Below are 111,462 nucleotides of genomic sequence, written 5' to 3' on the forward strand. Positions count from 1 at the left end.
GGGTGCGGGCGGTGGTGTCGCTGCCGGATCCGGAGTCGGTGGAGGCCGCGGCGGCCTCCTGCTTGTCCGACGTGTCGGAGGCGCCGGAAGCGCCGTGCCCGTCGTCCTCCGCGGCGGCGAGCTCCAGGGTGGGCGCCGGGTTCTCCGGCTCCTCCTGGCCCTTCTGCTGCGGCTCGATCCAGCGCACGACCTCCTTGTTGTCGTACGTCTGGATCGCCTTGAAGACGAGCTGGTCGGTGTCGGTCGGCAGCTGGCCGATGGACACCGGGAACTTCTGGAAGTAGCCGGGCTGCACGCCCTCGTCGTCGCCGGAGCCCGTCGCGGTCCAGGTGACCTTGGAGACGGCCTCGGTGATCTTCTCGCCGTGCATCTCCATCGGCTTGTCGAGCTTCTTCTTGGTGACGTCGGCCTTCCAGCCGGGCACCGGCTCGGGCATCACCGAGGCGAGCGGGTGCTCGGTCGGGAAGTTGACCTCGACCTTGGTGGTGGCCGAGTCGTCGCGCTCGTTCGGCACCTTGAAGTCGACGACGGCGTAGCCGCCCTTGGCCGCCTCGCCCTCCGGCTGCACGCTCACGTGCGCGAAGGCGGGGGCGGAGACGAGGACGACGGAGGAGACGGCGGCGGCACCGACGAGAGCGGCGCGGGACATCTTCTTCATGACAGGGAGAACTCCACGTTCAGCGGGATCCGTACGTGCGGAAGGAAAGCGGGCGCGACCACGCGACACACCGCACTACGGAGGCGGCGAAAAAGCGGGTACGCGCGCGTGCCCACGGCACGCCTCACTCCCACGCATGACGTCGTGGAGCACACGTGCCGTTCAGGCAGCGAGAAGGAACGCGTCGGCCGCGGGAGGACCGCGCCGCCGCACGGAGTGCTGAAGTGCCGCCTCCCGCAGGGGCGGTGGCGCGGGAAACCCGGGACGCGGCCCGCACGGCAGGCCCGCGGCCCCCCGCAGACCGGCCTTCAGGGCCCGTACGAGGCCCAGGGCGGCCCGCAGCGAACGGATCGGGGCCACCTGGGCGACACCCTGCGCGGAGAGCCGCACGATGCGGCTCAGGGCGAGGTCGCCGTGGCGCAGCAGCCAGCCGGCGCCCGCGGCGGCGAGCAGGTGCCCGATCACCATCGGCAGCGAGGGCAGCAGCGACATCGTGGAACCGGCGGCGCCCGCCATGTGGTGCGCCTCGCCGGCGGGCACGCGCGCGTTGTCGAGGATCCGCTGGGCCTGCTCCGGGCTGAGCGTCGACGCGCCCACCCCGCACATGAGCCGCGCGGCCCGCTGGACCGCCGAGGGCTCGGCCGACCCCGCGGCCATCGTCATGGTGTGCTGCTGGCCGATGCCGAAGAGGCTGTGCAGCGCGATCTGCCCGGCCCCCAGCGTGGCCGCGATGCCCGGCAGCGACCGCTCGCGTCCGGTCAGCGGGAGCGCCACGCAGAAGACGGCGAGGAAGCCGAGCGACAGCGTCCACAGCGGCACCGTGGCCGTCGAACCGAGGACGTGCCCCGCCGCGGACAGCATGACGCAGACCGCGGCGAACACCGCGGCCCTCAGCAGCCGGAGATCGGCCGCGCTGCGCGCCTGAGGCTCGTGGGGGGCAGACATGGCGGCCTCATCATCGCACTGGCTTCACACGCTCCATACGGCAGGTCCGCAAGGTCCGGAATCTCCCGTACACCCCCGACTCCGGTGCGCGCGTCCGCCGTATGGGCGTCATCACGTCAACTGTGCGATTGCGCGGGGGCGGTGGCGGCAATACGTATCGGTATGTCGAGTCGCGGCCTGGAGGCGGGAGCATGAGCATCTGGTGGTCCCTCCATCTGCGGCGCGATGCCGCCAGCGTGCCGCTCGCCCGGCGCCTGCTCATGGGCACGATGGAGACGGCGGGCGTCGACCCCGATGTCTCCTACGACCTGTCGGTGGCGCTCACCGAGGCGTGTGCGAACGCGGTGGAGCACGGTGGCACCGGGACGAGCGAGGCATCCGACGGTTTCCGGGTGACCGCCTATCTGGACGGCGAGAAGTGCCGCATCGAGGTGGCCGACACCGGTCCCGGCTTCGCCGCCACGAGCGGCCGCGCGGCGGTCGCCGTCCGCCCTGCGCCCGACTACGCGGAGCACGGCCGCGGCCTCTGTCTGATCCAGGAGCTCGCCGACCACGTGCACTTCGTGAACAGGCCGGGCAAGGGCGGTGCGGTGGTCAGCTTCGACAAGATCCTCAAGTGGCGGAAGGACGCGCCGCTGATGGCGGTGTGAAGGCGTTTCACTCAACAAAGACAGCGACAAAAGAAGGGCCGCACTCCACGAGTGCGGCCCTTCTTTTGTCGCGCGTTCGCGCGTTCGCGTGCTCAGCCCTTCAGGCGGGCCATCCACGCCTCGACGTCGTCGGCGGTGCGGGGCAGCCCGGCCGACAGGTTCTTGTTGCCGTCCTCGGTGACGAGGATGTCGTCCTCGATGCGGACGCCGATGCCGCGGTACTCCTCCGGCACCGTCAGGTCGTCGGCCTGGAAGTACAGACCGGGCTCGACCGTGAGCACCATGCCGGGCTCGAGCGTGCCGTTCACGTACGCCTCGGTGCGCGCCACGGCGCAGTCGTGGACGTCCATGCCGAGCATGTGGCCGGTGCCGTGCAGGGTCCAGCGGCGCTGGAGGCCGAGCTCCAGGACACGCTCGACCGGGCCCTCGACGAGGCCCCACTCCACGAGCTTCTCGGCGAGCACGCGCTGCGCGGCGTCGTGGAAGTCCCGGAACTTGCCGCCCGGCTTCACGGCCGCGATACCGGCCTCCTGGGCCTCGTACACGGCGTCGTAGATCTTGCGCTGCAGCGGGCTGTACGTGCCGTTGATCGGCAGCGTGCGCGTGACGTCGGCGGTGTAGTACGTGTGCGTCTCCACACCGGCGTCGAGGAGCAGCAGGTCGCCGGAGCGGACCGGGCCGTCGTTGCGGACCCAGTGCAGGGTGCAGGCGTGCGGGCCCGCGGCGCAGATCGAGCCGTAGCCGATGTCGTTGCCCTCCACGCGCGCGCGGAGGAAGAACGTGCCCTCGATGTAGCGCTCGGAGGTGGCCTCTGCCTTGTCGAGGACCTTCACGACGTCCTCGAAGCCGCGCACGGTCGAGTCGACGGCCTTCTGGAGCTCGCCGATCTCGAAGGCGTCCTTCACGACGCGCGCCTCGGACAGGAAGACCTTCAGCTCCTCGTCGCGCTCCGCGGTGACCTTGTCGGTCAGGGCGGCCTCGATGCCGGCGTCGTAGCCGCGCACCACGCGCGTCGGTCCGGTGACCCCGGTCAGCGCGTCGGCGAGCTCGCGGACGTCCGAGGCGGGGATGCCGTACAGCTTCTCGGCCTCGGTCAGGGAGTGCCGGCGGCCGACCCACAGCTCGCCCTGGCCGTCGAGCCAGAACTCGCCGTTGGCGCGGTTGGAGCGCGGCAGCAGGTAGAGCGTCGCGTCGTGGCCGCCGGCCTTCGGCTCCATGACGAGGACGCCGTCCTCCGTCTGGTTGCCGGTCAGGTACGCGTACTCGACCGAGGCACGGAAGGCGTACTCCGTGTCGTTCGAGCGGGTCTTCAGGTTGCCCGCGGGCACCACGAGGCGCTCGCCCGGGAAGCGGGCGGACAGGGCGGCGCGGCGGGCGGCGGTCTCGGCGGCCTGGGGGATCGGCCGCAGGTCGTGCAGCTCGGTGTCCGCCCAGCCGGACTTCATGTTCTCGGCGAGCTCGTCGGACACGCCCGGGTAGAGGCCGTTCTTGCGCTGCTTGATGGGCTCCTCGGCCTCCGGGGTCTCCGGGGTCTCCGGGTTGAGCTCCTCCGACACGGTTCCTCCTCGACACGGCGGGTCCGGTGAAATGCCCTGGATACGGCAATGGACCCCCTCCATCGTACGAGCGTACGGAAGGGGGTCCAGGGCCGGACGACCTGTTACGCACCGCGTCCCGGGGGTCACTCGAAGCGGGCCGCGAGCAGCACCACGTCCTCCTCGCTGTCGGCCGCGTCGAGCCCGTCGGGCAGCACCGCCCGCAGCACGTGGTCGGCGATCGCCCCGGGGTCGTCGCGGTCCGCCCTGGGGACGCTGGCGGCGGCCGCGTGCAGCCGGGCGAAGGCGCGGTCCATGGGATCGCCGGTGCGGCGGAGCAGCCCGTCCGTGTAGAGCAGCACGGTCTCGCCCGGCTCCGGAGTGACCTCCACGCTCGGGGCCTCCCAGCAGGCGAGCATCCCGAGCGGGGCGGACAGCGTCGTCTCGGCGTACTCGGTGCGCCGCTCGCCGATCACGAGGGGCGGGCTGTGTCCCGCCCCCGCGAGGACGATCTTGCGCTGGGCGGGCTCGCAGTAGGCGAAGAGGGCGGTCGCGCTGCGCGCCGGCTCGGTCAGGCGCAACAGCAGCTCCAGGTCGGAGAGGACCGCCACCGGGTCCTCGCCCTCCATCACCGCGTACGCCCGCAGGGAGGCGCGCAGCCGGCCCATCGCGGCGACCGCGCTCGCGCCGGAGCCGCTGACCGAGCCGACCGCGAGCCCGAGCGCCCCCTCGGGCAGCGGCAGCGCGTCGTACCAGTCGCCGCCGCCGCGCGGCCCGGTGCGGTGCCGGGCGGCGAGCTGCACGCCGGCCACCCGGGGAAGCCGCGGCGGCAGCAGCTCGTCGGCGACGGTGCCCGACCACGCGCGCGTGCGCTCCAGTTCGAGGAGGCGGGCCAGGTGCTCCGTCGCGTAGCGCGTGTAGAGGCCGACGAGGTGGCGCCGCCGCTCCTCGGGTTCGGCCGGCTCGTCGTAGAGCCAGACCGCGGCGCCGAGCCTGCCGGCCGCCTCGGTGCCGAGGGGCAGCGCGTAACTCGCCGCGTAGCCGAGCCGGTCGGCGACCTCGCGGTGGCGCGGATCGAGCCCGTCCTCGGCGAGCAGATCGGCGTGCACCTCGGGTCCGGCGCACAGCCCGTCGAGGATCCGGCCGTACGAGGTCGCCCCGCGCGGCACCGTCTCGATGTGGCCGAGGTCGGCCCTGGCGAGGCCGAAGCCGACGGTGGTGTCGGGGCCGCGGCCGTCGTCCGGCTCCAGGACGACGAGTCCGCGCCGGGCGCCCACCAGGGCGGCTCCGGCGCGGAGCAGTTCGTGCAGTGCGTCCTCGAGTGCGGCCGTGCGGGCCAGCCGTTCCGTGAGTTCGTGCAGGGTCGTGAGATCGGAGACCCAGCCGGCGAGCCGGTCCTGGATCAGGGCTCCGGGTGCCACGGCGGGGGAAGTGACCTGCGACACGGGGGGAGCGGGTGCGGCGGCGGGGGTCGGAGGGGGAACCTGTCCAGGAGGGGAATCGATTCCAGCCACTTTCGGCAGGCGTGGGGTTGTCATGGCTTCCGGCTTTCCGGCCGGTGCAAATTGCTCGATAGCATCGCAAACCCCCATGTCATTCTGCGCCGCTAGCAATGCCTCCACATGTACACGGACTCGTAAGGGGATGTCCAGCATTGTCCCATCGATATTCCTGGTGTCTGCCGTGGTCAGATGGCATCCGCGAGAAAAACGATCTCGGTTCTCATGGGTGATCCCGGCGCGGTCCCGAGTCGATCCGGTTCGTTCGAAGATGGCCAGAAACTGCCTGAGGGAACGGTTTGTTGAGGTCGACTGGCATTGTTCAGCTGTGGTCGACAGAGCGTCATAGCGGCCGTGATGGGTACGTAGTCGGTGAAGACCAGGGGCAGTTGGGATCCACCCGGAACCTGGTGACGGAACCGGGCGTCATAACCATCGACGACCGCGCCCCACCCTCCTCGTGGCGGAGGCGGCGAGAAATACGCGGGACGGCAAACGCCAGGCGCCGCCACCCCACGCCAGGCTTTTCAAGCACACAGCAGGCGCTCGGACTATAGGGGTTCCCCCTGCCTCAGGCCGGCGGATCGGGCTGGGGTGTGGCGCTCCAACATGTACGCGCAGTGACTGATCGACACATGGTGTGATGTGGCCCATAGCGTTCTCTTCGGTCTACGGAAAGGAACGAGCGCTCATGCGCGAGATCCTCGGAAGGCGACGCAGGCTCCTGTCCAGGCGTGACAACGGGAAGTCTGACCTGATCAGCGCGGCCCTCACGTTCGCGACAGCGTGGCAGTGGCCGGTGTTGCCGGGCATAGGGCTCGAAGCGGGAGGCCGTCGTGACGGCGTCCGCTGCGCCTGCCCCGACCCGGAGTGCACGGTGCCCGGCGCGCACCCCTTCGACCCGGGGCTGCTCGCCGCGACGACCGATGAGCGCATGGTCCGCTGGTGGTGGACCAACCGCCCGCAGGCGCCGATCGTGCTCGCCACCGGCGCCCCGTCCGGGTCCTCCGGGGGGCGCGCGCCCTGCGCGGTGAGCCTCCCGGCCGTCGCGGGCGCCCGCGCACTCGCGGCGCTCGACCGCAGGGACGTCCGGCTCGGCCCGGTGATCGCGACGCCAGAGCGGCTCGCGATCCTCGTGGCGCCCTACTCGCTGGAGCAGCTCGGCGAGCTCCTCTACGCGCAGGACTTCGTGCCCGGCTCGCTGCGCTTTCACGGCGAGGGCGGCTATCTCGCCCTGCCGCCGTCGATCTCCGGTGCGGGCCAGGTGCGTTGGGAGCGGGCTCCGCTGCCCGGTTCGGCCGCCCCGTGGGTGCCGGACGTGGAGGCCGTGGTCGGCACGCTGGTCGACACCCTCACTCGTACGGGTGTGAGCGCGCCCGAGTTGTAGCCGAACGCGGCGCGCGGCGCGCTGATGGGCGGGGTGCGCGCCGCTATGTTCGGCGCATGCCTGCCGCGCCACGCTCCCCCCAGCTCCCGGACGAGACCGAGCGGGTCCGGCCGCACACGCGACTGCGGCTGTTCGGGCTTCTCGCGGTGGTGGTGCTCACGGCGGCACTCCCGCTGGCGGGCGCGTCGGCGGGCCCCGTGGACGACGGCCCGGTGGACGCCGGGCCCCGGCGGTCGGCGCCCGCGGAGGCCGACACCACCGACGCCACCGACAGGACCGACACCGGCGACAGCACCGACGGCGCGAACGCGGCTGAAAAACGCGCGGTCGACGCCAAGCCGGACGACGCTCCCGCCGACCGGCCGAAGGGCGCGACGTCGCCCTCCCTGCTGACCGGCCTCGGCCTGACCACCGAGGCCCACTGCGGCCCCCAACTCTCCGCCCCGGACGGCATCGAGGCGCAGACCTGCGTGCTGGTCCAGGGCCACGACACCTGGGCGCGTACCTATTACCGCAACGCGACCGGCTCCGGCCTGTCCGCCGTGCTGACCCTGATGGCACCCGAGGGACGCACCCTCCAGGTGCACTGCGCGGTGGGCGCGGAGGACGAACCGGGGATGTGCGAGACACCGCGGGGGCGTACGCAGGGGGAGCCGGACCAGTACACGGCGGTGGCGGAGTACGCGAAGGGCGGGGAAGGTCCGCTGCTGCTGCGCTCCGGGAGCAACTCCGCGTCGCCGCAGGGGGATTGAGGCTTCAGAGGCGCTCGACGCACAGGGAGCGCACATGGAAGCGCCCGGTTGCTGGCGACGGGGGATGCACCAGCAACCGGGCTACTTGAACGGTAACAAGAGATCGCCGGTTAGCAAATTCGATCTCTTCTATTCGGACATGGATTTACCTGCAACTACCGGGAGTTGTGACCCGGCTCACCTTGAGGTTCGCAGGAGTGTTCCCGATCCGATGGGCTGATCGGTCGGTCAGCTGAGGGTCACCTGGCGGTTGGTGAGGCCACCGCGGGCGCGCCGCTCGTCGGGCGTCAGCGGGGCGTCCGAGGCCAGCGCGGCGGCGAGTCGCTCGGCGAACTCGGCGGCCGGCTTCTCGACGTCCTCGGCCCGCACCTCGCTGGGCAGGTCCCAGACCGGGACGGTCAGTCCGTGCGCCCGGAAGGAGCCCACCAGGCGGGTGCCTTCGCCGAGCGAGGACGTGCCCGCGGCGTGCAGCCGGGCCAGCGCGTCGAGCAGCTTCTCCTCGGGGTGCGGCATGACCCACCGCAGGTGGTTCTTCTCCGGCGTCTCGCACCAGTACGCGCTGTCCACGCCGGCCAGCTTCACCGTGGGGATCGCCGCGGCGTTGGCCCGCTCCAGGGAGGCGGCGACCTCGCCCGACGCGTTCTCCGAGTCCGGCACCCAGAACTCGAAGCCCGAGTGGACCACCGGCTCGAAGCCGCCGTCGGCCGCGAGCACGTCCTGGAGGCGCGGGCCGTCGGCCGGGGCGCGGCGGGTCTGCACCGGGTTCCCCGGCTCCGCCTCGAGGGCGCGCAGCAGGGTGTCGGCGAGGTCGCGGCTGATGTCGCCGGACGGCGTGTCGTTCTGGAGGCCGAGGAGGACCGAGCCGTCGTCGCGGCGCAGCGCCGGCCAGGCCATCGGCAGCACCGTGGCGAGCGTGACCGAGGGGACGCCCTCCGGGAGGCCGTCCTTCAGGGTGAGCTCGGCCGTCGCGGCGGGCACCAGCTCGCGCAGCGCGACCCAGTCGCCCTCGCCCGGCAGTCCCTCGAAGGGGCGCTGCACCAGCTCGGTCACGGCGTGCGCGGCGGCCCGGCCGTGGCATGCCTTGTAACGGCGGCCGCTGCCGCAGGGGCAGGGTTCGCGGGCACCGACGACCGGGAAGTTCCCCTCAGCGCCTCCGGCGCGGGCGCCATCGGTGACGTGCGGCTTGCCCTTGGTCTGCGGGCGCTTCTTGGCCATCTTGGGTGTCTCCCGGATACGGCTCTCGTACGTACGGCGCGAGCCTAGCCGCTCGTACTGACAAGAGGGGGATTCGGCCCAACTGGCCGCGCCCGACCGGCTTTCAGCTCAGCTCGTCGAGAGTGTCGGGGAAGCCCAGGTCGGACAGGTCCGCCACGGGTGGCGCGGCCACCCGGGAGGCGAAGTCGTCCCGGCGCTGCGCCATGGCCTCCGCGTGCACATCCTTGTGGACTGTCACCCACACGGTGACCTCGCCGCGCATTCCGTCCCGTACGCCCCAGTCGTCCGCGAGCGCCGTGATGATGTTGAGCCCGCGGCCGCCGTGCGCCGTGACCGAGGGAGTGGCCGGAATCGGGCGGGTGGGCCCGCCGCCGTCCGTCACCTCGACCGTCAGGCAGCCCCGGTCGTCGACCCGCCAGGCCGCGCGCACGTCGCCGTCGCCCGCCAGGTCGTCGCCGAGCGGCCTGCCGTGCCGGCACGCATTGCTGAGCAGTTCGGAAAGGATGAGAACTGCATCGTCGATGACCGATTCCGGTACGCCGCTCATGCGCAGCTGTTCACGCATGCGACGCCTTGCCGCACCCACGCCCGCAGGGCCATGGGGAACGGCCATGCTCGACGACGCGGGCACCTCCTGTGCCACCACCAACGCCACCCCCGAGACCTCCTTTGCCCCACGCCACGGTGTGAATGCCCCAATGGACTGGACCGGAAACCGGCCATCCCGCTTCCGGTGACGCACTCGTGACGATCGAATACGGTCCGAACGCGCCGGGGCACACCCTGTGACGACCGCGGCCGAAGGTGGCCGGATCCGGCCCCTGGGGCGCGGCTGCGCGGAATCCCGCCGCTTCAGGCCCTGCCGAGGCGGCGCAGCACCGCCGCCGGGCGGTTGGTGATGATCGCGTCGACGCCGAGGCGCGCGCACAGGTCGACGTCCTCGGGCTCGTCCACCGTCCAGACGTGCACCTGGTGACCCGCGCGCGTGAGCTTCTCGACGTACGAGGGGTGGTTCCGCACGATCCGGATGCCGGGGGCCGCGATGTGCACGCCCTTGGGGAGCCGTCCTTCGCGGTGCCGGGGCGAGACGAACTGCATCAGGTAGACCGTCGGCAGCGTCGGAGCGGCCTCCTGGACGCGCGCCAGGGAGCGCGCCGAAAAGCTCATCACGCGCACGCGCGAAGGTTCGTCGGTCGGCGGGGCGTCCAGGCCGAACCGCTTGAGCAGGATCAGCAGTCGTTCCTCCACGTGCCCCGCCCACCGGGTGGGGTGCTTGGTCTCGATCGCCAGCTCGACGCGCCGGTCGGCGTCGGTGACCAGTTCCAGGAGGCGTTCGAGGGTCAGGACCGAGGTGTCGGCCGCGCTGCCCGCCCAGTCGGGCCCTTCCTCGCTGTCCTTCCAGGAGCCGAAGTCGAGGGCGGCGAGGTCCGCGAGTTCCAGGGTCGACACCGCTCCGCGGCCGTTCGACGTACGGTTGACGCGACGGTCGTGCACGCATACAAGATGACCGTCCGCCGTGAGCCGTACATCGCATTCGAGGGCGTCGGCCCCGTCCTCGATGGCCTTCTTGTAGGCGGCCAATGTGTGCTCGGGGGCGTCCTGGGAGGCACCGCGGTGGGCGACGACCTGGATGCGCTGCTGTTGTGCGAGGGTCACCGCGTCATGGTGCCACCGCGCCACTGCCGTGGGAGAAAAGTTCGGCCCAGCGGATGCGTCCGTTTTGCCGGACGTAAAGGATGGCAGGGGACGCACAGGATCGTCTTACGGCGGCCTGACGTCGTGTGGGAAAGGCTGACGGCGTACAACAGCACAAGTGGACCGTGACAGGACCATGCCGGGTCGGCGGGCGAACGGCCGCAGGACCTGAGCAGCCAGACAGGACGGATCGGCGACGACAGCCGTGGATCGAGGAGAGAAAGCTGTGAGCACCGAGAACGAGGGCACAGAGGTACCCCCGGCCCCGTCCGCACCTCCCGTGCCGGTGGACGCTCCCGCTGCTCCCGCACCGGCTCCCCAGGGCGCCGGACATGACCCTGCGAGCCAGGAGCCGAGGACCGCGGACCACGGGGCGTACGGGCCGCCCGCGGCGCCTGCGGCGTCCTCGGGAGGCGCCGCGTCCGGCGCCCCGGGCGCGGCAGGACCGGCCCACGGCGGCGACTGGCCGCCCCCGCCCCCGCCCGCCGTGCCCGCCTACGCCTCCGGCGGCGGTGGCGGCGGATGGGGCGACTCGTACCAGCAGCCGGGGCCCAAGCCGGGCGGCCGGCGCGGCGGCCTGGTCGCCGGGATCATCGCGGCGGCGCTGGTCGCGGGCGCGGTCGGCGGCGGCGTGGGCTACTGGGCGGCCGAGCGGGGCGACGGCTCGGACACCGGCTCGACCACCGTCTCCGCGTCCAACCCGGCCGACCTCAAGCGCGACCCGGGAACGGTCGCGGGCGTGGCCGCCAAGGCGCTGCCCAGCACGGTCACCATCGAGGCCGAGGGCAACAACGGCGAGGGCGGCACCGGCACGGGCTTCGTGTACGACAAGGAAGGCCACATCCTCACCAACAACCATGTGGTGGCGGAGGCCGCGGACGGCGGAAAGCTGTCGGCCACGTTTTCGAACGGCAAGAAGTACGACGCCGAGGTGATCGGCCACGCGCAGGGCTACGACGTCGCGGTCATCAAGCTCAAGAACGCCCCGGACGACCTGAAGCCGCTCACGCTCGGCGACTCCGACAAGGTGGCCGTCGGCGATTCGACCATCGCGATCGGCGCGCCCTTCGGCCTGTCGAACACGGTGACCACGGGCATCGTCTCCGCCAAGGACCGCCCGGTGGCCTCCAGCGACGGCACGGGCAGCAGCAAGGCCTCGTACATGAGCGCCCTGCAGACCGACGCGTCGATCAACCCGGGCAACTCCGGCGGCCCGCTGCTCGACGGCAACGGGAACGTGATCGGCATCAACTCCGCCATCCAGTCCGCCTCGGGCGGCGGCCTCGGCGGCTCGGGCCAGTCCGGTTCGATCGGCCTCGGCTTCGCCATCCCGATCAACCAGGCGAAGATGGTCGCGCAGCAGCTCATCAAGACCGGCCAGCCGGTCTACCCGGTGATCGGCGCGTCGGTCTCCCTGGAGGAGGGCACCGGCGGCGCGAAGATCACCCAGCAGGGCGCGGGCGGCTCCGAGCCCGTCACGCCGAACGGCCCCGCGGACAAGGCGGGTCTCAAGCCCGGCGACGTGATCACAAAGCTCGACGACCAGCCGATCGACTCCGGTCCGACGCTGATCGGCCAGATCTGGACGCACAAGCCGGGCGACACCGTGAAGCTCACCTACACGCGCGACGGCAAGGAGCACACCGTCGACGTGACCCTGGGCGAGCGCAAGGGCGACAGCTGACCGTCCGCGCGAGCGGACCCGCTACCCTGGTCCCGCGCCACACCGTCGTGTGCGGCGCGGGGTGGGTTGCCCGAGCGGCCTAAGGGAACGGTCTTGAAAACCGTCGAGGCGCGAGCCTCCGTGGGTTCAAATCCCACACCCACCGCGCAGTTGAGCGAGCCCCCGATCCGGATTCCGGGTCGGGGGCTCGTCCGTTGTCCGGCGCGTCAGGGGCCGGCCGTCAGGCGCGCCGCGGAGGCGATCGTGGAGCGGGCCTCCCGTTCGGTGAGCCCGGTGTGCACCGCCGCGTCCGTGAGGGCGTCCGCGAGGCTGTCGCCGACCCCGTTCTCGTAGGCGCGGCACGCGGCCCAGAAGAGCCGGGTGTTGCGCTGGCCCTCGTGGGCGCCGAGGACGAACTGGACGAGCCCGACGCCGTGTTGACCGGGGCGGCCCGGCGTGGGGTGGTGCGTGCGCGGCGGGGGCGTGAGCAGGCGCAGGAGCGCCGGTGGGCAGGGCGCGGGCGGCAGGTGGCCGGTGCCGGGCACCGTGCTGTAGACGCCGTGCTCGGTGCGGGAGCCGGGGCCCACGAGGTAGCCGCCCGCGCCGCGGATGTCGATGCCGGGCGCCAGCCGCCCCGCCGAGTTGGGCACCACGACGTCCGGTGGCCCGGAGAGCCACAGGTGCCTGCCGCCGCTGGGCGTGGCCACGACCACCGTCGCCGGGATCGTGAACAGATGCCGTAAGGCCAGCTCGCGCAGCGCGGCGGTGGCGTCGGTGCCGGACTTGGTGTCCAGGTCCACGCCGACGAGGTGGTGCGGCGCGAGGCCGCACGCGATGCCGTAGCCGGTCGCCCGGGGCGCGGCCGCGAAGAGCGCGCGGATGCGGCGCGGATCGGTCGTCGCGTCGTACACGCCGTGGCCGGGCAGCCCGCACTCGCCGTGGCAGCGCGGGGCCGTGGGCGGATCGTTCCGGTGCGGCGAGGGCAGGGCGGGGAGCTTGGTCCTGGCCAGCGGGATGACGGCGAGCCCGCGCTCGGCGGCGGACAGGGCGTGCGCGAGGGCCAGGGTCGCGAGGGACGGGTGCGGTGGGCAGTGGGGCGGGTGCCGGTCCATGGTGGCCATGCCCTCATTTTCGTACGAGTGTTCGAAGAAGGGAAGCCGGGGCGGTCATCGGAGCGAAGCATTTACCAAAAATGTGCTGAAACGCTTCGTCGTTTGGGCCGCTTGGGCCGGGGTGCTCCCGAGGTGGTGCGGTCCGGGCTGAGCTGGGGTTTTCCGGTGGTGAAGAGGGTTTATCGACTTGTCCTCACGCTTGCGAGCGAATAGCGGCTTCCGGGGTGGTTCGCCGGGGATTCGGTGGGCAACTCTGGACTCGCGACGTCGTGAACATCGCCGAGGCGGTCGGCCAACCGCCCCGGCACTTCCCGTACATGCCGGGAGCGCGGACCCCGTCCGGGCGCCCGGGGCGTACTTCCTGTCCTGGAGGAATAGACATGGCTTCCATCCGTACCGCCCGCGCCATCGCCGCCGTCGCAGCTCTGCCCCTCGCCGCAGCCCTCTTCTCCGGAGTGGCCATGGCGGACAACGGCGCCTTCGCGGGTGACGGATCGAACGCGGGGGTGGCGACGGTCAGCGGCAGCGGCGTCGGTCACGACAACCACGGCAATTCGTCCACCACGCAGCAGCAGGCCGTCGGCAACGGCGCCTCCAACCAGAACAACTCGGCCCAGGTGAACGGGTCGGGGTTCACGGCGATCGACCAGTCGAACGTGAACGTGAACTTCAACGAGCTCTGGTGAGCCACCGGCTCCTGCGCTGCGGGGGTCCTTCGTGGGGTGCGTGACAGTCTGCGCGGCGGTGCTTCGGCGCCGCCGCGCAGGCGTGTGCGCGCGGGGCGGGCGGACGATCTCTTGACACCCGTCGGTATCTGACGGACAGTCAGAAACCCTTGTCGGTACGAGGCCAGTCCTGGAGGGCAGCCGCCGTGCACCTCGCCCCCACCGAGCGCCAGCGCGAGCTGCGCGCCCAACTGCGAGAGAGATTCCGTACGTTGATGCCGGGCGGGCCACCGGCCGCCGACGACCCGGCCGAGCAGCGCCGCGTGCTGCGCCGCATCGGCTCCGAGGGGCTTCTCGGCCTCGGCTGGCCCGTCGAGTACGGCGGCCAGGGGCGCGGCGCCGACGAGCAGTTCGTGTTCTTCGACGAGGCATACCGGGCCGGCGCGCCGGTCTCCATGGTCACGCTCAACACGGTCGGGCCGACGCTCATGAAGTACGGCACCGAGGAGCAGAAGGCCTACTTCCTGCCCCGCATCCTCAAGGGCGAGCTGGTCTTCGCGATCGGCTACAGCGAGCCGTCGGCGGGCACCGACCTTGCGTCGCTGCGCACGCGCGCGGTGCGCGACGAGGAGAGCGGCGACTGGCTGATCGACGGCCAGAAGGTGTTCACGTCGAACGCGCAGAACGCCGACTGGATCTGGCTCGCCTGCCGGACCGACCCCGACGCGCCCAAGCACAAGGGCATCTCGATCATCTTGGTGCCGACCGACGCCCCCGGCTTCTCCTGGACCCCGATCGAGACCGTCGGCGGCCTGACCACGACCGCCACCTACTACGACGGCATCCGGGTCCCCGGCTCGAACCTCGTCGGCGAGGAGAACGGCGGCTGGGGCCTGATCACCAACCAGCTCAACCACGAGCGGGTCGCCCTCGCCGCGATCGGCATGCAGGCCGAGGACTTCTACGAGCGGGTGGTCGAGGCCGCCCGCACCCCCGATCCAGTGACCGGCGAGCGCCGCGTTGACTCGATGTGGGTCAGGTCCCAGCTCGCCGAGGCGCATGCCCGGCTGGCCGCAACACGCCTGCTCAACTGGCGTCTGGTGGGCGATGTGGGGGCGGGCCGACTGGCTCCGGGGGACGCCAGCGGAGTGAAGTTCGCGGGAACGGAATCCGCGGTCGAGACGTATCGCTTGTGTCAGCAGGTCGCGGGCGAAGCGGGGTGGGTGCGGGCCGGATCGCCGGGCGCGCTCGGGGGCGGAGCGGGGGTGGGCGAGGGCGAGTTGGAGCGGATGAACCGCGCGGCGCAGATCAACACCTTCGGTGGCGGGGTGAGCGAGGTGCAGCGCGAGATCGTGGCGACGATGCGGCTCGGCATGCGGAGGGGGAAGCGGTGAGCGCGGGAGTTGCGGGACAGGAGTTCATGGGCCACGAGCCCTTGGCGTACGAGAAGTTGAGGACCTTCGAGGGGCGGGTCGCGGCCACCGAGGCCGAGGGCAAGGACCCGGTGAACGCGCCGATGATCCGGCACTGGTGCGAGGCCATGGGCGACACCAACCCCGCGTACCAGGGTCCGGACGCGATCGCGCCGCCGACCATGCTGCAGGCCTGGACGATGGGCGGGCTCTCCGGGTACGAGGGGCGCTCGCCGGCCCACGACGAGCTGTTCGCGCTGCTCGACGGCGCGGGGTACACGTCGGTCGTCGCCACGGACTGCGAGCAGGAGTACCTGCGGCCGCTGCGGCCCGGCGACGCGATCACGTACGACTCGGTGATCGAGTCGGTCTCGCCGCTGAAGACGACGAAGCTGGGCACGGGGCACTTCGTCACGACGCGGATGAACGTGCGGGTGGACGGCGAGCTGGCCGGCACGCACCGGTTCCGCATTCTGAAGTACACCCCGGCGAAGCGGAGTTCACCCAAGGAGGCGCCCAAGGAGGCGCCCAAGAAGGGCGGGAGCCGCCGCCCGCGCCCCGTGATCAACAGGGACAACGCCGGCTTCTGGGAGGGCGTCGCCGAGCACCGGCTGCTCATCCAGCGCTGCCGCGCGTGCGAGACGTTGCGCTTCCCCTGGCTCCCGGGGTGCAACACGTGCGGCGGCCAGGAGTGGGACACCGTCGAGGCGAGCGGCGAAGGCGCCGTCTACAGCTACGTGGTCATGCACCACCCGCCGTTCCCTGCCTTTGACCCCCCGTATGCGGTGGGGCTCGTCGAGCTGGCGGAGGGCGTGCGCATGGTGAGCAACGTGGTGGGTGTGCCGCCCGACAAGGTGCGGATCGGGATGCCCGTACGCCTCGAGTTCCTCGCCGTGGACGACGAGCTGGAGCTGCCTGTCTTCCGTGTCGTCGAGGAGGCGTGACATGGACTTCACCCCCACCCCCGAGCAGGAGGCGGCGCGGGACCTCGCCGCGCGGATCTTCGGCGATCTGTCCACGCCCGAGCGGCTCGCGGGCCTCGGCGGCGGCACGGACGGCGAGCTCTGGAAGGAGCTGGGCGCGGCGGGCCTGCTGGGCGCCGTGGAGGAGACCGGGCTGCTCGGGCTCGTCCTGATGCTGGAGGAGCAGGGCAGGACGACGGCTCAGGTGCCGTTCGCCGCGAGCTGCGTGTACGGGCTGCTCGCGGTCGCGGCGCACGGCACGGAAGGACAGCGGGAGCGGCTGCTGCCGGGGTTCCTCGACGGTTCGGCCGTGGCGTGCGGAGCGCTGCCCGCGCGCGGTGGCATCGTGGTGGACCCGCTGCCGGACGGGCGGGCGCGGCTGAGCGGGGCGGTGCCGTGGGTGCCGTGGCTGCGGGACGCCACGCACGTCCTGGTGGCGGTGCGCGGCGGAACCGGAAGTGATGTCCACAGCCTGTGGATGGCGCGGGCCGAGGACGCCGGGTGTGAGCCGGTCGAGCTGACGGCGCCCTGGTCCGCGGGGCGGCTCGTGCTCGAAGGGGCGGAGGCCGAGCGGATCGGCGGGCCCGAGGCGTACGCGGACGTGCTCGCGGTCGCGCGGACCGCGTTCGCCGGGCTGCAGGCCGGGGTCTGCGCGGGATCGCTGGCCAGAGCCGTCGACCACACCAATGAGCGGGAGCAGTTCGGCAGGCCGCTCGCCGCCAAGCAGGGAGTCCAGCTCCGGGCCGCCGAGGCGTACATGGACATCGAGGCGATCCGGGTCACCGCGTACGAGGCGGCCTGGCGGCGCGACGCGGGGCTCGGCCACGACAGCCACGCGCTGACGGCCGCCTGGTGGGCATCGGAGGCGGGCAAGCGGGTCGTGCACACCGGCCAGCATCTGCACGGCGGCATGGGCGCCGACCTGGACCACCCGGTGCACCGGCACTTCCTGTGGGGCCGGCAGCTGGACGGCTGTCTGGGCTGCGGGCCCGAACTCCTGGAGGAGCTGGGCGGACTGATCGCTTCGGGAGCGGTCGCGGGCGACGGAGGGGAGGCCGCGTGAAGGGCGGCACAGGGCGCGGTGCGAAGGTCGGGGACGAGCTCGAGCCCCTGACGATCCCGATCACACGGACGCTGATCGTCTCCGGGGCGATCGCGTCCCGCGACTACCAGGACGTGCACCACGACGCGGAGTTGGCGCACCAGAAGGGCTCCCCCGACATCTTCATGAACATCCTGACGACGAACGGCCTGGTGGGGCGCTACATCACCGACCACTTCGGCCCCGACGCCGTGCTGCGCAAGGTGGCGATACGCCTTGGTGCGCCCAACTACCCGGGCGACACCATGGTGTTGACCGGTTCGGTCACGGAGGTCGAGGGGGACACGGCGCAGGTCAGGGTCGTCGGCAGGAACGGCCTGGGCAACCACGTCACCGGCACGGTCACCGTCAGCACCCCCGAAGGGAGCGCGGCATGAGCGTGCGCGAGAAGGACCGGCTCGGCGGGCGGGCCGCGATCGTCGGCATCGGCGCCACGGAGTTCTCCAAGGACTCGGGGCGCAGCGAGCTGAAGCTGGCCGTGGAGGCGGTGCACGCGGCGCTCGACGACGCGGGCCTGTCCCCCTCCGACGTCGACGGCATGGTCACGTTCACGATGGACACCAACCCGGAGATCACCGTGGCGCAGGCCGCGGGCATGGGGGAGCTGTCCTTCTTCTCCCGGGTGCACTACGGGGGCGGCGCGGCCTGCGGCACCGTGCAGCAGGCCGCCCTCGCGGTGGCGAGCGGCGTCGCTGACGTCGTGGTCTGCTACCGCGCCTTCAACGAGCGCTCGGGCCGGCGCTTCGGTTCGGGCGTGCAGCACAGGGAGCCGTCGGCGGAGGGCGCGGCGCTCGGCTGGAACCTGCCGTTCGGGCTGCTCACCCCCGCCTCCTGGGTCGCGATGGCGGCGCAGCGCTATCTGCACACGTACGGGCTGACCCCCGAGGCGTTCGGCCATGTCGCGGTGACCGACCGGAAGTACGCGGCGACGAACCCGGCGGCGTACTTCCACGGCAAGCCGATCACGCTCGCCGACCACGCCGCTTCCCGCTGGATCGTCGACCCGCTGCGGCTGCTCGACTGCTGCCAGGAGACGGACGGCGGGCAGGCCATCGTCGTGACCAGCGTGGAGCGGGCCCGCGATCTGCCGAACCCGCCCGTGGTGATCAGGGCGGCGGCGCAGGGCGCGGGCCGGGCGCAGGAGCAGATGACGAGCTTCTACCGCGACGATCTGACGGGCCTGCCCGAGATGAGCGTCGTGGCCCGGCAGTTGTGGCGCACGGCGGGCATCGGGCCCGACGACATCGACGTCGGTATCCTCTACGACCACTTCACGCCGTTCGTGCTCATGCAGCTCGAGGAGTTCGGCTTCTGCCCGCCGGGGGAGGCGGCCTCCTTCGTGGCGGAGGAGCGGCTGCCGCTCAACACGCACGGCGGGCAGCTCGGCGAGGCGTATCTGCACGGCATGAACGGGATAGCGGAAGGCGTGCGCCAGGTGCGGGGCACGGCGGTGAACCAGATACCCGGCGCGGCGACCACGCTGGTCACGGCGGGCACCGGCGTTCCCACATCGGGCCTGGTCCTGGGCGCGGACGGCTGACCCGGGGGCGTGGTCCCCGGGTGGAGGTCAGGGCCGTCCCCCAAGGGGCCCCGCCCCCGGCTCCACCTTCAGGAGGTGGGGGCAGCACCCCTCGTACAACCTGAGGCGGACGCCGCTTCGGGACCTCCGGCCGATCCCCGGAAGTAGGGGGCGCTCATAGCGTGGAGCCATGACCGCAACCCTGGCGCTCGTCCGCAGCAGCGCACCCGAGGCCGCGCAGCGCACCCAGCCCGCGCCGCGCCCGGCACCCGCGACGTACCCGTCCTTCGCGTCGTACGTCCGGGCCCGCCAGCCCGTGCTGCTGCGCACCGCCCGGTCGTTGACGTCGAACCCCTGTGACGCCGAGGACCTGTTGCAGACCGCGCTCACCAAGACGTACGTCGCGTGGGACCGGATCGAGGACCACAGGGCGCTCGACGGCTATGTGCGCAGGGCCCTCCTGAACACCCGCACCTCGCAGTGGCGCAAGCGCAAGGTCGACGAGTTCGTCTGCGACGAGCTGCCCGAGCACCGGGAGACCCCGGCGGGCGACCCGGCCGAGCAGCAGGCGCTGCACGACGCCATGTGGCGCGCCATCACGAAGCTGCCCGCCCGGCAGCGGGCGATGGTCGTCCTGCGGTACTACGAGGACCTGAGCGAGGCCCAGACGGCCCAGGTGCTGGGCGTCTCCATCGGCACCGTGAAGAGCGCTGTGTCGCGCGCGCTCGGCAAGCTCCGCGAGGATCCGGAACTGCGGCACACGGCGTGACCAGCGGCGCTCCCCGAGTGATTCGGTGATCGATCATTCCCGGAAGTAGTGACATACCGAGTGGTATGCAGTGAGAATCGGCGGAACCCTACTGCTCCGTAGCGCCCACCGGGAGGACGCCGTGCTGAGCACGATGCAGGACGTACCGCTGACCGTGACCCGCATTCTCCAACACGGCGCGCGGGTGCACGGTTCGTCCCAGATCACCACGTGGACCGGCGAGGGCGAGCCGCACCGCCGCAGCTTCCGCGAGGCCGCCGAGCGTGCCCACCGGCTCGCGAACGCCCTGCGCGACGACCTCGGAGTCCGCGAGGACGACCGCGTCGCCACCCTCATGTGGAACAACGCGGAGCACGTCGAGGCGTACTTCGCCGTGCCCTGCATGGGCGCGATCCTGCACACGCTCAACCTGCGGCTGCCCGCCGATCAGCTCGCGTGGATCGTGAACCACGCGGCCGACAAGGTCGTCCTCGTCAACGGCTCGCTGCTCCCGATGATCGCCCCGCTGCTCTCCAAGCTGCCGACGGTCGAGCACATCGTGGTCTCGGGCCCCGGCGACCGCTCCGTCCTCGACGGCGCCTCCGCCCAGGTCCACGAGTACGAGGAGCTGATCGCGGACAAGCCGGCCACGTACGACTGGCCCGAGCTCGACGAACGCCGGGCCGCCGCCATGTGCTACACCTCCGGCACCACCGGCGACCCCAAGGGCGTCGTCTACTCGCACCGCTCCATCTACCTGCACTCCATGCAGGTCAACATGACGCAGTCGATGGGCCTCACCGACGCCGACACCTCGCTCGTCGTCGTCCCGCAGTTCCACGTGAACGCCTGGGGCCTGCCGCACGCCACGTTCATGACCGGCGTGAACATGCTGATGCCGGACCGCTTCCTGCAGCCCGCGCCGCTCGCCGAGATGATCGAGTCCGAGCGCCCCACGCACGCCGCCGCCGTCCCCACCATCTGGCAGGGCCTGCTCGCCGAGCTGACCGCCAAGCCGCGCGACGTCTCCACGCTCACCCAGGTCACCATCGGCGGCGCCGCCTGTCCGCCCTCGCTGATGAAGGCCTTCGACGAGCTGGGCATGCGGGTCTGCCACGCCTGGGGCATGACGGAGACCTCCCCGCTCGGCACGGTCGCCCGTCCCCCGGCCCAGGCCGCCCCGGGCAGCGAGGAGGAGTTCGCGTACCGGCTCACGCAGGGCCGCTTCCCGGCCGGTGTCGAGGGGCGGCTCACCGGCCCCGGCGGCGAGGAGCTGCCCTGGGACGGGGAGTCCGCGGGCGAGCTGGAGGTACGGGGGCCGTGGATCGCGGGCGCGTACTTCGGCGGCGCCGACGGTGAACCGATGCGCCCCGAGGACAAGTTCAGCGAGGACGGCTGGCTGAAGACCGGCGACGTCGGCACCATCAGCCCCGACGGCTTCCTCACGCTCACCGACCGCGCCAAGGACGTCATCAAGTCCGGCGGCGAGTGGATCTCCAGCGTCGACCTGGAGAACGCCCTGATGTCCCACCCCGACGTCGCCGAGGCCGCCGTCGTCGCCGTTCCCGACGACAAGTGGGGCGAGCGCCCGCTCGCCACGGTCGTCCTGAAGGAGGGCGCGAGCGCCGACTTCGAGACGCTGCGCGCGTTCCTCGCCGAGAAGGTCGCCAAGTGGCAGCTCCCCGAGCGCTGGACGATCATTCCCACGGTCCCGAAGACCAGCGTCGGCAAGTTCGACAAGAAGGTGCTGCGCAAGCAGTACGCGGACGGGGACCTGGACGTCACGAAGCTCTGACGGCCTGTTTCACGTGAAACGGGGGCGGCCCGAAAGGGCCGCCCCCGTCCGTGTGTTGAGGCCGTCGAGGCTCAGGACGCTCGGGTCAGTTGGTACCGATCTTCGCCAGTACGTCCACGATCCGGCCCTGCACCTCGGCGCTCGTCGAACGCTCCGCCAGGAACAGCACCGTCTCCCCCGCCGCGAGCCGCGACAGGTCCGTGTGGTCGACGGCGGCGGTGTAGACGACGAGCGGCGTGCGGTTCAACTGCCCGTTCGCGCGCAGCCAGTCGATGATGCCGGCCTGGCGGCGCCGCACCTGGAGCAGATCCATCACCACGAGGTTCGGCCGCAGCTCGGAGGCGATGGCCACCGCGTCCGCGTCGTTCGCGGCCCGCTCGACCTGCATCCCGCGCCGCTCCAGCGTCGCGGTCAGGGCGAGCGCGATCTCCTCGTGCTCCTCGATCAGCAGCACGCGCGGCGGGTGCTGCTCGCTGTCCCGCGGGGCGAGCGCCTTGAGCAGCACGGCCGGATCGGCGCCGTACGCGGCCTCGCGCGTGGCCTGGCCGAGGCCCGCGGTCACCAGGACCGGCACCTCGGCCGCGACGGCCGCCTGCCGCAGCGACTGGAGCGCGGTCCGCGTGATCGGCCCGGTCAGCGGGTCCACGAACAGGGCGGCGGGGAACGCCGCGATCTGCGCGTCGACCTCCTCACGGGAGTGCACGGTCACCGGGCGGTAGCCGCGGTCGCTCAGCGCCTGCTGCGTCGCCATGTCCGGCGCGGGCCAGACGAGGAGACGGCGCGGGTTGTCGAGCGGCTCCGGAGGCAGCTCGTCGTCCATCGGCATCGGCTGCGGCCGGTTGGCGACCTCGACGGCGCCCCCGGGGCCGTCCAGCGGCTCCGGGCCCTCGACGCCGTCCTGCTCGGGCGCGCCGATCGCGTAGGCGCGACCGCTGCCCTCGGAGGCGTTCGAGAGGAGCGGCGGCTGCGGGTGCGGCCTGGCCTGAGTGCCGTGGGCGGGCGTGGCCTGCGCAGGCGTGCCCGGGGCGGGGGTGCCCTGCGCCGGAGTGGCCTGCGGGGGCTGCGGCGCGGCGGTGCCGGGCTGCTCCTGGCGCTCCTGCCGGTTGCCGAGCTTGCGGCGCCGCCCGGAACCGCCGAGCGTGCCCGAGCCGCCCTGCGTCTGGCCCTGCTGGGGCGCGGGCGCGGGGGCCGCGTTCGGGCGCGGCGGGGCCTGCGGCGGGAGCGGCTGGACGGGGGGCTGCGGCTGTGCCTGTGCCTGGGCTTGTGCCTGTTGCTGGCGCTGGCGGGCGGCGGCCTGGCGTCCGAAGGGCACGCCCTGGCCGAGCGTGCGCACGCTGAAGGCGCGGCCCTGCGTCGAGTTGGTGTCCCCGGCCGGGGCCTGCGGCTGCGGCGGCTTCGGGGCCTCGGCGGGCAGGGGCTGGGCCTGCGGGGGCAGCGGCTGGGGCTGCGGCTGCGGGGCGGGCTCGGGGGTCTCCGGCTCCTGCTCCTCCGGCGCCTCCGCTGCCGGGGCGGGCATCGGGGCGCTCTGGGGCTGCGCCGCGGGGGCGGGCACGGGTTCCGGGGTCTCGGGCGCCTCGGCCGGCTCGGGGGCCTGCGCCGGGGCCGCCGGGGCCGCCGGGGCCGCCGGGGCCGCTTCCGGCGCGGCGGGCTGGGGCTGGGACTGGGGCGCGGGCTGCGGCTTGGCCTCCGCCTGGGGCGCGGCGGGCTGCTCCCCTGTCTGCTCTCCTGCCTGTCCCGTGGCCTGGTCGTCGTCCTGCGGCGCGGCGACCCCCGGAGCCTCCGGAGCGGTCTCCGGCGGCAGGGCGAAACCGGCGCCACCCGTCGGGGCCTGCGGGGCCGTCGGCGTACCGAGGGCAGGCGTGGGCTGGGCCGGGTGCGGCTGCGGCGGCGTGTGGTCGGCGGCCGGATGCGCCTCAGCGGTGTCGTGCTGGTGCGCCTCGTCCGGCAGCGGGAGGGGCTGCGGCTGCGGCGCGGGGGCCTCCGGGGCAGCGGCCTGCGTCAGGTCACCGGACGCGGCGGCCGGCTGCGCCTCCGCGGGCTGTGCCTCAGGCCCCGGCGCGCGGTCGGCCGCGGCGGGCGGCAGCGCGAACACCTCGCGCGGCCCCGACTGCTGCTGGTTCGCGGCCTCCTGCGCGGCACGCAGCGCACGCCGCGCCCGTCGGCCGGTGGGCTGCTGGGCGGCACCGGCCAGTTCCAGTTCACCCTGCGCCGCTTCGGCACCGCTCTCGGGGGAGGGCGCGGACGGCAGCGCGGGCAGCGCGGCCTGCTCGGGGCGCCCGGCGCGACGGGCCCTGCGCCCGGTCGGCGCGGGCACGCCCTGCGGCGGAACGGTGTCGCCCAACGCCGGGGAGCCAGAGCTGTGTTCGGCCGACGTCACCACGGAGCCCTGGGCAGCGGCTGCCGCCTCCTCCTGGGCGGGACGGCCACGCCTGCGGCCCGTGCCGCCGGACGGGGCGGGCTGCTGCCCGCCGCCCGTGACGCTGCTCTCCAGGAACGCGTCCGTGGAGCGTGTCGCGGCCCGCCGCGCCCTGCGGCGCCCGCCGCCACCGCCGGTGGCCTGCGCGGGAAGGTTCGGGCTCGCCTCGGGGGACGCGTCCTGCGAATCGGCGGCCTCGGCGCCCTCGACGGGCACGTCCGCGGGCGTCTCTACCGGGGCCTCTTCGGGCGCGGGCGGGGGAACGGCGCCCGCGCCCGCCCCCGTACCGATCGGCACCTCCAGGACGTACGCGCTGCCGCTCATCCCCGGCACCTCGTGCGTCTGGAGCACGCCGCCGTGCGCCCGCACGATGCCCTGCACGATCGGGCCGTGCACCGGGTCGCCGCCCGCGTACGGGCCCCGTACCTCGATGCGCACGTTCGAACCGCGCTGCGCGGCGGCGACGACCACGGTCGAGTCGACGTAGCCGGAGGTGGCGGGCGTCCGGGCGTTGCCGGTCGCGTCGATCCCGGCGACGTCGGCGATCAGGTGGGCGAGCGCGGTCGCGAGTCGACCCGCGTCGACCTCGGCCTCGATCGGCGGCGCGTGCACGGCGAACTGCACCCGGCCGGGGCCGATCAGCTCGACGGCACCGTCGACACCCGCGGCCACGACGGCGTCGAACATGACGTTCGTACGGGAGAGCAGCGAACCGCCCTCGTCCAGCGTCTGGTACGCCAGCACGTTGTCGACCAGCGTCGTCATCCGCGAGTAGCCGGCGGCCAGGTGGTGCAGCACCTGGTTGGCCTCGGGCCACAGCTGGCCCGCGTCGTCGGCGGCGAGCTGGCTCAGCTCGTGCCGCAGCTCGTCCAACGGACCGCGCAGCGACTGCCCGAGGACGGCCAGCAGCTGCGAGTGGCGCGCGGCCAGCGCCTCGTAGCGGTCCTTCTCGCGCTCGGCGAGGGCGGCGCCGCGCTCCTTCTCGGCGGACAGCTCCTCGGCGTGCTGCTCGCGGACGGCGGCCAGTTCGCCGGTCAGCTCCTCGCGCACGGAGGCCAGCTCGGAGCCCAGTTCTTCGCGGACCCGGTCGAGCTCGGCGGCGCTTTCCTCGGTGACCCGCCGCAGTTCGGCGGCGCTCTCCTCGGTGATGCGGCTCAGCTCGGCCGCGTGTTCCTCGCGCTCCTTCTCGGCGGCCTCGTCGCGGCGCGCGATCTCCTCGGCGTGCTCGACGGTCAGCTTCTCGACGGAGCGGCGGTCGGCGAACGTCATGACGGCGCCGACCAGTTGGTCGCCGTCGCGAACCGGGGCCGTCGTCATGTCGACGGGCACCTTGGCGCCGTCCTTCGCCCACAGCACCTGGCCGCGCACCCGGTGCTTGCGACCGGAGCGCAGCGTGTCGGCGAGCGGGGACTCCTCGTACGGGAACGGTTCTCCGTCCGGACGCGAGTGCAGGATCAGGGGGTGCAGCTCCTGGCCGCCCAGGTCGCTGGCGCGGAAGCCGAGGATCTGCGCGGCGGCGGGGTTGACGAGGACGATCCGGCCGTCGGTGTCGGTCCCGACGACACCCTCCGAAGCGGCCCGCAGGATCATCTCGGTCTGCCGCTGCGAACGGGCCAGTTCGGCCTCGGTGTCGACGGCGCCCGACAGGTCGCGCACGACGAGCATGAGCAGCTCGGAGCCGTTGTAGCCCTGGCCGCCGCCGGTGCCGTACGGGTCCACCGCGTCGCGTGCGCTGTCGGCGAGATTGGCGGAGGTCACCTCGACGGGGAACTCGCTCGCGTCGGTGCGCCGCGCGGTCATCCGCGTCGGCTTGGTCCGCCCGCGTTCGTCGGTCACGGTGTCCGGCCGGCGCATGGAGCCGGGGATCAGCCGCGAGTCGAACTCGGGCAGGAGGTCGAGCAGGCCGCGCCCCACGAGTGCCGTGCCCGGAGCCTCGAAGGACTCCAGGGCGATGGAGTTGGCGTTGACCACGGTTCCGTTGGTGTTGACGAGCAACAGCCCGTCCGGAAGCGCGTCAAGTATGGCTGCGAGGCGAGCAGCGCCTCGGGATGGCCTGCTGCTCACGACGACGGTTCCTCCCTGGTTACTGCGACTTGCCGACCGCGCGGACCCTCCTGCGACGTGGCCCACGGCGTATCACGGGAGGGAGTCTACGGGCAGTGGTCGGACGAGCGGCGCCGGATGCGACGGAGCCCACGTAGAGGATGTGGGGATCCCGAGCGGGCCGCGTCACGACCCTGTGACCACGGGACCCTGGGTCACGGCCCCGTCGCAGGCAGCACGGGCTCGATCCGCTGCCACCGGGAGATCTCGCAGCCGTTGCTCAGCGCGTACGAGGAATCCACCGGACGGCCGTGCCAGTTCCCCGTGATGCGGGCGGTGGCGGGTCCTCCGTACTGCATGGTGCAGCGCGCGTCGTCGGCCACGGGGGCGAACGGGTCGATGCCCTGCGCCTCCAGCTCGTCGAGCCGCCCGCAGGCCGCGGCGGGATCCGTGTGCGTCCCGCCGACCGGCCTGCAGTCCAGCTCGTACGTTCCGTCGCTGCCGTTCTCCGAGTCGGAGACGGTGACGGTCAGGCGGTCGAGCCCGCCGACGGGGTCCGTGTCCGCGGTGGCGGGCGTGGCGGTGAGCAGGGCGAGGGGGCCGACGACGGTGGCGACGGAGCCGAGGACGCGGGAAGGGATGCGCATGAACATGCCGTGCTCAACGCCCGACCCCGTCCCGACGTTGCGCCCGACACCCAGGCTTTGCCCTGTGGCCTGCCCGCCTAGTACCGTGGGGGGCGATTGGTGACGCGGCGTTCAGCTGTGTCATCATCTGCACGCACCCACTCGCGCACCGCGCGGGAGGGACTGTGCTGGAGGCGTCGCCTAGTCCGGTCTATGGCGCCGCACTGCTAATGCGGTTTGGGGTTTACCCCCCATCGAGGGTTCAAATCCCTCCGCCTCCGCCCTCACCCAGGGAGCCCGAGTCTCATGACACGGGCTCCCTGAGTCGTTTCCGGGCCGGCACAGTCGATGTCATGGCATGCGACGGACTGCCGGGCCGTCTCGTGCCTCGCCGCGCAGAGCCGGCTGGCCGAGCGGGGCTTTCCGTGCCCCCGGCCGCTCACGCCCGTGGTCGGCGTTGGCGCGCCGGCCGTGCACGCCGAGGAGTCCCGGCCCGGCGGCGAACCGCTGCGCGGCAACTCGCCCGACATCGCCGCGCGCTACGCGGAGGTGTTCGCGCGTCTTATGGCCGAACTCGCCGACGCGACCGTGGCACCGCCGCTGCCGAACCCGCGTTGGGTGCGCTGGGACCACACGGACGCGGGCACGTGGCCGGCTCTCGACTTCCTGGACGAGCGGGACCAGAGTGCCGTACCCGCGTACGTCGTCGAGGCGGCCGACCGGGCCCGGACACGACTGCTCGCCACCGAGTTGCCATGCGTCCTCGGCCACGCCGACTTCGAGGCGCAGAACCTTCGCTGGCGTGATGGTGAGCTGTGGGCCGTGCACGACTGGGACAGCCTGGCGTGGCAGCCGGAGGCGGCGCTCGTGGGAGCGGCGTCCGGGGCGTTCAGCAGTGAGTCGCCGCCGACGCTGGCGCCGGTCGAGAGTTCTGCCGCGTTCCTGGCCGCTTATGAGGAGGCCCGGGGGCATGGGTTCACCGCGGAGGAGCGGGAGATCGCGTGGGCGGCCGGTTTGTGGGTCGCGGTGCACAACGCTCGTTGGGAAGCGTTGCACGGCGACCCCCCGAACTGCGGCGATGCCGTGCGGCTCCAAGCCGGTGAGCGGCTTGCCCGAGCGGGGGGCTAGGAGCGTTTTTGCAGGTCAGAGGGGGTGGGGGAATCGGATTTCACATGGCGGCGGCAGTCATGTAATGTTCTTCTTGTCGCCGGGACGGGCCGAAAGGCCGGGAACGGAGACAACAAATAAAGAAAGAACAAGCACTCGTAGCTTAACGGATAGAGCATCTGACTACGGATCAGAAGGTTGCAGGTTCGAATCCTGCCGAGTGCACACAGGTCAAAGGCCCCGCCGGTTCTCCGGACGGGGCCTTTGACATCAGCGGGTGACATCAACGCGGCCGGAAAGCCGCTCTCAGTCGCCCTTCTCCTCCCCCTCTGGACCCTGCTCGGGGTCATCGAGATTCAGCGCGTCGTCCATGCGCTCCGCTGCGGCCCGCAGCGTCGTGTCCATCACGTGCGCGTAGGTGTCGAGCGTCATCGTGATCGTGCTGTGCCCGAGCGTTTCCATGATCGTGCGAGCGTCCACACCCTGTGAGAGCAGGAGCGAGGCGCAGGTGTGGCGCAGGTCGTGAACGCGCACCCGCCGCAGGTTCGCGTCCCGGCACAGGATGGTGAGCATGCGGTTCAGGCTCCGGGGGTCGGTCACGCGCCCGGTGACCGTGGTGAAGATCAGTCCTTCCGGCTGACCGGGCGCAGGCTGCCACTTTTTCCCCGCCACCTTGCGCTCCCGCTCCTGTTGCTCACGATGCTGAGTGAGCGCCCGCACGAGGTGCCGGGGTAGCGGAACCGTGCGGATGGAACGCGTGGTCTTAGGTGTCCCGAATAGGAGCTCCCGCCGGATGCGCTGCACGTTGCGTCGCACTCGGAGCTGGCCGTTCGTGAGGTCGATGTCCGACCAGGTGAGTCCGAGCGCTTCGCCTCGGCGCAGGCCCGTGGAGACGAGCAGGAGCCACAGCGCGTACAGCCGGTGGGGGCGAGCCGTCTTGAGCAGGAGCCGTACTTCAGCGGGGTCCAACGGTCGTACCTCCTTGGGCGTGACGGTCGGCGTCTCGACGATGCGCGCGACGTTCCGCGCGATCAGCTCCTCGCGCATCGCCTGCTGGAGTGCGGACCGCAGCACCGCATGGATGTACTGCACCGTCCGCGCGGAGGGGAGGCGCTTGCAGCACTTGCCCACGGCGCAGCACCCGCGCTTGTCCTCGGGGCGCTCGTAGTCGGCGCCGCGCAGGCAGCACAGGCAAGAACTCTTGAACGTCGTGAGAAAGCGCCGGATGTCTGCCGGAGACAGTCGGTTCAACCGCTTCTTGCCGAGTGCCGGCCGGATGTAGAGGCGGGCCAACCCCTCGTAGCTGTTCAGGGTTGAGGGCTTGAGTCGCTCCGGGGCGATGATGGCGAGCCAGTAGGTGAGGTAGTCGCCGAACGCCATCGTGGACGACGCAGCGGGGATGCCCTGGCGGGTCTTCTCTTGCAACTCCGTGAGCTTGTCGGCCACTTCCTCCCGGGTCTTGCCGTAGACGAACTTCCGCGTTCGCGTCCCGTCGGGGCGGTAGACGTAGGCGGCGGCCTGGAAGCGTCCGTCCTTGCGCTTCGTGATGGTTCCTTCGCCGTTGGCGCGTCGCTTGGCCATCAGGCAGCTTCCTCCAATCGGTCGCGCATGTAGGCGCGCAGGCTGTCGACCGGGATGCGGCGGGCCCGCCCGATCGTGATGCTGTGGAGTTCGTTCGAGCGGATGAGGTCGTAGACCTTGAAGCGACTGATGCGCAGGGCCTTCATGACCTCAGGGACGGTGAGGGCTTCGGGGGCCGCGGCTTTGGCTGTGTGCACGTGGCTGCCTCCGGGAGTGGCAGAGTCTGCGAGTGAAGGTGGTTAGCGGGGCTGGCCCACGCGTGTGTCCGAGGTGGAGATTTCTGCGTCACCGCGTCACCTGCGTCACCATCGACCTTTGACCTGCGGTTTTGTGGTGACGCAGGCGTTTGGGAGCGTGTCACCGGTGACGCAGGCGCGCCGTCATCGGTGACGCGGGTGACGAACGGTGACGCAGGATTCGGCGGTCTGCGTCACCACCGTTCCGGCAGGTCCGGGGCCGTTTTCCGTCCCGTGGTGACGCGGGTGACGCAGGGTCTCTTTCCTTAGGACAAGAGAGGGGGTGTCTGTTGGTAGTGCGCGCTTGCGCGAGTGAAAAGCGAAGGGCGTAGAAGGAGCCGCTTCGCGGCACGACCTTCGGGCGGCGGCGAGCCGCCGAACTGCAAGAAGAGCACTACCGGCGCGGCGTGCTCTTCTTGCTCCTGAGGGCCGGCCGCTGCTGCCCGCGGGTCAGAACACCTGCTCCTGCTCGGGCTCGGGCGGCGCGGGCGGGCGGGTCATCTCGATGTAGCGGGCCGTCTTGGTGCGGCCCCAGTCGATGAACACGCCGCGGGCGGCGAGGGTGGGCTGTAGGCGTTTGAGGCGGTCGGAGAGCACCTTGCCCGTGGTGGGCCAGCCCTTCGGGAGGGGACGGCAGTCCTCCCCGACGTAGAGCCGTGTGAGGTTGTACAGCCACTCCGCCGACGTCATCCGCTCCTCTCCGCCCGGTTCGATGCCAGCGGCGTGCTGGAGAACGGTCTGCGCGAGCAGGTCACCCTCGATCACGTCGTCGTTGAGGTCGTCCAGGCTCCGCCGGTACGCCTCCAGCGCCCCGAAGCCGGTGGCGGCATCGAGCTGCGCGCACAGGTGGGCGAAGTCCGCCATGCGCAGGTCGGTGGGGATCTCGGCATCGGCCGCGCGGACCTTGACCGTGAGGTCCAGGAGGGAGCCGAGGACGACGGGAAGGATCTCCTCGTACTCCGCCCACAGCTCCGCCTCCGTGCGCCGCACCTTGGGCCGCTCCAGGCGGAGCGGCAGGAGCCGTTCGGCGAGGTCGGGGCGGATGACGCCGACGTCGATCCCGGTCATGAGCAGGGGGCGGCGGTAGCGGGCCCGCACCACGTCTCCGTCGGTGTAGAGGGCGCGTTTGACGTTCTCCGCTCCGGTGACGATGCAGCACATCGCGTCCGACAGGTCCGGGGTGAGGTGGGAGAGGTTGTCGAGCGCGGTGACCCAGCCGGCGGCCACGGCCGCGGTCAGGTTCTCCTCGTCCTTCGGGGCGCGGCGCAGGTCTCCGCTCATTCCCTCGATGATCCGCACCAGCATCCGGCCGCCGGTCGACTTGCCCGCGCCCTGCGGCCCGGTCAGGAACGGCGCCGGCACCGGCACGGACGGACCGAGACAACCGATCAGCCACGCGAGAGCGAGGCATTCGGTCTCCGCGCCTGCGAAGTTGCACAGCCGCAGCAGCAGGTCGATGCCCTTTCCCTCGGTGTCCTTCGCGGGCAGGGGGAGTTCGCCGGTGAGCTGGGTGCGCCGCCAGCACACCTCCGCCGGGTCGGGTACGGCGATGTCCCAGCCGGTGGGGTGGATGCGGACCGACTGTCCGTCGTGGCGCCCCAGGTCCAGCCACGTGGACCCGTCGAAGCCGGGCGCGACGCGGATGTGCACGGCCTGCGTCTCCTCGGTCAGCGCGAGCGCTTCGATCAGGTCCAGCGCCTCCTTGAGGGCGGTGCCGTTGAAGACGCCGCATCCGTCCCTAAACAGTCCGACCATGAGTTCCTGGCGGTGGCTGCCGGTGGTGCCCTGCGAGCGGATCGGGCGGGCGACGGGGTGGCCGTTGCGCTGGGCGTACACGGTCCCGTCGGCGGTGCGGAAGTAGCGGAAGTGGGCCTGGGCGTAGTCGGCGATGACCTCGCGGGCCGGGGTCTTGTCGTCGTCAGACATGCGTGGTCACAGTCCCAACCGGGTACGGGCGTTATTCCACGCCTCCGTGCAATGCCGCGCCGACTCGCCCTTGGCCTGCGCGGCGGTGAACAGCCGGGCGACATGCGCGTCGGTGAGACAGCCGCACCGGCCGTGCGTGGACAGCACGGCGAGGAACGTGGCGTAGACGGTCGCGTGCACGCCGCCGGTGGCGCCGGCGATGCGCTGCTCCGCCATGGCGAGACCCCGCTCCAGAAACGTCGGCGTGCGATGCCGGCACTGCCCGCCGCCGGCCGCAGCGAGCCCGGCGACTGCCTGCGGCATCGGTCGGGCCGTGGCCGACTCCTTCACGACGAGGGCGCGCACGGCGTCCGGTAGGGGAGCCATATCGCCGGTGCCGAAGCCGAGCCAGCGGGCGTAGGACATCGTGGATTTGATGTCCACGCCCGGGCGCACGCCGTTGGCGGACTGCATTCGCCCGCGGTAGAACCAGTGCTCCCCGCGGGTGGTGGGCACGGTCTGGGTTGCCGGTAGGTTCTCGCGGGCCCAGGCGATCGCATCGGCGTCGTCGAGGTCGACCACGGTCAGCCCGCCTCCGCCGGGGTGGTAGGCGACCGCCGCGGCCATCGCCCATGCGCGCCGCCACGGTCGGGAGTTGATGACGTCCGGATCGGTGGATGCGGCAGCCCATGCATGGCAGGGGGCCGGGCACTGGCAGGGGCCGGGGGACTTCATGTTCGGCCGGCCGCCGCACGCATTGCCAGCGCATCGGGGGCAGTTGCCAAACGGCACCTTCCCGGCTCGCAACGGCAGGGCCGGGAAGCCGGAGGCCGCGAGGTCGAGGGCGGTGTAGTGGTGCTCGTTCATGCCGTACCGGTGCAGGCGCTCTCGCCGGATGTCGGCAGGTTGCGTCATGCTGGATTCCTCCAGTTCTCTGGTGAGTGCTGGCTGACAAGGGCGGCCCCGCGACTTTGGCGAGACGAGGGGGCCGCCTTTGGCTTGTCCAGGAGCGATGTCAGTGGTGGGTCGTACTGTCCTGGGCATGCCGAATGAGGAACTGCAGTTGATCCCGGGAACGACCATCACTACGCGCGCTGAGGTACAGGAGGCCTACGGCGGAGCCGATCAGGGTGGGATCGTGCCCGCTGTCCGCTCGAGCCGCGTGTTCGTCTACTCCGACCACGAGTCCGGCGCGCAGTACGGCTACACCTTCGATGGGCGCGCGGCAGACGATGAGTTCGGGCCGCTGTTCCTCTACACCGGTGCTGGCACCGTCGGAGACCAGCACCTCGGTGGCGTCAACGGCTCCCTGTTGAACCACGCGGCTCATGGCCGCGAGGCGCACTTGTTCGTTGCCGATGGCTTCGTTGAGGGCACGCGAACCAAGTGGCAGCGCTACATCGGACAGGTGGTTGTTGATCCGATCGAGCCGTTCGAGGTGCGCTGGAACCATGACTCTGAGGGCAACTTGCGTCGTGTCGTGGTTTTCAGGCTTCGCGCGGCACCTGGGCACACGCTGGTCTTCGATGCGGCAGATTCCGCACCGATGGCTCCCGGTGGTGTAGAAGTTGCTCCGCCCGGTGCCGAAGGCGAGCAGCACCTGTGGTCCAAGTTTGGTGCCGCACTTGCGGTGACGCCGGGCATAGCTCCCCCGGAGAAGCTTGCTACTGACGAGACCCTCCGCTCTGTGTTGGCAGCTGAGCGCCAGGTGGTTCAGCGCGAGGCGCTGCTGCGGACTCGCTTTGAGGCGTTCTTGGAGGCACAGGGACACGAGTACGGTCGTCTTCGCCTGCCGGTGGAGGGACGCATGTTGCGCACGGACACCTACGACCAGACCGGCAACGTCTTGTACGAGGCGAAGGGTCGCGCTGATCGTGAGGCGGTCCGGCTCGCTGTCGGGCAGTTGCTCGACTACCGGCGTCATGCCGCCCGCTACGTAGACGAGGGGCTGAAGTCGGCCGTCCTGCTCCCGGAAGACCCGGGGCAGGATCTGCGAGACCTGATCGAGAGCTCTGGTCTTCATCTGATCTTCGCCGACGGAGAGGGGTTTTCGGGCTACCCGGTGGGATGACGCTCGAGGACCTACGGAGGTCGTTCTCTCTCGTCCCTTGGCGCGTGTGTCAGGTAGAACCGCGCGGCGACCTCATTAGCCGTGGAAGTGGTTGCGCTTGATGACGGCCTTGCGGATATTGACGACGGTGCCCCCGCCTCCGCCACGGTGGCCGAAGACGATGGCGGCGATGTAGCCGCCGAAGATGACCGCGGCCAGGATCATGAGTTGGTGGACCAGCGCGGCGAGCGCGGCGATGAAGGTGGCGGCGAGCGCGAGCCCGCCGCACACGCCGGCGAACCCGACGCCGGTGAGAGCGATGTTCACCGCCGTACGCGACACCGGCCGCGCCGCCGGCGCCTCGGGCAGCGGGGCTGGCGCGAGGCTGTAGCCGGTGACGACCCGCCCGTCGGGCAGCACGACCGACTGCACCGCGGACGCCGGCTGCACGGCCGGCACCGGCGCGGGCGCCGCGGACGTCGGGACGAGAGGGATCGGGTGGTGGACTTCCAGCGCGGCGGTGGGCCGCTCGGGGTGTGCCATGTGGGCTCCTGGTTCCGGGCGCGCGGGCCCGCACCCCGCGAGGGTGCGGGCGGGCGCGCGCATGGGTGTCAGGCAGGCGTCAGGCGCTGTCAGCGTGAGGCGTCACGCGTTACTGACAGCGCCTGTGCCTAGGGGTTTTGGTGTCAGACCGCCGTGACGGTGTCAGGCGGTGTCAGGTGTCAGGCGGCCGTCAGGATCGGCTCCGGGCGGGGGACGATGCGCCACCGGCCGGTGGTGTTCGTCGGCTCCAACCGGCCCTCCATGGCGGCCTCCTTGAGACGCGCGGAGACCCAGGGGCGGGACAGACTGTTGCGGTCGCACCAGTCCATGAAGTCCTTCGGACCGACGATCATCTGTCCCTGCTGCTCGAACTCGGAGAGCGCGGCGGCGAACAGCCGGCGGGCCTCCTCCGGGGACGGCTTGCGCCCGGTCTCCGCGCCGAACAGCGGCTGCTCGTCGCCGGGCTGGGCGTCGGGCAGCTCCTGCTCGGGGTCGATGTCGGCGTCCTCGGGGTCCACGAGGAGTTCGTAGAGGCTGTCGTCCATGGCGTCCTCCTCCGCCTCGTACGGCGCCGCATGGCGGCCCGCACCGGCCGCGGGTGCCGTGGTGTCCGCGTCGGCGCCGGAGCGGCCGGTGTAGTGCGTGCCGGCGACCGCGGTGGCCGCCTTGGCGGTGTGGGCATCGGCGTGTGCGCCGTTGGCCTGCGCCCACGCGGCGAGCTGTTCCATGGCGGGCACGGCCCGCACGGTGAACTGCTGTGTGCGGCCCGGCGAGGGGTAACGGCCCTCGTCGATGCCCGGGGAGACGACGTAGCAGTAGCCGGGGCGGCGGTTGCCCCAGGCTCCCGGGTGGGCGCCCTGGTCGATGACCGCATCCGGCAGCGAGAACCCCTCGTCGCGCGGGTCGCAGCCCAGCGCGACGACCGAGGGCAGCGACGCCCGCGTGCTCGTCGACATCTGGTCGTACGAGGGGCGCTGCAGCGAGACCACCAGCGAGATACCGGCGGAGCGGGCTTCCTGCGCGATCCCGGTGAACGCGTCGTCCCCGAGCGCGCGCAGCGTGTTCGCGGCCTCCTCCATCCACGTGACCAGGAAAGGCATGCCGGGGCAGCCGCACGCCCGACCGTCGGTGCGGCAGGTGTGGGCGGGGTCGTTTTGGACGCCGGCGGCGGCCTGCGACCACTGCCGGTACCCGTGCTCACCCAGCCACTTGGTGCGCATCGGGATCGCCGTCTCGACGGCCTTGACCATGATTTCCGTGCCGGTGCCGCCCTCAACGGCCCAGTCCAGGGCGGGCTTGAGCGCGCCGAAGTCCTGGAACATCTTCGGATCCGACATCCACACGATCACGTCACGCCGCGACAGGATCTCGGTCAGCAGGTTCAGCGCGGCGTCGCCCTTGCCCGACCCGGACTGGCCCGCCACGAGCACGTGCGTGCTGTTGCGGCCCTTCTCCGGATCGCCGGGCAGCCACAGCATGAGCGGGGCGCCGTCGTCGTAGCGGCCGATGACCAGCGGATCCGCGATCGAGCCGCCCACGCTGGACGGGCCGACCCACTGCACGGTCTCGGCGAGCATGTCCTCGGGGACGATAACCAGCTCCCCGCGGCGCGCGGAGTCCGGGCTCGGTACGTAGCGCGTCGCGCTGGTGGGCAGGTCGAGGGCGGAAGCGAGGCGACCGAGCGCCTTGGTCACGTCCTCGTTGGTCTGCTCACCGGGCGAGAGGGCGAGCGGGGCGGAGACCCGGTTGGCCTCCACCTTCGCCGCCCCGATCTTCGCCCGCGCCAGCCCGATCTTCTCCAGCAGCCCCGCATCCGAGCCCTCACCAGAGCCATCGGGGTTGTGCCGCATGAACTGGCGCACGTTCCACGAGACCGCCACCGCCGGACCCGCCATCAGATACAGGTCATCGAGCGGGCCCGCGGAGGGGCCGGCGAGGCAGGCGGCGGTGAGCCAGCCGGAGCCGAGCGCGGTCGTGATGGCGGAGTGGATGCGCCGCTGCTTGCTGGTTGTCTTCCCGATCACATACGCGCCCGCGGTCACCGCCACCGAGGTGAGGGTGAGGCCGGTGGCGGCGGGCACGCTGTCGGCCCACTTGAGGTGACCGAGCAGCCCGGCCAACCCGATGCCGCCCATGCCCAGCCACGGCGGAAGATGGGGCTTGGCCCGGTGGAGCAGGTACTTGCCCACGCCGCCGGTGTCGGAGCCGCCCTGAAGGCGTGCCTCGAGCAGCTCGGCGAGCTGCTGCTGCGCATCGCGCTCAACCATGATGTCGTGCCTCCTCTACTGCTGGGCCCAGTCCATGCGCGGCCCCTGCGGGCGCCGCGCGCGGTGGCGGACGCGGTTGATCTCTTCCTCGTACTGCTGCTGGAACGTCGCGTAGGTGGCGGCGGCGTTCTTCGCCGCATCACGGGCGGCGTCCGCGGAGCGCTTGAGCTTGCGCGAGACCCGCATCGCGCGGATCCGCGAGCCGCCCAACCGGCCCTCCGGGTCCGGGACGGTCGAGAGCACGCCCTTGAGGATTTCGGCGCCCATGGCGACCTCGATCGAGAGCGACACGCACACCGCGCGCAGGTGGTTGCAGTAGTTGCGCACCTGCGCCGGCGAGGTGAACTCCGGGGCCGGCAGCAGGGCCTGCGAGTGCGGGCGACCGCCCCCGCCACCGATACCGATGTTGGCCTCGCCGCTACCGCGGTTGTTGTTGTAGGTGATGTTGATGGGCGGGGCGAACGAGCCGCCCATGGCGCCGATGAAGCCGCCCGCGGCGGCCCCGGCGTTGGCGAACTTGTTGGACTTGTTGCCGTTCTCGTCGATCAGCGGGCGGTTGCCGCGCTGCGCCTGCTGAGCACGGCGGTTCTGGGCGCGGTTGAAGGATCCGACGTCTGCCATCGGGGCATCTCCTCAGGTCAGCGGGTGCGGCGGACGATCAGCCACGTGGTCTGCGCGGCGGTGGCGGTCAGCAGCCACAGCAGCGGGAGCGGGCCCGCGAGCGGCCCGAAGCCGGCGGCGAGCGCCATCCAGGCCACCGCGGTCGTGGACAGCAGCGCGAGCCCGACCCGCCAGCCGAGCACGGAGCGCGTGGCGGCGGGGCGGCGGCGCTGCGTCACGAGCAGCCACACCAGCGGTCCCGCCGCGACCGGGGCGAGCAGCAGCCCGGACCACCAGGCCAGCGCGTGCAGGATCGCGGTCAGCGGGAACGCGGCGAGCGCGAGCGCGGTCGGGGCGATGGCGCGGCGGTGCTCCCACAGCGCCAGCCCGGCCCACTCGGCCAACCGGCGCGAAAGCGAGTGGCGTTCGGCCGGAACGACCACGACGAACGGCTGAGCGCGCCGGCCGGAACGGCGCTGGCGCGGCATCTTGATGACGGTGGCCCCGGCAGGAACCTTCGCGGCGCGGACACGGGACGAGGTACGAGACGACACAGCGAAACTCCCAGCTCAGATAGGGAAGTTGCCGAAAGAGGGGTCGGGGTGGGCGCGCGGCAGAGCGCGGCGCGCCAGCTCAGAACCGTTCGGGTCCGAGCGAGAAGAACAGCACGTTGAAGCCGCCGAAACCGAGCTGTCCCGCGATCTCCTCGCGGATCTTCGCGTACACCTGGGAACGCGTCATGACCTGCGGGTTGAAGCTGACCACGTTGGAACGCGTCATCAGCTCCCCGCGCGGGCCCTGCACGGTCGCCACGTAGAAGTACGGCACCATCCCGGACGCATCCGGCACAGGCGCGGGCGTGGACGTGGGGTCGCTGCTCACGAGAAGGCTCCTCACCGGGTTTGTTGGGCGTCGTGGCACAGCAGGCACATGCCGAGCGACGTCGGCAGGCAGTAGCTGTAGGTGATCTCGCAGACCGGGCAGGTGCGGCGGGCGAGCATCGCCAGCGCGAGCGCACCCCACTTCCGCGAGGTCATCGGCCGCACGGGCTTCGCCCGGTCCTCGCGGTAGAGGTAGGCGACCATCGCGCCGGACCTGCGGCCGCGGTGCCGCAGCATCAACTGCGCGCACACCTCCTGGCCGCCCGGGCGCAGCCCCTTCGCCCGCAGCTGTCGACGGGTGGCCAGACCGGGCGGCGCGTAGCGCCACGGGTAGGTCGGTATCCCGTACCGGGCGCCGGTGGGGTCGTAGCACTTGCTGTACGCCGTCGGCATCAGCCCGCCACCCCTTCGAGCGCCGGCTGGCCCGTCTCCTCGGCCGCCGTGGCGGCGCGTTCGGCGCGCAGCGCCTCGCGCAGACCGCGCGCCTTCTCCGGCGACGTGCGCACCGCCTTACGGATGCCCTCGGCGGTCAGCCGCGCATCCGGCCACTCCGCAGTCACGGACCGGGCCTCCGCGAGCAGTTCCTCGGGGGTACGGCGCGGGCGGGTCGACCGGGCCAGCTCCGGCACGCGACCGGTCGCCCGGCGCGCTCGACTCGACTCCGCGGCCACCGCCCGAACCGGCTCCCGACCAGTCGACGCCACGTCGACCGGTCCGTCCGACTCACCGGACGTGAGCGGCAGGGGATCGACCACCGCGGACACCGCCGGTTCGGCCGACCCGGCAACGTCAGAGGTAGACCGATTTGAATCGACCTGTGCCGTTTCCTGCATATTCGTGCTGTCGGCCGGACGGTGGTGCAGCACCTTGGCCACCAGGTCGGAGCCGAAGTAGATCGACCCGACCGGAAGCGACGTCGCGAGCAGCACCAGCAACCAGTTGGCCGGGTCCCAGTCGGCCAGTCGAGTCCAGTCGACCGATCGGCCGTGGAGCTCCGGCACGAGACCGTGCACGTAGTTGAGGACGAGCGAGGCGGCGGTGTAGGCGCCCAGCACCCGCAGCGCGAAGGTCCGGTCGCGGCCTGCGAGCACGAGCGTGGCGACCAGGGCCAGCGCCATCAGACCGTCGACGACGAACGGGTACAGCCGCGCCGCGGTGTCGTCCGCGCCGACTGCGTTCGCGATGTCGCGCAGCGCGTTCCAGGACACCCGGAACGCCATGCCGACGACGACCACCAGGGCCAGAACGAGGGCGGCCCGCCCCTTGCGATGCAGACTCACGCCGCACCGCCGGCGTAGCCGAGAGTGGCGGTCTGGTTGACCAGCTCGCAGCGCGCGGCCAGCGCCCGCCGGCGAGCACGGCGGATACGCCGCTCGTCCAGCTCGGTCGGCGTGCGGTCGAGGGTGGCGATCGTGGCGTCGAGCAGGTCGACGTCCGCGAGGATGACGGGCATCTCGCGCTCGATCGCGTCCAGTTCAGCGTTCGTGGGCTCCAGGTCCGGAGCAAACGCGGTAACAGCGTCCTGAACAGTGACGATGTGGTTCATGGGTCGTGTCTCCCTAGCAGTAGGTACGGCCCGAAAGCACCCCTCGGAGCGGCTACTCCGGGGGGTGCGCGCCGTTGAAGTCGGAAGTTCCCGGCTCCCCTCAGCGCCGCTCGCACGAGACGGGCGAGCGGCGGAGGCAACCGGCCGCAGCCGATATGAGCTGCGGAAAGGTCGAGATGCGCTGTTCCGCGCACGGGGCAGAACCCGTACGCGCCCGCCCACTTGGCGCGAGGTGGGGCGGGATTCCCTCAGCACTCTGTTCAGTTCTCAAGCGACCACCAGCGCGGGGCTCCTCAGCACGCAAGAAGCCATCCCGGGCCAGAACCGATCCGGTGGATCGGCGCCGCACCAACAGACTGGACCGGTGGACCGGTCCAGTCAAGCGGTGAAACGGCACTTGAGATTGGAATTGCAGCGTAGATGCAGGTCAGAGCGCTTGACGAAGCATCAAAAAAGCTGGACCGGCGGACCGGTCCAGCTCCATTTTCCTGCCTGCTACATCTCGTACGTCTCCACCTGTTCGAAGAGTGCTGACGGCGTGACCCCCTCCTCGCAGACCAGCGGGCGCCCCTCTTGGTCGTGCGCGGTGTGGAGGACGACAGCGACGGCCGTTGGCATGGGTACTGCCAGTTGGGCGGCTTCCTCCTCGGTGGCGAGACGCACGGTCGTCACATCCACCCCCTCGGCGGGGGCGCGCCCGGTCTGCCTGCGGACGTACCGCGTAGTCCCCTCGGCGAGCGGCGCGGTGTCGGCGAGCCTTGGCGCGGCTTCTCCGATCTCTGGAGGGAACCATGCCTCCACGTAGCTGTGCGGACTACCGTCTGGGAGCTGAAGTACCCGCTTGCGTCGGAGGGCCGCCACGCCGGCATCGATCCCCAGCGCATTCGCGACGCGAGCGGACGGCTCTGCCCAGTCAGGCGCGCCGATCCGCGCGAACGGCATCCCGCCTGTGACGCGTGCACTGCCAGCACGTCGGGCGCCGGCGGGGCGAGCTACGGGTGTTTCTGTGACGACGAAGCCGGTGCCTTGCCTGGCGACCACCACTCCGTCGCTGCGCAGGACATCGACGGCCTTGATGGCGGTTGCCCGCGACACCGACCACTGTTCGGCCAGGTCGCGGCCAGACGGGATCGTGGTTCCTGGGGCGAACTCACCAGCCGCGATGCGAGCGCGCAGGGACTCTGCGATCTCTTCGTATTTCAGGACGGCCATGGCTTCCCCTTCTCCGTACTGGACTGGTCCACCGGTACACACGATACTCCGGGTATGGCGAATCTCGAATTGGCTCCTTCCGTGATGCGGTTCTACGGCGAGACAGTGGACGAAGATAAGCGTTTGCGCAGCTCAGCGGACGGACGCATGGAGCTGGTCAGGACTCAGGAGCTGCTTCGACGCTTCCTGCCGGAGGCTCCTGCGCGTGTGCTGGACGTGGGCGGCGCCACGGGCATCCACGCCGAATGGCTCGTGAAGGACGGTTACGAGGTCACCCTCGTCGACCCCGTGCCTCGTCACGTCGAGACTGCCTCGGCTATCTGTTCCGCCCACGTGGGGGACGCTCGCGACCTGGGGGAGTCGGACAACAGCTTCGATGTTGTGCAGCTTCTCGGGCCGCTCTACCACCTGCCGGATGCTGACGACCGGCGGAAAGCCCTCGCTGAGGCTCACCGCGTGGTGAAGCCCGGTGGACTGGTCGCTGCCGCCGCGATCAACCGCTACGCCTCATTGTTCGAGCACGTGTCGTATGCCCACCTGCACACAGAGCGGATGCGGGAATCCGTCTCCAAGATCCTGGCGACGGGCGAGTACGACGGTGTCCGCGGCTTCACCTTGGCTCACTTTCACCGTGCCGAAGAGCTGGTTGCGGAGCTGGTCGAGTCAGGGCTCACGGATGTTCAGGTCTTTGGCATCGAGGGGCCGGCGTGGTCTCTCGTGAAGGCTGCCGAGCAGCAGCCGGGCGAGGGGCCCACGGATGAGCTGATTGCTTCCGCTCTAGAGGCAGCTCGCATGGCAGAGCCGTACCCGGAGCTGCTCGCTGCCAGCTCCCACCTCCTGGCAGTGGGCAAGGCGCCTGCAGACAGCAATCCCTGACATGAACGCAGGCGTGCCCGTAATTGCGTTCACTGCACCCCGGAGCGCGTAGAGCCCCTTCCGGGGGTCAATAGATACCCCTGGAAGGGCCTGAAATCTGCGGTTCATTAGCCCTCAAAGAGTTGCTCCTGGCCTTCTGCAACTCGCAAGAACCGATACTCGGTCGATCGTTCCCGGCCGATCATATCCATCCTCTTCACTACTTGAACGAGGAAGGAAACAGAAACCCCTAGCTCAAGGTGCATGTCAATCAGGTCATCTGGCTCGATGTGAACGTCATACGCCTTCGATCGACGAGTTGAACCTGTTTTGACCTTGACCAAGCCGGACATGCGCAGTTCAGTGATCTTGCCAGTGACGACCGCCTGTGACCTGTACGTTTTCAACTCGCGAAGGCCTCGAACGTATTCCTTCCCGCGTCCTGAAAGTCGCGAGGATCGCACAGCGCCGTCGAGGCTGCGCCACCGCATCTCCATGGAGAGATCGAACTTATCCAAAGCCAACACAACCCCATCGAGGCCCGGGATTATGCGCTCCCACTGACGGACATCCTGCTCATTCTCTGCGGCGTCAACGAGCTTCAGCAGATCCCGCATGGCGGGGTCTGCTGTCGATGAATCAATCCGACCCATGGCCTCTGCCATTTCCTCGTCGGCGCTGGCCTCTACCTTTGGGCGTACGTGTAGAACGGTACTTCCGTGAGAAAGCCCAGTCAGCTCCAGCTCGACATCTTTCCTAGCGGCCGCTGAAACTCCATCACGAAGCGGCTTGAGTAAGGCATCGCCGATGCGGAAGTCCAAGACTCCTTGCTCTGCGGCCTCGCCACGGAGCCGCACGGTCAACTCTTCTGAGAGTGCGGCCTGAGGGTCGTAGTGACGAGCCGCCTCCAGCCAATGCCGCCTCAGCTCTTCGTCGAACTGGTCATCGCTGGATGGAGGGTCAGCCACCTCCGCAAAGAAGCGCCTGTTCGCCTCGCGGTTCCGCTCTAGAGCACGTTGCCGCCAGGTCGCGCTCATAGGGTCACCTCCAGGTAGCCGCGCCGTGGTGCCGCACTTTCGATGGTGGGCTCACTCTTGTCTACCCCAGAGGACCGACAACGCTGCCACCAGTCATCCCACGCTCCTCTCTCACGAAGGTACGCCTGATCCTCTGCATCCAAACGCTCGGCACGGAACACGGAGACGATCGGCCTGTATCGAACCAGGAGAGGTGACACTCCGAACTCAGCCAGTCTCGACTCTCGCTTGAAGGCGTCGACGAGCCACCGCGTGCCTGGTAGCCCCTTCATGGCCGATGCGGTGCGATCGTCGATCAAGACGGTGAGATCGATGTTCTGCGGATTCACCTTCGTACTGACATAACTTCCTCCGAGCCAGACCGCATGCACCAACGGGATGCCGTCGACAGCCGCACTGTGGCGCTCCTCAAGATCAAAGAAGCGGCTGAGGTAGCTCTCTAAGCCCGTCCAGAGCCGAGATCGCGTCTCTGACTCGTTGAAGATCCTGCCCTTGACTAGCAGTTCTTCTGCGCCCTCGGGGCTGACTCTGTACCTGCCAGGCGGCAAAAACCCATCATTCCCCCACTCAGGTATCACGCGCCCCTCCCCGAGCTTTTGTGACTTACCCCTCGGCACATGATCCTGGTTGTATATGCAATCGGCAAGGTCGCGGTTGCCCCTGACCAGCCCGGCGAGGAGCGGCGGCGGGCCCCACTGACATCAACCGCTGACATCAACACAGGCGTACAACGACGCACGGCAGCAGACTCGGGGCAGCTTCTGCTGATCGGTTCGCGCAGTTCGCTCATCGCGCTTGAGCGATCCGTAGTGGCGTCGCACCCGCCTACGGATCAGAAGGTTGCAGGTTCGAATCCTGCCGAGTGCACATGAAGCAAAGGCCCCGGAGAGATCCGGGGCCTTTGGCGTTGGTGGGGTGCGGGTGGGTGTCAGGCCGGCAGGGGAAGGCATTCGGTGAGGACGGCCAGTACGTCCTGCCAGGCTCGGTGGGCGTGACGGGGGTGGTGGGCGACGCCGGGGCGGACCGTGTGGTCGACCGACGGGTGATGGAAGGCGTGGAGGGCGCCGCCGTAGACCGTGAGGCGCCAGTCGACGTCGGCGGACTGCATCTCGGCGGTGAACGCCTCCCGTTGCTCCGGCGGCATGATCGGGTCTTCCGAACCGACCCCGGCCCACACCGGGCAGCGGATGCGCGCCGCCTCGCCCGGCCGGCCCGTGGTCAGCGCGTTGACCGTCGCGATCGCGCGCAGGTCGACGCCGTCGCGCCCGAGTTCCAGCGCGATCGCTCCCCCGGTGCCGTAGCCGACGGCGGCGATCCGGTCCGGGTCGGTGCGCGGCTCGGCACGGAGCACGTCGAGCGCCGCGTGGCCGATGCCGCGCATCCGGTCGGGGTCCGCGAGCAGCGGCATGCAGCGGGCCAGCATGTCGTCCGGATCGCTGAGGTAGCGGCCACCGTGCAGGTCGAAGGCGAGCGCCACGTATCCCAGCTCGGCGAGCGCGTCGGCCCTGCGGCGCTCGACGTCGCTGAGCCCCACTCCCTCGGGCCCCACCAGGACCGCGGGCCTGCGGTCGTCGCCGGCGGGGAGGGCGAGATGTCCGCTCATCGTGAGGCCGTCGGCCGCGTAGTCGATCGTGCGTGTGGTCATCGTCGTGGTCATGGGGCCTGACGGTAGTGAGCGCCGGGCGCGGGCCGGACCGGGTTCTGCCGCGGGCAGAGGGCGTTGTCAGTGGCGTGCGTCATCCTGCTCGTATGACGTGGTGGTGCACCGGGATGCGGTGGCGTGGGGGACGACCGGTCTTCGGGTGGGTGGCCGACGGCGGCGGCGAGCGGGAGAGCCCGGTGCGGTTCGGGGAGGGGGTCGCGTTCAGGGTGGCCGGGGCGCGGAGGTGTCTCGGGGTGTGGCGGGGCGGCCGGTGGACCGTCTGCCCGGGGCGGGACGCCGTGCCGGTGCGGGGGACGCGGGCGCAGTGCGCGGAGTGCGCCGGGATCGACCGGGCCCGGTCCGTGGCGGCGGACACCATCGCCGACGACCCGCGGCCGTACCACGTGTATTTGGCGTGGTTCGGGGACGGGCTCGTGAAGGTGGGGATCACGGGGACGCGGAGGGGGAGCGATCGGCTGTTGGAGCAGGGGGCCGTGGCCTTCACGTGGCTGGGACGCGGTCCGCTGATGGCGGCGCGGCGGGCCGAGGAGCTGCTGCGGGTGGCGCTCGGGGTGCCGGACCGGATCCCGTACGAGCGGAAGCGGTCCGTGCGGGGCGGGCTGCCGCCGGAGCCGGAGCGGGCCGCCGAGCTGGTGCGGGCGCACGGCGTCGCGGCGGGGCTCGACGGCTGGCCGGAGTCGCTGGAGCGGCTGCCGTGCCGGGTGGTGGATCACGGGGAGGCGTTCGGGCTCGAGGCCGTCGACCGGGTGGACGCCGTGGTGAGCGGGCTCGGGGAGGGGACCGTCGTGGCGGGGAGGGTCGTCGCCGCGGCCGGACCCGATCTGCATCTGGTGGAGGGGGACGACGGGCGGCGGCTCGTCGTGGACGTGCGGGTGCTCGCCGGGTGGCCGTTGGAGCGCGTGCCGGAGGGGGCCGGCGGGGCGGCGCCCGAGGTGCGGGACGTGCCGGCGGTGCAGGGCGGGCTCTTTTGAACGGCCGGCCCGGCGCCCATTCAAGGGTCGGCCCCCGCTGAACGGCCGACCCGACCCCTGCTGAACGGCCGCCCGACCCCCGCCGATCCTCCCGCCCCCTTTTCCCCCGCCGAGGAACAGGAGATCGTACGGTCATGAGTGATCACGCCGATGTGGCTGACGGGGCGGCGGCGCCCCGCCCGTTGCCCGCCTTCGAACCGCCCTACTACGTCGTGGTGTTCAGCTCCGTGCGGACCCCGGGGGACCGCGGATACGGGGAGGCGGCCGACCGGATGGACGAGCTGGTCAAGGAGATCCCCGGGTATCTGGGGCACGAGTCGGCGCGCAATCCCGGCGGGCTCGGCATCACCGTCTCGTACTTCCGCGACTCCGCCGCCATCGAGCAGTGGCGGTCCGTCGGCGAGCACCGCGCCGTGCAGAAGCAGGGCCGCGCCGAGTGGTACGAGCGGTACACGGTGCATGTCGCGAAGGTGGAGCGCAGCCAGGAGTTCGAGCGTGAGTGAGACACCCTCCGCCCACGGATCTGGCCCCGGCCCCGCCGCCGCGCCCGAGGACGAGGCCGCCCAGGTCGCCGCCTTCCTCGACCGCCACCGGCTCCCCGGCCTCGTCGACGTGCACACCCACTTCATGCCCGAGCGCGTCCTGCGCAAGGTGTGGGCCTACTTCGACTCCGCAGGACCGCTCGTCGGCACCGAGTGGCCGATCACGTACCGCGAGGAGGAGGACCAACGGCTCGGCCGGCTCCGGGAGTTCGGGGTGCGGGCCTTCACCTCGATGCTCTACCCGCACAAGGCCGGCATGGCGCGCTGGCTGAACGAATGGGCCGCCGACTTCGCGGCCCGGACGCCCGACTGCCTGCACACCGCCACGTTCTTCCCCGAGCCGGGCGTCGAGACGTATGTGCGCGAGACACTGGAGGCGGGCGCCCGGGTGTTCAAGGCGCACGTGCAGGTGGGCGCGTACGAGCCGAACGATCCGCTGCTCGACCCCGTGTGGGGCATGCTCGCCGAGGCCGGGACACCGATCGTGACGCACTGCGGATCGGGCCCCGCGCCCGGAAAGCACACGGGCCCCGAGCCCATCGCCCGGCTGCTCGCCCGGCACCCCCGGCTGCCGCTGGTGATCGCGCACATGGGGATGCCCGAGTACACCGACTTCCTCGACCTCGCGGAGCGGTACCCGCAGGTGCGCCTCGACACGACGATGGCGTTCACCGACTTCGTCGAGCGGAAGGCGCCGTTCCCACGGAGCGAGTCGGGGAGGCTCGCCGACCTCGGCGACCGGGTGCTGCTCGGCACCGACTTCCCGAACATTCCGTACCCGTACGTGCATCAGCTGGAGTCGATCGAGCGGCTCGGTCTCGGCGAGGACTGGGTGCGCGCGGTGTGCAGGGAGAACGCCGCGGCGCTGTTCCGGCTCGGCTGAACGCCGACTCCTTATCGGTTTCTCAGAGTTTTCACAGGTTCGGGAAAGGGTGCTCTCAGAGGCGCGGCGCAGGCTTGCCGTCATGACCGCGACCTCGCCCCAGGGGCGTACCGAACTGCTGAGGCCGGACGGGAGTCCCGTCCGGGTGCTTGTCGTGGACGACGAGCAGTCCATCACCGAGCTGCTGTCCATGGCCCTGCGTTACGAGGGCTGGCAGCTGCGCACCGCGAGCGACGGCGGCGGAGCCGTGCAGACCGCGCGCGAGTTCCGCCCCGACGCCGTCGTGCTCGACATGATGCTGCCGGACATGGACGGGCTCAGCGTGCTCGGCCGGATGCGCCGCGAGCTGCCCGACGTGCCCGTGCTCTTCCTGACCGCGAAGGACGCCGTCGAGGACCGGATCGCCGGGCTCACGGCGGGCGGCGACGACTACGTCACCAAGCCGTTCAGCCTGGAGGAGGTCGTCGCACGCCTGCGCGGGCTGATCCGCAGGACCGGCGCCGCCGACCGGCGCAGCGAGTCCGTGCTCGTCGTCGGCGATCTGATGCTCGACGAGGACAGCCACGAGGTGTCGCGCGGCGGGGACAACATCCACCTCACCGCCACCGAGTTCGAGCTGCTCCGCTTCCTCATGCGCAATCCGCGCCGCGTGCTCAGCAAGGCGCAGATCCTGGACCGCGTGTGGTCGTACGACTTCGGGGGCCAGGCGAACGTCGTCGAGCTCTACATCTCGTACCTGCGCCGGAAGATCGACGCCGGGCGCGAGCCGATGATCCACACCCGGCGCGGCGCCGGTTACCTGATCAAGCCGGCCGTGGCCGCCACCGCGTCGTCGTGAAGCGCGGGGGCCGGCCCCAGACGCTGCGCACCCGGCTCGTCGTCACGGCCGTCGCGATGATGGCCGTGGTGGCGGCGGTGATCGGCGTCGTGTCGACCGTGTCGCTGCACTCGTACCTGTACGACGAGCTCGACAAGCAGGTGTCCGGCATAGCGATGCGCGCGGGCGGGCCGAAGGGCGACCTCCCCGGGGCCGGTCCCATGGGCCAGAAGGACTTCGGCGACCTCGCGTTCGTGACCGTGGGCTCGCCCGAGGGCACCATCGGCGTCGAGGTCAGCGGCGGACAGGCCGTCGACGGGAAGGTCAGCGCCGAGGGCACGACCGACGCCGGCGGCAGGCAGCTCCAGACGGAGAAGCTGTCCCAGGAGGTGCTCGACGTCCTGGAGGAAGAGGTCCCCCAGGCCGACGACCACCATGCCCACACCGTCGACCTCCCCGGCCTCGGCAGCTACCGCGTCCAGTACGTCTCCGGGGCCAACGGCGACTACTACGTGGGCCGCCCCACCGAACAGGTCGACTCCACCGTCAACAAGCTGATCGTCACCGAGCTGCTCGTCGCCGGCGCCGCACTCGTGGCCGCCGGAGCCGCCGGGGCGATCATGGTCGGCGTCAATCTGCGGCCGCTGCGCCGCGTCGCCGCCACGGCCACCCGCGTCTCCGAACTCCCGCTGCACAGCGGCGAGGTGACCCTCTACGAACGAGTCCCCGAGTCCGAGGCAGACCCCAGGACCGAGGTCGGCCAGGTCGGCGCCGCGCTCAACCGCATGCTCGACCATGTGCACGGCGCCCTCGAAGCACGCCAGCAGAGCGAGACGCGGGTGCGCCAGTTCGTCGCCGACGCCAGCCACGAGCTGCGTACGCCCCTGGCCTCCATCCGCGGCTACGCCGAACTCACCCGGCGCGGCCGCGAGGTGACCGGGCCCGACACCCGGCACGCGCTCGGCCGCATCGAGTCCGAGGCGGACCGGATGACCGGGCTCGTCGAGGACCTGCTGCTGCTCGCCCGGCTCGACGCCGGAAGACCGCTGTCGTACGAGCCGACGGACCTGTCGCCGCTCGTCGTCGACGCGCTCAGCGACGCCCGCGCCGCCGACCAGGGCCACGACTGGCGCCTCGAGCTGCCCGACGAACCGGCCACCGTGCTCGCCGACTCCGCGCGGCTGCACCAGGTCCTGGTCAATCTGCTCGCCAACGCCCGGACGCACACGCCCCCGGGCACGACGGTCACCGCCCGCGTGCACCGGCACGGCCCCTGGGTCTGCCTCGACATCCAGGACGACGGCCCCGGCATCCCGCCCGAGCTGCTGCCGCACGTCTTCGAACGGTTCGCGCGGGGCGACTCCTCGCGGTCCCGGAAGGCGGGCTCGACCGGGCTCGGCCTCGCCATCGTGCAGGCCGTCGCGGCGGCGCACGGCGGCACGGTGACGGTCGCCAGCGTGCCGGGCCGCACCGTGTTCACGGTGCATCTGCCGGCCCATGTCGCACCCGTCACCCTCACGCCGTCGTACTCACAGGCGGGGCAAAGCTTCACCACACAGCCCTAACAGGGCAGTTGGCGAATGTCGGTGGCATGCGAACCGACTCTTCTCCGGGCATCGACCCCACCGCCTCCACCGGGTTCGGAACGCTGCCGGCGCGGGAGCACCTCCCGGTCGGCAGCGGCGATGCGCCGGTCCTGGACGTTGTCATCCCCGTCTACAACGAGGAGAAGGACCTCGGTGAGTGCGTGCGCAGGCTGCACCACCACCTGGTCCGCACCTTCCCCTACCCCTTCCGCATCACCGTCGCGGACAACGCCTCCACCGACAGCACCCCGAAGGTGGCGCACGGACTGACCGAGGAGTTCCGCGAGGTGCGGAACTTCCGGCTCGAACAGAAGGGCCGCGGCCGCGCCCTGCGCACGGTGTGGTCGGCGTCCGACGCCCCCGTCCTCGCGTACATGGACGTGGACCTCTCCACCGACCTGAACGCCCTGCTGCCGCTGGTGGCGCCGCTGATCTCCGGCCACTCCGAACTCGCGATCGGCTCCCGGCTCGCCCGCGCGAGCCGCGTCGTGCGCGGCACCAAGCGCGAGTTCATCTCCCGCACCTACAACCTGATCCTGCGGGGCTCCCTCCAGGCCCGCTTCTCCGACGCCCAGTGCGGCTTCAAGGCGATCCGGCGCGATGTCGCGCAGGTGCTGCTGCCGCTGGTCGAGGACACCGGCTGGTTCTTCGACACCGAACTCCTCGTGCTCGCCGAGCGGGCCGGTCTGCGCATCCACGAGGTGCCCGTCGACTGGGTCGACGACCCGAACTCGACCGTGCACATCGTCAAGACCGCGACCGACGACCTCAAGGGCGTGTGGCGCGTCGGCAGGGCGCTCGCCACCGGCTCGCTCCCCCTCGACCGGCTCGCCCGCCCCTTCGGCGACGACCCGCGCGACCGCAACCTCACCGACGTGCCCAGGGGCCTGGCCCGCCAGCTCCTCGGCTTCTGCGTCGTGGGCGGCCTGTCGACGCTGCTGTACCTGCTGCTGTACTCCGGGTTCCGTACGTTCTCGGGGGCGCAGCTCGCCAACGCGCTGGCCCTGTTCGTCTCGGCGATCGCCAACACGGCGGCCAACCGGCGACTCACCTTCGGGGTGCGCGGCCGCGACAAGGCGGTGCGCCACCAGGCCCAGGGCATCGTCGTCTTCGGCATCGGCTGGGCGCTGACCAGCGGCTCGCTCGCCGCGCTCCAGACCGCGTCCGGCAACCCCGCGCACTCCACCGAGCTGATCGTGCTGATCGCGGCCAACCTCGCGGCGACGATCCTGCGCTTCCTGCTCTTCAGGGCGTGGGTGTTCAACGACCAGCGCCACGAAACCGACTCCGGGACCCTCCGATGACCACAGACATCCGACCCACGTACGAAGCGCCGCCCGCGGCGCCCGCCGAATCACCGCCGCGCCGGGCCGGGTTCCTGACGCGCGTGTGGCGCGGCAGGCCCGACGACCCGCGCTGGGCCCGCCCCGCCTTCCTCGCGATGCTCCTCGTGATCGCGGCGGCCTACTTCTGGAACCTGTCCTCCTCCGGCTACGCCAACTCCTTCTACTCGGCGGCGGCCCAGGCGGGCAGCGAGAGCTGGAAGGCGTTCTTCTTCGGCTCGTCGGACGCGGCCAACGCGATCACCGTCGACAAGCCGCCGGCCGCGCTGTGGCCGATGGGCCTCTCGGTCCGGATCTTCGGCCTGAGCTCCTGGGCGATCCTCGCCCCGCAGGTCCTGATGGGCGTGGCCACAGCGGGCGTGCTGTACGGGGCGGTGCGCCGCCGGTTCAACGCCGCCGCGGGCCTGATCGCCATGGTGGTGCTCGCGACGACGCCGGTCGCCGCGCTGATGTTCCGCTTCAACAACCCGGACGCGCTGCTCGCGCTCCTGATGACCGTCACGGTGTACTGCGTGCTGCGCGCCATGGAGCACGGCCGCACCAAGTGGCTGGTCTGGGCGGGCGTCGCCGTCGGCCTCGCCTTCCTCACCAAGACGCTCCAGGCCTTCCTGATCCTGCCGCCGCTGGCGGTCCTCTACGCGGTGTGCGCGCCGGTACGGGTCCGCAAGCGGTTCGGTCAACTCGCCCTGGCCGCCCTCGCGATGATCGTGTCCGGCGGCTGGTGGGTGGCGGCCGTCGAGCTGTGGCCCGCGTCCTCGCGCCCGTACATCGGGGGCTCCCAGAACAACTCGTTCCTTGAACTGACCTTCGGCTACAACGGACTCGGCCGCATCAACGGCGAGGAGACCGGCTCGGTCGGCGGCGGTGGCGGCGGCATGGGCGGCGGCACCGGACAGTGGGGCGAGACGGGCCTCACCCGGATGTTCAACTCCGAGATCGGCAGCCAGATCTCGTGGCTGCTCCCCGCCGCGCTGATTCTGCTGGTCGCGGGCGTGATCCTGACGTGGAGGGTCCGGCGCACCGACCTGACGCGCGCCGCGTTCCTCGCGTGGGGCGGCTCGCTGCTGATGACCGGCCTGGTCTTCAGCTTCATGGCGGGCATCTTCCACCAGTACTACACGGTGGCCCTGGCCCCGTACCTCGCGGCGGTCGTCGGCATGGGGGCCGTGGCGCTGTGGGAGCGGCGGGCGCGGGTGGCCTGGGCGGTGACGCTGGGCGCGGCGGTCGTGGCGTCGGCCGTGTGGGCGTACGTGCTGCTCGGCCGGACCTCGGACTACCTGCCGTGGCTGCGCTGGGCCGTGCTGATCGGCGGCCTCGTGGCGGGGCTCGGCCTCGCCCTCGCGGGCCGACTGAACCGTCGACTGGCGCTCGGCGCGGCCGGGTTGGGCCTCGTCGCGTCGCTGGCCGCGCCGACCGCGTACACCGTCTCGACGCTGAACACCGGGCACACCGGGTCGATCGTGACGGCGGGTCCCTCCGGGTCGAGCATGATGGGCGGTCCCGGCGGTGGCGCAGGCAAGGGCGGCTTCCCGGGCGGCGGCAAGCCGGGCCAGACCGGAAAGGGCGGCACGATGCCGCAGCCCCCGACCGGCGGCGGCAACGCCAAGGGCGGCTTCCCCGGCGGCGGCATGCCCGGCCAGAACCAGAAGGCCACCGGCAAGACCGGTGGCACCAAGGCCGGAGGCCGCGGTGGCGGTGGCGGCATGGGTGGCCTCCTCAACGGCGCCCAGGTCAGCGCCAAGGCCAAGAACCTCCTCCAGCAGAACGCCGACGACTACACCTGGGCCGCCGCCACGGTCGGCTCGCAGAACCAGGCGAGCTACCAGCTGGCGACCGGCGACCCGGTCATGGCGATCGGCGGCTTCAACGGCACCGACCCGTCCCCGACGCTCGCCCAGTTCAAGCAGTACGTCGAGGACGGGAAGATCCACTACTTCATCGGCAGCGGATCCGGCGGCGGCATGGGCGGCTCGAGCTCCGGCTCCGCTTCGAAGATCACCAAGTGGGTCGAGGCCAACTTCAAGAAGGTGACGGTCGGAAGCAGCACGTTCTACGACCTGACCCAGCCCGAATAAAAGTTGCTTGTACGGCGTACAGCAATACCTCTACGGTGTACGGGACACATCAGTCCCGTACACCGTAGAGGAGTACCCATGGCGCCCACGGCCGACCCGGCCATCGAGGCACCCCGCACCGCGTCCGGCGGCCACCCGCAGCGCTGGATCATCCTCGGCGTCATCTGCCTCGCGCAGCTGACCGTGCTGCTCGACAACACCGTCCTGAACGTCGCGATCCCCTCCCTCACCCGGGAGCTGGGCGCCTCGACGTCCGACATCCAGTGGGTGATCAGCGCCTACTCGCTCGTCCAGTCCGGGCTCCTGCTCACCGCGGGCAGCAGCTCCGACCGCTACGGCCGCAAGAAGATGCTCGCGGCGGGCCTCGCGATCTTCGGCGTCGGCTCGCTGGTCGCGGGCCTCGCCGGGACCACCGGGCAGCTGATCGCCGCGCGGGCCGGCATGGGCGTCGGCGGCGCGCTGCTCATGACCTCCACGCTCGCGGTCGTCGTGCAGATCTTCGACGACGCCGAGCGCGTGAAGGCGATCGGCCTGTGGGCCACGGTGAACTCGCTCGGCTTCGCCGTCGGACCGCTGCTCGGCGGCGTGATGCTCGACCACTTCTGGTGGGGCTCGATCTTCCTCATCAACATCCCGGTCGCGGTGATCGGCCTGATCGCGGTCGTCGCGCTCGTCCCCGAGTCGAAGAACCCGCAGGGCGACCGGCCCGACCTGCTCGGCGCGCTGCTCTCGACCATCGGCATGACCGGGATCGTCTACGCGATCATCTCGGGCCCCGACGACGGCTGGACCTCCACGCCGACCCTGACGTCGGCCGCGATCGGCATCGTCGTCATGGCCGCGTTCGTGGCATGGGAGCTACGGATCCCGCACCCGATGCTCGACATGCACTTCTTCCGGAACCAGAAGTTCACGGGCGCGGTGACCGGCGCGATCCTCGTCGCCTTCGGCATGGGCGGCTCGCTGTTCCTGCTCACCCAGCACCTTCAGTTCGTGCTCGGGTACGGGCCGTTGGAGGCCGGTCTGCACACCGCGCCGCTGGCGCTCACCGTCGTCGTGCTCAACCTGACCGGCGTCGGCGCGCGGCTGCTGCCGAAGACGGGCACGCCGCTCCTCATCGCGACGGGCATGACGTGCATGGCGGCGGGGCTCGCGGCGATCGCCGTGTTCGGCGGCGACGGCTACGGCGGCATGCTGCTCGGCCTGGTCGTCATGGGCGCGGGCATCGCGTTCGCCATGCCGGCCATGGCCAACGCGATCATGAGCGCGATCCCGCCGGAGAAGGCGGGCGTGGGCGCGGGCGTGAACGGCACGCTCGCGGAGTTCGGCAACGGGCTGGGGGTCGCCGTCCTCGGCGCGGTCCTCAACGCCCGGTTCGGCGCGCTCGTCGCGGTGTCCGCGGCCTCGTTCCCCGCGGCGCTCGCGGCGGCGGACTCGGCGGGCGAGAAGGCCCGGATCAGCGACGCCTTCGCCTCCGGCCTGGAGACCAGCCAACTGGTCGGCGCGGCCGCGGTCCTCGCCGGCGGCCTGCTCGCGGCGGCGTTGCTGCGCAGGGCGGAACGAGCAGAATCCGCAGCGGTGACTTCCGCTTAGCATCGGTGCGGGCGGGGAGCGGTCCTGTGCGCAGGCCGCCCCGCCCGCGTACGAGGAGACCCTGGGAAGGAACGCCATGGCGAAGGCAGCGCGGATGAGCGTCTGGCTCGAGGACACGGACGGCGCCGCGGAGCCCAAGCCCAGAGCCTCGCGCGGCCGGCGCGCCGAGCAGCCGAGCGGCCTCGACCGGGAGCGGATCACCGAGGCGACGGTGCGGCTCCTGGACGCGGAGGGTCTCGCCAAGTTCTCCATGCGGCGCCTGGCGGGCGAGCTGGGTGTCACCGCGATGTCCGTCTACTGGTACGTCGACACCAAGGACGACCTCCTCGAACTCGCCCTCGACCAGGCCTTCGGCGAGCTGGAGATCCCGGACACGGACGCGGACGAGCTGCCGGACTGGCAGACGCAGTTGCGCGAACTGGCCTCCACGTACCGACGGTTGCTGGTCCGGCACCCGTGGATCTCGCCGCTCGTCGGCAACTACCTCAACATCGGGCCGAAGTCGCTGCTGTTCTCGCGCGCGGTGCAGCGGGTGATCGCCCGCACCGGCCTCTCGCTGCCGCAGCAGCGCGGGGCCGTCGCGTCCGTCTTCCAGTTCGTGTACGGCTACGGCACCGTCGAGGGCCACTTCCGGCAGCGCTGCGCCGAGGTGGGCCTCACGCAGGACGAGTACTTCCACAAGGCGATGGCGGCATTCTCCGTCCCGGAGGAGATGGCGGAGGACTTCCGGCACGCCGAGCGGATGATGGAGGCGGTGGAGGAGGTGGGCGACGTCGACGCGATGCGCGACGTCGACTTCCAGGTGGCCCTGGACCTCCAGGTGGCCGGCATCGAGGCCCTCGTGGCCAACCGTGCGTGACGCCACGGGGCTCCGCCCCGGACCCCGCGCCTCAATCGCCGGCGGGGCTTCAATGTGTCGATCTGACGCTTGATCACGGGCCTGAATCGACCAAATCAAGCCCCTGCGGCGATTGAGCAGCGGGGTCCGGGGCGGAGCCCCGTGGCCGTAACGCCGGTGCCGCCTACGCCAGACGCGCCGGGAACCCGCCCGTGGCCACGGGGCCCCACTTCTCCGGGGTGACGCGGATGATGGACTTGCCCTGCTTGACCATCGCCTCGCGGTACTCGTCCCAGTCCGGGTGCTCCCCCGAGATGCACCGGAAGTACTCGACGAGCGGCTCGACGGAGTCGGGGGAGTCGATGACCTCGGCCGACCCGTCGATCTGCACCCACGGCCCGTTCCACTCGTCGCTGAGCACGACGAGGCTGACCCGCGGATTCCGCTTCGCGTTCCGCGTCTTGGCCCGCTCCGGGTACGTGGAAACGACGATCCGCCCGTCGCCGTCGACCCCGCAGGTCAGAGGTGAGGCCTGCGGGGACCCGTCGGCGCGGGCGGTGATGAGGAGGGCGCGGTGCCGGGGGCGTACGAAGTCGAGCAACTCGTCGCGGGAGACACGGGTGTTGGTCGCGATGTTCGGAGCCATGACCGCACCCTAACCCCGGCCACCGACACCGCGGGGCGTCACATCTGCGGCAGTGTGTCGCCCTGTACGGCCTGGATGTCGAGCTCGACCTTCAGCGTCGCGCCGATCGCCGCGATGCCGGCCTGCACGACCTGGTTGTAGTTCATCGCGAAGTCCTCGCGCTTCAGCTCGGCCGTGGCCTTGAACGCCGCGCGGGTGCCGCCCCACGGGTCGGCGCCGGTGCCGAGGTAGCTGAGGTCGAGGTCGACCTCGCGGGCGATGCCGTGCAGGCTCAACTGGCCGTGCACGGTCCACCGGTCGGTGCCGGCGGGCTCGATGCCGGTCGACCGGTAGGTGATCTCCGGGTACGTCTCGACGTCCAGGAAGTCCGCGGACTTCAGGTGGCCGTCGCGCATGCCGTTGCCGGTGTCGATGGACGCCGCGTTGATGACGGCCTCGACCCGCGACTTCTCGACGTCCTGCGCTATGTCGATGCGCGCCGAGAAGTCGGTGAACCGGCCGTGCACCGAGGTGATCCCCAGGTGCTGCGCCGTCGCCGCGACCGTCGAGTGCATCGGGTCGACCATCCAGGGCCCGGGCGGCGGCAGCTCGGCCCCGCCCTGCCGGTGCAGCACGATGCTGCCCACGTCGGCCCGGCCGCTCGCCGTCACCATGGCGGTGGAGGCGGCGGGTGCGTAGCCGACGGCGGTGACGATGACCGTGTAGGGACCGGGCGCGAGGGTGGCCGGGTCGTGCACGGCGCCCTCGTCATCGGCCTCGGCCCGCAGCACCTGCGACCCGGTCATGTCGGTCACCGTGACGACGGCGTGCGGCAGGGCCCACCCGTCCCGCGTGCGGATCCGCGCGCTCAGTCCCATGCTTCTGATCTCCTTGCTCAAGTTCATACGTACGTAAGGGCGCCGGTCATTGCTCCCCTTACGTGGACGGGCCCCGGCCGGCCTGCGTCACGGCCGTCCCCTGCCGTGTGGCGACGCCGCCGGGTCCGGGGCCCATTCTCACAACCGGGCCTGTGTGGTTCGCGTCCGCTCAAAGCGCGAACCACACCTTCAGGTGGCCCGGGGTCTCGTCACTCGCCGGGGTGGGCGAGTTCGATGTCGTGGCCGTCGACGCCGCTGCCGTTGACGCTCAGGCCCGTGGCCACCGGCGGGTAGCCGGTCGCGATGACGGTGTACTCGCCGCCGTCCAGGTCGGTGAAGGCGTACGCGCCGTCCTCACCGGTGGTGGCGGTGGCGACCACGTTGCCCGCGGCGTCCACCAGCGTGACCCGCGCGTCGTTCAGCGCGCGGCCCGCGGCCCGGACGGTGCCCTGCACCTGGGAGCCGGAGTTCAGGTCGATCTCGACGCGGGTGACACCGGAGCCGGTGACCTCGACGGGCAGCGCGGTGGGGCGGTGCCCCGGAGCGTTCACGGCGATGGTGACCGGGCCGGGAACCAGCTCGGCGAAGGTGAACTCGCCGCCCTGGCCGGACTGACCCGTGGCGAGCACGTCGCCGCGGACGTCGGTGACGATGACCATGGCCCCGGCGACCGGCGCCTTGGTCTCGCTGGCCCGCACCACACCGGTCAGGCCGCTGGTCCCGCTGAGCAGGATGTCGTACGCGACCGCCTCCTCGCCGACGAGGACCGTGGAGGCCTGCGGCTGGTAGCCGTCGGCCGACGCGATCAGGACGTAGGAGCCGGCGCCGGGGGCGTCGACGCTGTACGAACCGTCGCCCTGGGCCACGGCGCGGCCCAGCTGACGGCCGCCGAGGGAGATCAGCGTGACCGCGGCGCGCGGCACCGGCGCGGACTCGGCGCCGCGGACGAAGCCGCGGACGGGGGTGCCGCCGCCGACCGGGGCGTCGCCACCGGCCGAGGCCACGGCGGCGAGCCGCTGGGTCTGGGTGTCGGCCGCGGGCTCACCCGCGCCGACCAGGCTCGGCACCGGCTCCGGCGCGGGCGCCGGGGCAGCGGCCTGGGCCGGGGCGGCGGCGGGCGCCGAGTCGCCCTGTGCGGCCTGTTCGAGGGCTCCGGTGGTACGCAGGGGAACCTCCTTGATGAAGATCGTGAAGACGAACGCCAGGAACGCGATGGGCGCGGCGTACAGGAAGATGTCGGCGATGCCGGCCCCGTACGCGGCCTCCAGCCAGTTGCGGATCGGGCCGGGCAGCGCGGACATGTCCGGCAGCTCGCCGCCGGCCATCGCCTTGCCCGCGGCCTGCTGCTCCTGCGGGCTGAGCGAGCCGATGGTGTCGGTGGCGTGGTGGCTGATCCGGGTGGTCATGACGGAGCCGAGCGCCGAGACGCCGATGGTGCCGCCGAGGGACCGGAAGAAGGTCACCATCGAGGAGGCGGAACCGAGATCCTGGGGGGCGACCTGGTTCTGCGTGCTCAGCACGAGGTTCTGCATCATCATGCCGACGCCGAGGCCGAGCAGCGCCATCCAGATCGCGACGCGCCAGTACGGGGTGTCGTACTCGATGGTGCCGAGCAGACCCAGGCCCGCGGTCAGGAAGAGACCGCCGGCGACCAGCCAGGCCTTCCACTTGCCTGTCCGGGTGATGATCTGGCCGGAGACGGTGGAGGAGATGAAGAGTCCACCGATCATCGGGATCGTCATGACACCCGACATCGTGGGCGTCTTGCCGCGCGCCAGCTGGAAGTACTGCGAGAAGTACACGGTGCCCGCGAACATCGCGACACCGACGAACAGCGAGGCGACCGAGGCCAGCGTGATGGTGCGGTTCTTGAAGAGGCGCAGCGGGATGATCGGCTCGGCGGCCTTGGCCTCGACGAGCACGAAGATCAGGGCGAGCACGATCGCGCCGCCGACCATCGTGTACGTCTGCCACGACAGCCAGTCGTACTTGTCGTCGGCGAAGGTGACCCAGATGAGGAGCAGGCAGACCGCGGCGGTGATGAAGAAGGCGCCGGCCCAGTCGACCTTGACCTTCCGCTTGAGCACCGGCAGGTGCAGCGTCTTCTGGAGCACGATCAGGGCGATCAGCGCGAAGGGCACACCGACGAAGAGGCAGTAGCGCCAGCCGAGCCAGTCGGTGTCGGTGATGACGCCGCCGAGCAGCGGGCCACCGACGGTCGCGACGGCGAACGTGGCGCCGAGGTAACCGGAGTAACGGCCGCGCTCACGCGGGGAGATCATGGCGGCCATGATGATCTGCGCCAGGGCGGACAGACCGCCGGCGCCGATGCCCTGGATCGCACGGGCGGTGATCAGCATGCCCGGGTTCTGCGCGAGACCCGCGACGACCGAGCCCACCACGTAGACGATCAGGGCTATCTGGACCAGGGCCTTCTTGCTGAACAGGTCCGCCATCTTGCCCCACAGGGGCGTGGTGGCGGTCATGGCGAGCAGCGAGGCCGTGACGACCCAGGTGTACGCGGACTGGCCGCCGCCCAGGTCGCCGATGATCTTCGGCAGGGCGTTGGTGACGATCGTCGACGAGACGATGGCGGCGAACATGCCGAGCAGCAGCCCGGACAGCGCCTCCATGACCTGCCGGTGCGTCATGGCAGCCCCGGCTCCGGGGGCGGCCCCTGAATGCTTGGGATGGCTGCCCCGCACACCGGACGGTGTGGTTGTTGCCATGGGATTCCTTTTCTTACGTCTTACGCGGGTGTACGGGTGGTGGCCTGCGGAACCGTCGTTCGGGCCCCTGCGGTGCGGCAGTCGCCGAAGCTGTCGCGCAGCCGCGTCATGAGGGTGATCAACTGATCGACCTCGTCGTCGGACCAGTCGCTCAACCGGTCGGCGAGCAGTTGGGTGCTCAGTTCGTTGAGCACCTCCAGCTGCTTCAAGCCCTTGTCGGTGAGGCTGAGGATGCGCGAACGCTTGTCGGCGGGGTCGGGACGACGCTCGATCCAGTCACGGTCCACCACGTGTGCCACGTGCCTGCTGGCCACGGACACGTCCACGGCGAGCAGCTCGGCCATGCGGCTCATCCGCATGTCGCCGTAGCGCTTGAGCAGGGTGAGAACGGCGGCCGATCCGGTCGGGCAGTCGTGCGGCATGATCCGCGCCATGTCCCTCTTGACGGCTCCGAAGGCGCTCATCTGTCGCGCCAGCTCGTCGTAGTGACGTTGTGCGGCCACGGCACCTCCTGACCAAAAGATCTTTATTTGTTGCTTAGGGCAACCATAGAAGCAGTTGGTTGCCACAGGCAAACGAAAAGGGGTGATCGCGAATAAAATCGCGGCAAAGATCGAGTGCAAATCAGTAAAGTCGCAGCTCAGACGGGTCGCCAACGGACTGTGGCGCCCTTCGCGGCAATTCGCTAGGGTCCTGCTCCATGGCTAACAACCCCCAAGGTCCCGGCCCCCAGGGCACGCCCGACCCCGCGGGCAGCACCCAGATGTTCCGCGCCTTCGTCGACGAACAGCAGCCTCAGGGGCGCCGCCAGGCGGCCGCACCCGCGAAGTCGGGCCCCGGCGCCGGCCTGATCGTCGGCATCGTGCTCGCGGTCGTCGTCGTCGCGGCGGTCGCCTGGCTCGCGTTCAAGTAGTCCGCTCCCCGGAGGCGGCTCACTTCCAGTCGACGTCGACGTCCTTCGTCTCCAGGCGCATCCCGAGCGGGACGCGCCACGAGTCGACGCACACCGTCCACGTCTTCCGCACCTGCTCCCCGGCCCCGATGGGCACGGGGAGCTTCTTGGTGACCTCGAGGGTCGCCCAGTCGATCCCCAGCGCGCCGATGACGTGCGTCTCGAACGTGGCGGTGCCCGAACGCACGGCGCTGCCACCGGAGTTGGTCAGCGGCAGCGTCACCTTCTGGCACCAGCGCTTGTCCGCCTTCTTCAGCACGGGCTCGCCCACCTTGAGCACGGCGGGGCCCGCGGGGCTCGATCCGCCGGAGCCGCCCGACCCCGTCGAGGGCGACGCCGAGGGTTCTTCGTCCCCGCCCTTGCCGGGAGCGGCGCCCTTCGGGGGCTTCGCCGCGCCGGACGGCGCACCGCTCCCGCTCGGGCTCTCCCCGCTCGCGGGTACGTCGCCGAGCCCGGCCGCGCCGCCGGCCTCCGGTGCGCCGCCCGTGGCCTTCCCCGCCGGGGCGCCCCCGGCAGCGGAAGACCCACCGGGGCTGTCCGCCTCCGGTGGGTCGAGAGGTACGAGCCGCACCTTGCCGGTGGGTGCGACCCGGTCGCCCGGCTTCGTGGGCGCGGCTCCCGCCGCACCCACGGCCACGTAGCCGTCGGGTCCTTCACCGCCGTCGAGGGCGACGACGACGCCCGTGCTCGCGCACACCACGGCGACCGAAGCGACGCCGACGGCGGCCTTCCTGTGACCGAGCAACCAAGTCCGCAGCATCGCGCCAGTGTGTCTGACGCGCCGTCAAATCGGAAGACCGGGACCCGGGTTGCGGGAACCCGGGCCGGTCGGTCAGTCCGCGATCAGGCCCTCGCGCAGCTGCGCGAGTGTCCGCGTGAGCAGCCGGGAGACGTGCATCTGCGAGATGCCGACCTCCTCGCCGATCTGCGACTGCGTCATGTTCGCGAAGAACCGGAGCATGATGATCTGGCGCTCGCGCGGCGGCAGCTTCGCGAGCAGCGGCTTCAGCGACTCCCGGTATTCGACGCCCTCCAGGGCCGTGTCCTCGTAACCGAGGCGGTCCGCGAGGGAGCCCTCGCCGCCGTCGTCCTCGGGCGCGGGGGAGTCGAGGGAGGACGCCGTGTACGCGTTGCCCACCGCGAGGCCGTCGACCACGTCGTCCTCGGAGACGCCGAGCACGGCGGCGAGCTCGGGGACGGTCGGCGAGCGGTCCAGCTTCTGCGCGAGCTCGTCGCTCGCCTTGGTCAGGGCGAGCCGCAGCTCCTGGAGGCGGCGCGGCACCCGCACCGACCACGAGGTGTCGCGGAAGAAGCGCTTGATCTCGCCGACGACCGTGGGCATCGCGAAGGTCGGGAACTCCACGCCGCGTTCGCAGTCGAAACGGTCGATCGCCTTGATCAGGCCGATCGTGCCGACCTGGACGATGTCCTCCATCGGCTCGTTGCGACTGCGGAAGCGGGCCGCCGCGTACCGCACGAGCGGCAGGTTCAGCTCGATCAGGGTGTCGCGGACGTACGCCCGCTCCGGGCTGTGCTCGTCGAGCGTGGCCAGACGCAGGAACAGGGAGCGGGACAGGGTGCGGGTGTCGATGGAACCCTGCGTCGGGGGCGTCCCCGACACCTCGGGGCTCTCGGCGGGCTGCGCCGGAACCGACGTGGGAACAGGAGCGTCGATCAGCGCGGCAGGCATCTGCTCGCCCAACCCATCGGTCGCGGCGGGCGCGCCGGGCGTGAGCGTGAGCACCTTCGAGCTGCCCTGGTCTGCGGACATGCCACCCCCTTGAGGTCGCGGACGGTCGCGGCGGACGCTCCCGTCAGGTAAGAGCGCAGCCTCCACCTGAATACCGGACGCGGGGCTGCGCCAAACGCCGTTCCAGCAGAATGTCACATGTCGGCAACACGCTGTAGTGACATGTCGACATGGAAGGGGCGGATCGGCGCAGGAAACAGGGGGTGTGGCGGGTGGTGAAACGGTTCCCGCCGGGAAAGCCCCGCGAGGGTGGTCTACCCGTTCGAGTTACGCATCGATCCTGTTTGCGGAACGAAGTCTGGCGAAGCTGCGGGCGAGGAGCCTTGACACGTGCATCTGCGAGACACCGAGTTCCGCGCTGATCTGCGACTGCGTGAGATTGCTGTAGTACCGGAGCAGCAGGATCCGCTGCTCGCGTTCGGGCAGCTGTACGAGGAGGTGCCGTACGAGGTCGCGGTGCTCGACGCCGTCCAGCTCCGGGTCCTCGTAGCCGAGCCGATCGAGCAGGCCCGGCATGCCGTCGCCCTCCTGCGCCGCCTCCAGGGACGTCGCGTGGTACGAGCGGCCGGCCTCGATGCAGGCGAGCACCTCCTCCTCGCCGATGCGCAGCCGCTCGGCGATCTCGGCGGTGGTCGGTGAGCGGCCGAAGGCGGTCGTGAGGTCCTCGGTGGCGCTGTTCACCTGGACCCACAGCTCGTGCAGGCGGCGGGGCACGTGCACGGTCCGTACGTTGTCGCGGAAGTACCGTTTGATCTCGCCGACGACGGTGGGCATCGCGAAGGTCGGGAACTGGACGCCGCGGTCCGGGTCGAACCGGTCGATGGCGTTGATGAGCCCGATCGTGCCGACCTGGACGACGTCCTCCATCGGCTCGTTGCGGCTGCGGAAGCGGGCCGCGGCGTAGCGCACGAGCGGGAGGTTGGCCTCGATCAGGGCGCCGCGCAGGCGGGAGTGCTCCGGGCTGCCCGGGGGGACGTCCTTGAGCTGGGCGAAGAGCACCTGGGTCAGGGCGCGGGCGTCGGCGCCGCGGCTCTTCGGGGTCGTGGGCGGTGCTTCTTGAGGCGCAGTACTGGCCGGCACGGTCAACTCCACCTCTGTTTCCGTCAACTCATCGGTCAAAAGCGGTCATAGCATCACAAGACATGTGCACTGTGTGCAAGCACCGCATAACTCCGTGTTGAAGCCCTAGTTGAGGGGTGGAGAGGGGAGCGGCGGGGGCGCGGGAGGGCGTGCGAAGGGGCGTGGGACGCGCGAGAGCCCCTCACCGATTCCGGTGAGAGGCTCCTCGATCGTGTGACGCGGCGGGGGCGCCGGGCTCAGAACTCGTAGTCCGCGATCACCCACGTGGCGAACTCGCGCCACATCGCGACGCCCTCCTGGTGCGCGGGGTGCTCGAGGTACCGCTTCAGGGCGTCGGTGTCCTCGACGGCCGAGTTGATCGCGAAGTCGTAGGCGATCTCGCGGTCGGTGATGTTCCAGTCGCACTCCCAGAACCTCAGCTCGGGGATCTTCTCGCCCAGGGCGCGGAAGGCCTCGACGCCGGCGGCCACGCGCGGTTCGTCGCGGCTCACGCCGTCGTTGAGCTTGAAGAGGACCAGATGGCGGATCACGGTTGCTCCCTGGGGCTACTTCCCACCGTTGACGACCCAGGTCATGAAGTCGCCTATGGACTGGGCGGCGGACGATACGCCTTCGAACCCTATCTGGACGTAGTCGGCGGCCTTGGCGGGGTCCGTGATGATCACGTACAGCACGAAGACCACCCCGACGAAGAGCGCGATTTTCTTCGACTGCACCACGTTGCTGCCTCCCCGTACCCGGATCCGATCCCGTGCCCCTGCCGGCCGGCGGCGAGTCTAACGCGGACGATCACCTACGTGACCTTTAAGGACCAACGGCCTCCGGTTATGGGTCCTTTGCCGCCGTCCAAGACCCCCGCAAAGCGGCAGTATTGGTGATGAGCCCGGAGGGTCTGGCAGGAATCCGAAGGGCAGGGACGCGACCCCGACTGCGGGGTCCACGCCGCGACTTCCCCCCTGAACGCGGCGCGGACTACGGGAGCCGTCCCCACCGGGGGGAGTGGTTTGTCCCCCCGATACCACTCCCCCCGACCCCCACCACGACGCAAAGAGCCCCGACACCTTTCACCGGCGCCGGGGCTCTCCGTATGCGCATGGGCGGATACGACGAAGAGGGCGGATCCGGATGGATCCGCCCTCTTCGGGTGGCGGTAGCGGAGGGATTTGAACCCTCGGAGAGTTTCCCCTCACTCGCTTTCGAGGCGAGCTCCTTCGGCCGCTCGGACACGCTACCGAGAGGAACTCTAGCCCATTGTGGGCCGTGGTCTGAAATCCGTATCCCGGAAGAAGCGGATCAAGGGCTCCGCGCACTCGTCGGCGAGCACTCCGGAGATCACTTCGGGCCTGTGGTTGAGCCGCCGATCGCGGATCACGTCCCACAGCGAACCCGCCGCGCCCGCCTTCTCGTCGCGCGCCCCGTAGACGACCCGGTCGACCCGCGACTGCACGAGCGCGCCCGCGCACATCGTGCACGGCTCCAGGGTGACGACGAGCGTGCACCCCGTGAGCCGCCACTCGCCGTGCCGCCGCGCCGCCCGACGGAGCGCGAGCACCTCGGCGTGGGCCGTCGGATCACCCGTCAGCTCACGCTCGTTGTGCGCGACCGCCAGTACGGTCACCCCGTCCGGCGCCAGCACGACGGCGCCGACCGGCACGTCACCGCCCGCCGCGGCGGCCCCGGCCTCCGCCAGGGCCCGCCGCATCGACGGCGCCCACGGATCGCGTACGGGATCGGGCACGGCCGCGGAGGAAGAGGAAGGTGTCACGGCGAGGAATGTATCCCCGGCACGCTCAGCGCACCGCCTCGAGGACCTCCGATGCGCCCAGGGCGTCGGCGATCTCGCTCAACGCCTCCGACCCGTCGAGCGTGAGCAGATCCTTCTCGGCGACGCCCAGGTCGGCGAGGACCTCGCTGTCGCCGAGCGGCCCCGGCGGCACCACCTCGGCCCCGGCGTCGTCGTCGGAACCGTCCTCACCGTCCGGTTCTCCGTCCTCCGTCCCGTCCAGGTCGAGGGCGTCCAGGTCGTCCACGGCGTCCGAACCGTTCGGAGCCTTGCCGAGCAGTTCGTCGGTGAGCAGGATCTCGCCGTAACTGCTGCGGGCGGCCGCGGCCGCGTCGGAGACGTAGATGCGAGGGTCCTCCTCGCCGTCGATGCGGACGACGCCGAACCACGCGTCCTCTTGTTCGATGTAGACGAGGACCGTGTCGTCCTCGGCGCCGGCCTCGGCCGCCGCCTCGCGGGCCAGGTCGGACAGGTCCGACAGGGTCTCCACGTCGTCGAGCTCTGTGTCGCTCGCTTCCCACCCGTCTTCGGTGCGCGCGAGCAGTGCGGCGAAGTACACCGTGACTCTCCCACTGGTCTCAGGTGTGCCGGTCGGGAATCCCCCCGGCGGGGTTGTGGAGGCGGGGAGTGCAGTTCAAGCCCCGCCCACTCGGAATCGTGGCAGAAAGTACGGCTCCAAGAGAGGTCTTCCGCGCGCTGTGTTCGCGGCGCGTCTTCCGAGGCCCCCGAAACGGACCCGGCGCCCCCGCTCCGCACCGGGTCCCGTGAGCCTCGTCACCAGCGAAACGTGCGCATCCGCATCTGCTGACGCATCCGTGCGGCCCGGGCGCGGCGCGGCTGGACCCTGGCCCGCAGCTCGCGCGCCTCGGTGAGTTCCCGCAGGAAGACGGCCCGCCTGCGCCTGCGCTCGGCGTCCGTCTCCTCGTCGGGCACGGCCCCGGCCGTCTCCGGCCGCCGGCCTGACCGCTCCCCGTGCTTCTCGTCCGCCATCGCCACACCACCCCAGTCCGCCCTCGTCGGCGCCAGTCGGCGAGTCCCTTCCACCTTCCCTCCGCACCCACCGTTGATGCCACCGCGCGGGGGAGCCGGGGCCCTGCGGCCCGGTTACTGTTGAGGACATGCGGATCCACGTCGTCGACCACCCTTTGGTGGCGCACAAGCTCACCACGCTGCGCGACCAGCGCACCGACTCCCCGACCTTCCGGCGCCTCGCCGACGAGCTGGTCACCCTGCTCGCCTATGAGGCGACCCGGGACGTGCGCACCGAGCAGGTCGACATCGACACCCCGGTCGCGCGCACGACGGGCGTCAAGCTGTCGCACCCGCGCCCGCTGGTGGTGCCGATCCTGCGCGCGGGCCTCGGCATGCTCGACGGCATGGTGCGGCTGCTGCCGACCGCCGAGGTGGGCTTCCTCGGCATGGTCCGCAACGAGGAGACCCTTCAGCCCGCGACGTACGCGACGCGGATGCCGGACGACCTCTCCGGGCGCCAGGTGTACGTCCTGGACCCGATGCTCGCCACGGGCGGCACGCTCGTCGCGGCGATCCAGGAGCTGATCAAGCGCGGCGCCGACGACGTGACGGCCGTCGTGCTGCTGGCCGCCCCCGAGGGCGTCGAGGTCATGGAGCGTGAGCTGGCGGGCACGCCGGTGACCGTCGTGACGGCCTCGGTCGACGAGCGGCTCAACGAGAACGGGTACATCGTGCCGGGCCTCGGCGACGCCGGGGACCGCATGTACGGGGTCGCCGAGTAACCGGTATCCGAAACGGAAAAAGCCGCGGACCTGTCGTCCGCGGCTTTTCGCTGTCCGGAGCCGGTGTGTCAGCAGCCCTTGCCGGAGGCCGAGGGCTTCGGCTTCGGGTGGCTCAGCGCCGCCAGCGCCTTGTCGGCGGCCGGCTTCTTGGCGAGCTTCTTGAACCCGGAGCCGATGATCAGGTCGACCTCGGCGGGCTTGTCGCGCTTGTCCGCCTTCAGCTCGGCGCCGGTCAGCTGCGTGCCGAGGACGGGCAGCGCGGCCTCGGTGGCGGCCGACGCGCCGAGCAGCACGCCGGGGCCCTTGACCTTCTTGTCGTAGGCCTTCGTGGCGTTCCCGACGTCACCGATCTTGAAGCCGCGCTTCTTCAGCTCGTCCGCGGTGTCCTTGGCGAGGCCGCTGCGGGCCGTGGCGTTCAGGACGTTCACGGTGATCTGGGAGGGCTTCGGCAGCTTCTTGGCGGCCGGGGACGGCGACGCGCTCGGCCGCTTCTCGCAGGCGCCGGACTTCGCCCCCGCGGCGCTGGCCTTGTCGCCGCCCGTGAAGACGTCGACCAGCTGGAAAGAGCCCCAGCCGATCAGCCCGATCGCGGCGACGGACGCGACGACCGCGAGCACGATCCTGCTGCGCGGGCGGCCGCGCCGCATGCGGGGGTATTTGTCCCCTGTGATGCGGTATTTGCCGCCCATGCCGGGTGGAGTGAGCATGCTCATGAGCGCAGCGTAATCCGACGGACCGACGATGCCTATTAAATGATCACGGTCAGTCGCTCAGTCCAACCCAAAAGGGCCAATACGGCCGTGAGGCGGGGTCAGCCGAGCTCGAGCACGCGTGCGTGCAGCACCTGGCGCTGCTGGAGCGCGGCGCGCACGGCGCGGTGCAGGCCGTCCTCCAGGTAGAGGTCGCCCTGCCACTTCACGACGTGCGCGAAGAGGTCGCCGTAGAACGTCGAGTCCTCGGCGAGCAGGGTCTCCAGATCGAGCTGGCCCTTGGTCGTCACCAGCTGATCGAGGCGGACCGGGCGCGGCGCGACGTCCGCCCACTGCCGGGTGCTTTCCCGGCCGTGGTCGGGGTACGGCCGGCCGTTTCCGATGCGCTTGAAGATCACACGGAAAGCCTACCGGGCGAGGCTCTCCGGGCGCAGCCATGGGGACGCTGTGCGGGGCGGGTAAATACCGGTCGCAACCGGTTCCAACCGGGACCGGTCGAGCCGCCCATCGGGGCCTGAAATGAGTGGCGCGGCGGGTGAGTTGGTGAAGGAGGGCGTGTTCGCGGCTCTTCCGGGGTAGTCGCGCGCGCCGTGTTGACGCGTGGTTCCCCGCGCCCTTCGCGGGCGCGGGGAACGGGTGTCAGCGGTCGTCCTTCTTGTCCGGCGCGCGCCGGATCCGCGGCTCGGGCGGGGGAGTCCGCTCCGCCGCGGCACGCTCGCCGCGGGCGGCCTCGGCGCGCATCAGGGCACGCAGGAGCGCGTACGGGTCCTTGGGCATGGGGTACTGCCGTCCTTCGCGAAGTGGGTGCGTACGGGTCCGGTGGTCGGGACCCGTCAGCAGCGCAGGACGACGGTGCGCAGGGCGGTGCGGGACGGCGCGGTGGGCGGCTCGGCGTGCGCGGCGCGCGGCGGGGCGCACGGAGCCGTGGCCGGGCGGATCAGGACAGGGCGCCGCGCGGGCGCCCTGGGCCCCGCCTCGGGCGACCCGCGCAGCTCCTCGCCCGGCTCGCAGGCGGCGGACGAGACGGCGGGCGGCGCCACGGCCGCCTCGGCGGAGCCGCCGACGACCGGCGCGCACAGCAGCGCGACGACCACCAGGAGCGCACGCACCAGCGCCGCGCCCCGGCACCCGGGGCCGACCCGCACCGGCACACCACCCATGCCCGCTCATCTGCCCGGCCGGGCCGTCGAGGCGATCCCCGCGCGCGTAGAACCCCTCTCATGGGCTACACACCGGGGCGCGGGCGTGACGCCCGCGCGCGAGGGCTCCCCGGGCTACGAGGTCTTCTTCGCGGCCTTCTCCGCCTTCGCCGCCGCCTTCATCTCCTGCTTGTGGGCGCGGACCTTGGCCAGGGAGTCGGGGCCCGTGATGTCGGCGACCGAGCGGAAGGCGGTGGGCTCGCCGTAGGCACCGGCGGCCTCGCGCCAGCCCTCCGGTTGGACGCCGAGCTGCTTGCCGAGGAGGGCCAGGAAGATCTGGGCCTTCTGCTTGCCGAAGCCGGGAAGGTCGTTGAGGCGCCGCAGCACCTCCTTGCCGCTGTCGACGCCCTCCCACACGGCCGCCGCGTCCCCGTCGTAGTGATCCACGAGGTACTGGCACAGCTGCTGCACCCGCTTCGCCATGGAACCGGGGTACCGGTGCACGGCCGGCTTCTCGGAGAGCAGCGCGGCGAAGGCCTCGGGGTCCCGGGCGGCGATCTCGTACGCGTCCAGGTCGTCGACGCCCATGCGGGTGGCGATGGTGCGCGGGCCCGCGAACGCCCACTCCATGGGCACCTGCTGGTCGAGCAGCATCCCGACGAGCGCGGCGAGCGGGCTGCGGCCGAGCAGTTCGTCGGCGGCGGGCTCCTGGGCGAGGTGGAGGGTGACGTCCATGCGGCTCTTACGGCTCATACGTCGATGATCGCGCCGCGCCGCCGAGGACGCCATGCCGGGCCCCCGCCGCGGCGGCGCCACGATCGGGCCCCACCGCGTCGCATGGGCCCGCCGTCCCGGGTAACCCTGACGTCATGACTGCCACGACACCCGCCCCGTACGATCTCGCGGCCCTCGCCGACGAGCACCTGACGGCCGCCCGCAAGGCCGAGCACGGGCGCAGCGCGGAACTCCTGGTCAAGGAGGACCCGCTGCTGCGCCAGAGCGTCATCGCGCTGACCGAGGGCAGCAATCTGGAGGAGCACAACGCCCCGCCCGCCGCCACCCTCCAGGTGCTGCGCGGCCGCGTCCGCCTCACCGCGGTCTCCGGCGACGTCACCCTCGCGCAGGGCCAGCTGCACCCGATCCCGCAGGAACGGCACGGGCTCGTCGCGCTGACGGACGCCGCCGTCCTGTTGACGGCGGTCACCGCGTGACCTGATCGTGTTTCCGTCGCTTCCGCGGGAACTGCGCTAAGGAGTGCGGGCATGCCGTCGTACCAGGAAGTCTTCCGAGCGAGCACCGACGACCCCGAGGGCTTCTGGCTCGCGGCGGCCGGCGCGATCGACTGGGACACGCCGCCGACCCGCGCCCTGGACTCCTCGCGGGCGCCCTTCCACCGCTGGTTCCCCGACGGCACGCTCAACGTCTGCCACAACGCCCTCGACCGGCACGTCGCGGCCGGCCGCGGAGCCCAGCCCGCACTCGTGTACGACTCGCCGGTGACCGACACCACGCGCACGTACGCCTACGAGGAGCTGACCGAACTGGTCGCGACCTTCGCGGGCGTGCTGACCGGGCTCGGCGTGACCCGCGGCGACCGGGTCGTCATCTACATGCCGATGGTCCCGGAGGCCGTCGTCGCGATGCTCGCCTGCGCGCGGATCGGAGCGGTGCACTCGGTCGTCTTCGGCGGATTCGCCGCGAACGAGCTGGCGGTCCGCATCGACGACGCCGCACCGAAGGTCGTCGTCTCGGCGTCCTGCGGCATCGAGGGCTCCCGCGTCGTCCCCTACAAGCCGCTCCTCGACCAGGCGATCGACCTGTCGACGCACAAGCCGGACGCCTGCGTGGTCCTCCAACGCCCCGAAGGGCCGGGCGAACTGACGCCGGACCGGGACTTCGACTGGTCGGACGCGATGCGCGCCGCGAGCCCCGCCCCGTGCGTCCCCATGGCGGCGACGGACCCCCTGTACGTCCTCTACACCTCGGGGACGACCGGAAAGCCCAAGGGTGTCGTCCGCGACTGCGGCGGCTACGCGGTGGCCCTGCGCTGGTCCATGGAGGCCGTGTACGACGTGGGCCCCGGCGAGACCATGTTCACCGCGTCCGACGTCGGCTGGGTCGTCGGCCACTCGTACATCGTCTACGCCCCGCTCCTCGCCGGCGCCACGACCGTCCTCTACGAGGGGAAGCCCGTCGGCACCCCGGACGCGGGCCAGTTCTGGCGGGTGGCGGCGGAGTACGGCGTGAAGACGCTGTTCACGGCGCCGACGGCGTTCCGCGCCATCAAGAAGGTCGACCCGGAAGGCGCGTTCACGCGCGCGTACGACCTCAGCGGCCTGAAGTACCTCTTCCTCGCGGGGGAGCGGCTCGACCCGGAGACGTACCACTGGGCGAGCCAGCTGCTCGGCATCCCGGTGATCGACCACTGGTGGCAGACCGAGACCGGCTGGCCGATCGTGGCGAACCCGGTGGGCATCGAGGCCGCTCCGGTGAAGGCGGGCTCCCCGACGTTCCCGCTGCCGGGATGGGACGTGCGCGTTGTGAACGGTGACGGGAAGCCGGTGCCGCCCGGCGAGGACGGCGCGATCGTGGTGCGCCTCCCCATGCCGCCCGGTTCGCTCCCCACCCTCTGGAACGACGACGAGCGCTTCGTCTCCTCGTACCTCTCCGCCTTCGACGGCTACTACCTGACCGGCGACGGCGGACACATCGACGAGGACGGCTACGTGTTCGTGATGGGCCGGACCGACGACGTCATCAACGTCGCGGGCCATCGCCTCTCCACTGGCGGCATGGAGGAGGTTCTCGCCTCGCACCCCGATGTGGCGGAGTGCGCGGTGATCGGCGTCGCTGACTCCCTCAAGGGCCAGGTCCCCCGCGGCTTCGTGGTCCTCAAGTCGGGCGTCGACTCCGACCCGGCGGTGGTCGAGGCGGAACTCGTGCAGCTCGTACGGGACCGGATCGGCGCCGTGGCGTCCCTGAAGGACGTCGCCGTGGTGGCGGCGCTGCCCAAGACCCGCTCCGGCAAGATCCTGCGCCGCACCATGCGCGGCATTGCCGACGGCCTGGACGAACCAGTGCCGTCGACGGTGGACGACGTGTCGGTCCTGGACGCGCTGCGCCCGGTCCTCACGCGGGGCTCAGCGGGTGGCGCCCAGCATTGAGCGGATCGCGACGCGGTCCAGGCTCGTCAGGGCGCGCACCAGCAGCGGCGTCAGGAAGACGAGCAGGAACCCGATCGCCGAGACCGCGGCGACCTGCGCGGGCGACTCCACGTAGTACGCGTGGTGCACGCCCGCGTCGGTCGTGAAGTCGTAGATCCGGTAGCCGGGCCAGTCCAGGTAGCGGTGGAACACCCACGAGTAGGTGGGGAACAGCGCGACGACCCAGCCGGTGACCCAGAACGTGACGGTCACCACGAACGTCAGGACGCGCCACGGAAACATCACCACCTGGAAGAGCAGCGCCTTCCACCCGGCGCCGTCCGCGAGCCGCCCGCGCAGCCCGGCGGCGGGCGCGGCCGGCGCCGCCACATCCATCCCGAGCAGCGCACGCGCCCGCCCCCGCTCGCCCGCCGCGAGCCCGCGCGCCCCGCCCAGCGCGCCCGCGAGCACCGGAAGACCGACCCACACGACGAGCGTGCTCACACCGAGGCAGAACATCGTCACGGCGAACACGAACCCGGCGATCGCGACGGGCAGCGACGTCAGCGCGTGCCCGATCTCCCCATACGTGACACGGGAGAACGGAGCCCGCCAGAACCCGGGCCGCCGCACCGGCTTCGCGTACTCCGGGTACGAGACGCCGGCACGCACGGAGGAATCAGAGAACAAGCTGGTCGAGGTCATGCCACAACCCTCCCGATTCCCGGCCTCGCGGGACATGGGGCTGCGGGGTGTCTTGGGGGTGGGGTTTTCCCCAGGAAGCCGACCGGGCCCGCCGGACGACGACATCGACCACGACAACGAACAACGACAAAGGCCCGGACCGATCACTCGGTCCGGGCCTTCTGCCTGCGGAGGATACGAGATTCGAACTCGTGAGGGGTTGCCCCCAACACGCTTTCCAAGCGTGCGCCCTAGGCCTCTAGGCGAATCCTCCGCTGGAGACATTACATGACCGGAAGGAGTGCTCGCGAACTCGATCCCCTCGGTCGGATCGATGATCGGATCGGTGTGGGGAGCGAGGGCCGGAGCAGGTGGTTTCGGGCCGTCCCGAGCATGTACTCTGGGCGCAGCCCCTCACGTGGCGCTATCTGACTGAACTCCCCCAGGGCCGGAAGGCAGCAAGGGTAGGTCGGCTCTGGCGGGTGCGTGGGGGGCGTTTACGTTTCCGGGGCGGGGCGCGCATACCCGTGGGCGGGTCCGGTTGTCAGTGGGCGCCTATAACCTCGTATGCGTGTCGTCTCTCGCGCTCTACCGCCGCTACCGCCCGGAGTCGTTCGCCGAGGTCATCGGGCAGGAACATGTGACCGACCCGCTGCAGCAGGCGCTGCGGAACAACCGGGTCAATCACGCGTACCTGTTCTCGGGCCCGCGCGGCTGCGGCAAGACGACCAGCGCGCGCATCCTGGCCCGCTGTCTCAACTGTGAGCAAGGTCCCACCCCGAACCCGTGCGGGGAGTGCCAGTCGTGCCGCGACCTCGCGAGGAACGGGCCGGGGTCGATCGACGTCATCGAGATCGACGCCGCTTCGCACGGTGGTGTCGACGACGCGCGCGATCTGCGCGAGAAGGCCTTCTTCGGGCCCGCCAGCAGCCGCTACAAGATCTACATCATCGACGAGGCGCACATGGTCACCTCGGCGGGGTTCAACGCCCTGCTGAAGGTGGTCGAGGAGCCGCCCGAGCACCTCAAGTTCATCTTCGCCACGACCGAGCCCGAGAAGGTCATCGGGACGATCCGGTCCCGTACGCACCACTACCCGTTCCGGCTCGTGCCGCCGGGGACGCTGCGCGACTACCTGGGCGAGGTGTGCGCCAAGGAGGACATGGCCGTCGAGGAGGGCGTGCTGCCCCTCGTCGTGCGGGCGGGCGCAGGTTCGGTGCGTGACTCCATGTCGGTCATGGACCAGCTCCTCGCCGGCGCAGGCGAGGACGGTGTGACGTATGCCATGGCGACCGGTCTGCTCGGGTACACCGACGGCTCGCTGCTCGACTCGGTCGTCGAGGCGTTCGCCACGGGTGACGGCGGCGCCGCCTTCGAGGTCGTGGACCGCGTCATCGAGGGGGGCAACGACCCGCGGCGGTTCGTGGCCGACCTCCTCGAGCGGCTGCGGGACCTGGTGATCCTGGCCGCCGTTCCGGACGCGGCGGACAAGGGGCTCATCGACGCTCCGGCCGACGTCGTGGAGCGGATGCAGGCGCAGGCCTCCACGTTCGGCGCGGCCGAGCTGAGCCGCGCCGCGGACCTCGTCAACGAGGGACTGACCGAGATGCGTGGGGCCAACGCCCCGAGGCTTCAGCTCGAGCTGATCTGCGCGCGCGTGCTGCTGCCCGCCGCGTACGACGACGAGCGTTCGGTCATGGCCCGCCTCGACCGCATCGAGCGCGGCGGCGTCTTCACCCCGGCCGGGCAGGGGGGCGCGCCTCCCATGGCGTACGTTCCCGGGCCCGACGCGCACGCGGCCCCGCAGCCGACCGTGGAGCCCGGCGGTGGTCCCGCCGCCGCGCGGGCCGCGGTGCGTGGTGGGGGAGCGAACGCCGGTCCCGCGCAGGCCCCCGCGGCCCCGCAGGCTCCCCCGGCTCCGGTGGTCCCGCAGGCCCAGGCCCCCGCGCCCGCTCCCGCCCCGGCCCCCGCTCCCGAGGCCCAGCCGCAGCAGCCCGCCCCCGCGGCGCCCGCTTCCCCCGGCTCCTGGCCCACCGCGACCCCGGCCGGAGGCGGCGGCACTGCCGGAGGCGGTCGCAGGCCCGGCGGATGGCCCACGGCCGCGGCGGCCGGTTCAGGGCAGTCGCCCGCCCCGTCGCCCGCCCCCGCCCCGCAGGCGCAGACCCCGCAGCAGTCGAGCCCGGCACCGGCGCCCGCCGCACCGGCACCGGCCCCGGTCGGCGGCCCCGACCCCCGCACGCTGTGGCCGAACATCCTGGAGGCGGTGAAGAACAAGCGCCGCTTCACCTGGATCCTGCTCAGTCAGAACGCGCAGGTGACGGGCTTCGACGGCACCACCCTCCAGCTCGGCTTCGTCAACGCGGGAGCGCGCGACAACTTCGCGAGCAGCGGCAGCGAGGACGTCCTGAAGGCGGCCCTCGCCGAGCAGTTCAACGTGCACTGGAAGATCGACGCGGTCGTCGACGCCTCCGGCGGCGGTGGCGGCGGCGCGCCCGCGCCCGGCGGATACGGGGGCGGAGGCTACGGCGGCGGAGGCGGCTACGGCGGTGGCGGCGGTGGCTACGCGCCCGCCCCCGCTCCTGCCCCGGCGCCCGCGCCCCCGGCCCAGTCCGCACCGGCCGCGCCGTCCGCCCCGTCCACGTCCTCGGCCCCGCCGAGCCCGGACCCCACCCCGGCCCCCGCGCCCCCGGAACCGCCCCGCCGCTCGGTGTCGGTCGAGGACGACATCCCGGAGGACGACGACCCGGACCTGGACGAGAACGCGCTGTCGGGCCACGACCTGATCGTCCGTGAACTGGGCGCGACGGTCGTCGACGAGTTCATGAACGAGTAGCGGCCACCGCCGCGCGTACGCGGGCGACGGCGACGGGTCTGGGCGACGGGGCTGGGCGACCGGTCTGGGCGACGGGCCTGGAGGAACGCACAAGCCCTGCCCCGGCCCGCCTTGGGTGGCCCGTACAAGACCACCCCGGCCGTGCGGATAGGCTGACCGGCGTGAAGGTCCTCGTCATCGGCAGCGGCGCCCGCGAACACGCCCTGTGCCGCTCAATGTCCCTCGACCCCGACGTCACCGCCCTGCACTGCGCTCCCGGCAACGCAGGCATCGCCGAGGTCGCCGAGCTGCACGCGGTCGACGCCCTCGACGGCGCCGCGGTCACCGCCCTGGCCCGGGAGCTGGAGGCCGACCTCGTCGTCGTCGGGCCCGAGGCGCCGCTGGTCGCCGGTGTCGCCGACGCGGTCCGCGCCGCCGGCATCCCCGTCTTCGGCCCGTCCGGCGAGGCCGCCCAGCTGGAGGGCTCCAAGGCGTTCGCCAAGGACGTCATGGCCGGCGCGGGCGTCCCCACGGCCCGCTCCTACGTCTGCACGAACGCCGCGGAGATCGACGCCGCGCTCGACGCGTTCGGCGCCCCGTACGTCGTGAAGGACGACGGCCTCGCCGCGGGCAAGGGCGTCGTCGTGACCGACGACGTCGAGCAGGCCCGCGCCCACGCGAACGCGTGCGAGCGCGTCGTCATCGAGGAGTTCCTCGACGGCCCCGAGGTCTCGCTCTTCGCGATCACCGACGGCACCACCGTCGTGCCGCTCCAGCCCGCCCAGGACTTCAAGCGGGCGCTCGACGACGACAAGGGCCCCAACACCGGCGGCATGGGCGCCTACTCGCCGCTGCCGTGGGCCGACCCCAAGCTGGTCCAGGAAGTCCTCGACACGGTGCTCCAGCCGACCGTCGACGAGATGGCGCGGCGCGGCACCCCGTTCTCCGGGCTGCTCTACGCCGGTCTCGCGATCACCAGCCGCGGCGTCCGCGTCATCGAGTTCAACGCCCGCTTCGGCGACCCCGAGACGCAGGTCGTGCTCGCCCGCCTGAAGACGCCGCTCACCGGCGTCCTGCTCGCGGCGGCCAACGGCACGCTGGCCGACCTGGAGCCGCTGCGCTGGAGCGACGACGCGGCCGTCACCGTCGTCGTCGCCTCGCACAACTACCCCGGCGCCCCGCGCACCGGCGACCCGATCACCGGTCTCGACGAGGTGGCCGCCCAGGATGCCCCGCACGCGTACGTGCTGCACGCCGGCACCAAGCGCGACGGCGACGCGGTCCTCAGCGCGGGCGGCCGCGTGCTGTCCGTCACCGCGGTCGGCGGCGACCTGACGCAGGCCCGCGAGCGCGCCTACGCCGCCGTGGACCGCATCGGCCTCGACGGCTCGCAGCACCGCACGGACATCGCCGCGAAGGCCGCCGCCGGGCACTGACGCAGACCGGTTCCGGGCGGGCCACACCCTCGCCTGCCCGGCGCCGGATGTCACCTACCTCTGCCCAAAGCCATTCCATCGAGTGACCGCTGGCCCAACCGGCTGACGAGGCCGGAAGCCCCAACTAGGGTGCGGCGCACGGAGTTACGGCACCCGCGCGATCCGCGCAGAACCAGACGGACCACCGGCATTGCGATGTCAGTGGCGGGTGCCATTGTGGGGGAGTGAGCAACGCCACCAGAGCTCTGCCGTGGGTTCCGGCCTCCGGTTGGGCAAGAGGCATGGGCAGCAGGGGGTGACATCGGTCGTGTCCGGTATGGGTGTGGAGATGGGTGCGCGGACCGCGCGCGCCCGGGCCCTCGCCGTGCTGCGCATCCGCAGCAGGGCGACGGCTCTCGCGCTGCTGCCCGCGGCCGCCTCCGTGGTGCTGCTCGCCGGCGGTGCCACAGGACATCTGACGGGCGGTGGCTGGGACGTCGCGCGCGTCGTCGTGAGCGCGGTCGCCGTCGTCGTCCTGCTCGCGGCCGCGGTCGTGGCCCTCGTCGTGGCGCGCGCCCGCCCGGCCGTGAGTCCCACGGTCCCGATCGCCGAGAAGTCCGCCCCCGACCTGTACCGGATGGTGCGCGACCTGGCCGACCGCCTGGAGGTCCCGGCGCCCTCGGCGATAGCGCTCACCCCGGACTGCGACAGCTGGCTCGAGGACCGTACGCATCCGGCGCACGGCCCGCCCGCGCCCCTCGGCGGCGACCCGAAGGCTCCCGCCGCGCCCGTCCTCGTCATCGGCTCCCCGTTCCTGTGGTGGATGCGGGTGGGCGAGCTGCGTGCCGTGCTCGCCCCGGTCGTCGCCGGCACGGGACCCTCGGCGCACCCCGACATAGCGGCGGCCCGGCGCTTCATCCGCGGCCTGGACGCCGCGGTGGCGGTCTCCTCGTCGGGCAGCCGCGGCCCGCTGGCCCGCGCGGTGCTCGGCGGCGTCGGCAAGGTCGCCAGGCTGCTGCTCACCGGGTGCCGGGTGCACGCCGCCGAGATGGAGCGCGGAGTGGCCGCGGCGGCGGCCGAGCGCGCCCAGGCGGTGGACTACGGGCTGCGGATCGTCGCCCAGGAGCAGGTCGGGCTCGCGTACGCGGGCTGGGACCGGCTGCTCACCCGGGTCGCGCTGCCGGCCTGGCGGATGGGCCGCTGGCCGGCCCGGCTCGACGCGGGGGTGGTCGCGGCGCTGACCGAGCTGTCCCGGCGCGATCGCCTCGCCGCGCAGGACGGTTCCTTCGCTTCGCGGCTCGGCGAGCGTCCCGCGTGCGATCTGCTCGAGGAGCCGGGGACGGTGGACGAGGCGGCGTCCCTGCTGGCCGCGCGCCTCTTCCACGGCGGTCCGGCGGAGCGGGGGCCGGACTGGGCGCCGGTGGACTGGCAGGAGTATCCGGACGAGGTGGTGGACCGGAAGTGGCGCCTCGATGCGGCGAGGTTGCATCGGGTCCTGGACGCGTTGGGCGTCCACGCCCCGTCTGAGCGGTCCGACGGGCCCACGCTTTCCCGAGTCCTCGACCACCTGGCCGTTCCCACGACACGGGGCTCCGCCCCGGACCCCGCTGCTCAATCGCCGCAGGGGCTTGAATGTGCCGGACCGGACGATGCCGTGCCCGATCTTGGCGACCCGCACGACGACCGTGACGCCCCCCGACTCGACGCGCTCTCCGGGGCCCTCGCCGCCGAAGTGGCTCGGGAGGAGCAGGCGCGGCCGGTGGCCGCGGGGCCGCCCGCGGGGCAGGGGAGTCCGGACGGGGCGTTGTGGGACGAAGGGGCGCTGCCCCTGTTCCCGCTGCAACCGCCGCGCAGCGGCAGGGAGTTGCTGGCCGACCACGTCACGGCGATGGTCTGCTGCGCCGCCGTGGACACCGCCGGCGCGACACCCGGCCTCGACTGGCTGGACGGCCCCTCGCTCCTGGTCGACGGGGAGCGCGCCGCCGATCTGTCGCCCCGCGTGCTGAGCCTCGTCGAGGACGGCGACGCGGAGCCGCTCAAGGACTGGCTGTCCCGGCAGGGCGTCCGCGCCGAGAAGCCGGTGCGCCTGGTCTGAGCCCGAGCGGCCCTCAGCAGGCCCCACCGCGCCTCACCCATCACGCCCAACTCCGGGAAACCCGGAGGGAACCGTTCCACTCTCGTCAATTCACGACGAACGGTGACGGAGTGCGTGCGTAATGTGATGTGCTTGGACCGGTCACGGACGTGAGGCCGTGCGCGAGGGTTCGGGGGAGCGAGGGAGGGGAGCCGGCATGTCGGACAGGGCGGGGAAGCCGAAGGACCTGGCGAGCAAGGACATCCCCGCGCCCCGCGCGCACACGCCCCGCTGGGAGTCGGGCGCGCTGGCACACGGCGTCACGGACCCGTTCGGACAGGGACCGCTCCCGTGGCTGCGCGGAAGCGAGCACTATTTCGACGACACCGGTCATGTCGTCCCCTGGTACGTCGACCACGCGTCACGGCCCGGCGCGCCCGACGTCCCGGCCCCCCGCACCAGCGGCCCCCGCACCGCCGACGACGTGCACCGCCAGATCAAGGGCTTCACGTCGAGCGGCGCGGTCTCCCCCGGCGAGGCGATCGACTTCCACATCACCGTGGACCCGCCCCAGCAGTTCAGCGTGGACGTCTACCGCATCGGGCACTACGGCGGCGACGGCGCCCGCAAGATCACCACCAGCCCGCGCCTCTCCGGCATCGTCCAGCCGCCCCCGCTGACCGCGGACCGCACGGTCTCCTGCCACCACTGGTGGCTGTCGTGGCGGCTCCAGATCCCCTCGTACTGGAACGTCGGCGCGTACGTCGCCGTGCTCACGACGCAGGACGGGTACCGCTCGCACATCCCCTTCACGGTCCGCGACTCCGAGCCCGCCGACCTGCTGCTCCTGCTCCCGGACATCACCTGGCAGGCGTACAACCTGTATCCGGAGGACGGGCGGACCGGCGCGAGCCTGTACCACGCGTGGGACGAGGACGGCCGGCTGCTCGGCGAGAGCGAGGCCGCGATCACGGTCTCCTTCGACCGCCCGTACGCGGGCGCGGGCCTGCCCCTGCACGTCGGGCACGCCTACGACTTCATCCGCTGGGCGGAGCGGTACGGGTACGACCTCGCGTACGCCGACGCCCGCGACCTGCACGCCGGCCGCATCGACCCGACGCGCTACCGGGGCCTGGTCTTCCCGGGACACGACGAGTACTGGTCGGCGAACATGCGCCGCACGACCGAGCTGGCCAGGGAGAACGGGACGTCGCTCGTCTTCCTCTCCGCCAACACCATGTACTGGCAGGTGGAGTTGGGGCCCTCGCCCTCCGGCGTCCCGGACCGGCTGCTCACCTGCCGCAAGCGCAGAGGGCCGGGGAAGCCGACGCTGTGGCGGGAGATCGACAAGCCGGAGCAGCAGCTGCTCGGCATCCAGTACGCGGGCCGGGTCCCCGATCCGCACCCGCTGATCGTGCGCAACGCGGACCACTGGCTGTGGGAGGCGACCGGGGCGCACGAGGGGGACGAGATAGAGGGCCTGGTCGCCGGCGAGGCCGACCGCTACTTCCCGCGGACGTCCCTGCCCGAGCACCAGGACCGCATCCTGCTGGCCCACTCCCCGTACCGCGACAGCGACAAGGCCCGCAGACACCAGGAGACATCGTTGTACCGCTCGCCGTCCGGAGCGCTGGTCTTCGCGTCCGGGACGTTCGCCTGGTCCCCCGCCCTCGACCGCCCCGGCCACGTCGATCCCCGCATCCAGCGGGCGACGGCGAACCTCCTGGACCGCATCTGCAAACGGGACTGAGGAGACGGACCCCACACCCCGCGGCGGCACCCGTGGCCGGAACCCGCCCCCGTGTGCGGGAGAATCGGGGTACTCGTACAGAACCACGGGGAGGAACCGTGTCCGGATTCGTCGAAAAGCCCGAGCCTGTTCAGGTGCCGGGCCTGGTGCATCTCCACACCGGCAAGGTGCGGGACCTGTACCGGAACGAGGCGGGGGACCTCGTCATGGTCGCCACCGACCGCATCTCCGCCTACGACTGGGTGCTGCCCACGCCGATCCCGGACAAGGGCCGGGTCCTCACCCAGCTGTCCCTGTGGTGGTTCGACCAGCTCCAGGACCTGATCCCGAACCATGTGATCTCGCAGGAGCTGCCCGAGGGCGCCCCCGCCGACTGGGCGGGCCGCACGCTCGTCTGCAAGAGCCTCGACATGGTCCCCGTCGAGGCGGTGGCCCGCGGCTACCTCACCGGCTCCGGGCTCGTCGAGTACAACGAGTCGCGCACCGTCTGCGGCCTCGCCCTCCCCGACGGCCTGGCGGACGGCTCCGAGCTGCCCGCGCCGATCTTCACGCCCGCCACGAAGGCCGAGGTCGGCGAGCACGACGAGAACGTGAGCTACGAGGAGGTGGCGCGCCAGGTCGGCGCCGACACGGCCGCCCAGCTCCGCCAGTCCACGCTCGCCGTCTACAGCAGGGCCCGCGACATCGCGCGCGAGCGCGGCATCATCCTGGCCGACACCAAGTTCGAGTTCGGCTTCGACAAGGACGGGACGCTGATCCTCGCCGACGAGGTGCTGACGCCGGACTCCTCGCGCTTCTGGCCCGCCGACCAGTGGCAGCCGGGCCGCGCGCAGCCGTCGTACGACAAGCAGTTCGTGCGGGACTGGCTGACGTCGCCGGACTCCGGCTGGGACCGCAAGAGCGAGCAGCCGCCGCCGGCGCTCCCGGACGAGGTCGTCACCGCGACCCGCGCCAAGTACATCGAGGCGTACGAGCTGCTGACCGGGACCGCCTGGTCGTAACGGAGAAGGCCCCCGGTCCGAGGACCGGGGGCCTTTCCCTTGTGGAGCGAACGACGAGGTTCGAACTCGCGACCTCAACCTTGGCAAGGTTGCGCTCTACCAACTGAGCTACGTTCGCAAGCGCCGCTCTCGCGGTGCCGCTGCGCCGTGGCGCGACGCCAACTATACCCAACCTCGCTCGCGTGCGAGACGCACCGCCGCGTGCCGGTTCTCCACGCCGAGCTTCGAGACGGCCGACGAGAGGTAGTTCCGGACCGTCCCCTGGGACAGCGCGGCCCGCTCGGCGATCTCCGACACGGGCGCACCGTCGGCCGCGAACTCGAGGACCTCGGCCTCGCGCGCGGTCAGCGGCGAGTCCCCCGCGGAGATCGCGTCGGCCGCCAACTCCGGGTCCACATAACGGTTTCCGGCGTGCACGGTGCGGATGATCTCGGCGAGCCGCTGCGCGCTCACGGTCTTCGGTACGAAGCCGCGCACGCCCGCCGCGAGGGCCCGTTTCAGGTGGCCGGGGCGGCCGTGACTGGTCACGATCATGGTGCGGCAGTCGGGCAGTTCGTCGCGGATCGATGTGGCCACACTCACACCGTCGGCGCCGGGCATCTGCAGATCGAGCACGGCGACGTCCGGCGCGTGGGCGCGTGCCATGGCGAGCGCCTCGGGACCGCTGGCGGCCTCGGCGACGACCGCGAGATCGTCCTCGAGCGCGAGCAGCGCGGCCAGCGCGCCCCGGATGAGGTGCTCGTCGTCGGCGAGCAGCACCCGCACACTCATCGCGCGGACTCCTCGACCCGGTCCTGCCGTCCCTGCCGCTCCTGCCGTGCCGCGTGCGTCAACGGTACGGAGGCGACCACCCGGAACGACTCGTCCCCCGCCGCCCCGGCCTCCAACACCCCGCCCACCGCGGCCAACCGCTCCCGCAGCCCCGCGAGCCCGGACCCCGTACCCGTCCCTGAGCCCTGCGCGGAGCGCTTCACCCCGTCGTTCTCCACCGTCAGCACGACGACATCCTCCTCGGTCACCAGCTCCACCCGGCAGGCCTTCGCCTCGCCGTGCCGCAGCACGTTCGTCGTGGCCTCCCGCACCACCCAGCCGAGCGCGGACTGGGTCTCGCCCGGCAGTCCGGCCGCGGATCCGGAGACCGTGCAGGCGATCCCAGCGGCGCTCAACACGCCCTGCGCCCCGGCGAGTTCCACGCCGAGATCGATCTCGCGGTAGCCGCGCACGACCTCCCGTACCTCCTTCTGCGACTCCTGTGCGATCCGCTGCACCTCGATCATCTGCGCCACGGCGTCCTCGGTCCTGCCGCGCCGCGCCAGCTGCACCGCCAGCTCGCTCTTGAGCGCGACGACGGACAGGTTGCGCCCCATCACGTCGTGCAGATCCCGCCCGAACCGCAGCCGCTCCTCGGCGACCGCGAGCCGCGCCTCGGTCTCCCGCGCACGCTCGGAGTCCCACATCACGGAGAGCGACCAGGCGGAGCACCGGAAGGTCAGCAGGGTCAGCACGGTGGACAGGGCCAGCAGAAGGGCCACCACCACGAGGCCGCCGGGCGAGGTCCCGACGACCGCGGCGACCGCGACGCCGACCGCGACGGCGACGGCGGCCCGCCGCAGGTACGCGCGCACCGGCACGGTCAGCGCGTAGGCGCACGCGAACGGCATCGGGGCGAACACCAGCGGCATGGCGATCAGCCCGTCCCGCACGCTGTCGGTGACGGTGAGGGCGACGATGAGCCCGAGTGCCGTGACGGCCAGCGCGGCGCTCGCGACCGTCAGCCGCCGTGGGACCGGCCTGCGGCCCAGGTACTGGTCCAGAGCGCGCAGCGCGTGCCGGTCGCCGACCAGGCACTGCACCAGGTTCACGGCGAGCAGGCAGCCGCCGAGTACGTACGGGACGGTGCTGTGGCGCAGGCTTCCGGCCAGGCCGGAGACCGACCAGGCCAGGAAGAACAGCCAGTTGACGGACCGCAACGTCACCTGGGTCTGCCACTCGACCCGCTCGACCTTGCTCCGCTCGCGCCAGCGAACCCGCACGTCAGCCCCTCTCAGCGCCGCGGTTCCCAGCGGAACCGCTTCTGCACAGCAAACACCGCGACCAGGATCCAGGCCACCGCGATCACGATCGCCTTGACGGTCTCGCCGCCGGTCAGGGTGCCGCTCCAGCCGCCCCGTACGAGGGTGAGCGCCGAGGTCAGCGGCAGCAGCTCGCACACGGCCGCAAGCCGGTCCGGGAAGATCTCCAGCGGCACGACGGCGCCGGAGCCCATCATCGAGACGATCAGCATGGGCATCGCGGCGACCTGGGCGCTCTCCACGCTGCGGCTGAAGACCGTGGTGAAGGCTGCGAGCGCGACGCACAGCGGGATGCCCAAAAGGAGTCCGAGCACGACCAGTTGCGGCGCGTCGGGCGCGCCCGCGTCGAGCGCGATCGCGCACACGACGGCGACCGCCGTGCACTGCACGAGCCCGATCACCACGGACGGCACCGCGGCCCCGCCGAGGATCTCCAGGTCGTGCAGCTCCCCGGTGCGCAGCCGCTTGAGGACGAGCTCCTCGCGCCGGGACGCGTACACGCTCACCAGGGAGCTGTAGACGGCGAACAGCAGCGAGAACGCGATCGCCGAGGAGATCATCACGGTGCCGATGTCGAGGCCGACTCCCTTCAGGGAGCTCCTGTCCACCGACTGGGAGACGCTGAAGGGCAGCACGAGTGGCACGAACACCGCCGTGAACAGCACGCCCTTGCTCCGCCCGATGAGCGTGAACTCGGCACGGGCGAGCGCCTTGAGCCGCCCGGCCGACGTCGTCATCACTGCCGTGTTCGCACTCATACCGCCATCTCCTTCGTCCGCTCCCCGGAAGCGGAGCCCTTCGCGTCCTGCGCGATCCGCAGGAACGCCTCCTCCAGCGACGCGCCCCGCACGTCGAGCCGGCGCAGTTCGACGCCCGCGTCCCTGGCCCACACGAGAAGACCGGTGGCGGCCCGCTGCAGCTCCTCCGTGCGCAGCCGGACGAGGCGCCCTTCGGTCTCGTGCGCGTCGACGCCGAGCGGGCCGAGCGGCGGCAGGTCGCCGACGAAGTACCCGTCGGGCAGCTCGAAGGAGATGTGCGAGGGCTGCGCCGCGACGACCTCGTCGACGCGGCCCTCGGCGGCGATCCGCCCCTCGTGCAGGATCGCGAGCCGGTCGGCCAGCTCCTCGGCCTCTTCGAGGTAGTGCGTGGTGAGCAGCACGGTGGTGCCCTCGGCGCGCAGCCCGCGCACCAACTCCCAGGTGTCGCGGCGCCCTTCGGCGTCGAGTCCGGTGGTCGGCTCGTCGAGGAAGAGCACTTCGGGCCGGCCGAGCAGGGCGAGCGCGAGGTCGAGCCGCCGCTTCTCGCCGCCGGACAGCTGCTTGACGCGGACCTTTCCGCGCTTGGCGAGCCCGACCGCCTCCAGGGCCTCGCCGATCGGCCGGGCGCCGCTGGTGCAGCCCGCCCACATCCGGACGGTCTCGGTGACGGTCAGCTCGCTGGGGAAGCCGCCGTCCTGGAGCATCACCCCGATCCGGGGGCGCACCAGGTCCCGCTCGGCGTACGGGTCGTGGCCGAGGACCCGGACGGCGCCGCCGGCGGGGGCCGCGAGCCCTTCGATGACCTCGACGGTGGAGGTCTTTCCCGCGCCGTTCGTGCCGAGGAGGGCGAAGAGTTCGCCGCGGCCCACGGAGAAGGTGACTCCGCGCACCGCCTCGAAGGAGCCCTTGGTGCCGTCCCCGTACACGCGGCGCAGATCAGTGACGTCGATCACGCGCTCGTTGCTGGTCATGGGTCCAGCCTTCCGCCCGCCGCGGCGGCCCGGCAGTGCGCGCTGTCATCGGCCCGCATGACAAATGTCAGAACGGGCCGGGGAACGACGAAAGCCCGGTCCGTGGGGACCGGGCTCTCGCTCCTGGAGCGAACGACGAGGTTCGAACTCGCGACCTCAACCTTGGCAAGGTTGCGCTCTACCAACTGAGCTACGTTCGCACTGCTTGCATCAGCCTACCGTACTCACCGGAGTGATCGGTACGCGATGCGGAGCGGGTGACAGGAATTGCACACTGCGCCTTCCCCCTGGAAGGGGGATGTTCTGCTACTGAACTACACCCGCATGTACTCCGTGAGGTCCGGCCTTTCGGCCTCGCCCCTCGGCGTGCTCCAGACTTTAGCCGACTGCCCGGGGTGCAGCGCAAGTCCGGTCGCCGAGGGGCGCCGTACGCGGTCGGCGCGGGCTCAGTTGGCCGCGGCGAACGCCTCGTAGACCCTCTTCGGGATGCGGCCGCGGGGCGGGACCTCGAAGTCGTTCGAGCGGGCCCACGCGCGCACGGCGGCCGGGTCGGGGCCGACCTCGGTGCGCTTGTACGCCTTGCCGGTCCTGCTGGACTGCTTGCGGCCCGCCTCCAGGTACGGGGCCAGCGCTTCGCGCAGTTGGTGGGCGTTCGCCTTATTGAGGTCGATCTCGTACGACGAACCGTCGAGACCGAATGCGACCGTTTCCGTCGCTTCCCCGCCGTCGATGTCGTCAAAGAGGGTGACCACGACACGCTGCGCCACGAATATCGGTCCCTTCGTCCAGCACCCCGCTTTGACGTGCGGTGATGCAGACAGTTCTGCTGTTACCAATTCCTTTTTACCCTGTCGGGCATTGCAGTGGGAAGACCAGTTAAAAGTCTCGGTGTGTCTCGCGGGGTGGAAATCCCGAGTCTTTCCCTTAATTTTCCGTGGGGATCTCATGTCGTTGCCATAACGTGATCCGCATCTCGTAGCTTCCTACTGTCTACGCGAGTAGAAAATTTGGGCAGGTACGCTGAACGGACCAGCTCAACCACACACCGGGAGTGCCAGTGGCACGCGTCGTAGTCGACGTCATGCTCAAGCCGGAGATCCTCGACCCCCAGGGCCAGGCGGTGCAGCGCGCGCTGCCGCGCCTCGGTTTCGACGGCATCTCCGACGTACGTCAGGGAAAGCGTTTCGAGCTCGAAGTGGACGGGCCGGTGGATGATGCCGCCCTCGCCCGTATCCAAGAGCTGGCGGAAACCTTCCTCGCCAACACCGTGATCGAAAACTTCACCGTCAAGGTGGAAGAGCCCGCGGTGGGAGCCGAAAAGTGACCGCTCGTATTGGCGTCGTCACCTTTCCCGGTTCCCTGGACGATCGCGACACCCAGCGCGCGATCCGCCTTGCCGGTGCCGAGCCCGTCGCGCTCTGGCACAAGGACAAGGACCTGAAGCAGGTCGACGCCGTCGTCCTGCCGGGCGGTTTCTCCTACGGCGATTACCTGCGGGCGGGCGCCATTTCGCGTTTCTCGCCGGTCATGGGAACGCTGATCGACCAGGCGAAGGCGGGCCTCCCCGTCCTCGGGATCTGCAACGGGTTCCAGGTCCTCACCGAGGCCCACCTGCTCCCCGGCGCGATGCTCGGCAACGACCACCTGCACTTCATCTGCCGCGACCAGAAGCTGCGGGTGGAGAACGCGGACACCGCATGGACCGCCGACTACGAGGCCGGCCAGGAGATCCACATCCCGCTGAAGAACATGGACGGCCGCTACGTCGCCGACGAGCGCACGCTCGACATGTTGGAGGCGGAGGGTCGCGTGGCCTTCCGGTACGTGGCCCGCGGCGAAGCCGCTAATGGATACGGCAACCCGAACGGCTCGCTCCGTGACATCGCGGGCATCACGAACGAGGCGGGCAACGTCGTCGGTCTGATGCCGCACCCGGAGCACGCCGTCGAGCCCCTCATCGGGTCCGGCCGCACCGACGGCCTCCCGTTCTTCACCTCGATCCTCAAGAAGCTGGTCGCCGCCTCATGAGCCTCGACACCGTAGAGAACGCAAGCAAGACTCCCGACGTCGAGCTGCCCTGGGCCGAACTCGGCCTGAAGAAGGACGAGTACGAGCGGGTCGTGGAGATCCTCGGCCGCCGGCCCACCGGCGCCGAGCTCGCCATGTACTCGGTCATGTGGTCCGAGCACTGCTCGTACAAGAGCTCCAAGGTGCACCTGCGCCAGTTCGGCGAGAAGGCCCCGCAGTCCGACGCCCTGCTCGTCGGCATCGGCGAGAACGCCGGTGTGGTCGACGTCGGCAACGGCTACGCCGTGACCTTCAAGGTCGAGTCGCACAACCACCCGTCGTACGTCGAGCCCTACCAGGGCGCGGCCACCGGCGTCGGCGGCATCGTCCGCGACATCATCGCGATGGGCGCCCGCCCGGTCGCGGTCGTGGACCCGCTGCGCATGGGCGCCGCCGACCACCCCGACACCAAGCGCGTGCTCCCGGGTGTCGTCGCCGGCATCGGCGGCTACGGCAACTGCCTGGGCCTGCCGAACATCGGCGGCGAGCTGGTCTTCGACGCCTGCTACCAGGGCAACCCGCTGGTCAACGCCGGTGCCATCGGCGTCATGCGGCACGAGGACATCCACCTCGCGAAGGCGTCCGGCGCGGGCAACAAGGTCATCATGTACGGCGCCCGCACGGGCGGCGACGGCATCGGTGGTGCCTCGATCCTGGCCTCCGAGACCTTCGACGACGCGAAGCCGTCGAAGCGTCCCGCGGTCCAGGTCGGCGACCCGTTCCAGGAGAAGCTCCTCATCGAGTGCACCCTGGAGGCCTTCGCCGAGAAGCTCGTCGTCGGCATCCAGGACCTCGGCGCCGCCGGCATCTCCTGCGCCACCTCCGAGCTGGCGTCCAACGGCTCGGGCGGTATGCGCGTCGAGCTGGACGACGTACCGCTGCGCGACTCGACGCTCTCCCCCGAGGAGATCCTGATGTCGGAGTCGCAGGAGCGCATGTGCGCGGTGGTCGAGCCCGAGAAGGTCGACCGCTTCCTGGAGATCTGCGAGAAGTGGGACGTCATCGCCACCGTCATCGGTGAGGTGACCGACGGCGACCGCCTCGAGATCTTCTGGCACGGCGAGAAGATCGTCGACGTCGACCCGCGCACGGTCGCCCACGACGGCCCGGTCTACGAGCGTCCCTACGCCCGCCCCGAGTGGCAGGACGCGCTCCAGGCCGACGACGCGGGCAAGCTGCCCCGTCCGGCGAACGGCGCCGAGCTGAAGGACCAGGTCCTCAAGCTCGTCTCCTCGCCGAACCAGGCGTCGAAGAAGTGGGTCACCCAGCAGTACGACCACTTCGTGCAGGGCAACACCGTGCTCGCGCAGCCCGAGGACTCGGGCATGATCCGGATCGACGAGGAGACCGGCCTCGGCGTCGCCATCGCGACCGACGGCAACGGCCGCTTCGCGAAGCTCGACCCGTACACGGGCGCGCAGCTCGCCCTCGCGGAGGCGTACCGGAACGTCGCGACGACCGGCGCCAAGCCGCTCGCCGTCTCCGACTGCCTGAACTTCGGTTCGCCCGAGGACCCGGCCGTCATGTGGCAGTTCGCCGAGGCCATCCGCGGTCTCGCCGACGGCTGCCAGCAGCTCGGCACGCCGGTGACCGGCGGCAACGTCTCGCTCTACAACCAGACGGGCGAGGCGGCGATCCACCCGACGCCGGTCGTCGCCGTGCTCGGTGTGATCGACGACATCGCGCGCCGCACCCCGGTCGCCTTCCAGGAAGAGGGCCAGCTCCTCTACCTGCTCGGCGACACCCGCGAGGAGTTCGGCGGCTCGGCCTGGTCGCAGGTGGTCCACGAGCACCTCGGCGGTCTGCCGCCCAAGGTCGACCTGGAGCGCGAGCGGCTGCTCGGCGAGATCCTCATCTCGGCCTCCCGCGACGGCATGATCGACGCCGCGCACGACCTGTCCGACGGCGGTCTGATCCAGGCCGTGGTCGAGTCGGCGCTGCTCGGCGACAAGGGCGCGCGACTGATCGTCCCGGAGGGCCTGGACGCGTTCACGTTCCTGTTCTCCGAGTCGGCGGGCCGCGCGGTCGTCTCCGTGCCGCGCAGCGAGGAGCTCCGCTTCAACGACATGTGCGGCGCGCGGGGCCTCCCCGTCACCCGCATCGGTGTCGTGGACGGCGACTCCGTCGACGTGCAGGGCGAGTTCGCGCTCTCCCTCACCGAGCTGCGTGCCGCGCACGAGGACACGTTCACCGGCATCTTCGGCTGACGAGCAGCACGAACAGCGAGAAGCCCCCGCCCTCTGGGGCGGGGGCTTCCGCCGGTCATAGGCTCCTCCCATGCCACCGGCCAAGAGGAAGCCCCGCACGTACAACCTCGACAAGACCCGCACCGCCGTACTGACCCAGTTCGGCGCCGTGCGCAAGGCGGTCGAGTCGCTCACGCCCGAACAGCTCGCCGCGCCGACCCGGCTCGGCGACTGGACCGTGCGGGAGCTCGCCGCGCACATCACGATGGCGGCCGGCGCCGTCGCCCGCGGGCTCGCAGCGGCCGGCCCCGGAAAGGCCGAACTCCGGCCGCAGGACTGGCCGATGACGTCCGCCCCGTACGCCGAGGACATCGACGCGTACGTGCGCGGGCTCGCGGCCGACCACGACCTGGCGACGCTGTACGCCGAGGCCGCGCAGGGACTCGAGCGCGCCCTCGCCGAGCACGCCGGCGACGCCCTCGTGGCCAACCGCACCGGCCACATGACCCTCGCCGACTACCTGGTCACCCGCACCGTCGAGCTGATCGTCCACACCGACGACCTGAACGCCGCGCTGCCCGGACTCGACATCCCGTACGAACGCCAGGCCCTGGCCGCCTGCACCCGGATCCTCGCCGACGCCCTCGCCACGAAGGCCCCGGGCGCGTCGACCGAGGTCAGGATCCCGCCGTACGCCGTCGTCCAGTGCGTCGAGGGCCCCCGGCACACCCGCGGCACCCCGCCGAACGTCGTCGAGACCGACCCGCTCACCTGGATCCGCCTCGCCACCGGCCGTACGAGCTGGTCGACGGCGGTCGGCGAGGCGCTGGTGAGCGCGAGCGGGGAGCGGGCCGACCTGGCGGGGCTGCTGCCGATCATGGCGTGATGCGGGCGGGCGGTGCGGCCGGCCGGAACCGGAATGCGGCCCACCCCGTCCCATTGCCATGCTCACGCTACGTACAGCTCGCACACGCGCCCTGATCAGTACGGCAGCCCTCCCCGTCGCCGCGCTGGCCACCGTCACCGCCTGCGGGGACCAGAAGGCCGGCTCGATGACCGTCGGCGGGGCGCCCGTCGCCGGCGTCCACTGGACCGTGGAGAGCGTGACGGTGGACGGGCGGACGACCAAGTCGCCGGGCGGCGCCTACCTCGAGTTCGTCTCGGACGAGCGGGTGCGGGGCAACTACGGCTGCAACCACTTCGACGCCGAGGCCGAGGTCACCGGGGACAGCGTCGACCTCGGCAAGGCCAGGCGGACCATGATGCTCTGCGAGGACAAGGGCGTCAGCGCCTTCGAGAAGACCCTGGCGGGCGCCCTCGCCGAGAAGAACACGATCAAGGCCGAGGGCGACAAGCACGACCGCCTCACCCTCACCCGGTCCAACGGCGACACCGTCACCCTCGCCGAACAGCGGGACGCGAAGCTGGTCGGCACCAAGTGGAAGGTCACCGGCCTGACCAGCGACGACGTCAGCAGCTCCGTGCCGAGGGCGGCCCGCGACAGGGCGAGCCTCGTCTTCGACAAGGACGGCCACGTCAGCGCCCGGCTCGGCTGCAACAGCGCCCGCGCCAAGGCCACCGTCAAGGACGGCCACATCACCTTCGGTCCCCTGAACAGCACCCGCATGGGCTGCATCGGGGAGGCCGCGAAGGTCGAGCAGGCGATGCTCAAGGTGCTGAAGGACAAGGCGGGCTACGACATCCGGGGCGACTCGCTCACCCTGAAGAAGCCCGACGGCAGCGGCATCGGCCTCACCGCCGCCGACGGGTGACACGTCAGCCGGACGCGGCGTCTCAGGACGGGTACGGCAGCAGCTCCGCGTCCGTCCGCTCCCACGCCGCCTTCAGCTCTGCCAGCAGCTCCGGCTCGTCGGCCGCACGGTCGGCCTGCTCGCGCCGGTCGGCCGCCAGGTCGAACAGCTGGTCCGTGCCGCCGGTCCCCCGGTAGTACTTCCAGTCGCCGCGCCGCACGGCCCGCTCGCCGCGCACCCGCCAGAACAGCTCGCGCTCCGGCAACCGCTCGCCGCGCAGCAGGTAGCCCGCGAGGCTGGTGCCGTCCAGCGGGTACGCGCGGTCGGGGCGGGCCCCGCCGACCTCCAGGAGCGTCGCGGTCCAGTCGGGGGTGAACACCGGCTCGTGGCTGACCTGCCCGCCGCCGATCCGGGCGGGCCAGCGCACGATCGTCGGGACCCGGATGCCGCCCTCCTGGAGGGACGACTTGTTGCCGGACAGCGGCCAGTTGTACGAGAAGCGCTCGCCGCCGTTGTCCGAGGCGAAGAAGACGAGCGTGTCCTCCTCCTGCCCCGACTCCTTCAGCGCCGCGAGCACCTGCCCGATGGACCGGTCCAGGTCCTGAACCATCTCCGTGTACTTCTCGACCGAACCGCCGTCGTCGTGGAACAGCGCCCGCTTGTCGCCCGCCTCGATCCGCCGTACGACCTCGGCGCTCGCCTCCTCGTCGCCGTCGGCGATCCACGGCCAGTGCGGGGTCGTGAAGTTCAGGTTGAGCAGCCACGGCTTGTCGCCGTGGTCCCGCTTCACGTACTCGCTCGCCCGCTCGGTCACGATCCGCGTGTAGTAGCGCAGGTCCTTGTACTCGGCGTCGCCCTCGTACAGGTCGTACTCGCCGCCGAGGCCCAGCTTCGAGTAGTACTCCAGGGCGCCGCCGAAGTTCCCGAAGAACTCGTCCCAGCCCGACTTCGTCGGCGCGTAGTCCGGCAGATAGCCGCAGTGCCACTTGCCGATCAGGGCCGTCGCGTAGCCGGCGTCGCGCAGCAGCGAGGCGAGCGTCGGGTGGTTCGGGTCGAGCCCGACGGACCGGTCGGCGATCGGCTCGGCGAGACCGCCCTTCGTACGGCCCGGGTAGCGGCCCGTGTAGAGGCTGAAGCGGGTGGGGGAGCAGGTCGCGGAGCCGCTGTAGGCGTCGGTGAACCGGACGCCCTGGCGTGCGAGCCGGTCCAGGTGCGGGGTCCTGATGTGCGGGGCGCCGTACGAGGAGAGGTCCGCCCAGCCGAGGTCGTCGCCCAGGATGAACAGGATGTTGGGGCGCCGCGACCTGCGCCCGGTGGCGGCCTTGAACGGGGTCTCACGGGGCTCGGCCGCCTGCGCGGCGCGGGCCGTGGACCCGACTCCCGCCGCGGCGACGGTGGCGACGGCCGCGCCGCCCAGGGCACGACGGGACAGACGCGGGGCATGCGAAGGCATGGGGTCTCCGGGGTGATGGCCGCCGAGGCGGCATGCGAAGGCACGCGCCTCGACAGGGCGCGCGGATGCGGTGATGCGCGGCTCCGGCACACACGGGCGGGAGCCGTCGGCCCGACGTCGGAGGGACGTCAGGGGCGGCGGGGATCAATCACGCACAGAGACAGATGGCGCTCGCGACACGGACCAGGTCGACGTGGCGGCGCTCCACAAGGGTGACCACGTGGTCACGGAGTGGCTGCATGGCCCGGGACTCTGCCGACAGTGACGTACACCTGTCAACTACTCGTCCGTACTACGGACGCCTCGATGAGTTGAGTCACATCCGCCCCGGTCAACCCGCGTAGCCACGGTCCCCAATTCGGACCACTGGGGGATCACGTCTACACTCGGTGGCGTGCCACGTGGTGACGGTCGACTCAATCACGACCTGCTTCCCGGCGAGAAGGGCCCCCAGGACGCTTGCGGCGTCTTCGGTGTCTGGGCTCCGGGTGAAGAGGTCGCAAAGCTCACGTACTTCGGGCTCTACGCCCTCCAACACCGGGGTCAGGAATCCGCGGGAATCGCGGTCAGCAATGGCTCCCAGATCCTCGTCTTCAAGGACATGGGACTCGTCTCCCAGGTCTTCGACGAAACCTCCCTTGGGTCCCTCCAGGGTCATATCGCGGTCGGTCACGCCCGCTACTCGACCACCGGGGCCTCCGTATGGGAGAACGCCCAGCCGACGTTCCGCGCGACCGCGCACGGTTCGATCGCCCTCGGGCACAACGGCAACCTGGTCAACACGGCGCAGCTCGCCGAGCTGGTCGCCGATCTCCCCAAGGAGAACGGCCGCGCGACCCAGGTCGCGGCCACCAACGACACCGACCTGATCACCGCGCTCCTCGCGGGACAGGTCGACGAGGACGGCAAGCCGCTGACCGTGGAGGAGGCGGCACTCAAGGTGCTGCCCGAGGTCAAGGGCGCCTTCTCGCTCGTCTTCATGGACGAGAACACGCTGTACGCGGGCCGTGACCCGCAGGGCATCCGCCCGCTGGTCCTCGGCCGCCTGGAGCGCGGCTGGGTGGTCGCCTCCGAGACCGCCGCCCTCGACATCTGCGGCGCCAGCTTCGTGCGCGAGATCGAGCCGGGCGAGTTCGTCGCCATCGACGAGAACGGACTGCGAACGTCGCGGTTCGCCGAAGCAAAGCCCAAGGGCTGTGTCTTCGAGTACGTCTACCTGGCCCGCCCCGACACCGACATCGCGGGTCGGAACGTGTACCTCTCCCGCGTGGAGATGGGCCGCAGGCTCGCCAAGGAAGCTCCGGTCGAGGCCGATCTCGTCATAGCCACGCCGGAGTCGGGAACGCCGGCCGCGATCGGCTACGCCGAGGCCTCCGGCATCCCGTTCGGAAACGGACTGGTGAAGAACGCCTATGTGGGCCGCACCTTCATCCAGCCCTCCCAGACGATCCGCCAGCTCGGCATCCGTCTGAAGCTGAACCCGCTCAAGGAAGTCATCAAGGGCAAGCGGCTGGTCGTCGTCGACGACTCGATCGTGCGCGGCAACACCCAGCGCGCCCTGGTCCGCATGCTCCGCGAGGCCGGCGCGGCCGAGATCCACGTCCGGATCTCCTCCCCGCCCATCAAGTGGCCCTGCTTCTTCGGCATCGACTTCGCGACCCGCGCGGAGCTCATCGCCAACGGCATGACGGTGGACGAGATCGGCACCTCGCTCGGGGTGGACTCGCTCTCGTACATCTCCATCGACGGCATGATCGAGGCGACCACCATCGCCAAGCCGAACCTCTGCCGGGCCTGCTTCGACGGCGAGTACCCGATGGAGCTGCCCGACCCCGAGCTCCTCGGCAAGCAGCTCCTGGAGACGGAGCTGGCCGCAGGTCCCGCGTCCACCGCCGCGTCCGACGCGATCCGTCGCCCGTAGCCCACGCGGACCCCCGTAGTAACGACACGAAAGTTCTCAACACCCATGTCTGAGACCACCGGTGCCAGCTATGCCTCTGCAGGCGTCGACATCGAAGCCGGCGACCGCGCAGTAGAGCTGATGAAGGAGTGGGTGAAGAAGACGCAGCGCCCCGAGGTCCTCGGCGGCCTCGGCGGCTTCGCCGGACTCTTCGACGCCTCCGCGCTGAAGAAGTACGAGCGCCCGCTGCTGGCCTCCGCGACCGACGGCGTCGGCACGAAGGTCGACATCGCCCGTCAGCTGGGCCGCTACGACACGATCGGCCACGACCTCGTCGCGATGGTCATGGACGACATCGTGGTGTGCGGGGCCGAGCCGCTCTTCATGACCGACTACATCTGCGTGGGCAAGGTCCACCCGGAGCGGGTCGCCGGCATCGTGAAGGGCATCGCCGAGGGCTGCGTCCTCGCGGGCTGCGCCCTCGTGGGCGGCGAGACGGCGGAGCACCCGGGCCTGCTGGGTCCGGACGACTTCGACGTCGCGGGTGCCGGGACGGGTGTCGTGGAGCGTGACGAGCTGCTGGGTCCCGATCGCATCCGCACGGGTGACGCGGTGATCGCGATGGCCTCGTCGGGTCTTCACTCGAACGGGTACTCGCTGGTCCGCCACGTCCTCCTGGAGCGCGCGGGGATGGACCTGGGCGAGCACGTCGAGGCGCTGGGCCGCACGCTCGGCGAGGAGCTCCTGGAGCCGACGAAGATCTACTCCCTGGACTGCCTGGCGCTCATGCGCACCACCGAGGTGCACGCGTTCAGCCACATCACGGGCGGCGGCCTCGCGGCCAACCTCGCCCGGGTGATCCCGGACGGACTGCACGCCACGGTCGACCGCTCCACCTGGACCCCGGACCCGATCTTCGGCCTGGTCGGCGAGAAGGGGCAGGTCGAGCGCCTGGAGCTGGAGAAGACGCTGAACATGGGCGTCGGCATGATGGCGATCGTGCCGCAGGAGTCGGTGGAGGTCGCCCTCGCGACGCTGGCCGACCGCGGCGTCGACTCCTGGGTGGCCGGCGAGATCGTCGAGCGCGGCGAGCACACCACGGGCGCCGAGCTCACCGGTGACTACGCGGCCTGAGCCCGCCGGGGCTGCCCGGAGCCACTCCGGGCGGTTCGGGGCAGCACAAAACCCGGTCCGGCGTGGTGACCACCCCGGACCGGGTGAAGTGCAGCGGCCTCTCGGACGCTGACGTGCTACGAGGTCAAGCGCCGCGGCGCTGCGACGAAGGACCGGACTCGTCGTCCTCGTCCTCGTCGTCGTTGTACATATCCGCGTAGCGGGCGTACGGGTCGTCTTCCTCGTCGTCATCCTCGAAACGCTCGCCGTTCGGCGGCTGATTCGACACTGGATCCGACGTGGATGCGCCTAGCTCGTTGGCCAGACGCGACAGGTCAGTCCCGCCGCTGTTGTACTTCAGCTGGCGGGCGACCTTCGTCTGCTTGGCCTTGGCCCGGCCGCGCCCCATGGCTCGACCCCCTCGGTGATGGGGCTGCATGGCCCCAGAGTCTTGACACGCGTTCATGATCTGGAACGGGCTCCCCGCAGGGAGACCGGTCCGTAGGGCTTCCACGGTACCTGAGCCCACGCCCATACGGTACGTCGCCCGCAGGACGCGCGTGTGCGCAGGACCAGCCAGGAGCCCTTTCCTCGCTGGTCAGCTGCGATTTTAACCTCTTCCTGAGGAGCGACCCGCCGAGGGGCGTGATGCTCGTTACGCAGGCGCCCTCATCAGCCGCGTCCGCGGGCCTCCGCCATCCGCTGTTCGGCGATCCGGTCGGCCGCAGCGGCCGGCGGAATGCCATCCGACTTCGCACGAGCAAAGATGGAAAGTGTCGTGTCGAAGATCTTCGCGGCCTTGCCCTTGCACCGGTCGAAGTCGAAGCCGTGCAGTTCGTCGGCGACCTGGATGACGCCGCCCGCGTTCACCACGTAGTCCGGCGCGTAGAGGATGCCGCGGTCCGCGAGGTCCTTCTCCACGCCCGGGTGCGCGAGCTGGTTGTTGGCCGCGCCGCACACCACCTTCGCGGTCAGGACCGGTACGGACTCGTCGTTCAGCGCGCCGCCCAGGGCGCAGGGCGCGTAGATGTCGAGGCCCTCCGTGCGGATCAGCGCCTCGGTGTCGGCGGCGACCGCGACCTCGGGGTGCCGGTCGGTGATCTGCCGCACCGACTCCGGGCGGACGTCGGTCACCACGACCTCGGCGCCGTCCGCAAGCAGGTGCTCGACCAGGTGGTGGCCCACCTTGCCGACGCCGGCGACGCCGACCTTGCGGCCGCGCAGCGTCGGGTCGCCCCACAGGTGCTGGGCGCTCGCCCGCATGCCCTGGAAGACACCGAAGGCGGTGAGCACGGAGGAGTCGCCCGCGCCGCCGTTCTCGGGGGAGCGTCCGGTGGTCCAGCGGCACTCGCGGGCCACGACGTCCATGTCGGCGACGTACGTGCCGACGTCGCACGCCGTCACGTAGCGGCCACCGAGCGAGGCCACGAAGCGGCCGTAGGCGAGCAGCAGCGCCTCGCTCTTGATCTTCGCCGGGTCGCCGATGATCACGGCCTTGCCGCCGCCGTGGTCGAGGCCGGCCAGGGCGTTCTTGTACGACATGCCGCGCGCGAGGTTCAGCGCGTCGGCGACGGCCTCCTCCTCGGAGGCGTACGGATAGAAGCGGGTGCCGCCGAGGGCCGGGCCCAGGGCGGTGTCGTGGAGGGCGATGACGGCCTTGAGGCCGCTGGCGCGGTCCTGGCAGAGGACGACCTGCTCGTGGCCACCCTGCTCGGAGTGGAAGAGGGTGTGCAGAACGGAGCTGCCGGAGGTGGTGACAGCGTCGCCGGTCACATCGGTCACTGTGGTGACTCCCAAGCACATAGCGGCGGTTGGACGGAATCCCGTGCGGGTGGCGGGCTTCCGGTGGTGTTCGTGGGCAAGAGATTAGAGCGTGCCGGGGCCCGCCACGGTGGCAGTGCGCAGGATCACTCTCCCGCGTCGTCGGGGGCCGCAAGTACGGTCGAATCCCGTCGCGTCGCCACGTGGGACGATTTGCAGTGTTTTCCAGCCCGTGGGCGGGGGAGGGAGCAGCCGTGCCCAAGGTGTCGTCGGTGACCGTCCCGTACGCGTCGTATCTGCGTGTGTACGAACCCCTCGCAGCTTTCCCGCAGCCCGAGCGCGGCCATTGGGAGCGCTACGCGAAGCGCGAGCGGCTCCCCTCCTACCAGGATGAATTGCGCCGATCTTTGGCCGATCTGCTACCGGTGCCGCCCGTGCCCGTGCCGGTCCACGAGAGCGACGACGCGTTCGTGATGGTGGTCGACGGGGTGGTGTGCGTCTGTCCGTGGCGCACCAGGCTGCGCGGCTGGCAGGCCCTGGACGAGCTGCCCGCCGAGCTGCCGGCGCCGGTGCTCGACGCGGCGATCCCCCCGGTGGTGCGGCGCCAGACGGCGGCCGACTACGACCGCTGGCTGGAGCGGAACCCGGACGCCAGGCCCTGGATCCGTACGTCCACGTGGCAGGTGCCGATCAACTGGTTCGTGCTCGTCTCGGACGAGGAGCGGGAGTACGAGCAGAAGGCCGCCGACGACGCGGAGGAGGGCGTCGGCGGCCCGCGGCTGCGCTACCGGACGCCGATGGTGCAGGCCAGGCGCCGGGTCGCGCGCGGTCTGAAGGCGCTGAAGGACGCCGTCGAGGAGGGGCCGCTGATCGACGGCCTGGTAGATGTGGGGCGTTGGCTCGAGGAGTTCCACCCTCGTTCGTACGTCGAGCTGGACTACGGCGGACTCGTGCACTCGCTGCCCCAGGACTTCCTGGAGGAGGACCACTCGGCGGCGGACGTCGCGGAGGGCATCGCGGCGCTGCGCGACGGTGACGAGGACGGCGCGGGAGTGGCGTACGCGCGGCTTGTGGAACGCTGGCGGTCGGCGCGGGACCGGCAGTTCGCCAACTGAAACCCCCAAGTGAGGCCGCTCACACCGGCCTTCGGGACCTACGTCCTGAACCGGGCGTTTGCCTCAAGCGTGATGGACGGCACTTACGGGAACCTTGCGCCCATCACCCCTCCTCGTGCCAAAATAGGACAAGGAGTCCGGGGAGGGCTCCTTCCGTCCAACTAAGTCCAACCATGGACGGATTACTCAGCATTGCACTGCCGTTGGGGGGTCTGATGGCTCCTGATCGCTCTGTGACTGATCGTCACTGTGGCGTGACTGTCCGCTATGGCACGGTCCATCGGCATCCGTCGCTGATGAACACCTGGGAGGGCAATTCCATCGGTTTGGCCGACGTGGCTGGACGGATGGTGTAGTTGTAGTGCCGAGGACAAGCCGTTCGTCCTATAACCGACTCGACTCGCGTCCGCCATTTCGGGCAACGCGGGTCAAGGTGCAGAATTTAGAGGAATGAACCGAGAAGGTTCGGTTCTCCGAGGAGGCCGCTCATGACCGCTCGCACCCCTGATGCCGAGCCGCTGCTGACCCCCGCTGAGGTCGCCACGATGTTCCGCGTCGACCCCAAGACGGTCACGCGCTGGGCGAAGGCTGGCAAGCTCACGTCGATCCGTACGCTCGGCGGGCACCGCCGCTACCGCGAGGCCGAGGTCCGCGCCCTGCTTGCGGGCATCCCGCAGCAGCGCAGCGAGGCCTGAGACCCCGCATTTCGCGGCAAAGCCGGGCGTTCCGGGTCCCCCAATCCGGTGGACGCCCACCCATAGCTCCACTCGACGCGGGTCCTGCCCCAACAGGACTCCTTCTTTTGAAGGTCCGCTGAGGCGTCATCTCAACTGCATCACGGAAGCGTCGCTCGATCGCGCTGGACTCCGCCGGGTCCAGCGCGATCTTTTTTGTGCGCGCGGGCCGGACCGGGCGGGTCGTCGGTGGGGGTTCGTGTGCGCCCCTGTGGTCAGTGCAATTGCACATATTAAATTGAGCCGTTGTAGGAAGGGGGTAAGAAACGGTGTTTCCAAAACAAGTTCGGTGACACCCGTCACACGCCCCGTCGCTTGTTGCGGCTGACGCCCTTGCGCTATTGGAGGCGCCGGCGTCGACCGCCGCTCCTGACGTACCGCCGACTCTCCCTAGGCTGCCACCAGTTGAGGCCGCGCAGGGTCGGCTTTGGTCACACCTTCGAGGGTCTTTGGTCCCCACTGCCCTCGCGGGCGCTCACAGGGCGCTCCAGGGGCCTTCTCGGCGGGCGGCAAGGCGGCCGGGGCGATCAAGCTCGCAGCGGGGCGGGAGGGCGTGTCGTGAGGCCGGTGGGTGAAGCCTGAGAAAGAGGCAAACGAAAGAGGCCCGCACCAAACGGTGCGGGCCTCATCTACTGCGGTCCTGACGGGATTTGAACCCGCGGCCTCCACCTTGACAGGGTGGCGAGCACTCCAAACTGCTCCACAGGACCAGGTTTCGCCGCGCTGTACTGCGTTGCGCTGCGAGACAGGACTCTACAGCAGCGCAGGCCGTGCGGTCGAACTCACCCTTCGTGGTCGACCGGTCACGGAACCTGAGCGTCGATCGCCTTCACGATCCGCTTGTCCGAGACGGGGTACGCCGTGCCCAGCGCGTGCGCGAAATAGCTGACCCGCAGCTCCTCGATCATCCAGCGGATGTCCAGGACCTCCTGCGGCACGGGCCGGCCCTGCGGCATCTGCTCGAGCAGCCACAGGTACTCGTCCCGCATCTCGTGGACCTTCTCCATGCGGGTGGTGTCCCGCTGGACGTTGGTCGGCATCTGCTGGAGGCGTCGGTCGGCCGCGACGAGGTAGCGCATGAGGTCGGGCAGCCTGCGCAGCCCCGTGGTGGTGACGAAGCCCGGCTTCACCAGCTCGTCCAACTGGGCCCGCACATCCTGGAGGTTGGGCAGCAGCACCGTGCTCTTCGTCGACTTCAGGCGCCGCTCGCAGGCCTGCCAGGCCGCGAGCACCTGCTGCACCTGACCGACCGTCTTCACCGTGGTGTCGACGATCTCCGCGCGCACCTTGTCGTAGAGCTTCCGGTACGACTCCTCGTCCCAGGCCGGGCCGCCGAAGTCGCCGATGAGCCTGTCGGCCGCCGCCATGGCGCAGTCGTCGAACAGGGCCTGCACGGAGCCGTGCGGGTTCGCGGACAGGGCGAGCTTCTGCGCGTTGCTGAGCTTGTCCGACGCGAACTTGCCGGGGTTCACCGGGATGTTGCGCAGGATGAGCCGGCGCGTGCCCTTCCACATGGCCTGCGCCTGCTCGGCCTCGCTGTCGAAGAGGCGTACGGACACGGTGTCGCCGTCGTCCACGAGCGCCGGGTAGGCCTTCACCGGCTGGCCGGCGCGGCGGGTCTCGAAGACCTTCGACAGGGTGCCGACGGTCCAGTCCGTGAGGCCCTTCCGCTCGACCGAGGGGCCGCCCGCGCGCTCCGCCGTGGCCTTGGCCGCCTTGGAGATCGCCTGCCGGGCCTTCGGCTTGAGGCGGAGCTTCAGCGCCTCCAGGTCCTTGTCCTCGGCGAGCTTGCGGCGCCGCTCGTCGACGATCCGGAACGTGATCTTCAGGTGGTCCGGTACGCGGCTCAGGTCGAAGTCGTCGGGCTTCACCGGGACGCCGACCATCCGCTGCAGCTCGCGGGCCAGCGTCGTCGGCAGCGGCTCCTGGAGGGGAACGGCCCGGTCCAGGAACGCCTTCGCGTAGTTCGGCGCCGGCACGTAGTTGCGCCGGATCGGCTTCGGCAGGGAGCGGATCAGCTCGACCACCACGTCCTCGCGCAGGCCCGGGATCTGCCAGTCGAAGCCCTCGTCGGTGACCTGGTTGAGCACCTGGAGCGGGATGTGGACCGTCACGCCGTCCGCGTCCGCGCCCGGCTCGAACTGGTACGTCACCCGGAACTTGAGGCCGCCCTGGCGCCACGAGTCGGGGTAGTCGGCCTTGGTGACCGCCTCCGCCGACTCGCGGATCAGCATCGAGCGCTCGAAGTCGAGGAGTTCGGGCTCCTCGCGCTTCTTCTGCTTCCACCAGGAGTCGAAGTGGGCGCCGGACACCACGTGTTCGGGGATCCGCTGGTCGTAGAAGTCGAAGAGGGTCTCGTCGTCGACGACGATGTCGCGGCGGCGCGCCCGGTGCTCCAACTCCTCGACCTCGGTGAGGAGTTTGCGGTTGTCGGCGAAGAACTTGTGGTGCGTGCGCCAGTCGCCCTCGACCAGCGCGTTGCGGATGAACAGCTCGCGGGAGACCTCGGGGTCGATGCGCCCGTAGTTCACCTTGCGCTGCGCGACGAGCGGGACGCCGTACAGCGTCACCTTCTCGTACGCCATGACGGCCGCCTGGTCCTTCTCCCAGTGCGGCTCGCTGTACGTGCGCTTGAGGAGGTGCTCGGCGAGCGGCTCGACCCACTCGGGCTCGATCTTGGCGTTCACGCGCGCCCAGAGGCGCGAGGTCTCCACCAGCTCCGCCGACATCACGAACCGCGGGGGCTTCTTGAAGAGGGCCGAGCCCGGGAAGATCGCGAACTTGGCGTTGCGGGCGCCGATGTACTCGCCCCGCCCCCGGTCGCGGCCCGCCTGCTTCGGGTCCTTGGCCTGCGACTCCTTCGACTCCTTCACGTCCTTCATGCCGATGTGCGAAAGCAAACCGGAAAGGAGGGAGACGTGGATGGCGTCGCCGGAAGCGGGAGTGTCGGCATCGTTCAGATGGATGCCCATCTGCTTCGCGACCGTGCGGAGCTGCGTATAGATGTCCTGCCACTCGCGGATGCGCAGGAAGTTCAGGTACTCGCGCTTGCACATGCGGCGGAACGCGGAGGAGCCCAGCTCCTTCTGCTGCTCGCGGACGTACCGCCACAGGTTCAGGAAGGCGAGGAAGTCGCTCGTCTCGTCCTTGAAGCGGGCGTGCTGCTGGTCGGCCTGCGCCTGCTTGTCCTGCGGGCGCTCGCGCGGGTCCTGGATGGAGAGCGCCGCGGCGATCACCATGACCTCGCGCACGCAGCCGTTCTTGTCGGCCTCCAGGACCATGCGGGCCAGGCGCGGGTCCACGGGCAGCTGGGCGAGCTTGCGGCCCTGCTGCGTGAGCCGCTTGCGGACGTCCTTCTGCTTCGGGTCCAACGCGCCCAGTTCCTGGAGGAGTTGGACGCCGTCCCGGATGTTGCGATGGTCCGGCGGGTCGATGAACGGGAACTTCTCGATGTCGCCGAGGCCCGCCGACGTCATCTGGAGGATGACCGACGCCAGGTTCGTCCGGACGATCTCCGCGTCCGTGAACTCCGGGCGGGCCAGGAAGTCGTCCTCGGAGTACAGCCGGATGCAGATGCCGTCCGACGTACGGCCGCAGCGGCCCTTGCGCTGGTTGGCGCTGGCCTGGCTCACCGGCTCGATGGGCAGCCGCTGCACCTTCGTGCGGTGGCTGTAGCGCGAGATGCGGGCGGTGCCCGGGTCGATCACGTACTTGATGCCGGGGACCGTCAGGGAGGTCTCCGCGACGTTCGTGGCGAGCACGATGCGGCGGCCCGTGTGGCGCTGGAAGACGCGGTGCTGCTCGGCGTGCGACAGGCGCGCGTACAGCGGCAGGATCTCGGTGGACCGGTACTTCTTCTTCTCCAGCGCGTCCGCCGTGTCACGGATCTCGCGCTCACCGGAGAGGAAGACCAGGATGTCGCCGGGGCCCTCCTTCTGAAGCTCCTCGACGGCGTCCGTGATCGCGGTGATCTGGTCGCGGTCCGCGTCGTCCGAGTCCTCCTCCAGGAGCGGCCTGTACCGCACCTCCACCGGATACGTACGCCCGCTGACCTCGACGATCGGGGCGTCGCCGAAGTGCCGCGAGAAGCGCTCCGGGTCGATCGTCGCGGAGGTGATGACGACCTTCAGGTCCGGGCGCTTCGGCAGCAGCTGCGCCAGGTAGCCGAGCAGGAAGTCGATGTTCAGGGACCGCTCGTGGGCCTCGTCGATGATGATCGTGTCGTACGCGCGCAGCTCGCGGTCCGTCTGGATCTCGGCGAGCAGGATGCCGTCCGTCATCAGCTTCACGAACGTCGCGTCCTGATCGACCTGGTCCGTGAACCTGACCTTCCAGCCGACCGCCTCGCCCAGCGGCGTGTGCAGCTCGTCGGCCACGCGCTCGGCGACCGTACGGGCCGCGATCCGGCGGGGCTGGGTGTGCCCGATCATGCCGCGCACGCCCCGGCCCAGCTCCAGACAGATCTTGGGGATCTGCGTGGTCTTTCCCGAACCGGTCTCACCGGCGACGATCACGACCTGGTGCTCGCGGATCGCGTCGGCGATCTCGTCCTTCTTCTGACTGACCGGGAGCTGCTCGGGGTACGTGACGTCGAGCGCGGCGCGGCGCTCGCGACGGGTGTCCGTGCGCACGGCGGCCTTGTCGGCCTCCGCCTCGATCTCCGTGAGCACGGCGGCGCGCGCCTCCGGCTTGCGGATCTTGCGGGCACCTTCGAGCCTGCGCCCGAGCCGGTGCTCGTCGCGCAGGGACAGCTCGGACAGGCGCCGCGCTACGGCGGCGAACTGATCGGCGGCGGGGGCAGGCTGCGTAGACATACGTCCTCAAGGATCTCACCTCGGCGAAATCCGTGGCGACCGGTTTTGCGGGCGGTGGGCGGCACGGCCCGCCGCCCGCGTCCGGATGTGGCCCGCCCACACGTGCCTTAACGTTCCGATATGTCCCACATGCCCGAGGAGCCCGCAGCGGAGGAGCCGCCCCGGCCCGGTGAGGCGCATCCGCCGCACGCGCCGCACGGGGCGCACGGAAGGCCGCTGACCGGGGCCGAGCGCTGGGCCGGCTTCAAGAAGTCGCCCTTCCTGCCCGCGGCCGTGCTCGTCCTCATCCTGTCGGCGGCGGCCGCGCTCTTCGCCGGCTCGTACACGTACTCCATGGCCAACCCGACGCCGCACAACATCCCGACCGGGGTCACCGGCGCGTACGACCAGGCCCAGGGCAAACGGTTCCTCGGCGCGATGGAGAAGGCGCTCGACGCGCAGCTCGACCTCAAGCCCTACGACTCCCGCGCCGCCGCCCGGGACGCCCTCGACGCCCAGAAGATCTACGCGGTGCTCGACGTACGGGGCGGCGGGTCCCGCGTCCACCTCGACGTATCCGGAGCGTCCGGCGTCACCGTCGCCCAGGTCTTCGGCGAGGCGGCGCCGCCGGTCAGCAAGGCCACCGGCATCCCGGTGACGGTGAAGGACGTCAACCCGCTGCAGGGCGGCGACCCGCGCGGCCTCACGATCTTCTACATCACGCTCGCCGCGGTGATCATCGGCTTCGTCGGCGCGATCCAGCTCAGCGTGCACGCCCGCGGCCTCAACCCGGCCGAACGCATCGCGTTCACGATCGCCTACGCCCTCCTCGGCGGCTTCGCGATCGCGGCGGTCGCGGACTGGGGCCTGGGCGCCGTGGACCTGCCCTTCGTCGAGTCCTGGCTGATCCTGGCCCTGACGATGTTCACCTGCGGCATGGTCTTCACGATGTTCAACACGTTCTTCCACCGCTGGGCGATGATCCCGACCTGGGGCCTCCTGGTCCTGCTCGGCAACCCGGCGTCCGGCGGCGCGGTCGCGCCCCCGCTGCTTCCCACGGTCATCGCCCGCCTGGGCCAGTGGCTGCCACCCGGCGCCTCGTACAACGCCCAGCACACGGCGGTCTACTTCCAGGGCAACCAGCACGTCTTCCCGTTCCTGGTGCTCGCCGGCTGGTCCCTGGTCTCCTGCGCCCTCTTCTGGTTCTGGCGCCACCGCCACCCGGGCGGCCGCGGCACGGGCCCGCTGCACGCGGCGCCGGTCTGAGACCCGTCCGGCACCGGTTCCGGGACCCGTACGGAAAACACAGTAGGCCCCGTCCGAAGACGGGGCCTACCTTTTGTGGCTGGGGCCGGGGTCGAACCGGCGACCTTCCGCTTTTCAGGCGGACGCTCGTACCAACTGAGCTACCCAGCCACGAAGTTCCGAAGAACTTCAGCGGTCCTGACGGGATTTGAACCCGCGGCCTCCACCTTGACAGGGTGGCGAGCACTCCAAACTGCTCCACAGGACCAAGCTGTTGTGTGCGACAAGCGAGAGCTAGTGTCTCACACGGTTGTGCGTGCCCCCAACGGGATTCGAACCCGTGCTACCGCCTTGAAAGGGCGGCGTCCTAGGCCGCTAGACGATGAGGGCTATCGGCCCGCCTGCGCGCTTCGCAGCGCGTCGGGGACGTGAGAAGCATATGGGATGCGGGGAGCTATCGCCAAAACGGTTTACGGGGAGCTCTCCGCGGGGCTCGGCGACGGGGTCGCCCCGGGCTGGTTCTCCTTGGGCAGATGGCGGCTGACCTCGGCCGTCGTCAGGCCCAGACCGCCCAGCCTGATCTCGTCCCAGGCCTGGAGGCGCCTGGTGTCCCGGTCCAGGTAGAGGACCGAGGCCTCGACCGGATCCGGGTGGCCGTTCTCGTTGTCGACCGCGCGCAGCCCGCTGCCGCCCGTCGAGCCCTCGACGCGCAGCCGGGTGCCGAGCGGAAGCAGCTCCATCTCCTGGTGATGGATGTGCCCGGCCAGCGCGAGCGGCACCTCGCCGTCCACCTCGCGCGCCGCCACCGGCTCGTGCGCGAGCGCGATGTCGACCGGGGTGCCCGCCGCCCTCTGGTCCCGCAGCGCCGACGCGAGCCGGACGCCCGAGAGCCGCTCGGCCGGGTCGCCCTGCGCCTTCACCGCCCGGTCCGGCGTGTACTGCGGGTCGCCCATCCCGGCGAAGCGCAGGCCCGCCACCGTCGCGGCCTTACCGTCGTCGAGTACGTGGACGTTCTTGAAGCGCTTGCGGTCGGAGAGGTACTTCTGCGTCGCGTTCTTCGAGTCGTGGTTGCCGCGGATCCAGACGTAGGGCGCCTTGAGGTCCTTGATCGGGTCGAGGAACGCGTTCTCGGCCTTCGAGCCGTGGTCCATGGTGTCGCCGGTGTCGACGATCACCGAGATCCGGTACTGCTTCACGAGCGAGGCGATGATCTTCCACGACGCCGGGTTGAGGTGGATGTCCGACACATGCAGGACCCGGATCGTCGAGGGGTCCGGCTGGTACGCGGGGAGCGTGGACGTCGCGTCGTACAGCTTGGTCACGTTCGTGACGAGCAGCGCCAACTCCTTCTGGTACGCGTCGAATTCGGTCACGATCGAGCGGGCGCTGCCGACCACGGAGGGTGCCGAGGAGAGCAGCCCGGAGAACTTCGGCTCCAGGACCGACTCCGGGTTCCACGTCGCGTACGCGGTGCCGCCCGAGGCTGCCAGGAGGGTGAGCGCGAGGCCGCCGGCCGCCAGGGCGCGGCGCGGGCGGCGGTAGACGACGAGGCCGAGCGTCGTCGCGCCCGCGACCACCGCCACGCAGGAGCGCAGCGCCAGGTCGACCGTGCCGTGCTCGACGTCCCGCGCCACCTCGTCCTGAAGACCGGAGAACCGCTCCGGATGGTCGACCAGGGCCTGCGCGCGGGCCGGGTCGAGGCGGTCCACGTCGACGTCCAGGCGGATCGGCGCCGTGTGCGAGTCGAGCTCCAGGGCGCCGAGCGGCGACACGTTGATCTTCGTACCGCCCGAGAACGACGGGCGCAGCGTCATCTTCGTGTCCATCGGCCCGACCGGCGTACGGACGCTGCCGACGATCAGCAGGCCGAGCCAGGCGCCGAGCAGCACGACGGCGACCAGGCCGAGCGCGCGCACGTACGGGTGCGGCGGATGGACCAGCTCCAGGACCGGGCCGGGGTGCCGGTCCCGGTAGTGGCGCAGCAGGGCGGCTGGGGCGCTGCGGACGCCCCGGACGCTGCGGCGGACTCGACGTATGGCGGCGGCGGGCGAGCGGGCCATTGCTCCCGTATGCCCAAGTGCACGGGTGGATATGCGGGTTGTACCGGACAATGGCCGTGTGCTGGAGATGACGCGCGAGACGTTCGAGGAACTGGTCGCCGAGGCGCTCGACCGGATCCCGCCCGAGCTGACCCGACTCATGGACAACGTGGCGGTGTTCGTGGAGGACGAGCCGCCCGCCGACGACCCCGACCTGCTCGGGCTCTACGAAGGGACGCCGCTGACCGAGCGGGGCGAGTGGTACGCGGGGGTGCTGCCCGACCGGATCACCATCTACCGGGGGCCGACGCTGCGGATGTGCGAGTCCAGGGAGGACGTGGTCGCCGAGACGGAGGTGACCGTCGTGCACGAGATCGCGCACCACTTCGGGATCGACGACGCGCGGCTGCACGCGCTCGGGTACGGCTGAGCCGCGCCCCCTGACGGGTGAGGTCCCCGCGCCGAATGTGGGGGCTTTGTGCGGTGCTCGCGCGGCGCGTGTCCTCGTCCGGGTGACAGGAGTTGGGAACGGTACCCCCCAAGGTGACCCCCTCTCGTGCACCGGAGGTGCCCGCCCGTGCGCCAGCTGTCCGTTTCGTCACGCGCCCTGTCGCTCACCGCGCTCCGCCTGGGCCGGCTGGCCGCGACCACCGTGGCCGTCGCCGCGGCCGCAGGCTGCATGAGCGTGGGCGCCGACGGCGCGGGCTCGGCCACCCACTCGCCGCCGCAGCGGGGCTCGGGCGCGGCGCCCGACGGCGGCGCCGAGGTCCCGGACGGCGGCGCCGAGGTGGGCACGCGGGGCGGCCGGGCCCCGGCTGAGCCCCCGGAGGAGCGGGCCGCGCCCGAGGACTCCGCCGACGCCCCCGCCTCGCCCTCGTCGGCCTCGCCCACGCCGTCGGAGGCCGCCACCCCGCCCTCGAAGCCCGCCTCGCCGTCCCGCAGCACGCCCCAGCGGCCCTCGCAGCGGCCGAGCTCGCCCAGCGGGACCGCGTCGCCCTCGCCCACGAAGACGTCACCGGCCCCGTCGACGTCGCCGCCGACCGCGGAGCCCTCGTCGTCGGCGCACGAGGAGAGCGCGGACGCCCGGATCAGCGAGCCTCGGCCGCAGGCCGGAGCCCCGGCCTAGCGGGCCCCGGCCCGCCGTCCTGACTGGTCGAGCGCGGATCGTGTGAGCGGCGTCTCAGGGAGCGGGTTTGCTTCGGGGGGTGGGGGGTGCGTATGGTGGTAGATCGTTTGATCCCATTTGCCCGGCGCCGCTGAAGACGAGCGCCACGTGGCGCGTACTCTCCCTTGCCGTGGCTGGACCGCATTGAGGCGGTCGATTTGCTGAATTGCGAATACACGGAGTTGCGGGCGCGTGCCGAGACTCCGGAAGGTTTCGCATTTCGCATGTCCATTTCCACTGAAAACCTCGCCGACCAGGCTGCCGACAACGTCGAGAACCTCGAGAACGACGCGGTCGACACCGTCGACGTCATCGAGGACGACGAGCCCACCGTCACGTTCGCCGACCTCGGTCTCCCCGAGCCGGTCGTGCGCAAGCTCGCGCAGAACGGTGTGACCACCCCGTTCCCGATCCAGGCCGCGACCATCCCGGACGCCCTGGCCGGCAAGGACATCCTCGGCCGCGGCCGCACCGGCTCCGGCAAGACCCTCTCGTTCGGCCTGCCGACGCTCGCGCGTCTGGCCGGTGGCCGCAGCGAGAAGCACAAGCCGCGCGCCGTCATCCTCACCCCGACCCGTGAGCTCGCGATGCAGGTCGCGGACGCCCTCCAGCCGTACGGCGACCAGGTCGGCCTCAAGATGAAGGTCGTCTGCGGCGGTACGTCGATGGGCAACCAGATCTACGCCCTGGAGCGCGGCGTCGACATCCTCGTCGCCACCCCGGGCCGACTGCGCGACCTCATCAACCGCGGCGCCTGCGACCTGAGCAACATCGAGGTCGCCGTCCTCGACGAGGCCGACCAGATGTCCGACCTGGGCTTCCTGCCCGAGGTCACCGAGATCCTCGACCAGGTCCCGGCCGGCGGCCAGCGGATGCTCTTCTCCGCCACCATGGAGAACGAGATCAAGACGCTCGTCACCCGCTACCTGAACGACCCGGTCAGCCACGAGGTCGACAGCGCGCAGGGCAACGTCACGACGATGTCCCACCACATCCTCATCGTGAAGCCCAAGGACAAGGCGCCGGTGACCGCCGCGATCGCCTCCCGCAAGGGCCGCACGATCATCTTCGTCCGCACCCAGCTGGGCGCCGACCGCATCGCCGAGCAGCTCCGCGACGCCGGCGTGCAGGCCGACGCGCTGCACGGCGGCATGACGCAGGGCGCGCGCACCCGGGTCCTCGAGGACTTCAAGAAGGGCTACGTCAACTCCCTCGTCGCCACCGACGTCGCCGCCCGCGGCATCCACGTCGACGACATCGACCTGGTCCTGAACGTGGACCCGGCCGGCGACCACAAGGACTACCTGCACCGCGCGGGCCGCACCGCGCGTGCCGGCCGCACCGGCACGGTCGTCTCGCTCTCGCTGCCGCACCAGCGCCGCCAGATCTTCCGCCTCATGGAGGACGCGGGCGTCGACGCCGGGCGTCACATCATCCAGGGCGGCGCCGCGTTCGACCCCGAGGTCGCCGAGATCACCGGCGCCCGGTCCATGACCGAGGTGCAGGCCGAGTCCGCGGGCAACGCCGCGCAGCAGGCCGAGCGCGAGGTCACCGAGCTGACCAAGCAGCTCGAGCGGGCCACCCGCCGCGCCACCGAGCTGCGCGAGGAGGCCGACCGCCTCACCGCTCGCGCCGCCCGTGACCGCGGCGAGGACGAGGAGGGTGTCGCCGCCGCCGTCACCGCCGCGCAGGAGGCCGCCGCCGAGCAGGCCGCCCAGGCCGCCGCTGCCGCCGAGGAGGCGCAGCGCCAGGAGCGCGCCGAGCGTTCCTCCTCGTACGAGCCGCGTCAGCGCCGCGACGAGCGGGGCAACTACGAGCGCCGCGACCGCCGCGACGACCGGGGCGGGGACCGTGGCGGCTTCCGCCGCGACAACGACCGTGGTGGCCGTTCCTTCGAGCGTCGCGACAACGACCGTGGTGGCTTCCGCCGGGACAACGACCGTCGTGACGACCGTGGCGGCCGTTCCTTCGAGCGCCGTGACGACCGGGGCGGGGACCGTGGTGGCTTCCGCCGGGACAACGACCGTCGTGACGACCGTGGCGGCCGTTCCTTCGAGCGTCGCGACGACCGGGGTGGCGACCGTGGTGGCTTCCGCCGGGACAACGACCGCGGTGGCCGTTCCTTCGAGCGCCGTGACGACCGGGGTGGCGACCGCGGCGGTTTCCGCCGGGACAACGACCGCGGTGGCTTCCGCCGTGACAACGACCGTGGCGGCCGTTCCTTCGAGCGCCGCGACGACCACCGCGGCGGCGACCGTGGCGGCTTCCGCCGTGACGACCGTCCCTCCGGCCACCGGGGCAGCGACCGCCCGTTCAACCGCGACCGCCGCGACGACCGCCCCTCCGGCGGCCACCGTCCCTACGGCCGCCGCGACGACCACCGCGGCACCGGCTCCTTCGGCCGCCGCGACGAGAAGCCGCGCTGGAAGCGCAACGGCTGACCGTCCCTGAAGCGCCTGGGCCGTGGCCCCACTCCCGTACGGGAGTGGGGCCACGGCCTTTTCCGTACCGGACACCGGAGTTGGGCCTTGATCGGCCGCATGCGGCGCCCCCGGCGCGGGAATCGCTGGGGGCATGACAAGTGATGCCAGCAGAGCCACTGACGCGCAGCAGTCGGCCGTGGCCGCGGGCTCCGACGAGGAGCGCCTCGCCCAGCTCGGCTACACGCAGGTCCTCGCCCGACGCATGTCGGCCTTCTCCAACTACGCCGTCTCCTTCACGATCATCTCGGTCCTGTCCGGCTGCCTGACGCTGTATCTGTTCGGCATGAACACGGGCGGCCCGGTCCTGATCACCTGGGGCTGGGTCGGCGTCGGCCTGATGACGCTCTTCGTGGGCCTGGCGATGGCCGAGATCTGCTCGGCGTATCCGACGTCGGCGGGGCTGTACTTCTGGGCGCACCGGCTCGCTCCGGAGCGGAGCGCGGCGGCGTGGGCCTGGTTCACCGGATGGTTCAACGTCCTCGGTCAGGTCGCCGTGACCGCCGGTATCGACTTCGGTGCGGCATCCTTCCTGGGGGCGTATCTGAACCTCCAGTTCGGCTTCGAGGTGACGCCGGGGCGCACGATCCTGCTGTTCGCCGGGATCCTGCTGCTGCACGGGCTCCTCAACACCTTCGGCGTACGGATCGTCGCCTTCCTGAACAGCGTCAGCGTGTGGTGGCACGTGCTGGGTGTCGCGGTGATCGTGGGCGCGCTGGCGTTCGTGCCGGACCACCATCAGTCGGCGTCCTTCGTCTTCGGCGAGTTCGTCAACAACACCGGCTGGGGCAGCGCCCTGTACGTCGTCCTCATCGGACTGCTGATGGCGCAGTACACCTTCACGGGGTACGACGCGTCGGCGCACATGACGGAGGAGACGCACGACGCGTCCACGGCGGGCCCGAAGGGCATCGTGCGCTCGATCTGGACGTCGTGGATCGCCGGGTTCGTCCTCCTCCTCGGCTTCACCTTCGCCATCCGCTCGTACGACGGCGCCCTGAACTCGCCCACCGGCGCCCCGCCCGCGCAGATCCTCCTCGACGCGCTCGG

102 protein-coding genes, 12 tRNA genes and 1 other RNA gene (2 of these 115 only partly in view) are annotated in these 111,462 nt (G+C 71.2%); 51 read left to right on the plus strand and 64 right to left on the minus strand.

What is annotated here, in order from left to right; genetic code table 11:
- Together ACTWJ8_RS20445 and ACTWJ8_RS20450 are read right to left on the minus strand one after the other, a co-directional pair.
- Nucleotides 1–658, minus strand: partial view of a YcnI family copper-binding membrane protein gene (locus ACTWJ8_RS20445; protein ID WP_356386376.1) — the 5' portion only. 80 nt of this gene lie to the left of the window's left edge; the window shows 658 of its 738 coding nt (coding positions 1–658); it begins with the start codon at nucleotides 656–658; its stop codon lies off the left edge, out of view.
- Between the two features lie 162 nt (nucleotides 659–820).
- Nucleotides 821–1,603: a hypothetical protein gene (locus ACTWJ8_RS20450; RefSeq protein ID WP_356386373.1), complete on the minus strand. Its 783-nt coding sequence runs from the start codon at nucleotides 1,601–1,603 to the stop codon at nucleotides 821–823.
- 191 nt (nucleotides 1,604–1,794) lie between these two features.
- Between ACTWJ8_RS20450 and ACTWJ8_RS20455 the strand changes: the two genes are divergently transcribed.
- Nucleotides 1,795–2,253, plus strand: coding sequence for an ATP-binding protein (locus tag ACTWJ8_RS20455; RefSeq protein WP_356386370.1), 459 nt, complete (start codon nucleotides 1,795–1,797; stop codon nucleotides 2,251–2,253).
- A gap of 92 nt (nucleotides 2,254–2,345) precedes the next feature.
- Here the strand turns inward: ACTWJ8_RS20455 and ACTWJ8_RS20460 are convergent, their stop codons facing one another.
- Together ACTWJ8_RS20460 and ACTWJ8_RS20465 are read right to left on the minus strand one after the other, a co-directional pair.
- Nucleotides 2,346–3,809 (minus strand): aminopeptidase P family protein, encoded by a 1,464-nt coding sequence (locus tag ACTWJ8_RS20460; RefSeq protein ID WP_356386367.1) that lies wholly within the window; start codon nucleotides 3,807–3,809, stop codon nucleotides 2,346–2,348.
- 125 nt (nucleotides 3,810–3,934) lie between these two features.
- Nucleotides 3,935–5,443 carry a PP2C family protein-serine/threonine phosphatase gene (locus ACTWJ8_RS20465; protein WP_443259956.1) on the minus strand — a complete coding sequence of 503 codons (1,509 nt, stop codon included), beginning with the start codon at nucleotides 5,441–5,443 and terminating at the stop codon, nucleotides 3,935–3,937.
- 535 nt (nucleotides 5,444–5,978) lie between these two features.
- On the opposite strand from ACTWJ8_RS20465, the gene ACTWJ8_RS20470 reads away from it, so the two are divergent.
- Nucleotides 5,979–6,674 (plus strand): bifunctional DNA primase/polymerase, encoded by a 696-nt coding sequence (locus ACTWJ8_RS20470; RefSeq protein ID WP_356386361.1) that lies wholly within the window; start codon nucleotides 5,979–5,981, stop codon nucleotides 6,672–6,674.
- A 56-nt stretch (nucleotides 6,675–6,730) separates the two neighbouring features.
- Entirely contained in the window at nucleotides 6,731–7,426 is a 696-nt protein-coding gene (locus tag ACTWJ8_RS20475) for a hypothetical protein (protein WP_356386358.1), read from the plus strand.
- 228 nt (nucleotides 7,427–7,654) lie between these two features.
- Here ACTWJ8_RS20475 and ACTWJ8_RS20480 read toward each other — a convergent pair whose 3' ends face one another.
- The 3 genes from ACTWJ8_RS20480 to ACTWJ8_RS20490 form a co-directional block, all read right to left on the minus strand.
- Complete coding sequence (locus ACTWJ8_RS20480) at nucleotides 7,655–8,641, minus strand: DUF5926 family protein (RefSeq protein ID WP_356386355.1); 987 nt, start codon at nucleotides 8,639–8,641, stop codon at nucleotides 7,655–7,657.
- A 103-nt stretch (nucleotides 8,642–8,744) separates the two neighbouring features.
- A complete protein-coding gene (locus ACTWJ8_RS20485) occupies nucleotides 8,745–9,383 on the minus strand; it encodes an ATP-binding protein (RefSeq protein ID WP_356386352.1) in 639 nt (212 codons plus the stop codon).
- 110 nt (nucleotides 9,384–9,493) lie between these two features.
- Nucleotides 9,494–10,297, minus strand: a complete 804-nt coding sequence (locus tag ACTWJ8_RS20490; RefSeq protein ID WP_443259957.1) for a glycerophosphodiester phosphodiesterase — start codon at nucleotides 10,295–10,297, stop codon at nucleotides 9,494–9,496.
- A gap of 265 nt (nucleotides 10,298–10,562) precedes the next feature.
- On the opposite strand from ACTWJ8_RS20490, the gene ACTWJ8_RS20495 reads away from it, so the two are divergent.
- A complete protein-coding gene (locus ACTWJ8_RS20495; protein ID WP_356386347.1) occupies nucleotides 10,563–12,020 on the plus strand; it encodes a S1C family serine protease in 1,458 nt (485 codons plus the stop codon).
- A 60-nt stretch (nucleotides 12,021–12,080) separates the two neighbouring features.
- Nucleotides 12,081–12,165, plus strand: a tRNA-Ser gene (locus ACTWJ8_RS20500).
- A gap of 61 nt (nucleotides 12,166–12,226) precedes the next feature.
- Here the strand turns inward: ACTWJ8_RS20500 and ACTWJ8_RS20505 are convergent.
- Nucleotides 12,227–13,120, minus strand: coding sequence for a bifunctional DNA primase/polymerase (locus tag ACTWJ8_RS20505; protein WP_443259958.1), 894 nt, complete (start codon nucleotides 13,118–13,120; stop codon nucleotides 12,227–12,229).
- A gap of 371 nt (nucleotides 13,121–13,491) precedes the next feature.
- Between ACTWJ8_RS20505 and ACTWJ8_RS20510 the strand changes: the two genes are divergently transcribed.
- The 8 genes from ACTWJ8_RS20510 to ACTWJ8_RS20545 all read left to right on the plus strand — a co-directional run bounded on the left by ACTWJ8_RS20510 (nucleotide 13,492) and on the right by ACTWJ8_RS20545 (nucleotide 21,314).
- On the plus strand, nucleotides 13,492–13,797 hold the full coding sequence (locus tag ACTWJ8_RS20510) for a hypothetical protein (RefSeq protein WP_356386341.1): 306 nt from the start codon (nucleotides 13,492–13,494) through the stop codon (nucleotides 13,795–13,797).
- Nucleotides 13,798–13,982: 185 nt separating this feature from the next.
- The gene (locus ACTWJ8_RS20515) at nucleotides 13,983–15,170 is read left to right on the plus strand and encodes an acyl-CoA dehydrogenase family protein (RefSeq protein ID WP_356386338.1); all 1,188 of its coding nucleotides are present in this window, start codon (nucleotides 13,983–13,985) and stop codon (nucleotides 15,168–15,170) included.
- A gap of 26 nt (nucleotides 15,171–15,196) precedes the next feature.
- Nucleotides 15,197–16,132 carry a bifunctional MaoC family dehydratase N-terminal/OB-fold nucleic acid binding domain-containing protein gene (locus ACTWJ8_RS20520; protein ID WP_356386742.1) on the plus strand — a complete coding sequence of 312 codons (936 nt, stop codon included), beginning with the start codon at nucleotides 15,197–15,199 and terminating at the stop codon, nucleotides 16,130–16,132.
- Nucleotide 16,133: 1 nt separating this feature from the next.
- Nucleotides 16,134–17,213 (plus strand): acyl-CoA dehydrogenase family protein, encoded by a 1,080-nt coding sequence (locus tag ACTWJ8_RS20525; RefSeq protein ID WP_443259959.1) that lies wholly within the window; start codon nucleotides 16,134–16,136, stop codon nucleotides 17,211–17,213.
- Nucleotides 17,210–17,629: a MaoC family dehydratase gene (locus ACTWJ8_RS20530; protein WP_356386333.1), complete on the plus strand. Its 420-nt coding sequence runs from the start codon at nucleotides 17,210–17,212 to the stop codon at nucleotides 17,627–17,629. Before ACTWJ8_RS20525 ends, ACTWJ8_RS20530 begins: the two co-directional genes overlap by 4 nt.
- Nucleotides 17,626–18,792 carry a lipid-transfer protein gene (locus ACTWJ8_RS20535; protein ID WP_443259960.1) on the plus strand — a complete coding sequence of 389 codons (1,167 nt, stop codon included), beginning with the start codon at nucleotides 17,626–17,628 and terminating at the stop codon, nucleotides 18,790–18,792. Before ACTWJ8_RS20530 ends, ACTWJ8_RS20535 begins: the two co-directional genes overlap by 4 nt.
- 169 nt (nucleotides 18,793–18,961) lie before the next feature.
- Entirely contained in the window at nucleotides 18,962–19,540 is a 579-nt protein-coding gene (locus ACTWJ8_RS20540) for a SigE family RNA polymerase sigma factor (RefSeq protein ID WP_356386328.1), read from the plus strand.
- Between the two features lie 121 nt (nucleotides 19,541–19,661).
- Nucleotides 19,662–21,314 carry a long-chain fatty acid--CoA ligase gene (locus tag ACTWJ8_RS20545; protein ID WP_356386325.1) on the plus strand — a complete coding sequence of 551 codons (1,653 nt, stop codon included), beginning with the start codon at nucleotides 19,662–19,664 and terminating at the stop codon, nucleotides 21,312–21,314.
- Nucleotides 21,315–21,399: 85 nt separating this feature from the next.
- Here ACTWJ8_RS20545 and ACTWJ8_RS20550 read toward each other — a convergent pair whose 3' ends face one another.
- Together ACTWJ8_RS20550 and ACTWJ8_RS20555 are read right to left on the minus strand one after the other, a co-directional pair.
- Nucleotides 21,400–25,794, minus strand: coding sequence for a PAS domain-containing protein (locus tag ACTWJ8_RS20550; protein ID WP_443259961.1), 4,395 nt, complete (start codon nucleotides 25,792–25,794; stop codon nucleotides 21,400–21,402).
- Nucleotides 25,795–25,988: 194 nt separating this feature from the next.
- Nucleotides 25,989–26,426, minus strand: coding sequence for an SSI family serine proteinase inhibitor (locus tag ACTWJ8_RS20555; RefSeq protein ID WP_356386319.1), 438 nt, complete (start codon nucleotides 26,424–26,426; stop codon nucleotides 25,989–25,991).
- Nucleotides 26,427–26,589: 163 nt separating this feature from the next.
- Here ACTWJ8_RS20555 and ACTWJ8_RS20560 point away from each other — a divergent pair.
- From ACTWJ8_RS20560 to ACTWJ8_RS20570, 3 genes are all read left to right on the plus strand, one after another.
- A tRNA-Ser gene (locus ACTWJ8_RS20560) sits at nucleotides 26,590–26,680 on the plus strand.
- A 67-nt stretch (nucleotides 26,681–26,747) separates the two neighbouring features.
- Nucleotides 26,748–27,527, plus strand: a complete 780-nt coding sequence (locus tag ACTWJ8_RS20565; RefSeq protein ID WP_443259962.1) for a phosphotransferase — start codon at nucleotides 26,748–26,750, stop codon at nucleotides 27,525–27,527.
- Nucleotides 27,528–27,658: 131 nt separating this feature from the next.
- Nucleotides 27,659–27,731 (plus strand) — tRNA-Arg (locus tag ACTWJ8_RS20570).
- A gap of 81 nt (nucleotides 27,732–27,812) precedes the next feature.
- Here the strand turns inward: ACTWJ8_RS20570 and ACTWJ8_RS20575 are convergent.
- The 4 genes from ACTWJ8_RS20575 to ACTWJ8_RS20590 all read right to left on the minus strand — a co-directional run bounded on the left by ACTWJ8_RS20575 (nucleotide 27,813) and on the right by ACTWJ8_RS20590 (nucleotide 32,143).
- Nucleotides 27,813–29,087: a tyrosine-type recombinase/integrase gene (locus ACTWJ8_RS20575; RefSeq protein WP_443259963.1), complete on the minus strand. Its 1,275-nt coding sequence runs from the start codon at nucleotides 29,085–29,087 to the stop codon at nucleotides 27,813–27,815.
- On the minus strand, nucleotides 29,087–29,284 hold the full coding sequence (locus ACTWJ8_RS20580; RefSeq protein WP_443259964.1) for a helix-turn-helix domain-containing protein: 198 nt from the start codon (nucleotides 29,282–29,284) through the stop codon (nucleotides 29,087–29,089). The genes ACTWJ8_RS20575 and ACTWJ8_RS20580 overlap by 1 nt, the downstream gene beginning before the upstream one ends.
- 489 nt (nucleotides 29,285–29,773) lie before the next feature.
- Nucleotides 29,774–31,249: an ATP-binding protein gene (locus tag ACTWJ8_RS20585; RefSeq protein WP_443259965.1), complete on the minus strand. Its 1,476-nt coding sequence runs from the start codon at nucleotides 31,247–31,249 to the stop codon at nucleotides 29,774–29,776.
- A 6-nt stretch (nucleotides 31,250–31,255) separates the two neighbouring features.
- Nucleotides 31,256–32,143, minus strand: coding sequence for a bifunctional DNA primase/polymerase (locus tag ACTWJ8_RS20590; RefSeq protein ID WP_443259966.1), 888 nt, complete (start codon nucleotides 32,141–32,143; stop codon nucleotides 31,256–31,258).
- Between the two features lie 127 nt (nucleotides 32,144–32,270).
- Here ACTWJ8_RS20590 and ACTWJ8_RS20595 point away from each other — a divergent pair, with 127 nt between their 5' ends.
- Nucleotides 32,271–33,299: a hypothetical protein gene (locus tag ACTWJ8_RS20595; protein ID WP_443259967.1), complete on the plus strand. Its 1,029-nt coding sequence runs from the start codon at nucleotides 32,271–32,273 to the stop codon at nucleotides 33,297–33,299.
- 75 nt (nucleotides 33,300–33,374) lie between these two features.
- On the opposite strand, the gene ACTWJ8_RS20600 is transcribed toward ACTWJ8_RS20595, so the two are convergent.
- The 9 genes from ACTWJ8_RS20600 to ACTWJ8_RS20640 form a co-directional block, all read right to left on the minus strand.
- Nucleotides 33,375–33,821 carry a hypothetical protein gene (locus ACTWJ8_RS20600; RefSeq protein ID WP_443259968.1) on the minus strand — a complete coding sequence of 149 codons (447 nt, stop codon included), beginning with the start codon at nucleotides 33,819–33,821 and terminating at the stop codon, nucleotides 33,375–33,377.
- A gap of 179 nt (nucleotides 33,822–34,000) precedes the next feature.
- Nucleotides 34,001–36,088 carry a plasmid transfer protein TraB gene (traB, locus tag ACTWJ8_RS20605; RefSeq protein WP_443259969.1) on the minus strand — a complete coding sequence of 696 codons (2,088 nt, stop codon included), beginning with the start codon at nucleotides 36,086–36,088 and terminating at the stop codon, nucleotides 34,001–34,003.
- Nucleotides 36,089–36,103: 15 nt separating this feature from the next.
- Nucleotides 36,104–36,709: a plasmid transfer protein TraA gene (gene traA, locus ACTWJ8_RS20610; RefSeq protein WP_443259970.1), complete on the minus strand. Its 606-nt coding sequence runs from the start codon at nucleotides 36,707–36,709 to the stop codon at nucleotides 36,104–36,106.
- A gap of 17 nt (nucleotides 36,710–36,726) precedes the next feature.
- Complete coding sequence (locus ACTWJ8_RS20615; protein ID WP_443259971.1) at nucleotides 36,727–37,242, minus strand: hypothetical protein; 516 nt, start codon at nucleotides 37,240–37,242, stop codon at nucleotides 36,727–36,729.
- A gap of 79 nt (nucleotides 37,243–37,321) precedes the next feature.
- A complete protein-coding gene (locus tag ACTWJ8_RS20620) occupies nucleotides 37,322–37,570 on the minus strand; it encodes a hypothetical protein (RefSeq protein ID WP_443259972.1) in 249 nt (82 codons plus the stop codon).
- Nucleotides 37,571–37,581: 11 nt separating this feature from the next.
- On the minus strand, nucleotides 37,582–37,962 hold the full coding sequence (locus tag ACTWJ8_RS20625; protein ID WP_443259973.1) for an RRQRL motif-containing zinc-binding protein: 381 nt from the start codon (nucleotides 37,960–37,962) through the stop codon (nucleotides 37,582–37,584).
- The gene (locus ACTWJ8_RS20630) at nucleotides 37,962–38,843 is read right to left on the minus strand and encodes a DUF2637 domain-containing protein (protein ID WP_443264946.1); all 882 of its coding nucleotides are present in this window, start codon (nucleotides 38,841–38,843) and stop codon (nucleotides 37,962–37,964) included. Before ACTWJ8_RS20630 ends, ACTWJ8_RS20625 begins: the two co-directional genes overlap by 1 nt.
- 2 nt (nucleotides 38,844–38,845) lie before the next feature.
- Nucleotides 38,846–39,115 (minus strand): DUF6284 family protein, encoded by a 270-nt coding sequence (locus ACTWJ8_RS20635; protein ID WP_443259974.1) that lies wholly within the window; start codon nucleotides 39,113–39,115, stop codon nucleotides 38,846–38,848.
- Nucleotides 39,116–39,610: 495 nt separating this feature from the next.
- Nucleotides 39,611–40,327, minus strand: coding sequence for a GntR family transcriptional regulator (locus ACTWJ8_RS20640; RefSeq protein ID WP_443259975.1), 717 nt, complete (start codon nucleotides 40,325–40,327; stop codon nucleotides 39,611–39,613).
- A 54-nt stretch (nucleotides 40,328–40,381) separates the two neighbouring features.
- Here ACTWJ8_RS20640 and ACTWJ8_RS20645 point away from each other — a divergent pair, with 54 nt between their 5' ends.
- Complete coding sequence (locus tag ACTWJ8_RS20645; protein ID WP_443259976.1) at nucleotides 40,382–41,203, plus strand: class I SAM-dependent methyltransferase; 822 nt, start codon at nucleotides 40,382–40,384, stop codon at nucleotides 41,201–41,203.
- 107 nt (nucleotides 41,204–41,310) lie between these two features.
- Here ACTWJ8_RS20645 and ACTWJ8_RS20650 read toward each other — a convergent pair whose 3' ends face one another.
- From ACTWJ8_RS20650 to ACTWJ8_RS20660, 3 genes are all read right to left on the minus strand, one after another.
- Nucleotides 41,311–42,219, minus strand: a complete 909-nt coding sequence (locus ACTWJ8_RS20650; protein WP_443259977.1) for a hypothetical protein — start codon at nucleotides 42,217–42,219, stop codon at nucleotides 41,311–41,313.
- Nucleotides 42,216–42,797, minus strand: a complete 582-nt coding sequence (locus ACTWJ8_RS20655) for a DUF6932 family protein (protein ID WP_443259978.1) — start codon at nucleotides 42,795–42,797, stop codon at nucleotides 42,216–42,218. Before ACTWJ8_RS20655 ends, ACTWJ8_RS20650 begins: the two co-directional genes overlap by 4 nt.
- Before the next feature lie 350 nt (nucleotides 42,798–43,147).
- A complete protein-coding gene (locus ACTWJ8_RS20660; protein WP_356386311.1) occupies nucleotides 43,148–43,876 on the minus strand; it encodes a dienelactone hydrolase family protein in 729 nt (242 codons plus the stop codon).
- Between the two features lie 92 nt (nucleotides 43,877–43,968).
- Between ACTWJ8_RS20660 and ACTWJ8_RS20665 the strand changes: the two genes are divergently transcribed.
- The 9 genes from ACTWJ8_RS20665 (at nucleotide 43,969) to ACTWJ8_RS20705 (ending at nucleotide 54,551) form a co-directional block, all read left to right on the plus strand.
- Nucleotides 43,969–44,853, plus strand: a complete 885-nt coding sequence (locus ACTWJ8_RS20665) for a DUF2797 domain-containing protein (protein WP_443259979.1) — start codon at nucleotides 43,969–43,971, stop codon at nucleotides 44,851–44,853.
- Between the two features lie 134 nt (nucleotides 44,854–44,987).
- Nucleotides 44,988–45,356 (plus strand): antibiotic biosynthesis monooxygenase family protein, encoded by a 369-nt coding sequence (locus ACTWJ8_RS20670; protein ID WP_356386306.1) that lies wholly within the window; start codon nucleotides 44,988–44,990, stop codon nucleotides 45,354–45,356.
- Entirely contained in the window at nucleotides 45,313–46,278 is a 966-nt protein-coding gene (locus ACTWJ8_RS20675; RefSeq protein ID WP_443259980.1) for an amidohydrolase family protein, read from the plus strand. Before ACTWJ8_RS20670 ends, ACTWJ8_RS20675 begins: the two co-directional genes overlap by 44 nt.
- An 82-nt stretch (nucleotides 46,279–46,360) precedes the next feature.
- Entirely contained in the window at nucleotides 46,361–47,116 is a 756-nt protein-coding gene (locus ACTWJ8_RS20680; protein ID WP_356386300.1) for a response regulator transcription factor, read from the plus strand.
- Nucleotides 47,113–48,660, plus strand: a complete 1,548-nt coding sequence (locus tag ACTWJ8_RS20685; RefSeq protein ID WP_443259981.1) for a HAMP domain-containing sensor histidine kinase — start codon at nucleotides 47,113–47,115, stop codon at nucleotides 48,658–48,660. Before ACTWJ8_RS20680 ends, ACTWJ8_RS20685 begins: the two co-directional genes overlap by 4 nt.
- A gap of 26 nt (nucleotides 48,661–48,686) precedes the next feature.
- Nucleotides 48,687–49,985, plus strand: coding sequence for a bifunctional glycosyltransferase family 2/GtrA family protein (locus ACTWJ8_RS20690; protein ID WP_356386297.1), 1,299 nt, complete (start codon nucleotides 48,687–48,689; stop codon nucleotides 49,983–49,985).
- Nucleotides 49,982–52,099, plus strand: a complete 2,118-nt coding sequence (locus tag ACTWJ8_RS20695; protein ID WP_443259982.1) for an ArnT family glycosyltransferase — start codon at nucleotides 49,982–49,984, stop codon at nucleotides 52,097–52,099. Before ACTWJ8_RS20690 ends, ACTWJ8_RS20695 begins: the two co-directional genes overlap by 4 nt.
- 78 nt (nucleotides 52,100–52,177) lie before the next feature.
- Nucleotides 52,178–53,692, plus strand: a complete 1,515-nt coding sequence (locus tag ACTWJ8_RS20700) for an MFS transporter (RefSeq protein ID WP_356386291.1) — start codon at nucleotides 52,178–52,180, stop codon at nucleotides 53,690–53,692.
- A 76-nt stretch (nucleotides 53,693–53,768) separates the two neighbouring features.
- Nucleotides 53,769–54,551 carry a TetR/AcrR family transcriptional regulator gene (locus ACTWJ8_RS20705; protein WP_443259983.1) on the plus strand — a complete coding sequence of 261 codons (783 nt, stop codon included), beginning with the start codon at nucleotides 53,769–53,771 and terminating at the stop codon, nucleotides 54,549–54,551.
- Nucleotides 54,552–54,714: 163 nt separating this feature from the next.
- Here the strand turns inward: ACTWJ8_RS20705 and ACTWJ8_RS20710 are convergent, their stop codons facing one another.
- From ACTWJ8_RS20710 to ACTWJ8_RS20725, 4 genes are all read right to left on the minus strand, one after another.
- Entirely contained in the window at nucleotides 54,715–55,176 is a 462-nt protein-coding gene (locus ACTWJ8_RS20710) for a PPOX class F420-dependent oxidoreductase (protein ID WP_356386285.1), read from the minus strand.
- A 38-nt stretch (nucleotides 55,177–55,214) separates the two neighbouring features.
- Nucleotides 55,215–56,033 carry a YceI family protein gene (locus tag ACTWJ8_RS20715; protein ID WP_443259984.1) on the minus strand — a complete coding sequence of 273 codons (819 nt, stop codon included), beginning with the start codon at nucleotides 56,031–56,033 and terminating at the stop codon, nucleotides 55,215–55,217.
- 209 nt (nucleotides 56,034–56,242) lie between these two features.
- Complete coding sequence (locus ACTWJ8_RS20720; protein ID WP_356386279.1) at nucleotides 56,243–58,762, minus strand: MFS transporter; 2,520 nt, start codon at nucleotides 58,760–58,762, stop codon at nucleotides 56,243–56,245.
- Between the two features lie 20 nt (nucleotides 58,763–58,782).
- Nucleotides 58,783–59,265, minus strand: coding sequence for a MarR family winged helix-turn-helix transcriptional regulator (locus ACTWJ8_RS20725; RefSeq protein WP_356386276.1), 483 nt, complete (start codon nucleotides 59,263–59,265; stop codon nucleotides 58,783–58,785).
- A gap of 197 nt (nucleotides 59,266–59,462) precedes the next feature.
- Between ACTWJ8_RS20725 and ACTWJ8_RS20730 the strand changes: the two genes are divergently transcribed.
- Nucleotides 59,463–59,675: a hypothetical protein gene (locus ACTWJ8_RS20730; protein ID WP_356386273.1), complete on the plus strand. Its 213-nt coding sequence runs from the start codon at nucleotides 59,463–59,465 to the stop codon at nucleotides 59,673–59,675.
- Between the two features lie 19 nt (nucleotides 59,676–59,694).
- Here the strand turns inward: ACTWJ8_RS20730 and ACTWJ8_RS20735 are convergent, their stop codons facing one another.
- The 9 genes from ACTWJ8_RS20735 to ACTWJ8_RS20775 form a co-directional block, all read right to left on the minus strand.
- Entirely contained in the window at nucleotides 59,695–60,474 is a 780-nt protein-coding gene (locus ACTWJ8_RS20735; protein ID WP_443259985.1) for a hypothetical protein, read from the minus strand.
- A 72-nt stretch (nucleotides 60,475–60,546) separates the two neighbouring features.
- A complete protein-coding gene (locus ACTWJ8_RS20740; protein ID WP_356386267.1) occupies nucleotides 60,547–61,485 on the minus strand; it encodes an RNA polymerase sigma factor SigF in 939 nt (312 codons plus the stop codon).
- A 246-nt stretch (nucleotides 61,486–61,731) separates the two neighbouring features.
- A complete protein-coding gene (locus tag ACTWJ8_RS20745; protein WP_356386265.1) occupies nucleotides 61,732–62,556 on the minus strand; it encodes an RNA polymerase sigma factor SigF in 825 nt (274 codons plus the stop codon).
- 224 nt (nucleotides 62,557–62,780) lie between these two features.
- On the minus strand, nucleotides 62,781–63,074 hold the full coding sequence (locus ACTWJ8_RS20750) for a Dabb family protein (RefSeq protein ID WP_356386262.1): 294 nt from the start codon (nucleotides 63,072–63,074) through the stop codon (nucleotides 62,781–62,783).
- A 15-nt stretch (nucleotides 63,075–63,089) separates the two neighbouring features.
- Nucleotides 63,090–63,260, minus strand: coding sequence for a hypothetical protein (locus tag ACTWJ8_RS20755; RefSeq protein WP_356386762.1), 171 nt, complete (start codon nucleotides 63,258–63,260; stop codon nucleotides 63,090–63,092).
- Between the two features lie 429 nt (nucleotides 63,261–63,689).
- Nucleotides 63,690–63,777 (minus strand) — tRNA-Ser (locus tag ACTWJ8_RS20760).
- Between the two features lie 10 nt (nucleotides 63,778–63,787).
- Nucleotides 63,788–64,246: a tRNA adenosine(34) deaminase TadA gene (tadA, locus tag ACTWJ8_RS20765; protein WP_356386736.1), complete on the minus strand. Its 459-nt coding sequence runs from the start codon at nucleotides 64,244–64,246 to the stop codon at nucleotides 63,788–63,790.
- 88 nt (nucleotides 64,247–64,334) lie between these two features.
- Nucleotides 64,335–64,886, minus strand: a complete 552-nt coding sequence (locus ACTWJ8_RS20770) for a tRNA adenosine deaminase-associated protein (protein WP_443259986.1) — start codon at nucleotides 64,884–64,886, stop codon at nucleotides 64,335–64,337.
- A gap of 215 nt (nucleotides 64,887–65,101) precedes the next feature.
- Entirely contained in the window at nucleotides 65,102–65,317 is a 216-nt protein-coding gene (locus ACTWJ8_RS20775) for a hypothetical protein (RefSeq protein ID WP_356386254.1), read from the minus strand.
- Between the two features lie 128 nt (nucleotides 65,318–65,445).
- Here ACTWJ8_RS20775 and upp point away from each other — a divergent pair, with 128 nt between their 5' ends.
- Nucleotides 65,446–66,081 carry a uracil phosphoribosyltransferase gene (gene upp / locus ACTWJ8_RS20780; protein WP_356386251.1) on the plus strand — a complete coding sequence of 212 codons (636 nt, stop codon included), beginning with the start codon at nucleotides 65,446–65,448 and terminating at the stop codon, nucleotides 66,079–66,081.
- A 68-nt stretch (nucleotides 66,082–66,149) separates the two neighbouring features.
- Here the strand turns inward: upp and ACTWJ8_RS20785 are convergent, their stop codons facing one another.
- The 5 genes from ACTWJ8_RS20785 to ACTWJ8_RS20805 all read right to left on the minus strand — a co-directional run bounded on the left by ACTWJ8_RS20785 (nucleotide 66,150) and on the right by ACTWJ8_RS20805 (nucleotide 68,665).
- Complete coding sequence (locus ACTWJ8_RS20785) at nucleotides 66,150–66,794, minus strand: LytR C-terminal domain-containing protein (protein WP_356386248.1); 645 nt, start codon at nucleotides 66,792–66,794, stop codon at nucleotides 66,150–66,152.
- 98 nt (nucleotides 66,795–66,892) lie between these two features.
- On the minus strand, nucleotides 66,893–67,189 hold the full coding sequence (locus tag ACTWJ8_RS20790) for a type II toxin-antitoxin system VapB family antitoxin (RefSeq protein ID WP_003955420.1): 297 nt from the start codon (nucleotides 67,187–67,189) through the stop codon (nucleotides 66,893–66,895).
- 241 nt (nucleotides 67,190–67,430) lie between these two features.
- Nucleotides 67,431–67,568: a hypothetical protein gene (locus ACTWJ8_RS20795; protein ID WP_356386245.1), complete on the minus strand. Its 138-nt coding sequence runs from the start codon at nucleotides 67,566–67,568 to the stop codon at nucleotides 67,431–67,433.
- Nucleotides 67,569–67,624: 56 nt separating this feature from the next.
- Nucleotides 67,625–67,951, minus strand: a complete 327-nt coding sequence (locus ACTWJ8_RS20800; protein WP_443259987.1) for a hypothetical protein — start codon at nucleotides 67,949–67,951, stop codon at nucleotides 67,625–67,627.
- A 114-nt stretch (nucleotides 67,952–68,065) separates the two neighbouring features.
- Nucleotides 68,066–68,665: an HhH-GPD-type base excision DNA repair protein gene (locus ACTWJ8_RS20805; RefSeq protein WP_443264948.1), complete on the minus strand. Its 600-nt coding sequence runs from the start codon at nucleotides 68,663–68,665 to the stop codon at nucleotides 68,066–68,068.
- 134 nt (nucleotides 68,666–68,799) lie between these two features.
- Here ACTWJ8_RS20805 and ACTWJ8_RS20810 point away from each other — a divergent pair, with 134 nt between their 5' ends.
- The gene (locus ACTWJ8_RS20810) at nucleotides 68,800–69,141 is read left to right on the plus strand and encodes a cupin (protein ID WP_356386240.1); all 342 of its coding nucleotides are present in this window, start codon (nucleotides 68,800–68,802) and stop codon (nucleotides 69,139–69,141) included.
- 51 nt (nucleotides 69,142–69,192) lie between these two features.
- Nucleotides 69,193–71,094, plus strand: a complete 1,902-nt coding sequence (locus tag ACTWJ8_RS20815) for a propionyl-CoA synthetase (RefSeq protein ID WP_443259988.1) — start codon at nucleotides 69,193–69,195, stop codon at nucleotides 71,092–71,094.
- On the opposite strand, the gene ACTWJ8_RS20820 is transcribed toward ACTWJ8_RS20815, so the two are convergent.
- Entirely contained in the window at nucleotides 71,071–71,778 is a 708-nt protein-coding gene (locus ACTWJ8_RS20820) for a sensor domain-containing protein (protein WP_356386234.1), read from the minus strand. The two genes, ACTWJ8_RS20815 and ACTWJ8_RS20820, sit on opposite strands and share 24 nt — an antisense overlap.
- A gap of 168 nt (nucleotides 71,779–71,946) precedes the next feature.
- A tRNA-Ser gene (locus ACTWJ8_RS20825) sits at nucleotides 71,947–72,031 on the minus strand.
- Nucleotides 72,032–72,162: 131 nt separating this feature from the next.
- On the opposite strand from ACTWJ8_RS20825, the gene ffs reads away from it, so the two are divergent.
- The 6 genes from ffs to ACTWJ8_RS20855 all read left to right on the plus strand — a co-directional run bounded on the left by ffs (nucleotide 72,163) and on the right by ACTWJ8_RS20855 (nucleotide 80,809).
- An RNA gene (ffs, locus tag ACTWJ8_RS20830) (signal recognition particle sRNA small type) lies at nucleotides 72,163–72,261 on the plus strand.
- 67 nt (nucleotides 72,262–72,328) lie between these two features.
- A complete protein-coding gene (locus ACTWJ8_RS20835; protein WP_443259989.1) occupies nucleotides 72,329–74,590 on the plus strand; it encodes a DNA polymerase III subunit gamma and tau in 2,262 nt (753 codons plus the stop codon).
- A gap of 161 nt (nucleotides 74,591–74,751) precedes the next feature.
- Nucleotides 74,752–76,005 (plus strand): phosphoribosylamine--glycine ligase, encoded by a 1,254-nt coding sequence (gene purD / locus ACTWJ8_RS20840; RefSeq protein WP_443259990.1) that lies wholly within the window; start codon nucleotides 74,752–74,754, stop codon nucleotides 76,003–76,005.
- A 328-nt stretch (nucleotides 76,006–76,333) separates the two neighbouring features.
- Nucleotides 76,334–78,079, plus strand: coding sequence for a hypothetical protein (locus tag ACTWJ8_RS20845; RefSeq protein WP_443259991.1), 1,746 nt, complete (start codon nucleotides 76,334–76,336; stop codon nucleotides 78,077–78,079).
- Between the two features lie 196 nt (nucleotides 78,080–78,275).
- Nucleotides 78,276–79,808 (plus strand): N,N-dimethylformamidase beta subunit family domain-containing protein, encoded by a 1,533-nt coding sequence (locus tag ACTWJ8_RS20850; protein ID WP_356386161.1) that lies wholly within the window; start codon nucleotides 78,276–78,278, stop codon nucleotides 79,806–79,808.
- Between the two features lie 98 nt (nucleotides 79,809–79,906).
- Nucleotides 79,907–80,809, plus strand: coding sequence for a phosphoribosylaminoimidazolesuccinocarboxamide synthase (locus ACTWJ8_RS20855; RefSeq protein ID WP_356386158.1), 903 nt, complete (start codon nucleotides 79,907–79,909; stop codon nucleotides 80,807–80,809).
- Between the two features lie 42 nt (nucleotides 80,810–80,851).
- On the opposite strand, the gene ACTWJ8_RS20860 is transcribed toward ACTWJ8_RS20855, so the two are convergent.
- From ACTWJ8_RS20860 to ACTWJ8_RS20895, 8 genes are all read right to left on the minus strand, one after another.
- Nucleotides 80,852–80,927: transfer RNA gene (locus ACTWJ8_RS20860), tRNA-Gly, on the minus strand.
- Nucleotides 80,928–80,971: 44 nt separating this feature from the next.
- Nucleotides 80,972–81,580 (minus strand): response regulator, encoded by a 609-nt coding sequence (locus ACTWJ8_RS20865; protein ID WP_443259992.1) that lies wholly within the window; start codon nucleotides 81,578–81,580, stop codon nucleotides 80,972–80,974.
- On the minus strand, nucleotides 81,577–82,842 hold the full coding sequence (locus ACTWJ8_RS20870; protein WP_443259993.1) for a sensor histidine kinase: 1,266 nt from the start codon (nucleotides 82,840–82,842) through the stop codon (nucleotides 81,577–81,579). Before ACTWJ8_RS20870 ends, ACTWJ8_RS20865 begins: the two co-directional genes overlap by 4 nt.
- 11 nt (nucleotides 82,843–82,853) lie before the next feature.
- Nucleotides 82,854–83,639: an ABC transporter permease gene (locus ACTWJ8_RS20875; RefSeq protein ID WP_356386149.1), complete on the minus strand. Its 786-nt coding sequence runs from the start codon at nucleotides 83,637–83,639 to the stop codon at nucleotides 82,854–82,856.
- Complete coding sequence (locus ACTWJ8_RS20880; RefSeq protein WP_356386146.1) at nucleotides 83,636–84,610, minus strand: ABC transporter ATP-binding protein; 975 nt, start codon at nucleotides 84,608–84,610, stop codon at nucleotides 83,636–83,638. The genes ACTWJ8_RS20875 and ACTWJ8_RS20880 overlap by 4 nt, the downstream gene beginning before the upstream one ends.
- Nucleotides 84,611–84,734: 124 nt before the next feature.
- A tRNA-Gly gene (locus ACTWJ8_RS20885) sits at nucleotides 84,735–84,810 on the minus strand.
- 52 nt (nucleotides 84,811–84,862) lie between these two features.
- Nucleotides 84,863–84,934: transfer RNA gene (locus ACTWJ8_RS20890), tRNA-Gly, on the minus strand.
- 122 nt (nucleotides 84,935–85,056) lie between these two features.
- Nucleotides 85,057–85,377 carry a histone-like nucleoid-structuring protein Lsr2 gene (locus ACTWJ8_RS20895; protein WP_356386143.1) on the minus strand — a complete coding sequence of 107 codons (321 nt, stop codon included), beginning with the start codon at nucleotides 85,375–85,377 and terminating at the stop codon, nucleotides 85,057–85,059.
- A gap of 290 nt (nucleotides 85,378–85,667) precedes the next feature.
- On the opposite strand from ACTWJ8_RS20895, the gene purS reads away from it, so the two are divergent.
- From purS to ACTWJ8_RS20920, 5 genes are all read left to right on the plus strand, one after another.
- On the plus strand, nucleotides 85,668–85,934 hold the full coding sequence (gene purS / locus ACTWJ8_RS20900) for a phosphoribosylformylglycinamidine synthase subunit PurS (protein ID WP_356386140.1): 267 nt from the start codon (nucleotides 85,668–85,670) through the stop codon (nucleotides 85,932–85,934).
- Entirely contained in the window at nucleotides 85,931–86,638 is a 708-nt protein-coding gene (gene purQ, locus ACTWJ8_RS20905; RefSeq protein ID WP_443259994.1) for a phosphoribosylformylglycinamidine synthase subunit PurQ, read from the plus strand. The genes purS and purQ overlap by 4 nt, the downstream gene beginning before the upstream one ends.
- A complete protein-coding gene (gene purL / locus ACTWJ8_RS20910; RefSeq protein WP_443259995.1) occupies nucleotides 86,635–88,884 on the plus strand; it encodes a phosphoribosylformylglycinamidine synthase subunit PurL in 2,250 nt (749 codons plus the stop codon). Before purQ ends, purL begins: the two co-directional genes overlap by 4 nt.
- Before the next feature lie 70 nt (nucleotides 88,885–88,954).
- Entirely contained in the window at nucleotides 88,955–89,749 is a 795-nt protein-coding gene (locus ACTWJ8_RS20915; RefSeq protein WP_443259996.1) for a sterol carrier family protein, read from the plus strand.
- A gap of 58 nt (nucleotides 89,750–89,807) precedes the next feature.
- Nucleotides 89,808–90,635: an META domain-containing protein gene (locus ACTWJ8_RS20920; protein ID WP_443259997.1), complete on the plus strand. Its 828-nt coding sequence runs from the start codon at nucleotides 89,808–89,810 to the stop codon at nucleotides 90,633–90,635.
- Nucleotides 90,636–90,657: 22 nt separating this feature from the next.
- Here ACTWJ8_RS20920 and ACTWJ8_RS20925 read toward each other — a convergent pair whose 3' ends face one another.
- Together ACTWJ8_RS20925 and ACTWJ8_RS20930 are read right to left on the minus strand one after the other, a co-directional pair.
- The gene (locus ACTWJ8_RS20925; RefSeq protein ID WP_443259998.1) at nucleotides 90,658–92,067 is read right to left on the minus strand and encodes a sulfatase family protein; all 1,410 of its coding nucleotides are present in this window, start codon (nucleotides 92,065–92,067) and stop codon (nucleotides 90,658–90,660) included.
- Nucleotides 92,068–92,215: 148 nt separating this feature from the next.
- The gene (locus ACTWJ8_RS20930; RefSeq protein WP_356386122.1) at nucleotides 92,216–92,308 is read right to left on the minus strand and encodes a putative leader peptide; all 93 of its coding nucleotides are present in this window, start codon (nucleotides 92,306–92,308) and stop codon (nucleotides 92,216–92,218) included.
- A 153-nt stretch (nucleotides 92,309–92,461) separates the two neighbouring features.
- On the opposite strand from ACTWJ8_RS20930, the gene purF reads away from it, so the two are divergent.
- Both purF and purM read left to right on the plus strand, forming a co-directional pair.
- A complete protein-coding gene (gene purF / locus ACTWJ8_RS20935) occupies nucleotides 92,462–93,988 on the plus strand; it encodes an amidophosphoribosyltransferase (protein ID WP_356386119.1) in 1,527 nt (508 codons plus the stop codon).
- Between the two features lie 45 nt (nucleotides 93,989–94,033).
- Entirely contained in the window at nucleotides 94,034–95,101 is a 1,068-nt protein-coding gene (gene purM, locus ACTWJ8_RS20940) for a phosphoribosylformylglycinamidine cyclo-ligase (RefSeq protein WP_356386116.1), read from the plus strand.
- 124 nt (nucleotides 95,102–95,225) lie between these two features.
- Here the strand turns inward: purM and ACTWJ8_RS20945 are convergent, their stop codons facing one another.
- Complete coding sequence (locus ACTWJ8_RS20945; protein ID WP_356386113.1) at nucleotides 95,226–95,489, minus strand: DUF3073 domain-containing protein; 264 nt, start codon at nucleotides 95,487–95,489, stop codon at nucleotides 95,226–95,228.
- A 263-nt stretch (nucleotides 95,490–95,752) separates the two neighbouring features.
- Complete coding sequence (locus ACTWJ8_RS20950; protein WP_443259999.1) at nucleotides 95,753–96,862, minus strand: Leu/Phe/Val dehydrogenase; 1,110 nt, start codon at nucleotides 96,860–96,862, stop codon at nucleotides 95,753–95,755.
- Nucleotides 96,863–97,095: 233 nt separating this feature from the next.
- Between ACTWJ8_RS20950 and ACTWJ8_RS20955 the strand changes: the two genes are divergently transcribed.
- A complete protein-coding gene (locus tag ACTWJ8_RS20955; RefSeq protein WP_443260000.1) occupies nucleotides 97,096–97,956 on the plus strand; it encodes a hypothetical protein in 861 nt (286 codons plus the stop codon).
- A gap of 488 nt (nucleotides 97,957–98,444) precedes the next feature.
- On the plus strand, nucleotides 98,445–98,651 hold the full coding sequence (gene bldC, locus ACTWJ8_RS20960; RefSeq protein ID WP_003949541.1) for a developmental transcriptional regulator BldC: 207 nt from the start codon (nucleotides 98,445–98,447) through the stop codon (nucleotides 98,649–98,651).
- Between the two features lie 674 nt (nucleotides 98,652–99,325).
- Here bldC and ACTWJ8_RS20965 read toward each other — a convergent pair.
- Nucleotides 99,326–99,400: transfer RNA gene (locus ACTWJ8_RS20965), tRNA-Asp, on the minus strand.
- Nucleotides 99,401–99,493: 93 nt separating this feature from the next.
- Nucleotides 99,494–103,504, minus strand: coding sequence for an ATP-dependent RNA helicase HrpA (gene hrpA / locus ACTWJ8_RS20970; RefSeq protein WP_443260001.1), 4,011 nt, complete (start codon nucleotides 103,502–103,504; stop codon nucleotides 99,494–99,496).
- A 129-nt stretch (nucleotides 103,505–103,633) separates the two neighbouring features.
- Between hrpA and ACTWJ8_RS20975 the strand changes: the two genes are divergently transcribed.
- Complete coding sequence (locus ACTWJ8_RS20975; protein ID WP_356386724.1) at nucleotides 103,634–104,749, plus strand: ABC transporter permease; 1,116 nt, start codon at nucleotides 103,634–103,636, stop codon at nucleotides 104,747–104,749.
- A gap of 76 nt (nucleotides 104,750–104,825) precedes the next feature.
- Here the strand turns inward: ACTWJ8_RS20975 and ACTWJ8_RS20980 are convergent.
- The 4 genes from ACTWJ8_RS20980 to ACTWJ8_RS20995 all read right to left on the minus strand — a co-directional run bounded on the left by ACTWJ8_RS20980 (nucleotide 104,826) and on the right by ACTWJ8_RS20995 (nucleotide 106,788).
- Nucleotides 104,826–104,899: transfer RNA gene (locus ACTWJ8_RS20980), tRNA-Phe, on the minus strand.
- A gap of 22 nt (nucleotides 104,900–104,921) precedes the next feature.
- A tRNA-Asp gene (locus ACTWJ8_RS20985) sits at nucleotides 104,922–104,996 on the minus strand.
- Nucleotides 104,997–105,045: 49 nt separating this feature from the next.
- Nucleotides 105,046–105,118, minus strand: a tRNA-Glu gene (locus ACTWJ8_RS20990).
- A gap of 80 nt (nucleotides 105,119–105,198) precedes the next feature.
- Nucleotides 105,199–106,788, minus strand: a complete 1,590-nt coding sequence (locus ACTWJ8_RS20995; protein WP_443260002.1) for a metallophosphoesterase family protein — start codon at nucleotides 106,786–106,788, stop codon at nucleotides 105,199–105,201.
- A gap of 58 nt (nucleotides 106,789–106,846) precedes the next feature.
- Here ACTWJ8_RS20995 and ACTWJ8_RS21000 point away from each other — a divergent pair, with 58 nt between their 5' ends.
- The 4 genes from ACTWJ8_RS21000 to ACTWJ8_RS21015 form a co-directional block, all read left to right on the plus strand.
- Nucleotides 106,847–107,197, plus strand: a complete 351-nt coding sequence (locus ACTWJ8_RS21000; RefSeq protein ID WP_356386098.1) for a metallopeptidase family protein — start codon at nucleotides 106,847–106,849, stop codon at nucleotides 107,195–107,197.
- A gap of 147 nt (nucleotides 107,198–107,344) precedes the next feature.
- A complete protein-coding gene (locus ACTWJ8_RS21005; protein ID WP_356386095.1) occupies nucleotides 107,345–107,893 on the plus strand; it encodes a hypothetical protein in 549 nt (182 codons plus the stop codon).
- Nucleotides 107,894–108,156: 263 nt separating this feature from the next.
- Nucleotides 108,157–110,373: a DEAD/DEAH box helicase gene (locus ACTWJ8_RS21010; protein ID WP_443260003.1), complete on the plus strand. Its 2,217-nt coding sequence runs from the start codon at nucleotides 108,157–108,159 to the stop codon at nucleotides 110,371–110,373.
- A gap of 133 nt (nucleotides 110,374–110,506) precedes the next feature.
- A protein-coding gene (locus ACTWJ8_RS21015; RefSeq protein ID WP_356389783.1) for an amino acid permease crosses the window boundary here: on the plus strand, nucleotides 110,507–111,462 show its 5' portion. The gene runs 541 nt beyond the window's last position; the window shows 956 of its 1,497 coding nt (coding positions 1–956); the start codon lies at nucleotides 110,507–110,509; the stop codon falls past the right edge of the window.

The sequence above is a fragment of the Streptomyces sp. SDT5-1 genome, assembly GCF_052245995.1.
Classification (GTDB): Bacteria; Actinomycetota; Actinomycetes; order Streptomycetales; family Streptomycetaceae; genus Streptomyces.

What these genes read in the sequence shown, in the direction of transcription:
- ACTWJ8_RS20450 (WP_356386373.1), bottom strand. Translation starts at nt 1,603, where the DNA reads ATGTCTGCCCCCCACGAGCCTCAGGCGCGCAGCGCGGCCGATCTCCGG.
- ACTWJ8_RS20455 (WP_356386370.1), top strand. Translation starts at nt 1,795, where the DNA reads ATGAGCATCTGGTGGTCCCTCCATCTGCGGCGCGATGCCGCCAGCGTG.
- ACTWJ8_RS20465 (WP_443259956.1), bottom strand. Translation starts at nt 5,443, where the DNA reads ATGCTGGACATCCCCTTACGAGTCCGTGTACATGTGGAGGCATTGCTA.
- ACTWJ8_RS20470 (WP_356386361.1), top strand. Translation starts at nt 5,979, where the DNA reads ATGCGCGAGATCCTCGGAAGGCGACGCAGGCTCCTGTCCAGGCGTGAC.
- ACTWJ8_RS20475 (WP_356386358.1), top strand. Translation starts at nt 6,731, where the DNA reads ATGCCTGCCGCGCCACGCTCCCCCCAGCTCCCGGACGAGACCGAGCGG.
- ACTWJ8_RS20480 (WP_356386355.1), bottom strand. Translation starts at nt 8,641, where the DNA reads ATGGCCAAGAAGCGCCCGCAGACCAAGGGCAAGCCGCACGTCACCGAT.
- ACTWJ8_RS20505 (WP_443259958.1), bottom strand. Translation starts at nt 13,120, where the DNA reads ATGGCCACCATGGACCGGCACCCGCCCCACTGCCCACCGCACCCGTCC.
- ACTWJ8_RS20510 (WP_356386341.1), top strand. Translation starts at nt 13,492, where the DNA reads ATGGCTTCCATCCGTACCGCCCGCGCCATCGCCGCCGTCGCAGCTCTG.
- ACTWJ8_RS20520 (WP_356386742.1), top strand. Translation starts at nt 15,197, where the DNA reads ATGGGCCACGAGCCCTTGGCGTACGAGAAGTTGAGGACCTTCGAGGGG.
- ACTWJ8_RS20525 (WP_443259959.1), top strand. Translation starts at nt 16,134, where the DNA reads ATGGACTTCACCCCCACCCCCGAGCAGGAGGCGGCGCGGGACCTCGCC.
- ACTWJ8_RS20535 (WP_443259960.1), top strand. Translation starts at nt 17,626, where the DNA reads ATGAGCGTGCGCGAGAAGGACCGGCTCGGCGGGCGGGCCGCGATCGTC.
- ACTWJ8_RS20540 (WP_356386328.1), top strand. Translation starts at nt 18,962, where the DNA reads ATGACCGCAACCCTGGCGCTCGTCCGCAGCAGCGCACCCGAGGCCGCG.
- ACTWJ8_RS20555 (WP_356386319.1), bottom strand. Translation starts at nt 26,426, where the DNA reads ATGTTCATGCGCATCCCTTCCCGCGTCCTCGGCTCCGTCGCCACCGTC.
- ACTWJ8_RS20565 (WP_443259962.1), top strand. Translation starts at nt 26,748, where the DNA reads ATGTCATGGCATGCGACGGACTGCCGGGCCGTCTCGTGCCTCGCCGCG.
- ACTWJ8_RS20575 (WP_443259963.1), bottom strand. Translation starts at nt 29,087, where the DNA reads ATGGCCAAGCGACGCGCCAACGGCGAAGGAACCATCACGAAGCGCAAG.
- ACTWJ8_RS20585 (WP_443259965.1), bottom strand. Translation starts at nt 31,249, where the DNA reads ATGTCTGACGACGACAAGACCCCGGCCCGCGAGGTCATCGCCGACTAC.
- ACTWJ8_RS20590 (WP_443259966.1), bottom strand. Translation starts at nt 32,143, where the DNA reads ATGACGCAACCTGCCGACATCCGGCGAGAGCGCCTGCACCGGTACGGC.
- ACTWJ8_RS20595 (WP_443259967.1), top strand. Translation starts at nt 32,271, where the DNA reads ATGCCGAATGAGGAACTGCAGTTGATCCCGGGAACGACCATCACTACG.
- ACTWJ8_RS20600 (WP_443259968.1), bottom strand. Translation starts at nt 33,821, where the DNA reads ATGGCACACCCCGAGCGGCCCACCGCCGCGCTGGAAGTCCACCACCCG.
- traB (WP_443259969.1), bottom strand. Translation starts at nt 36,088, where the DNA reads ATGGTTGAGCGCGATGCGCAGCAGCAGCTCGCCGAGCTGCTCGAGGCA.
- traA (WP_443259970.1), bottom strand. Translation starts at nt 36,709, where the DNA reads ATGGCAGACGTCGGATCCTTCAACCGCGCCCAGAACCGCCGTGCTCAG.
- ACTWJ8_RS20625 (WP_443259973.1), bottom strand. Translation starts at nt 37,962, where the DNA reads ATGCCGACGGCGTACAGCAAGTGCTACGACCCCACCGGCGCCCGGTAC.
- ACTWJ8_RS20635 (WP_443259974.1), bottom strand. Translation starts at nt 39,115, where the DNA reads ATGAACCACATCGTCACTGTTCAGGACGCTGTTACCGCGTTTGCTCCG.
- ACTWJ8_RS20640 (WP_443259975.1), bottom strand. Translation starts at nt 40,327, where the DNA reads ATGGCCGTCCTGAAATACGAAGAGATCGCAGAGTCCCTGCGCGCTCGC.
- ACTWJ8_RS20645 (WP_443259976.1), top strand. Translation starts at nt 40,382, where the DNA reads ATGGCGAATCTCGAATTGGCTCCTTCCGTGATGCGGTTCTACGGCGAG.
- ACTWJ8_RS20650 (WP_443259977.1), bottom strand. Translation starts at nt 42,219, where the DNA reads ATGAGCGCGACCTGGCGGCAACGTGCTCTAGAGCGGAACCGCGAGGCG.
- ACTWJ8_RS20660 (WP_356386311.1), bottom strand. Translation starts at nt 43,876, where the DNA reads ATGACCACGACGATGACCACACGCACGATCGACTACGCGGCCGACGGC.
- ACTWJ8_RS20665 (WP_443259979.1), top strand. Translation starts at nt 43,969, where the DNA reads ATGACGTGGTGGTGCACCGGGATGCGGTGGCGTGGGGGACGACCGGTC.
- ACTWJ8_RS20670 (WP_356386306.1), top strand. Translation starts at nt 44,988, where the DNA reads ATGAGTGATCACGCCGATGTGGCTGACGGGGCGGCGGCGCCCCGCCCG.
- ACTWJ8_RS20675 (WP_443259980.1), top strand. Translation starts at nt 45,313, where the DNA reads ATGTCGCGAAGGTGGAGCGCAGCCAGGAGTTCGAGCGTGAGTGAGACA.
- ACTWJ8_RS20680 (WP_356386300.1), top strand. Translation starts at nt 46,361, where the DNA reads ATGACCGCGACCTCGCCCCAGGGGCGTACCGAACTGCTGAGGCCGGAC.
- ACTWJ8_RS20690 (WP_356386297.1), top strand. Translation starts at nt 48,687, where the DNA reads ATGCGAACCGACTCTTCTCCGGGCATCGACCCCACCGCCTCCACCGGG.
- ACTWJ8_RS20695 (WP_443259982.1), top strand. Translation starts at nt 49,982, where the DNA reads ATGACCACAGACATCCGACCCACGTACGAAGCGCCGCCCGCGGCGCCC.
- ACTWJ8_RS20700 (WP_356386291.1), top strand. Translation starts at nt 52,178, where the DNA reads ATGGCGCCCACGGCCGACCCGGCCATCGAGGCACCCCGCACCGCGTCC.
- ACTWJ8_RS20705 (WP_443259983.1), top strand. Translation starts at nt 53,769, where the DNA reads ATGGCGAAGGCAGCGCGGATGAGCGTCTGGCTCGAGGACACGGACGGC.
- ACTWJ8_RS20710 (WP_356386285.1), bottom strand. Translation starts at nt 55,176, where the DNA reads ATGGCTCCGAACATCGCGACCAACACCCGTGTCTCCCGCGACGAGTTG.
- ACTWJ8_RS20715 (WP_443259984.1), bottom strand. Translation starts at nt 56,033, where the DNA reads ATGGGACTGAGCGCGCGGATCCGCACGCGGGACGGGTGGGCCCTGCCG.
- ACTWJ8_RS20720 (WP_356386279.1), bottom strand. Translation starts at nt 58,762, where the DNA reads ATGGCAACAACCACACCGTCCGGTGTGCGGGGCAGCCATCCCAAGCAT.
- ACTWJ8_RS20730 (WP_356386273.1), top strand. Translation starts at nt 59,463, where the DNA reads ATGGCTAACAACCCCCAAGGTCCCGGCCCCCAGGGCACGCCCGACCCC.
- ACTWJ8_RS20735 (WP_443259985.1), bottom strand. Translation starts at nt 60,474, where the DNA reads ATGCTGCGGACTTGGTTGCTCGGTCACAGGAAGGCCGCCGTCGGCGTC.
- ACTWJ8_RS20740 (WP_356386267.1), bottom strand. Translation starts at nt 61,485, where the DNA reads ATGTCCGCAGACCAGGGCAGCTCGAAGGTGCTCACGCTCACGCCCGGC.
- tadA (WP_356386736.1), bottom strand. Translation starts at nt 64,246, where the DNA reads ATGCGGCGGGCCCTGGCGGAGGCCGGGGCCGCCGCGGCGGGCGGTGAC.
- ACTWJ8_RS20775 (WP_356386254.1), bottom strand. Translation starts at nt 65,317, where the DNA reads ATGGCGGACGAGAAGCACGGGGAGCGGTCAGGCCGGCGGCCGGAGACG.
- upp (WP_356386251.1), top strand. Translation starts at nt 65,446, where the DNA reads ATGCGGATCCACGTCGTCGACCACCCTTTGGTGGCGCACAAGCTCACC.
- ACTWJ8_RS20785 (WP_356386248.1), bottom strand. Translation starts at nt 66,794, where the DNA reads ATGAGCATGCTCACTCCACCCGGCATGGGCGGCAAATACCGCATCACA.
- ACTWJ8_RS20795 (WP_356386245.1), bottom strand. Translation starts at nt 67,568, where the DNA reads ATGCCCAAGGACCCGTACGCGCTCCTGCGTGCCCTGATGCGCGCCGAG.
- ACTWJ8_RS20800 (WP_443259987.1), bottom strand. Translation starts at nt 67,951, where the DNA reads ATGGGTGGTGTGCCGGTGCGGGTCGGCCCCGGGTGCCGGGGCGCGGCG.
- ACTWJ8_RS20805 (WP_443264948.1), bottom strand. Translation starts at nt 68,665, where the DNA reads ATGGACGTCACCCTCCACCTCGCCCAGGAGCCCGCCGCCGACGAACTG.
- ACTWJ8_RS20810 (WP_356386240.1), top strand. Translation starts at nt 68,800, where the DNA reads ATGACTGCCACGACACCCGCCCCGTACGATCTCGCGGCCCTCGCCGAC.
- ACTWJ8_RS20815 (WP_443259988.1), top strand. Translation starts at nt 69,193, where the DNA reads ATGCCGTCGTACCAGGAAGTCTTCCGAGCGAGCACCGACGACCCCGAG.
- ACTWJ8_RS20820 (WP_356386234.1), bottom strand. Translation starts at nt 71,778, where the DNA reads ATGACCTCGACCAGCTTGTTCTCTGATTCCTCCGTGCGTGCCGGCGTC.
- ACTWJ8_RS20845 (WP_443259991.1), top strand. Translation starts at nt 76,334, where the DNA reads ATGGGTGCGCGGACCGCGCGCGCCCGGGCCCTCGCCGTGCTGCGCATC.
- ACTWJ8_RS20850 (WP_356386161.1), top strand. Translation starts at nt 78,276, where the DNA reads ATGTCGGACAGGGCGGGGAAGCCGAAGGACCTGGCGAGCAAGGACATC.
- ACTWJ8_RS20865 (WP_443259992.1), bottom strand. Translation starts at nt 81,580, where the DNA reads ATGAGTGTGCGGGTGCTGCTCGCCGACGACGAGCACCTCATCCGGGGC.
- ACTWJ8_RS20875 (WP_356386149.1), bottom strand. Translation starts at nt 83,639, where the DNA reads ATGAGTGCGAACACGGCAGTGATGACGACGTCGGCCGGGCGGCTCAAG.
- ACTWJ8_RS20880 (WP_356386146.1), bottom strand. Translation starts at nt 84,610, where the DNA reads ATGACCAGCAACGAGCGCGTGATCGACGTCACTGATCTGCGCCGCGTG.
- purL (WP_443259995.1), top strand. Translation starts at nt 86,635, where the DNA reads ATGAGCCTCGACACCGTAGAGAACGCAAGCAAGACTCCCGACGTCGAG.
- ACTWJ8_RS20915 (WP_443259996.1), top strand. Translation starts at nt 88,955, where the DNA reads ATGCCACCGGCCAAGAGGAAGCCCCGCACGTACAACCTCGACAAGACC.
- ACTWJ8_RS20920 (WP_443259997.1), top strand. Translation starts at nt 89,808, where the DNA reads ATGCTCACGCTACGTACAGCTCGCACACGCGCCCTGATCAGTACGGCA.
- ACTWJ8_RS20925 (WP_443259998.1), bottom strand. Translation starts at nt 92,067, where the DNA reads ATGCCTTCGCATGCCCCGCGTCTGTCCCGTCGTGCCCTGGGCGGCGCG.
- ACTWJ8_RS20930 (WP_356386122.1), bottom strand. Translation starts at nt 92,308, where the DNA reads ATGCAGCCACTCCGTGACCACGTGGTCACCCTTGTGGAGCGCCGCCAC.
- purM (WP_356386116.1), top strand. Translation starts at nt 94,034, where the DNA reads ATGTCTGAGACCACCGGTGCCAGCTATGCCTCTGCAGGCGTCGACATC.
- ACTWJ8_RS20945 (WP_356386113.1), bottom strand. Translation starts at nt 95,489, where the DNA reads ATGGGGCGCGGCCGGGCCAAGGCCAAGCAGACGAAGGTCGCCCGCCAG.
- bldC (WP_003949541.1), top strand. Translation starts at nt 98,445, where the DNA reads ATGACCGCTCGCACCCCTGATGCCGAGCCGCTGCTGACCCCCGCTGAG.
- hrpA (WP_443260001.1), bottom strand. Translation starts at nt 103,504, where the DNA reads ATGTCTACGCAGCCTGCCCCCGCCGCCGATCAGTTCGCCGCCGTAGCG.
- ACTWJ8_RS20975 (WP_356386724.1), top strand. Translation starts at nt 103,634, where the DNA reads ATGCCCGAGGAGCCCGCAGCGGAGGAGCCGCCCCGGCCCGGTGAGGCG.
- ACTWJ8_RS20995 (WP_443260002.1), bottom strand. Translation starts at nt 106,788, where the DNA reads ATGGCCCGCTCGCCCGCCGCCGCCATACGTCGAGTCCGCCGCAGCGTC.
- ACTWJ8_RS21010 (WP_443260003.1), top strand. Translation starts at nt 108,157, where the DNA reads ATGTCCATTTCCACTGAAAACCTCGCCGACCAGGCTGCCGACAACGTC.